The 115,343-nt window shown below is 73.5% G+C and carries 103 protein-coding genes and 1 tRNA gene (2 of these 104 cut by a window edge); 58 read left to right on the plus strand and 46 right to left on the minus strand.

The annotated features are described in order from the left end of the window. Positions 1–118, plus strand: the end of a protein-coding gene (locus FHX31_RS31445; RefSeq protein WP_013289042.1) for an MFS transporter. It extends 1,328 nt beyond the left edge of the window; 118 of the gene's 1,446 nt are visible here — the last part of the coding sequence; the start codon falls outside the window, past its left edge; the stop codon is at positions 116–118. A 121-nt stretch (positions 119–239) separates the two neighbouring features. Here FHX31_RS31445 and leuA read toward each other — a convergent pair whose 3' ends face one another. After that, on the minus strand, positions 240–1,985 hold the full coding sequence (gene leuA / locus FHX31_RS31450; protein ID WP_184977660.1) for a 2-isopropylmalate synthase: 1,746 nt from the start codon (positions 1,983–1,985) through the stop codon (positions 240–242). Between the two features lie 271 nt (positions 1,986–2,256). Further along, complete coding sequence (locus FHX31_RS31455; protein WP_393156285.1) at positions 2,257–3,018, minus strand: hypothetical protein; 762 nt, start codon at positions 3,016–3,018, stop codon at positions 2,257–2,259. Positions 3,019–3,256: 238 nt separating this feature from the next. Between FHX31_RS31455 and FHX31_RS31460 the strand changes: the two genes are divergently transcribed. Continuing rightward, positions 3,257–4,522 (plus strand): aspartate kinase, encoded by a 1,266-nt coding sequence (locus tag FHX31_RS31460; RefSeq protein WP_091330618.1) that lies wholly within the window; start codon positions 3,257–3,259, stop codon positions 4,520–4,522. A gap of 6 nt (positions 4,523–4,528) precedes the next feature. After that, positions 4,529–5,590, plus strand: a complete 1,062-nt coding sequence (locus FHX31_RS31465) for an aspartate-semialdehyde dehydrogenase (protein ID WP_184977661.1) — start codon at positions 4,529–4,531, stop codon at positions 5,588–5,590. A 148-nt stretch (positions 5,591–5,738) separates the two neighbouring features. Here the strand turns inward: FHX31_RS31465 and FHX31_RS31470 are convergent, their stop codons facing one another. Beyond that, the gene (locus FHX31_RS31470; protein WP_184977662.1) at positions 5,739–7,196 is read right to left on the minus strand and encodes a sensor domain-containing diguanylate cyclase; all 1,458 of its coding nucleotides are present in this window, start codon (positions 7,194–7,196) and stop codon (positions 5,739–5,741) included. A gap of 178 nt (positions 7,197–7,374) precedes the next feature. On the opposite strand from FHX31_RS31470, the gene FHX31_RS31475 reads away from it, so the two are divergent. The 3 genes from FHX31_RS31475 to FHX31_RS31485 all read left to right on the plus strand — a co-directional run bounded on the left by FHX31_RS31475 (position 7,375) and on the right by FHX31_RS31485 (position 11,003). Next, positions 7,375–8,154, plus strand: a complete 780-nt coding sequence (locus tag FHX31_RS31475) for a phosphodiesterase (RefSeq protein ID WP_184977663.1) — start codon at positions 7,375–7,377, stop codon at positions 8,152–8,154. 12 nt (positions 8,155–8,166) lie between these two features. Next, positions 8,167–8,859, plus strand: a complete 693-nt coding sequence (locus FHX31_RS31480; RefSeq protein ID WP_184977664.1) for a histone deacetylase — start codon at positions 8,167–8,169, stop codon at positions 8,857–8,859. A 401-nt stretch (positions 8,860–9,260) separates the two neighbouring features. Next, on the plus strand, positions 9,261–11,003 hold the full coding sequence (locus FHX31_RS31485) for a bifunctional metallophosphatase/5'-nucleotidase (RefSeq protein WP_184977665.1): 1,743 nt from the start codon (positions 9,261–9,263) through the stop codon (positions 11,001–11,003). Between the two features lie 93 nt (positions 11,004–11,096). Here FHX31_RS31485 and FHX31_RS31490 read toward each other — a convergent pair whose 3' ends face one another. Further along, entirely contained in the window at positions 11,097–12,386 is a 1,290-nt protein-coding gene (locus tag FHX31_RS31490) for an MFS transporter (protein WP_120572742.1), read from the minus strand. Between the two features lie 109 nt (positions 12,387–12,495). Between FHX31_RS31490 and FHX31_RS31495 the strand changes: the two genes are divergently transcribed. Beyond that, positions 12,496–12,969 (plus strand): hypothetical protein, encoded by a 474-nt coding sequence (locus tag FHX31_RS31495; RefSeq protein WP_402881338.1) that lies wholly within the window; start codon positions 12,496–12,498, stop codon positions 12,967–12,969. 49 nt (positions 12,970–13,018) lie between these two features. On the opposite strand, the gene FHX31_RS31500 is transcribed toward FHX31_RS31495, so the two are convergent. The 4 genes from FHX31_RS31500 to FHX31_RS31515 form a co-directional block, all read right to left on the minus strand. Beyond that, complete coding sequence (locus FHX31_RS31500; RefSeq protein WP_120574097.1) at positions 13,019–14,131, minus strand: calcium:cation antiporter; 1,113 nt, start codon at positions 14,129–14,131, stop codon at positions 13,019–13,021. 67 nt (positions 14,132–14,198) lie between these two features. Beyond that, a complete protein-coding gene (locus FHX31_RS31505) occupies positions 14,199–14,873 on the minus strand; it encodes an HAD family hydrolase (protein WP_184977667.1) in 675 nt (224 codons plus the stop codon). An 80-nt stretch (positions 14,874–14,953) separates the two neighbouring features. Further along, a tRNA-Pro gene (locus tag FHX31_RS31510) sits at positions 14,954–15,030 on the minus strand. Between the two features lie 139 nt (positions 15,031–15,169). Further along, positions 15,170–16,063: a metallophosphoesterase gene (locus FHX31_RS31515; protein WP_184977668.1), complete on the minus strand. Its 894-nt coding sequence runs from the start codon at positions 16,061–16,063 to the stop codon at positions 15,170–15,172. Between the two features lie 25 nt (positions 16,064–16,088). Between FHX31_RS31515 and FHX31_RS31520 the strand changes: the two genes are divergently transcribed. Next, a complete protein-coding gene (locus tag FHX31_RS31520) occupies positions 16,089–16,544 on the plus strand; it encodes a GatB/YqeY domain-containing protein (protein WP_091330623.1) in 456 nt (151 codons plus the stop codon). Positions 16,545–16,620: 76 nt separating this feature from the next. Here FHX31_RS31520 and FHX31_RS31525 read toward each other — a convergent pair whose 3' ends face one another. Continuing rightward, positions 16,621–19,065, minus strand: coding sequence for a transglycosylase domain-containing protein (locus FHX31_RS31525; protein WP_184977886.1), 2,445 nt, complete (start codon positions 19,063–19,065; stop codon positions 16,621–16,623). A gap of 404 nt (positions 19,066–19,469) precedes the next feature. Between FHX31_RS31525 and FHX31_RS31530 the strand changes: the two genes are divergently transcribed. After that, positions 19,470–19,790 carry a WhiB family transcriptional regulator gene (locus FHX31_RS31530; RefSeq protein WP_013289026.1) on the plus strand — a complete coding sequence of 107 codons (321 nt, stop codon included), beginning with the start codon at positions 19,470–19,472 and terminating at the stop codon, positions 19,788–19,790. Between the two features lie 9 nt (positions 19,791–19,799). Here the strand turns inward: FHX31_RS31530 and bagB are convergent, their stop codons facing one another. The 3 genes from bagB to FHX31_RS31545 are packed head-to-tail and all read right to left on the minus strand — an operon-like array spanning position 19,800 to position 22,617. Further along, the gene (gene bagB / locus FHX31_RS31535; RefSeq protein ID WP_176739757.1) at positions 19,800–20,948 is read right to left on the minus strand and encodes an ArsA family ATPase; all 1,149 of its coding nucleotides are present in this window, start codon (positions 20,946–20,948) and stop codon (positions 19,800–19,802) included. 54 nt (positions 20,949–21,002) lie between these two features. Next, positions 21,003–21,977, minus strand: a complete 975-nt coding sequence (gene bagA, locus FHX31_RS31540) for an ATPase BagA (protein WP_121685110.1) — start codon at positions 21,975–21,977, stop codon at positions 21,003–21,005. Between the two features lie 49 nt (positions 21,978–22,026). Beyond that, complete coding sequence (locus tag FHX31_RS31545; protein ID WP_184977669.1) at positions 22,027–22,617, minus strand: Rv0361 family membrane protein; 591 nt, start codon at positions 22,615–22,617, stop codon at positions 22,027–22,029. A 336-nt stretch (positions 22,618–22,953) separates the two neighbouring features. Between FHX31_RS31545 and FHX31_RS31550 the strand changes: the two genes are divergently transcribed. The 7 genes from FHX31_RS31550 (at position 22,954) to FHX31_RS31580 (ending at position 30,685) form a co-directional block, all read left to right on the plus strand. Next, the gene (locus tag FHX31_RS31550; protein WP_120572750.1) at positions 22,954–23,394 is read left to right on the plus strand and encodes a hypothetical protein; all 441 of its coding nucleotides are present in this window, start codon (positions 22,954–22,956) and stop codon (positions 23,392–23,394) included. 62 nt (positions 23,395–23,456) lie between these two features. Then, the gene (gene sp36, locus FHX31_RS31555) at positions 23,457–23,612 is read left to right on the plus strand and encodes a Sp36 family protein (RefSeq protein WP_013289021.1); all 156 of its coding nucleotides are present in this window, start codon (positions 23,457–23,459) and stop codon (positions 23,610–23,612) included. A gap of 5 nt (positions 23,613–23,617) precedes the next feature. Continuing rightward, entirely contained in the window at positions 23,618–24,079 is a 462-nt protein-coding gene (locus FHX31_RS31560; protein WP_120572751.1) for a RidA family protein, read from the plus strand. Between the two features lie 128 nt (positions 24,080–24,207). Then, positions 24,208–25,008 carry an MBL fold metallo-hydrolase gene (locus FHX31_RS31565; RefSeq protein ID WP_486481717.1) on the plus strand — a complete coding sequence of 267 codons (801 nt, stop codon included), beginning with the start codon at positions 24,208–24,210 and terminating at the stop codon, positions 25,006–25,008. Further along, positions 25,005–28,586: an adenylate/guanylate cyclase domain-containing protein gene (locus FHX31_RS31570; RefSeq protein WP_184977670.1), complete on the plus strand. Its 3,582-nt coding sequence runs from the start codon at positions 25,005–25,007 to the stop codon at positions 28,584–28,586. Before FHX31_RS31565 ends, FHX31_RS31570 begins: the two co-directional genes overlap by 4 nt. Before the next feature lie 134 nt (positions 28,587–28,720). After that, positions 28,721–29,179: a hypothetical protein gene (locus FHX31_RS31575; protein WP_120572754.1), complete on the plus strand. Its 459-nt coding sequence runs from the start codon at positions 28,721–28,723 to the stop codon at positions 29,177–29,179. A gap of 30 nt (positions 29,180–29,209) precedes the next feature. Continuing rightward, the gene (locus FHX31_RS31580; RefSeq protein WP_184977671.1) at positions 29,210–30,685 is read left to right on the plus strand and encodes a serine/threonine-protein kinase; all 1,476 of its coding nucleotides are present in this window, start codon (positions 29,210–29,212) and stop codon (positions 30,683–30,685) included. Here FHX31_RS31580 and FHX31_RS31585 read toward each other — a convergent pair. Next, a complete protein-coding gene (locus tag FHX31_RS31585; protein ID WP_184977672.1) occupies positions 30,672–31,136 on the minus strand; it encodes a hypothetical protein in 465 nt (154 codons plus the stop codon). The two genes, FHX31_RS31580 and FHX31_RS31585, sit on opposite strands and share 14 nt — an antisense overlap. Positions 31,137–31,371: 235 nt before the next feature. Here FHX31_RS31585 and FHX31_RS31590 point away from each other — a divergent pair, with 235 nt between their 5' ends. Beyond that, positions 31,372–33,150: an alpha/beta hydrolase gene (locus tag FHX31_RS31590; RefSeq protein WP_184977673.1), complete on the plus strand. Its 1,779-nt coding sequence runs from the start codon at positions 31,372–31,374 to the stop codon at positions 33,148–33,150. A gap of 102 nt (positions 33,151–33,252) precedes the next feature. On the opposite strand, the gene FHX31_RS31595 is transcribed toward FHX31_RS31590, so the two are convergent. From FHX31_RS31595 to FHX31_RS31635, 9 genes are all read right to left on the minus strand, one after another. Then, entirely contained in the window at positions 33,253–34,416 is a 1,164-nt protein-coding gene (locus FHX31_RS31595; RefSeq protein WP_184977674.1) for an acyl-CoA dehydrogenase family protein, read from the minus strand. Then, positions 34,413–36,428 carry an ATP-binding protein gene (locus tag FHX31_RS31600; RefSeq protein WP_184977675.1) on the minus strand — a complete coding sequence of 672 codons (2,016 nt, stop codon included), beginning with the start codon at positions 36,426–36,428 and terminating at the stop codon, positions 34,413–34,415. Before FHX31_RS31600 ends, FHX31_RS31595 begins: the two co-directional genes overlap by 4 nt. 68 nt (positions 36,429–36,496) lie before the next feature. After that, positions 36,497–38,104 (minus strand): acyl-CoA carboxylase subunit beta, encoded by a 1,608-nt coding sequence (locus tag FHX31_RS31605; RefSeq protein ID WP_071097504.1) that lies wholly within the window; start codon positions 38,102–38,104, stop codon positions 36,497–36,499. After that, complete coding sequence (locus FHX31_RS31610) at positions 38,101–39,240, minus strand: acyl-CoA dehydrogenase family protein (RefSeq protein ID WP_013474978.1); 1,140 nt, start codon at positions 39,238–39,240, stop codon at positions 38,101–38,103. Before FHX31_RS31610 ends, FHX31_RS31605 begins: the two co-directional genes overlap by 4 nt. After that, complete coding sequence (locus FHX31_RS31615) at positions 39,237–40,913, minus strand: acyclic terpene utilization AtuA family protein (RefSeq protein WP_184977676.1); 1,677 nt, start codon at positions 40,911–40,913, stop codon at positions 39,237–39,239. The genes FHX31_RS31610 and FHX31_RS31615 overlap by 4 nt, the downstream gene beginning before the upstream one ends. Next, complete coding sequence (locus tag FHX31_RS31620) at positions 40,910–41,704, minus strand: TIGR03084 family metal-binding protein (protein ID WP_184977677.1); 795 nt, start codon at positions 41,702–41,704, stop codon at positions 40,910–40,912. The genes FHX31_RS31615 and FHX31_RS31620 overlap by 4 nt, the downstream gene beginning before the upstream one ends. A gap of 32 nt (positions 41,705–41,736) precedes the next feature. Next, positions 41,737–42,348, minus strand: coding sequence for a TetR/AcrR family transcriptional regulator (locus FHX31_RS31625; protein WP_013289007.1), 612 nt, complete (start codon positions 42,346–42,348; stop codon positions 41,737–41,739). Positions 42,349–42,454: 106 nt separating this feature from the next. Beyond that, positions 42,455–43,198 (minus strand): metallophosphoesterase family protein, encoded by a 744-nt coding sequence (locus FHX31_RS31630; RefSeq protein WP_013474981.1) that lies wholly within the window; start codon positions 43,196–43,198, stop codon positions 42,455–42,457. A 228-nt stretch (positions 43,199–43,426) separates the two neighbouring features. Continuing rightward, positions 43,427–44,104: a Crp/Fnr family transcriptional regulator gene (locus FHX31_RS31635; protein ID WP_007466162.1), complete on the minus strand. Its 678-nt coding sequence runs from the start codon at positions 44,102–44,104 to the stop codon at positions 43,427–43,429. Positions 44,105–44,323: 219 nt separating this feature from the next. Here FHX31_RS31635 and FHX31_RS31640 point away from each other — a divergent pair, with 219 nt between their 5' ends. From FHX31_RS31640 to FHX31_RS31665, 6 genes are all read left to right on the plus strand, one after another. Continuing rightward, complete coding sequence (locus FHX31_RS31640) at positions 44,324–45,049, plus strand: adenosylcobinamide amidohydrolase (protein ID WP_013474982.1); 726 nt, start codon at positions 44,324–44,326, stop codon at positions 45,047–45,049. Positions 45,050–45,155: 106 nt separating this feature from the next. Continuing rightward, a complete protein-coding gene (locus FHX31_RS31645; protein WP_236619410.1) occupies positions 45,156–46,373 on the plus strand; it encodes a CapA family protein in 1,218 nt (405 codons plus the stop codon). Further along, entirely contained in the window at positions 46,370–47,212 is an 843-nt protein-coding gene (gene nth / locus FHX31_RS31650; protein WP_369752263.1) for an endonuclease III, read from the plus strand. Before FHX31_RS31645 ends, nth begins: the two co-directional genes overlap by 4 nt. Next, on the plus strand, positions 47,209–47,814 hold the full coding sequence (locus FHX31_RS31655) for a TlpA family protein disulfide reductase (RefSeq protein ID WP_387033682.1): 606 nt from the start codon (positions 47,209–47,211) through the stop codon (positions 47,812–47,814). Before nth ends, FHX31_RS31655 begins: the two co-directional genes overlap by 4 nt. Beyond that, complete coding sequence (locus FHX31_RS31660) at positions 47,811–48,503, plus strand: NUDIX hydrolase (RefSeq protein WP_013289001.1); 693 nt, start codon at positions 47,811–47,813, stop codon at positions 48,501–48,503. The genes FHX31_RS31655 and FHX31_RS31660 overlap by 4 nt, the downstream gene beginning before the upstream one ends. Positions 48,504–48,579: 76 nt before the next feature. Continuing rightward, positions 48,580–49,758 (plus strand): MarP family serine protease, encoded by a 1,179-nt coding sequence (locus tag FHX31_RS31665; protein ID WP_013289000.1) that lies wholly within the window; start codon positions 48,580–48,582, stop codon positions 49,756–49,758. A 15-nt stretch (positions 49,759–49,773) separates the two neighbouring features. On the opposite strand, the gene FHX31_RS31670 is transcribed toward FHX31_RS31665, so the two are convergent. The 4 genes from FHX31_RS31670 to FHX31_RS31685 all read right to left on the minus strand — a co-directional run bounded on the left by FHX31_RS31670 (position 49,774) and on the right by FHX31_RS31685 (position 56,705). Then, the gene (locus FHX31_RS31670) at positions 49,774–50,499 is read right to left on the minus strand and encodes a phosphatase PAP2 family protein (RefSeq protein ID WP_184977678.1); all 726 of its coding nucleotides are present in this window, start codon (positions 50,497–50,499) and stop codon (positions 49,774–49,776) included. Positions 50,500–50,529: 30 nt separating this feature from the next. Continuing rightward, positions 50,530–51,324, minus strand: coding sequence for a phosphatase PAP2 family protein (locus FHX31_RS31675; protein ID WP_184977679.1), 795 nt, complete (start codon positions 51,322–51,324; stop codon positions 50,530–50,532). A 40-nt stretch (positions 51,325–51,364) separates the two neighbouring features. Then, positions 51,365–52,678: a type VII secretion-associated serine protease mycosin gene (mycP, locus tag FHX31_RS31680; RefSeq protein WP_030273750.1), complete on the minus strand. Its 1,314-nt coding sequence runs from the start codon at positions 52,676–52,678 to the stop codon at positions 51,365–51,367. Positions 52,679–52,766: 88 nt separating this feature from the next. Further along, entirely contained in the window at positions 52,767–56,705 is a 3,939-nt protein-coding gene (locus FHX31_RS31685) for a type VII secretion protein EccC (protein ID WP_013288996.1), read from the minus strand. Positions 56,706–56,810: 105 nt separating this feature from the next. On the opposite strand from FHX31_RS31685, the gene eccD reads away from it, so the two are divergent. Then, positions 56,811–58,193: a type VII secretion integral membrane protein EccD gene (gene eccD, locus FHX31_RS31690; RefSeq protein ID WP_013288995.1), complete on the plus strand. Its 1,383-nt coding sequence runs from the start codon at positions 56,811–56,813 to the stop codon at positions 58,191–58,193. Between the two features lie 58 nt (positions 58,194–58,251). On the opposite strand, the gene FHX31_RS31695 is transcribed toward eccD, so the two are convergent. Then, positions 58,252–58,758 carry an inorganic diphosphatase gene (locus FHX31_RS31695; RefSeq protein WP_013288994.1) on the minus strand — a complete coding sequence of 169 codons (507 nt, stop codon included), beginning with the start codon at positions 58,756–58,758 and terminating at the stop codon, positions 58,252–58,254. A 433-nt stretch (positions 58,759–59,191) separates the two neighbouring features. Between FHX31_RS31695 and dacB the strand changes: the two genes are divergently transcribed. From dacB to tilS, 3 genes are all read left to right on the plus strand, one after another. Further along, entirely contained in the window at positions 59,192–60,679 is a 1,488-nt protein-coding gene (gene dacB, locus FHX31_RS31700) for a D-alanyl-D-alanine carboxypeptidase/D-alanyl-D-alanine endopeptidase (RefSeq protein WP_184977888.1), read from the plus strand. Positions 60,680–60,745: 66 nt separating this feature from the next. Further along, positions 60,746–61,813 (plus strand): zinc-dependent metalloprotease, encoded by a 1,068-nt coding sequence (locus FHX31_RS31705; protein WP_041784509.1) that lies wholly within the window; start codon positions 60,746–60,748, stop codon positions 61,811–61,813. A gap of 106 nt (positions 61,814–61,919) precedes the next feature. Next, complete coding sequence (tilS, locus tag FHX31_RS31710) at positions 61,920–62,870, plus strand: tRNA lysidine(34) synthetase TilS (protein WP_091330634.1); 951 nt, start codon at positions 61,920–61,922, stop codon at positions 62,868–62,870. 119 nt (positions 62,871–62,989) lie between these two features. Here tilS and FHX31_RS31715 read toward each other — a convergent pair whose 3' ends face one another. Next, positions 62,990–63,949, minus strand: coding sequence for a GlxA family transcriptional regulator (locus tag FHX31_RS31715; protein WP_013288990.1), 960 nt, complete (start codon positions 63,947–63,949; stop codon positions 62,990–62,992). Positions 63,950–64,087: 138 nt separating this feature from the next. On the opposite strand from FHX31_RS31715, the gene FHX31_RS31720 reads away from it, so the two are divergent. The 4 genes from FHX31_RS31720 to folE all read left to right on the plus strand — a co-directional run bounded on the left by FHX31_RS31720 (position 64,088) and on the right by folE (position 68,007). Beyond that, positions 64,088–64,237 (plus strand): hypothetical protein, encoded by a 150-nt coding sequence (locus tag FHX31_RS31720; RefSeq protein WP_162881442.1) that lies wholly within the window; start codon positions 64,088–64,090, stop codon positions 64,235–64,237. 99 nt (positions 64,238–64,336) lie between these two features. Further along, a complete protein-coding gene (hpt, locus tag FHX31_RS31725; RefSeq protein ID WP_013288988.1) occupies positions 64,337–64,912 on the plus strand; it encodes a hypoxanthine phosphoribosyltransferase in 576 nt (191 codons plus the stop codon). 378 nt (positions 64,913–65,290) lie between these two features. Then, a complete protein-coding gene (gene ftsH / locus FHX31_RS31730) occupies positions 65,291–67,303 on the plus strand; it encodes an ATP-dependent zinc metalloprotease FtsH (protein WP_013288987.1) in 2,013 nt (670 codons plus the stop codon). Between the two features lie 86 nt (positions 67,304–67,389). Beyond that, the gene (gene folE, locus FHX31_RS31735; RefSeq protein ID WP_013288986.1) at positions 67,390–68,007 is read left to right on the plus strand and encodes a GTP cyclohydrolase I FolE; all 618 of its coding nucleotides are present in this window, start codon (positions 67,390–67,392) and stop codon (positions 68,005–68,007) included. A 54-nt stretch (positions 68,008–68,061) separates the two neighbouring features. Here the strand turns inward: folE and FHX31_RS31740 are convergent, their stop codons facing one another. Beyond that, positions 68,062–68,763 (minus strand): hypothetical protein, encoded by a 702-nt coding sequence (locus FHX31_RS31740; RefSeq protein ID WP_184977680.1) that lies wholly within the window; start codon positions 68,761–68,763, stop codon positions 68,062–68,064. After that, positions 68,760–71,342: an FtsK/SpoIIIE domain-containing protein gene (locus FHX31_RS31745; protein WP_184977889.1), complete on the minus strand. Its 2,583-nt coding sequence runs from the start codon at positions 71,340–71,342 to the stop codon at positions 68,760–68,762. The genes FHX31_RS31740 and FHX31_RS31745 overlap by 4 nt, the downstream gene beginning before the upstream one ends. A gap of 213 nt (positions 71,343–71,555) precedes the next feature. Between FHX31_RS31745 and FHX31_RS31750 the strand changes: the two genes are divergently transcribed. After that, positions 71,556–72,116, plus strand: a complete 561-nt coding sequence (locus tag FHX31_RS31750) for an Rv0361 family membrane protein (RefSeq protein WP_030273738.1) — start codon at positions 71,556–71,558, stop codon at positions 72,114–72,116. Positions 72,117–72,119: 3 nt separating this feature from the next. Here the strand turns inward: FHX31_RS31750 and FHX31_RS31755 are convergent, their stop codons facing one another. The 7 genes from FHX31_RS31755 to FHX31_RS31785 are packed head-to-tail and all read right to left on the minus strand — an operon-like array spanning position 72,120 to position 80,516. After that, positions 72,120–72,719: a hypothetical protein gene (locus FHX31_RS31755; RefSeq protein ID WP_123110626.1), complete on the minus strand. Its 600-nt coding sequence runs from the start codon at positions 72,717–72,719 to the stop codon at positions 72,120–72,122. A gap of 10 nt (positions 72,720–72,729) precedes the next feature. Continuing rightward, positions 72,730–73,905 carry a M23 family metallopeptidase gene (locus FHX31_RS31760; RefSeq protein ID WP_123110627.1) on the minus strand — a complete coding sequence of 392 codons (1,176 nt, stop codon included), beginning with the start codon at positions 73,903–73,905 and terminating at the stop codon, positions 72,730–72,732. Further along, a complete protein-coding gene (locus tag FHX31_RS31765) occupies positions 73,902–74,462 on the minus strand; it encodes a hypothetical protein (RefSeq protein WP_114919067.1) in 561 nt (186 codons plus the stop codon). Before FHX31_RS31765 ends, FHX31_RS31760 begins: the two co-directional genes overlap by 4 nt. Further along, positions 74,459–76,402 (minus strand): MFS transporter, encoded by a 1,944-nt coding sequence (locus tag FHX31_RS31770; protein WP_184977681.1) that lies wholly within the window; start codon positions 76,400–76,402, stop codon positions 74,459–74,461. Before FHX31_RS31770 ends, FHX31_RS31765 begins: the two co-directional genes overlap by 4 nt. A gap of 1 nt (position 76,403) precedes the next feature. Beyond that, positions 76,404–79,775 (minus strand): ATP-binding protein, encoded by a 3,372-nt coding sequence (locus FHX31_RS31775; protein ID WP_184977682.1) that lies wholly within the window; start codon positions 79,773–79,775, stop codon positions 76,404–76,406. A 49-nt stretch (positions 79,776–79,824) separates the two neighbouring features. Next, entirely contained in the window at positions 79,825–80,187 is a 363-nt protein-coding gene (locus tag FHX31_RS31780; RefSeq protein WP_013288977.1) for a hypothetical protein, read from the minus strand. A gap of 14 nt (positions 80,188–80,201) precedes the next feature. Continuing rightward, entirely contained in the window at positions 80,202–80,516 is a 315-nt protein-coding gene (locus FHX31_RS31785; protein ID WP_013288976.1) for a hypothetical protein, read from the minus strand. A gap of 358 nt (positions 80,517–80,874) precedes the next feature. Between FHX31_RS31785 and folP the strand changes: the two genes are divergently transcribed. The 7 genes from folP (at position 80,875) to FHX31_RS31820 (ending at position 85,550) form a co-directional block, all read left to right on the plus strand. After that, complete coding sequence (gene folP, locus FHX31_RS31790) at positions 80,875–81,816, plus strand: dihydropteroate synthase (RefSeq protein ID WP_176739758.1); 942 nt, start codon at positions 80,875–80,877, stop codon at positions 81,814–81,816. Continuing rightward, entirely contained in the window at positions 81,813–82,172 is a 360-nt protein-coding gene (gene folB / locus FHX31_RS31795; RefSeq protein WP_043327897.1) for a dihydroneopterin aldolase, read from the plus strand. Before folP ends, folB begins: the two co-directional genes overlap by 4 nt. Beyond that, positions 82,169–82,696 (plus strand): 2-amino-4-hydroxy-6-hydroxymethyldihydropteridine diphosphokinase, encoded by a 528-nt coding sequence (gene folK, locus FHX31_RS31800; protein WP_184977683.1) that lies wholly within the window; start codon positions 82,169–82,171, stop codon positions 82,694–82,696. The genes folB and folK overlap by 4 nt, the downstream gene beginning before the upstream one ends. Before the next feature lie 85 nt (positions 82,697–82,781). Further along, positions 82,782–83,270 (plus strand): DUF3180 domain-containing protein, encoded by a 489-nt coding sequence (locus FHX31_RS31805; RefSeq protein ID WP_085983675.1) that lies wholly within the window; start codon positions 82,782–82,784, stop codon positions 83,268–83,270. Between the two features lie 114 nt (positions 83,271–83,384). Beyond that, positions 83,385–84,611, plus strand: coding sequence for an ABC transporter permease (locus FHX31_RS31810; protein WP_030273726.1), 1,227 nt, complete (start codon positions 83,385–83,387; stop codon positions 84,609–84,611). 61 nt (positions 84,612–84,672) lie between these two features. Continuing rightward, complete coding sequence (locus FHX31_RS31815; protein WP_013288970.1) at positions 84,673–84,975, plus strand: hypothetical protein; 303 nt, start codon at positions 84,673–84,675, stop codon at positions 84,973–84,975. 83 nt (positions 84,976–85,058) lie between these two features. After that, positions 85,059–85,550, plus strand: coding sequence for a hypothetical protein (locus FHX31_RS31820; protein ID WP_013475006.1), 492 nt, complete (start codon positions 85,059–85,061; stop codon positions 85,548–85,550). Positions 85,551–85,552: 2 nt separating this feature from the next. Here FHX31_RS31820 and FHX31_RS31825 read toward each other — a convergent pair whose 3' ends face one another. Further along, complete coding sequence (locus FHX31_RS31825) at positions 85,553–86,545, minus strand: ABC transporter ATP-binding protein (RefSeq protein WP_013475007.1); 993 nt, start codon at positions 86,543–86,545, stop codon at positions 85,553–85,555. Between the two features lie 2 nt (positions 86,546–86,547). Between FHX31_RS31825 and FHX31_RS31830 the strand changes: the two genes are divergently transcribed. The 4 genes from FHX31_RS31830 to FHX31_RS31845 all read left to right on the plus strand — a co-directional run bounded on the left by FHX31_RS31830 (position 86,548) and on the right by FHX31_RS31845 (position 91,176). Beyond that, a complete protein-coding gene (locus FHX31_RS31830) occupies positions 86,548–87,237 on the plus strand; it encodes an ABC transporter permease (RefSeq protein WP_013288967.1) in 690 nt (229 codons plus the stop codon). After that, positions 87,234–87,956: an ABC transporter permease gene (locus tag FHX31_RS31835; protein ID WP_013475008.1), complete on the plus strand. Its 723-nt coding sequence runs from the start codon at positions 87,234–87,236 to the stop codon at positions 87,954–87,956. Before FHX31_RS31830 ends, FHX31_RS31835 begins: the two co-directional genes overlap by 4 nt. Before the next feature lie 153 nt (positions 87,957–88,109). After that, positions 88,110–89,114, plus strand: a complete 1,005-nt coding sequence (locus FHX31_RS31840) for a glycine betaine ABC transporter substrate-binding protein (RefSeq protein WP_184977684.1) — start codon at positions 88,110–88,112, stop codon at positions 89,112–89,114. A 124-nt stretch (positions 89,115–89,238) separates the two neighbouring features. After that, positions 89,239–91,176 carry a hypothetical protein gene (locus tag FHX31_RS31845; protein ID WP_184977685.1) on the plus strand — a complete coding sequence of 646 codons (1,938 nt, stop codon included), beginning with the start codon at positions 89,239–89,241 and terminating at the stop codon, positions 91,174–91,176. Between the two features lie 9 nt (positions 91,177–91,185). Here the strand turns inward: FHX31_RS31845 and FHX31_RS31850 are convergent, their stop codons facing one another. Next, positions 91,186–92,355, minus strand: a complete 1,170-nt coding sequence (locus FHX31_RS31850; protein WP_013288963.1) for an NADH-quinone oxidoreductase subunit D — start codon at positions 92,353–92,355, stop codon at positions 91,186–91,188. Further along, positions 92,352–93,425: an SAM-dependent methyltransferase gene (locus FHX31_RS31855; RefSeq protein ID WP_184977890.1), complete on the minus strand. Its 1,074-nt coding sequence runs from the start codon at positions 93,423–93,425 to the stop codon at positions 92,352–92,354. The genes FHX31_RS31850 and FHX31_RS31855 overlap by 4 nt, the downstream gene beginning before the upstream one ends. Positions 93,426–93,618: 193 nt before the next feature. On the opposite strand from FHX31_RS31855, the gene FHX31_RS31860 reads away from it, so the two are divergent. The 7 genes from FHX31_RS31860 (at position 93,619) to FHX31_RS31890 (ending at position 100,331) form a co-directional block, all read left to right on the plus strand. Beyond that, positions 93,619–94,548, plus strand: coding sequence for a Rossmann-like and DUF2520 domain-containing protein (locus FHX31_RS31860; protein ID WP_030273714.1), 930 nt, complete (start codon positions 93,619–93,621; stop codon positions 94,546–94,548). Then, positions 94,548–95,390, plus strand: coding sequence for a pantoate--beta-alanine ligase (gene panC / locus FHX31_RS31865; RefSeq protein ID WP_013475012.1), 843 nt, complete (start codon positions 94,548–94,550; stop codon positions 95,388–95,390). The genes FHX31_RS31860 and panC overlap by 1 nt, the downstream gene beginning before the upstream one ends. Positions 95,391–95,420: 30 nt before the next feature. Continuing rightward, positions 95,421–95,852 carry an aspartate 1-decarboxylase gene (gene panD / locus FHX31_RS31870; RefSeq protein WP_013288959.1) on the plus strand — a complete coding sequence of 144 codons (432 nt, stop codon included), beginning with the start codon at positions 95,421–95,423 and terminating at the stop codon, positions 95,850–95,852. Positions 95,853–96,023: 171 nt separating this feature from the next. Then, complete coding sequence (locus FHX31_RS31875; protein WP_114919057.1) at positions 96,024–96,917, plus strand: septum formation family protein; 894 nt, start codon at positions 96,024–96,026, stop codon at positions 96,915–96,917. Positions 96,918–96,978: 61 nt separating this feature from the next. Then, positions 96,979–98,670 (plus strand): L-aspartate oxidase, encoded by a 1,692-nt coding sequence (locus FHX31_RS31880; protein ID WP_184977686.1) that lies wholly within the window; start codon positions 96,979–96,981, stop codon positions 98,668–98,670. Next, the gene (gene nadC, locus FHX31_RS31885; protein ID WP_047894238.1) at positions 98,667–99,563 is read left to right on the plus strand and encodes a carboxylating nicotinate-nucleotide diphosphorylase; all 897 of its coding nucleotides are present in this window, start codon (positions 98,667–98,669) and stop codon (positions 99,561–99,563) included. Before FHX31_RS31880 ends, nadC begins: the two co-directional genes overlap by 4 nt. A gap of 9 nt (positions 99,564–99,572) precedes the next feature. Continuing rightward, positions 99,573–100,331: a type III pantothenate kinase gene (locus FHX31_RS31890; protein WP_013288955.1), complete on the plus strand. Its 759-nt coding sequence runs from the start codon at positions 99,573–99,575 to the stop codon at positions 100,329–100,331. A gap of 52 nt (positions 100,332–100,383) precedes the next feature. Here FHX31_RS31890 and FHX31_RS31895 read toward each other — a convergent pair whose 3' ends face one another. Continuing rightward, positions 100,384–101,130: a class I SAM-dependent methyltransferase gene (locus FHX31_RS31895; protein ID WP_091330650.1), complete on the minus strand. Its 747-nt coding sequence runs from the start codon at positions 101,128–101,130 to the stop codon at positions 100,384–100,386. Positions 101,131–101,223: 93 nt separating this feature from the next. Between FHX31_RS31895 and lysS the strand changes: the two genes are divergently transcribed. From lysS to FHX31_RS31910, 3 genes are all read left to right on the plus strand, one after another. After that, on the plus strand, positions 101,224–102,732 hold the full coding sequence (gene lysS, locus FHX31_RS31900) for a lysine--tRNA ligase (RefSeq protein WP_091330651.1): 1,509 nt from the start codon (positions 101,224–101,226) through the stop codon (positions 102,730–102,732). Positions 102,733–102,852: 120 nt separating this feature from the next. Beyond that, positions 102,853–103,203: a histone-like nucleoid-structuring protein Lsr2 gene (locus FHX31_RS31905; protein WP_013288952.1), complete on the plus strand. Its 351-nt coding sequence runs from the start codon at positions 102,853–102,855 to the stop codon at positions 103,201–103,203. Positions 103,204–103,720: 517 nt separating this feature from the next. Continuing rightward, positions 103,721–106,258, plus strand: a complete 2,538-nt coding sequence (locus FHX31_RS31910; protein ID WP_013288951.1) for an ATP-dependent Clp protease ATP-binding subunit — start codon at positions 103,721–103,723, stop codon at positions 106,256–106,258. A gap of 280 nt (positions 106,259–106,538) precedes the next feature. On the opposite strand, the gene FHX31_RS31915 is transcribed toward FHX31_RS31910, so the two are convergent. Continuing rightward, positions 106,539–107,438, minus strand: coding sequence for an A/G-specific adenine glycosylase (locus FHX31_RS31915; protein WP_184977687.1), 900 nt, complete (start codon positions 107,436–107,438; stop codon positions 106,539–106,541). Between the two features lie 96 nt (positions 107,439–107,534). Between FHX31_RS31915 and FHX31_RS31920 the strand changes: the two genes are divergently transcribed. The 3 genes from FHX31_RS31920 to FHX31_RS31930 all read left to right on the plus strand — a co-directional run bounded on the left by FHX31_RS31920 (position 107,535) and on the right by FHX31_RS31930 (position 109,483). Beyond that, positions 107,535–108,047, plus strand: a complete 513-nt coding sequence (locus FHX31_RS31920; protein ID WP_013288949.1) for a glycine cleavage system transcriptional repressor — start codon at positions 107,535–107,537, stop codon at positions 108,045–108,047. Continuing rightward, a complete protein-coding gene (locus FHX31_RS31925) occupies positions 108,044–108,607 on the plus strand; it encodes a peptide deformylase (protein WP_013288948.1) in 564 nt (187 codons plus the stop codon). The genes FHX31_RS31920 and FHX31_RS31925 overlap by 4 nt, the downstream gene beginning before the upstream one ends. 105 nt (positions 108,608–108,712) lie before the next feature. Then, positions 108,713–109,483, plus strand: a complete 771-nt coding sequence (locus FHX31_RS31930; RefSeq protein WP_013475019.1) for a hypothetical protein — start codon at positions 108,713–108,715, stop codon at positions 109,481–109,483. Between the two features lie 8 nt (positions 109,484–109,491). Here the strand turns inward: FHX31_RS31930 and disA are convergent, their stop codons facing one another. The 4 genes from disA to FHX31_RS31950 all read right to left on the minus strand — a co-directional run bounded on the left by disA (position 109,492) and on the right by FHX31_RS31950 (position 114,095). Beyond that, positions 109,492–110,682: a DNA integrity scanning diadenylate cyclase DisA gene (disA, locus tag FHX31_RS31935; RefSeq protein WP_013288946.1), complete on the minus strand. Its 1,191-nt coding sequence runs from the start codon at positions 110,680–110,682 to the stop codon at positions 109,492–109,494. Positions 110,683–110,820: 138 nt separating this feature from the next. Beyond that, a complete protein-coding gene (radA, locus tag FHX31_RS31940) occupies positions 110,821–112,269 on the minus strand; it encodes a DNA repair protein RadA (protein WP_030272015.1) in 1,449 nt (482 codons plus the stop codon). Between the two features lie 104 nt (positions 112,270–112,373). Then, on the minus strand, positions 112,374–113,123 hold the full coding sequence (locus FHX31_RS31945; RefSeq protein WP_013475021.1) for a hypothetical protein: 750 nt from the start codon (positions 113,121–113,123) through the stop codon (positions 112,374–112,376). Positions 113,124–113,264: 141 nt separating this feature from the next. Beyond that, positions 113,265–114,095: a UbiA family prenyltransferase gene (locus tag FHX31_RS31950; protein WP_013288943.1), complete on the minus strand. Its 831-nt coding sequence runs from the start codon at positions 114,093–114,095 to the stop codon at positions 113,265–113,267. Between the two features lie 45 nt (positions 114,096–114,140). Between FHX31_RS31950 and FHX31_RS31955 the strand changes: the two genes are divergently transcribed. Then, positions 114,141–114,899: a methyltransferase domain-containing protein gene (locus FHX31_RS31955; protein WP_013475022.1), complete on the plus strand. Its 759-nt coding sequence runs from the start codon at positions 114,141–114,143 to the stop codon at positions 114,897–114,899. A 41-nt stretch (positions 114,900–114,940) separates the two neighbouring features. Continuing rightward, a protein-coding gene (locus FHX31_RS31960) for an acyl-CoA dehydrogenase family protein (RefSeq protein WP_091330654.1) crosses the window boundary here: on the plus strand, positions 114,941–115,343 show its 5' portion. The gene runs 764 nt beyond the window's last position; the window shows 403 of its 1,167 coding nt (coding positions 1–403); it begins with the start codon at positions 114,941–114,943; its stop codon lies beyond the right edge, outside the window.

Below are 115,343 nucleotides of genomic sequence, written 5' to 3' on the forward strand. Positions count from 1 at the left end.
CGCCGACGCGTACCGGGGGGCGCTGGCGTGGTGCGCGGGGCTGCTGCTGGCCGGCGCGGTGCTCGCCGCCGTGCTGATCCACCGCCCCCGGCGGGGGGAAGGAAGGGCCCCTTCTTAACGCCTCCGGTAGAGGAAGGGCCCCTTGTTAACACTCGGGCCATTCGGGCGCGGGCGTTAAGAAGGGCCCCCTCCTATGCAGAATGCGTTAAGAAGGGGCCCTTCCTTACACCTCAAGCACCTCAGGCGCGGGTGCGGTTCACCGCGCTCGTGACCGCCTTGATCGAGGCGGTGACGATGTTGGCGTCCACCCCGACGCCCCACACCGTGCGGCCGTCCACCTCGCACTCCACGTACGCGGCGGCCTGCGCGTCCCCGCCGGAGGACAGCGCGTGCTCGTGGTAGTCGAGCACCCGTACCGCCACGCCCAGGGACTGCAACGCGTTGACGTACGCGTCGATCGGGCCGTTGCCGACAGCGGTGAGCGCGCGGGTGTCGCCGCCGAAGCCGACGCGGGCGTCGATCTCGACCTTGCCGTCGACGGTGCCGATGGTGTACTCGGCCAGCTTGACGGCCGGGTCGACCTGGTGGTCGACCAGGTAGTTGCGGGCGAAGATCTCCCACATGGCGCCCGGCTCGACCTCGCCGCCGTCGTGGTCGGTGACCTGCTGCACCACGCCGGAGAACTCGATCTGGAGGCGGCGCGGCAGGTCGAGCTGGTGCTCGGTCTTCATGATGTACGCGACGCCGCCCTTGCCGGACTGCGAGTTGACCCGGATGACCGCCTCGTAGGTGCGGCCCAGGTCCTTCGGGTCGATCGGCAGGTAGGGCACCGCCCAGGTGAAGTCGTCGACCGGCACCCCGGCCGCCGTGGCGTCGGCGTTCAGCGCGGCGAAGCCCTTGTTGATCGCGTCCTGGTGCGAGCCGGAGAACGCCGTGTAGACCAGGTCGCCCGCGTACGGGTGGCGCTCGTGCACCGGCAGCTGGTTGCAGTACTCGACGGCGCGCTTGATCTCGTCGATGTTCGAGAAGTCGATCATCGGGTCGATGCCCTGGGAGAACATGTTCAGGCCCAGCGTCACCAGGTCGACGTTGCCGGTGCGCTCGCCGTTGCCGAACAGGCAGCCCTCGATCCGGTCGGCGCCGGCCAGCAGGCCCAGCTCGGCGGCGGCCACGCCGGTGCCCCGGTCGTTGTGCGGGTGCAGGCTCAGCACCAGGCTGTCCCGCCGGGGCAGGCGCCGGTGCATCCACTCGATCGAGTCGGCGTAGACGTTCGGCATCGCCATCTCGACGGTGGCCGGCAGGTTGATGATCAGCTTCCGGTCCGGCGTCGGGTCGATCACGTCGATGACCGCCGAGCAGACCTCCAGCGCGTACTCCAGCTCGGTGCCCGTGTACGACTCCGGCGAGTACTCGTAGTGGATGTCGGTGTCCGGGGTGTGGATCTCCGCGTACTTCTGGCACAGCCGCGCGCCCTGGGTGGCGATGTCGGTGATGCCGTCGCGGTCCAGGCCGAACACCACCCGGCGCTGCAGCGTCGAGGTGGAGTTGTAGAAGTGCACGATGGCCCGGCGGGCGCCGCGCAGCGACTCGAAGGTCCGCTCGATCAGGTGCTCCCGGCACTGGGTCAGCACCTGGATGGTGACGTCCTCGGGAATCAGGTCCTGCTCGATCAGCTGCCGTACGAAGTCGTAGTCGGTCTGGCTCGCCGACGGGAAGCCGACCTCGATCTCCTTGTAGCCCATCTGCACCAGGAGCTGGAACATCCGGCGCTTGCGCTCGGGCGACATCGGGTCGATCAGGGCCTGGTTGCCGTCGCGGAGGTCGACTGCGCACCAGCGGGGCGCGGCCTCGACGCGGCGGGTCGGCCAGGCGCGGTCCGGCAGGTCGACGCCGAACTCACTGTCGTACGGAACGTAGCGGTGGACCGGCATCCGGCTGGGGCGCTGGCTGGCGAACGGATCGGTCTCGGTGACAGGTTGAGCCATCTCGGAGTGCTCCCTGGAACATGTGGCGTCAGCAGATCGGAAAGGTGTCGGCGAGATGCCGGGCGACGGTGCGCGGCGGTGCCGAGAAGAAGATCGGATGTGCTGGACGGCGCGTTTCTACTCCGCGACGAGGTGCCGGCCGGTCAGGCCTCGTCGCGGCAGCCAAGGAGAAGGTACGCGCGCCACATGACAAGGTCACCCTACGTGGTGGGACGTGCGGTGGGAAGGCTGGTCCGGACTATGGGATCGGAGTCACCGGATCGGTGGCCGGCTACGGCGCTCCCGGGCTCGGGGCGTCCCGGCTGACCGGCTCGCCGTCGGTCACCGCGCCGGCCAGCTCGACGGTGCCCGGCGCGGCGCCGGGCTCGCCGGTCAGCGTCAGGGTGCCGAACCCGGCCCGTACCGCCGCCGGTGTGCCGTCCTCCCGGAAGCAGTAGATGCCCACGTCCAGCGGCGCGTTCAGCGACGCCGAGGTGCTGTCGACCGTGTAGCACGGGCCGTCGGCGCCGGGCAGCGGCTCGGCGGGGGAGACCGCGAGCGGCGCGCGCCGGTCGGTCAGCACCTCCAGCCAGTCGGTGAACGGGTGCTGCACCCGGGGGTCGAGCCGGCGCGGCACCGCGTCGTCGGCGTCGCCGAGGCGCACGCAGGTCGCCGCCTGGGCCCAGCCGGCCGAGGGCAGCGCGCACTGGAACAGCCCGTCGGAGGTGCCGGCGAGCGAGACGTCCACGGTGCCGGCGTGCCCCCAGCCGGGCACGTCGACCCGCCAGCTGCCGTCGTTGGCGCTGGTGAAGGACACCGTGCGGGGGGAGCCCTCGGCGGGCGCGAACGCGTACGTGGCGGTGAGGTGCCGGTCCTGCGCCGCGGCGGCCAGCCCGGCCAGTTCCTCGCGGGCGGCGTCGACCTGCACCGGGACCGGGTCGGCGGTGCCGGTGGGCGCCGCCTCGGGAGTGCCGCCGTCGCAGGCGGCCAGCAGTACCGGCAGGGTGAGCGCGACCACGCCGGTCAGGCGGGCCGCACGTCGATGAGCGTGCACCGGCTCATTCTGCGTCGTGGACACGGTCCCGGTCATCCCACCGTACGGCTGTACCGCTTGGCGTGTCGCGTCCTCCCGGGCTGGTGAGCCGCCCCACGCCGGGGCCGGATGGTGGGATCACCCGGCCCGGCGTCGCGGCCCGCCCGATAGGCTGAGGCGGTCTGACACGCGCCGCCGGACCGAGAGACCCGGCGGCGTCGGCACGCTCAGGGTCGTCGCTGGGAGGGAGTGCACCGTCGTGGCACTCGTGGTGCAGAAGTACGGCGGGTCCTCCGTCGCCAACGCCGAGCGGATCAAGCGGGTGGCCGAGCGCATCGTGGCCGCGCGCAAGGCCGGCGACGACGTGGTGGTGGTGGTGTCCGCCATGGGCGACACCACCGACGAGCTGCTCGACCTGGCCAACCAGGTCAGCCCGCTGCCGCCGGGCCGTGAGCTGGACATGCTGCTCACCGCCGGGGAGCGGATCTCCATGGCGCTGCTCGCCATGGCCATCCACAACCTGGGGTACGAGGCCCGCTCGTTCACCGGTTCCCAGGCCGGCGTGATCACCACTTCGGTGCACGGCCGGGCCCGGATCATCGACGTGACCCCGGGGCGGCTCAAGGGCGCGCTGGACGAGGGCGCGGTGGTCATCGTGGCCGGCTTCCAGGGCGTCTCGCAGGACACCAAGGACGTGACCACGCTCGGGCGGGGCGGCTCGGACACCACAGCCGTGGCGCTCGCCGCCGCGCTGGAGGCGGACGTCTGCGAGATCTACACCGACGTGGACGGCATCTTCACCGCCGACCCGCGCATCGTGCCGAACGCCCGGCACATCAAGCAGATCACCTACGAGGAGATGCTGGAGCTGGCCGCCTGCGGCGCGAAGGTGCTGCACCTGCGCAGCGTCGAGTACGCGCGGCGCGCGGGCTTGCCGATCCACGTCCGTTCGTCATACTCGACCAACACCGGCACGATGGTCACCGGATCGATGGAGGACCTTCCTGTGGAACAGGCACTGATCACCGGGGTCGCCCACGACCGCAGCGAAGCGAAGATCACGATCGTGGGCGTGCCCGACGAGCCGGGTGCCGCCGCGGCGATCTTCGACACCGTGGCCGGCGCGGAGATCAACATCGACATGATCGTGCAGAACGTGTCCACCGAGGGCACCGGCCGCACGGACATCTCGTTCACGCTGCCCAAGGCCGACGGCCCGACCGCGATGACCGCGCTCAGCAAGATCCAGGAGTCGGTCAAGTTCAAGGGCCTGCTGTACGACGACCACGTCGGCAAGGTCTCGCTGATCGGCGCGGGCATGCGCTCGCACCCGGGCGTGGCCGCCGGCTTCTTCGCCGCCCTCGGCGCGGCCGGCGTGAACATCGAGATGATCTCGACGTCGGAGATCCGGGTCTCCGTGGTCTGCCGCGACACCGACCTCGACAAGGCGGTCCGGGCCATCCACGACGCCTTCGAGCTGGGTGGTGACACCGAAGCCGTCGTCTACGCCGGCACCGGGCGGTAACGCGCCATGCCGTCGCTGCCCACCCTCGCCGTGGTCGGGGCGACAGGTGCCGTCGGTACGGTGATGTGCCAGATCCTCTCCTCCCGGCGCAACGTGTGGGGCGAGATCCGGCTGCTCGCCTCCGAGCGGTCGGCGGGCCGGCGCGTGCAGTGCCGGGGCGAGGAGCTGACCGTCCAGGCGCTCACCGCCGACGCGCTCGACGGCGTCGGCGTGGCGATGTTCGACGTGCCGGACGACGTCTCCGCGCAGTGGGCCCCGGTCGCCGCCGCGCGTGGCGCGGTGGTGGTGGACAACTCCGGCGCGTTCCGGATGGACCGCGACGTGCCGCTCGTCGTCCCCGAGATCAACCCAGAGCAGGTACGCAACCGGCCCAAGGGGATCATCGCCAACGCCAACTGCACCACGCTGGCGATGATCGTGGCGGTCGCGCCGCTGCACCGCGAGTACGGCCTGCGCGAGCTGGTCCTCGCGTCGTACCAGGCGGTCTCCGGGGCGGGGCAGGCCGGCGTGGACGCGCTGCACCTCCAGCTCGGCAAGATCGCCGGCGACCGGGTGCTCGGCTCCCGCGCCGGTGACGTGCGACAGGCCGTCGGCGACGAGCTGGGTCCGTTCCCGGCGCCGCTGGCGCTCAACGTCGTACCGTGGGCGGGCTCGCTCGCCGACGGCGGCTGGTCCTCCGAGGAGATGAAGCTGCGCAACGAGTCGCGCAAGATCCTCGGGCTGCCCGACCTCAAGGTGTCCGCCACCTGCGTACGGGTGCCGGTGGTGACCGGTCACTCGGTCGCCGTGCACGCGGTCTTCGCCACCGAGGTGGACGCCGAGGGCGCCCGCGAGGCGCTGCGCAACGCCCCGGGCGTGATCCTGGTCGACGACCCGGCGGCGGGGGAGTTCCCGATGCCGATCGACGCGGTCGGCACCGACCCGTCCTGGGTGGGCCGCATCCGCCGGGCGGTCGACGACCCCCGCGCCCTGGACCTCTTCGTGACCGGCGACAACCTCCGCAAGGGCGCAGCCCTCAACACGGCCCAGATCGCCGAACTGCTGGCCAAGGACCTGACCCGCCCATAACGCGGCCCTCCTCCCGCCGCCCTCCCCGCTGCCGCCCCGGCCGGCGTTGATCTTGCACTTTCGGCCCTGCTTGGGGGGGCATATGCGGCATTTGCCAGGGCCTAGAGTGCAAGATCGCGGGGGAGAGGGGTGACGGGAGCGGGGGCGGTCAGGCGGCGGAGAGGTGGACTCCGTCTCGGCCGTGGCGCTTGACCGCGTACAGGGCCTGGTCGGCTCGGTGCAGGGTGCGTTCGGCGGACTCGCCGGGTCTCGGCAGGGCGACGCCGACGCTGATCGTCCGGCCGGTACGGCGGGCCGCCTCGGTGAGCCGTTCGGCGATCCGTACCGCCTCCTCCGGGCGGCTCACCTCGATCACCGCCACGAACTCGTCGCCACCGGTCCGGTACAGCTCGTCGCCCTGACGCAACGCGCCTTCGAGGGCCCGGGCCAGACCCACCAGCAGCCGGTCGCCGGCCTGGTGGCCGTACGTGTCGTTGACGTCCTTGAACCCGTCCACGTCGATCGCCAGCAGCGCGGTACGCCCCGGCGTGGCGGTGGCGATCCGCTGCCCGAAAGGGCCGGTGTGCCGCAGCCCGGTGAGCGGGTCCGAGCTGGCCTGCTCGCGGAGCCGGGCGAGCGTCCGCAGCCGGTCCAGGCAGGTCCACGCCTGCCCGGCGAGCAGTTCGATCAGGTTGACTGTGGTCGGATCGGGGCGCAGGCGCTGCTCGTCGGCGACGAGCAGCACGCCACCGGAGGCCGGTGTGCCGACCGGCACCGCCACAAGCGTGCGCGCGCCGGCCCGGGTCAGCGGCAGGTACTCCTCGGTGGGCGGGTGGCCCGCCTCGCCCAGCGTGTACGCCGAGCCGTACCGGTGGGCCCGGTCGATCATGCGGTCGAGCGCGGCCGGTCCGGCCTCGTCCAGCTCGGCCCGGATCCGTGCCTCCAGCTCGCCCGGTGTGGCCGTGGGCGCGCCGAGGCGTGGGCCGCGCCGGCCGGTGAGCACCAGTACGGCGGCGGAGAGCGCTGAGACGTCCCGGGCCGCGGCGAGCGCGGCGGTCATCAGGTCCCAGTCGGTCGGGGCGGCGGTGAACGCGGCGGCGTGCCGGAGCAGCTTCTCGCTGCGGCTCTCGGCCGGCGGCCCGCCGAGCGCGGCGATCCGCCCGCCGAGGCGGTCGGCCACCAGCTCGGCTGTCTCCCGCCAGGCCGCGAGCACGACCGGCTCGCTCCACTGCAGGTCGAGCACCCCGATCGGACGGCCGTCCGGGTCGCGTACCGGCACACAGAGTTCGGCTGTGACGTCCGGGCGGACCTCGAGGTAGTCGGGGTCGGCGCCGACGTCGGGCACGGCGGCGGTGGTCCCGGAGGCGTAGACCCGCCGCACCACCGAGGGTTCGGGCCGGTGGCGGCCCGGCGGGGTGCCGTCGGCGGTCGCCGGCACGTGCGAGAAGACCTGCCAGGCGCCGGTCGCGGCGACGCGGCGCAGACGGTCGTGGACGCGGAGCAGGACGGTGGCGGTCGCCGGGGTGTGCCGGGCGAGCGCGGCGACGGTCCACTGGCACGCCTCCGGGACGGTCGACGCCGTGGGAAGGCGCACCGTGACGTCGCGGAGGACTCGCTCGTGATCCACGTCGTTCCTGCTCGGAGGGGGTCGGGTCGCGATCAAGGGTACTCAGCGCAACCGCCGCCGACCTTCGTACACATGTGCTATCCACAGGCTGTGGACACAGCCTGTGGGCACAAGCGGGCCTGCGCGGGGAGGGTGCGCGGCGATAGCGTGAGGGCCCGGGCACCCGAGGAGGCGGCCGATGCTCATCGCCCAGCTCAGCGACCCGCACGTGACCACCGGCCCGCTCGCGGCCGACCCGGCGTCCGGGTTGCACCGGGCGCTCGGCACGGTGCTCGCCCTGCGTCCGCGGCCCGACTGCGTGGTGATCACCGGCGACCTCACCGCGAACGGCCGGCCGGACGAATACCTCGCCCTGCGCGAGATCGTCGGCGCGTTCCCGCTGCCTGTGCACCTGGTGACCGGCAACCACGACGACCGCGAGTCGCTGCTCGACACGTTCGGCGGCACCCCGTACCTGGCCGGTGGCTTCTCGGCGCACTACCACGTCGACCTGCCGGACGTGACGCTCGTGGTGCTCGACTCGCTCACCCCGGGCAGCCCCGGCGGACGGCTCGGCGACGAGCAGCTCGCCTGGCTGGACGGGGTGCTCGCCGGGCGTACCGACGCGCCCGCCGTCGTGTGCCTGCACCATCCGCCGGTCACCGTGGGCGTGCCGGGCATGGACGCGATGGGTCTCGCCGACGCCGACGCGCTCGCCGCCGTGGTCGGCCGTCACCCCCATGTCGTACGCGTCGCCGCGGGGCACCTGCACCGCCAGGTGACGAGCGCGTTCGCCGGTACGGTGCTGACGACCGCGCCGAGCACCTGGATCCAGGTGAGCCTCAGCATGACCGACGAGGAGGAGCCGGGTTTCGTCGCCGAGCCGACCGCCTTCCTGCTGCACCTGATCGCCGACGGCGGCTGCGTGACGCACACCGTCCAGGTCAGCCACGCCGCCGGGCGCACCTGCTGGTTCTGAACCGCGCCGCCGATGCTCTGGTACGTCGCGTACGGCTCGAACCTGCACGCCGCCCGGCTCGGCTGGTACCTGCGTGGCGGGTGTCCACCGGGCGGGCTGCGCACGTACCCCGGCTGCCGGGACCGCCGGCCACCGCGCCGGGCGGTGCCGGTGCTGATCCCCGGCGGCGTCTACTTCGCCGGGGAGTCGCGGGCCTGGACCGGCGGCATGGCGTTCTACGACCCGCTGCTGCCCGGCCTGGCGGCGGCGCGCGGCTACCTGGTGACGGTCGAGCAGTTCGCGGACATCGCGGCGCAGGAGATGTACCGGCCGCCCGGCGCCGACCTGGCCGGGATCCGCGCGGCGGTCGAGACCGGACGGGCGAGGCTCGGGCCGGGCCGCTACGAGACGCTGCTGCGCGTCGGCGTCCACGAGGGTCTGCCGATGCTCACGTTCACCGCTCCGCACCGGGCGGTGGATGTGCGGTGGACCCGGCCCGTCCCGGTCTATCTCGGGATGCTGGCGCGCGGGCTGCGCGAGGCGCACGGCTGGGACGCCGCGCGGACCGTCGGCTACCTGGCGGGCCGCCCGGGGGTCGCCGGGCGGTGGACGCGGCCGGCGTTGCGCAGGCTCGTCGGCACCGCCCACAGCGGACCTCCGACCGGCCCTCCGGAGCGTCAGTCGAGTTCGGACAGTTTGCTCGAAATGCCGGGCCGGCGGACATGAACGACCGTTCGGTTCGCGATGGGTGTCCGGCAGGAGGTGATTCCGGCAAGGACGGTTGCCAGCGCAAGGAATTCCGCGTGACATGAGCGTCGGCGCCGGCTCCCTGTCCCTGGGAGCCGGCGCCTTCGACGACGGGCGGCATCGACAGCGTGCGCCGCGCGGAATTTCACCTGACCGTCATGTCCGACTCGTCCGGCAGACCGGTACGGGCCGCCCGAGGCAACGACGATTCCTGATGCCGCCCCGTTCGACCTGGCGGCCGGTGGATGAGAAGCTACCCCGGCGGGGCGGCGTTCCCCCGAGTACCGCCCTCCGCGATCGACACCTGTCACGGCACGGATCAGGGTCGCCGGGCGAACCATCGCCCGGACGCCACATACCGGCACCTCACGAGGAGTTCCATGTCCGTCACCGGGATGCGACGCCGGGCCGCCGTCGGCCTGGCCGCACTCGCCGCGACCGCGTTCACCGCGGTCGCCGTCACCCCCGACCAGGCCGAGGCCCGCCCGAAGCCGGTCGACGTCCAGTTGCTCGCGATCAACGACTTCCACGGCAACCTGGAGCCGCCGACCGGTTCCAGCGGCAGCATCGACGGTCAGCCCGCCGGTGGTGCGGAATACCTGGCCAGCCACCTGAAGTCGATGCGCGCCGCCGCGAAGCAGCAGGGCAAGGGCACCGTCACTGTCGCCGCCGGCGACCTGATCGGCGCCTCGCCGCTGCTCTCCGCCGCGTTCCACGACGAGCCCACCATCGAGGAGATGAACCTCGCCGGGCTGGAGTTCGCGAGCGTCGGCAACCACGAGTTCGACGAGGGCGCGGCCGAGCTGCTGCGCATGCAGCGCGGCGGCTGCCACCCGGTGGACGGCTGCGCCGACGGCACCCCGTTCGGCGGCGCCAAGTTCACCTACCTCTCGGCGAACGCCTTCAAGACCTCCACCGGCCTGCCGCTGATGCAGCCGTTCGGCATCAAGATCGTCAAGGGCGTCCCGATCGGCTTCATCGGGATGACCCTGGAGGGCACCCCGAACATCGTCAGCCAGCAGGGCGTCGCCGGCCTGCGGTTCACCGACGAGGCCGACACCGCCAACAAGTACGCCAAGATCCTGCGCCTGCTCGGAGTCAAGAGCATCGTCGTGCTGCTGCACGAGGGCGGCGTGCAGAACGGCGGCGGCATCAACGACTGCACCGGGTTCAGCGGCCCGATCGTCGACATCGCCAACCGGATGGACCCGTCCATCGACGTGGTCGTCAGCGGGCACACCCACGCCGCGTACAACTGCAACATCAACGGCAAGCTGGTCACCAGCGCCAGCTCGTTCGGCCGCCTGGTCACCCAGATCGACCTGAAGATCGACCCGCGTACCCGCGACGTGGTGAGCGCGTCCGCGAACAACGTGGTGGTCACCCGGGACGTGAAGCCGGACCAGCCCTCGACCGACCTGATCAACCGGTACAAGACCGCGCTCGGCCCGGTGGCCGACCGCGTGGTCGGCGAGACCACCGCCGCGATCACCAAGACCCAGGAGAACCTGTACCAGACCGGGGTCGACGTCAACGGCAAGCCGACGTACCAGACCGGTGAGTCGCCGCTGGGCAACGTGATCGCCGACGCGCAGCTCGCCGCGACGGACACCGAGCAGAACGCGGTCGCCGCGTTCATGAACCCCGGTGGCGTCCGCGCCGACCTCGACGCCGGCCCGGTCACCTACGCCGAGGCGTTCACCGTGCAGCCGTTCGCCAACAACCTGGTGACGCTGGACCTGACCGGTGCGCAGCTCTACTGCATGCTGGAGCAGCAGTTCACAGTGGCGCGTGTGCTCTACGCGTCCTCGACGGTCAACTACGTCGTGGACGTCAACGGCACCACCGCACCGGCCGGCACGCCGTGCGCCGGCACCCGGGTGGTCCGGGGCAGCCTCACCATCAACGGCACCCCGGTGACCGACACCGCCACCTACCGGGTCACCGTGAACAACTTCCTCGCCGGTGGCGGCGACGGCTTCAGCGTCCTGACCGGTGGCACCAACGCGGTGACCGGCCAGATCGACCTGGACGCCTTCACCGCGTACCTGACCGAGAAGTCGCCGGTCTCCCCGCCGGCGCTGGACCGGATCCGCACGACCACCGAGGTCGCCGCCGGCTGACGGCCGACCGCACCGCCGAACGGGCCCCGGAGCGACGCTCCGGGGCCCGTTCGTGTCCGGCTGCGCGCTTCGCCGCAGGCCGCCGGCTTCGTGTCAGGTCGCTCGCGCGGGCTCGGGCTCCGGCGTCGCGGCCGCAGTCGGACGGCCGTCCTGCGCGGCGGTGAGCAGCGGACGCAGCGACAGCGCGAGCACCGAGGCGGCCAGGCAGCCGCCCACCACGACGGCGACCCACACCCGCCCGTTCGCCGCGGCGATCAGCGGGCCTGCGGTGACCGGGCCGACCACCCCGCTGATCCCGAAGATCATCGAGCTCATCGCGTTGTACCGGCCGCGCAGCTCGTCGGTGGCGAGCGCGTTGGTCAGGGCGGGCATGACCGGCGACAGCATCGTCTCGCCGAACCCGAAGATCGCCGAGCAGGCCACCACGCCGAGCGCCGCGAGCACCGCGTTGCCGCTGCCCACCACGCCGGCCGCGCCGAGCACCAGCCAGGCGCCGGCGAAGACCGCGCCCACAGTGGCGAGTGCGCGGGTACGGCTGCGCCCCTCCAGCCGCCGGATCACCAGCAGCTGCGAGAGCACGATCATCACGGTGTTCGCGGCCAGCGCCCACGCCACCACCCGGGGCGTCACCTCGACCACCCGCACCGAGTACGCCGCGAAGCCCACCTCGATCTGCGCGTACCCGCAGGTGGTGAGCACCAGGCCGAAGACGACCAGGCGGCGGAACGGCCGGTCCCGCAGCACCGTGAGGTAGCCGCCGGTGCTCCGGCCGTCGGCCTTCGCGCCCGTGGCCACGGCCGGCCGGCGCCCGACGTGCGGCAGGCTCAGCAGGATCAGGGCGGGCGTCAGGTAGCTCACCGCGTCCAGCAGGTAGATCACCTCGAAGGTGATCGGACGGGCCACGTCGACCACCGCGCCGGAGATCAGGCCGCCGGTGCCGATACCGAGATTGAGCAGCGCGAAGTTGAGCCCGAAGACGCGCTGCCGCTCGCCGTCGCCGGTCAGCGACGCGAGGATCGTGTTCTGCCCGGCCCAGATCGCCGAACTGCCGACGGCGACGAGCGTCATCACGCCGAACGCCGAGGCCGTCGAGTCGACCAGCGCCAGCGAGCCGGTGCCGATCGCCTCGATCACCAGGCAGGGCAACACCACCCGGCGCGCGCCGAACCGGTCGATGAACGTGCCGGCCAGCGGCGAGAGAGCCAGCGTGACCGCGCCGAACCAGCCGATCACCAGCCCGGCCCGGGTGTCGGTCAGACCGCGCACGTCGGTGAGGTAGATGAACAGGAACGGCAGGGTGAGGCCGCGCCCGACGGCGGAGAACAGCGTGCCCAGGAGGATCCGGCGGGCTTCGGGACGGGCGGGCAGGGCGCGGCGCAGCATGCTGGGATTCTGTTCGGCGGGTACGACGACCGCGACCCGTTTACCCCTTACACACGCGGTTGCCGGGCCGGAAGGTGAGCGATCACACGTGCTCTGCCATGCTGATCCGGTGACGACGACCTGGCGGCACCTGCCCGCACCGGCCCGCGAGATCGCCGAGACGGCCACCGACGCGGTGACCGCCGCGCGTGAGCGCGACGCCGAGGCGTACGCCCCGGCCGTCGAGCGGCTGGCCGCCGCCGACCGGGCCGGGCTGGTGCTCGGCGGCGTGGTCCGGCTTCTGCTGGAGGAGGGGCACCCGGACGGGCTGGACGGCGACGACGTACGGCAGGTGCTGGAACGGTGCGTGCGGTCGGCGGCGCCCTGGTGGCCCGACGTCGACCCGCACGTGCTGCTGGTGCTGCTGGCCGGCGCGCTCGGCGTCTACGACCCGGGCGACGACGAGAACCCGCCCGATCCGGCGGCGATCGCCCGGCACGCGCCGCTGCCGGTGGCCGACCTGCTGGCGGTCACCGGGCGCCCGTTCGCCGAGTACCTGACCGCCGCGTTCGCCGAGGTGGCGCGGACGGAGATGCACGACTGACGGGTCTTCGTTGTCCGGCGGCCTACGGGCCGGCGGCGGGCGTGCCTGCTCAGGGGCTGGCGGCCAGGAAGACGAACGCGGCGAGCAGCACCAGGTGCACGCCGCCCTGGAGCACAGTCGCCCGGCCCGGCACCACGGTGAGCACAGCCGTCACCGCGGTCAGCGCCAGCAGCGTCATCTGGGTGCCGCCCAGACCCAGCACCAGCGGCCCGTCCAGCCAGATCGAGGCGATCGCGATGGCCGGGATGGTCAGGCCGATGCTGGCCATTGCCGAGCCGAGCGCGAGATTGAGGCTGATCTGCACGCGGTCCCGCCGTGCCGCCCGAGCGGCGGCGAGCGTCTCCGGCAGCAGCACCAGCAGCGCGATGACCACACCGACGAAGGCCTGCGGCAGGTTGGCGGCGCCGACCGCCGTCTCGATCGCCGGGGAGATCGTCTTCGCGTCGCCCACCACCGCGACGAGCGCCACCACGAGCAGGGCCAGGCTGGCCAGCGCGGTACGCGTGGACGGCGGCTCGGCGTGCCCGTCACCGTTCTTGTCCTCGGCGAGGATGCTGCCCTCCTGCGTGACCGGGAGGAAGTAGTCGCGGTGCCGGCCGGTCTGCACCATGACGAACAGCAGGTAGAGCGCCAGCGAGGCGACGGCCGCGAAGGCGAGCTGCGCGGGGGAGAACTCCGGACCCGGCCGGCTCGTGGTGAACGTCGGCACCACCATGCTGAGCGTGGCGAGCGTGGCCACCGTGGCGAGTGCCCCGCCGGTGCCCTCCGGATTGAACACCGCCACCTGCCGGCGCAGTGCGCCGAGCAGCAGCGACAGGCCGAGGATGCCGTTGCAGGTGATCATGACGGCGGCGAAGACCGTGTCCCGGGCCAGCGCCTGCGTCTTGTCGCCACCGCTGATCATCAGCGTGACGATCAGACCGACTTCGATCACGGTGACCGCCACCGCGAGCACGAGTGACCCGTACGGTTCGCCGACCTTGTGCGCGACCACCTCGGCGTGGTGCACCGCTGCCAGTACGGCCACCGCGAGCAGGGCCGCCACCACGAAGATGAGCGGGCCGGGCAACTCCCGTCCCCAGGTCATCACGAGCACGAGCACAGCGACCAGGGGCGCGACGGTGGTCCAATCGGTCAGGCGGGATCGGATCGTCGGCGGCATGCGCATACTTTGCCAGGGGGCAGAGTTGACCGCGCGTGGCGGGGTGGCTTCGGGCAGTCCTGTCGATCTACTCGATCGAGGCCGGTTGCTCCACGTGGGTGAGCACCTCGCGGAGGTTCCCGATCACGATTCCGATCCAGCCCGGATCGGTGTCCTGGTGTTCGGTCGTCCGGAGCACCGTCATGCCGACCGCCGCCGCACCGGCCAGCTCGCCGTCCGCGCCGTCGCCCACGTATACGCAGTCGGCCGGCGTGACGCCCAGCCGCTGCGCGGCCGCACGGTAGATCGCCGGGTCCGGCTTGGCCAGCCCGACCTCGCAGGAGAACACCGTGACGTCGAAGCGCCGCGCGAGCGGGACGGCCGCCCACGCCTCGGCCGTCTCGGAGGTGGCGTTGCTGATCAGGGCCAGCCGGTGCCCGCGTTCGCGCAGCGCGTCGAGCACGTCCAGCGTGGCGGGCGAGACGCGACCCAGCACCCGGTGGGCGAGGGTCAGCCGGTGCGCGGCGGCGCGGGCCACCTGCTCATCGGTCGGCGAGCCGCCGAGTCGGGTGGCGAGGATGCGGACGGTCTCCTCCGCGTTCCACCGGACGAGCCGGTCCCGCCAGGTCGCGTGGTACGCGTCGACGAGCGCCGCCGGATCGACCCCGACCATGAGCGCCATCTCGCCCACCACGCGGTCCCGCTCGTCGTCGGCGCCGTGGACCAGGGTGTGGAAGAGGTCGAAGACGACCGGCCGTGGCATGGCGGGATCCTACTGCGACGGTGAGCGGGGCCGGGGAAACGCAGAGGGCACATCCGATCTCGGATGTGCCCTCTTACCTCTGGTCGGGGTGGCCGGATTCGAACCGACGACCTCTTCGTCCCGAACGAAGCGCGCTACCAAGCTGCGCCACACCCCGAGGCGTGCCGACAAATAGTAGCCCACCCGCCCCCACGGTCAAACTCGGTACCCCCCGCCCTCCGCCCCCGGCAGATCTTGGTACGGATCAGCCCTCCGAGGGGCGGGCGCGTACCAAGATCTGCCGGGATCAGCGGGGGTCAGCGGGAGATCAGCGTGAGGATGCTGGCCTCGGGTGGGCAGGCGAAGCGGATCGGGGCGGTGGGGTGGGTGCCGAGGCCGGCGGAGACGTGCAGCCAGGAGTCCGAGCCGGGCCAGCGGTGCAGCCCGCGCGCCATCGAGCGGGGCAGCCCGCAGTTGGTCACCAGCGCGCCGTAGCCGGGCACGCAGACCTGGCCGCCGTGGGTGTGCCCGGCCAGCAGCAGGCCGAAGCCGTCGGCGGCCATCCGGTCCAGCAGGACCGGCTCCGGGGAGTGCGACAGCGCGATGGACAGCGCCGCGTCGCGGCTGACCGGGCCGGCCACGGCGTCGTAGTCGTCCCGTTCGATGTGGGGGTCGTCGACGCCTGCCAGCTCGATCTCCCGCCCGCCGGCCTTGAGCGTGGTGCGGGCGTTGTTCAGGTCAGCCCAGCCGGCGCCGGTGAGGATGTCGCGCAGTTCCTCGTACGGCAGCGGCACACCCTCGGTGTACTCCCGGTCGGGCAGGAAGTAGGTGAAGGGGTTCTTCAGGACCGGCCCGGTGTAGTCGTTGGAGCCGAAGACGAACGCGCCGGGCAGGTCGAGCAGCGGTTGCAGGGCGCGCAGCACGCCCGGCACCGACTCGGGGTGCGCCATGTTGTCGCCGGTGACCACGACCAGGTCCGGGTCGAGTGCGGCCAGGGAGGCCACCCAGTCCTGCTTGCGTCGCTGGCCGGGCATCATGTGCAGGTCGGAGAGATGCAGCACCCGCAGCGGTTCGGCGTCGGTCGGGAGCACCGGCACGTCGTACCGGCGGAGGGTGAACATGTTGCGCTCGACGAGCGACGCGTACGCCAGGGTGGCCGCACCGGCGGCGACGGTTCCGGCCGCGAGCCGGAATAGTGTGCGCTTTCGCATGGCGTTCAGGGTAGTTTCACCGTCCATGAGCACGCTGAAGGACCGTCTCACCGCCGACATGCGCGCCGCTCTCAAGGCGCGCGACGAGCTGACCACCTCCACGCTGCGGATGGCCCTGGCCGCCGTGGGCAACGCCGAGGTCGCCGGCCGGGAAAAGCGCGAGCTCAGCGACGACGAGGTGCTCGCCGTGCTGACCAAGGAGGCGAAGAAGCGCCGCGAGGCGGCGGTGGCGTTCGCCGACGCGGGGCGCGCCGAGCAGGCCGGCAAGGAGACCGCCGAGGGCGAGGTGCTGGAGCGCTACCTGCCCAAGCAGCTCTCCGACGAGGAACTGGCCGAGCTGGTCTCGGGGGCGCTCGCCGCGGGCGGCTTCACCGGTAAGGCGCAGATGGGCCCGGCCATGAAGGCGGCCCAGGCCGCGGTGGCCGGCCGGGCCGAGGGTGGTCGGGTGGCCGCCGAGGTACGCCGCCAGCTCGGTCTCTGACCCGGCGCTCCCGTAGCGCGGAAACGACGACGGCCACCTCCCGGAGGAGGTGGCCGTCGCTGTCTGCTGTCCGGGATCAGTTCCCGGGTCGTCCCGGTCTGCCGTTACCCGGTCCGCCCGGGCCGCCCGGCCGGTCCGGTGTCGCGGTGCCGCCCTGCTCCGGGGTGCCGCCCTGGCCGGAGCTGACCTCGATCATCACCACGCCGCCCTTGATGGTGCGCCCGTCGGGGCTGGTGCCGGCCGCGGTGCCGGCCGGGCACTCCGACGGCACCTTGTTGCTGGAGACCACCGGCTCGAAGCCGGCACCCTTCAGCCGGGACTTCGCGGTCTCGATCGACTCGCACTTCACGCCCGGGATGGAGCGCTGGTCGCCCAGGACGATCTTGCCGCTGGGCGGGGTGAAGTTCTTCCGCTCCTTGCCCTTCATGGCGTCACGCAGCGTCTGGTAGACCGCCGGGTTGATGCCCTGTGGCGTCTCGTCGTGGCCCATCTTCTGGTTGGTCTGCGGCCAGTCCGGGTCGGCCATGATGCCGGCCACCGCATACTGCTTGGTCATCGCGACCAGGGCCGAGGTGCGGTCGGAGTCGGTGGTGCCGGACTTGCCGGCCACCGGCGCGTTGACGATGTTGCGGACGTTGCCGGCGGTGGCGGGGCCGCACTTGGTGGTGGCGGAGCGGTCACCGACCGGGCAGCGCGCGGCGTCGACGGCGGCGCGGGCCACCTCGGTGCTGACCCGCTGCTCGCAGCGGGGGTTGGCGACGTCCAGCTTCTCGCCGTCCGGACCGCGGATCTCCTGCACCGGGATCGGCTCGCAGTACTTGCCGTCGGCGGCGAGCGTGGCGTACGCGTTCGCCAGCTCCAGCGGCGTGGTCTGGGAGACGCCGAGGCTGAACGCGCCCCACTGGTGCGGGTTGGCGGCGAGCTGCGCGTCGCTCGACGAGCGGAACGTGATGCCGAGCTTCTGCGCGGCCTTCACCACGTTCTCCGCGCCGACCCGCTGCTGCAGGTCGATGAAGAACGTGTTCACCGAGAAGCCGAAGCCGCTCCACATGTTGTGCATGCCGGCCATCGCGGGGTTGGCGTTCTTCGGGCAGTACTTGCTGGTGCCCGGGCAGGCGGCGGGGGAGTTGAACTCGACCGGGTAGTCCGACTTGAACACCGGCTGCGCGTTGATGGGGTAGCTGAGCGGGTAGCCCTTCTCCAGCGCGGCCACCAGCGTGAAGATCTTGAAGGTCGAGCCGGCCTGGTAGCCGGCGATGCCGGGACCACCGGTGACCAGCGGGTTCACCGTGTTGGGGTAGTTGCCCCGGATCTTCTTCTTGGCCTTCTTCGGGTCGCTGGAAATCTTGTTCTGCGGGTCGGCCGGGTCGTCGAGCTTGAAGTTCCGGTTCACCGCCACGGCACGGACCCGGCCGGTGCCCGGTTCGACGGCGGCCACCATCCGGGCCGCCTTGCTGCTCTCGCCGAGCTTGTTGCGGACGGCCTTGTCGGCGCCCTTCTGCGCCTGGACGTCCAGCGTGGAGATGATCGTGTAGCCGCCGCTCTTGAGCCGCCGCTCCCGGTCGTACGAGGTGGCGCCGAACGTCTCCTGCTGGAGCCACCAGCGGTAGAGGTAGTCGCAGAAGAAGCCCCAGGAGCGGGTGGTGGTCTGGGTGCAGCCGTTCGGGGTGCGCTTGCCCCTGACCTCGAGCTTGATCTTCTTGGCGGCGTCCGCCTCCTGCTGGTTGATCGCGCCGATCTGCACCATGTTCTGGATGACGTAGTCGCGCCGGCCGACCGCCTCGGGGTAGCCCGACTTGGTGGTCGGGTCGAACGAGGTGGGGGCCTTCACCATGCCGGCGAGCATCGCCGACTCCTGGATGTCGAGCTTGCTCGGCGGCTTGTTGAAGTAGACCTGGCTGGCCGCCCAGATGCCGTACGCGCCGTTGCCGAACGCGGCGATGTTCAGGTAGCGCCGGAGGATCTCGTCCTTGGAGAGTTCCTTGTCGACCTGGAGCGCCAGGCTCATCTCGCGCAGCTTGCGACCGCTGGTGTCCTCGGTCGCGGCGACGACGTCGGCCGGGTGGGTGGCCGAGTAGGAGATGGCCAGCCGGACGTACTGCATGGTGAGCGTCGACGCGCCCTGCCGGGAGGAGCCGGCGGCCTGGTTGTTGACGAAGGCCCGCGCCACACCGTTGATGTCCACGCCGTTGTGCTTGTAGAAGTCGTGGTCCTCGGCCGCGATGATGGCCTTCTGCATGTACGGCGAGATGTCCTTGAGCTGGACGTCCTTGCGGTTCTCGTCGTACATCGTGGCCAGCACGGTCTTGCCGTCGGCCGCGAGCAGCTTGGTGATCTGGGGTGCCCGGGCGACTGTCAGCTCCTTGGGCAGCGCCTCGAACGTCTCCGCTCCGGCCTTGGCGGCCAGTCCGGACATCGCTGCCACGGGGAAGGCCGCCGCGGCGACCACCACTCCGGCCAAGAGGCCGCAGATCAGCAGCGATGCGGCGTTGGTCAGCACGTTGTGGTCACGTTTCCGCATCCAGGTCACCTCGACAGGGTACGCGAGTAGGAATCGGCGGGCGCGTGGGGAAGTTTCCCCATTTCCTGCATGCGCCGGCCTCGTTGTGCTAAACGCACGAGCCCTGGTCCGGGGTTGCGTGAGATCCGGCGGAAGTCTCTGCCGAAGTCCGGCAGTGGCGCAGCGTTTTCACGTACTCGGGCGGGGTAGTCGCGGGGCGAAAGCCCGGGAAGCCGGGAGTGTCCGGAATGATGGATTTCGCCGACAACGTTGCGTAATCGGGCGACTACACAGCATGATGGTGGCGGCGACCGCAGCCATGAGTCGTTTGTGCCGCCCTGGGGAGGCCGGCGCGAACGACCGGGGGGAAGTACGAGGGCTGCTCGCGCGAAGTCGGTAGGTACTGCAAGGGGGGACGTGTACAGATGGGCATGATCACTGACTGGCCGTCACTGGCGGCGTGTCAGAACGGAGACCCGGACGCGTTGTTCGTACAGGGCGCCGAACAGAACGTGGCGAAGAGGATCTGCCGGAGCTGCCCAGTTCGGTACGAGTGCCTGGCCGACGCGCTCGACAACCGGATCGAGTTCGGGGTGTGGGGTGGCATGACCGAGCGCGAACGCCGGGCGTTGCTGCGCCGCCACCCGCAGGTCACCAGCTGGCGCAAGATGTTCGAGGCGGCCATGAAGAAGAACGCCAAGGAGAAGGCCGGCAAGGACAAGATCCTGGTCACCACGGCCAACTGACCGGACCGGTCAGCTCCGGCTGATCGCCTCGCCGATCGTCCGCAGCCCGTCGACGTCGTGCACGTCGGCGGGCTGCGCCGTCACCGACACCGCCGGCACCGCCGGGAACGCCTCGGTGAACCGGGCCGCCACCTGCTCCTCGCGTACCGCCTGCTGGGCCAGCGCGGCGTGCGCGCGCAACACCTCGACGGTGCCCTCGTGCCCACCCACGCCGGCCAGCCGCTCCGCGGCGGCCAGGCTCTCCGCGGCGGACAGGTCCGCCGCCGGCCGGTGCACCCGGTTGAGCACCAGCCCGGCCAGCGGCATCCGCTCCTCCCGCAGGCGACCGGCGAAGTAGGCGGCCTCCCGGACCGCGTCCGGCTCAGGCGCCGCGACCAGCAGGAACGCCGTCTCCCGGGCCTGGAGGATCCGGTACGTCTGTTCGGCGCGCTGCCGGAACCCGCCGAACATCGAGTCGAGGGCGGCCACGAAGCCGGACAGGTCGGTGAGCAGCTGGGCGCCGATCACCTTCTGCACCACCTTCGAGAACATCCCGAAGCTCGCCGTGACCAGGCTGAACATGCTCCGCCCGCCGCTGCGCGCCGGGGCCAGCAGCAGCCGCAGCATCCGGCCGTCGAGGAACCGGGACAGCCGGGCCGGCGCGTCCAGGAAGTCGAGCGCGGAGCGCGACGGCGGCGTGTCCACCACGATCAGGTCCCACTCGCCCCGGGCGTGCAACTGGCCCAGCTTCTCCATCGCCATGTATTCCTGCGTGCCGGCGAAGGTGGAACTCATGGCCTGGTAGAAGGGGTTGGCGAAGATCTCCGCCGCCTTCGCCGGGTCGGTGTGCTGGAGCACCACGTCGTCGAACGTGCGCTTCATGTCGAGCATCATGGCGTGCAGTTCACCGCCGCCGGCCTCGACGTCGATGCCCTTGACCTGCCGGGGTGTGTTGTCCAGCTCGGTCAGGCCGAGCGACTGGGCCAGCCGGCGCGCCGGGTCGATGGTGAGCACCACCGTCCGCCGGCCGTGCCGCTCGGCCGCGCGCAGCGCCAGCGCCGCCGCCGTGGTCGTCTTGCCCACGCCGCCCGCCCCGCAGCAGACCACGATCCGTACGCCGTCGTCGGCGAGGATCTGGTCGACGTCAAGCGGAGGCGCCGCGTCTTCGGAAGGCACCAATCGAGCGTATCGGTCCCGAGGGGCACTCTGCTCCGTGCCGGCCGCAGGTGTGAGTCAATCCGCCCGGACGAGGGCCTCGGCGAGTGTCTCCAGCCCGGCCCGGTCGACCCCCTCGGGCAGCAGCGGCAACTCGACCAGGGGCAGGCCGAGATCCACCAGGTCACCCCGGAGGGAGTCCTCCAGCTCACGGCGTACCTGCTGGTCACGGGCCTCCTCGACGAGCCCGGCCACGGTCGGGCCGTCGGTCGGCAGGCCGGCGGCGGCCAGCCCGCGCTTCAGCTCGGCCGCGGTGACCGCCCGACCGGCCGGCACCGGCGGGCGGACGCCGTTTACGATCACGCGGCCGACCGGGAAACCGAGCTGGGTCAGCTCCGCGACCGCGTCGAGCGTCTCCTGGACCGGCATCTCCTCCAGCAGCGTGACCACGTGCACAGCGGTCATCGGCGACCGGAGCAGCGCGGAGACGCCCTCGCTCTGGGTCTTGATCGGGCCGACCTTCGCCAGCCGGGCCGTCTCCGCCGTCACGTTCAGGAAGCGGCCGATCCGCCCGGTCGGCGGCGCGTCCAGCACCACCGCGTCGTACGTCCGGCGTGACCCGTTCGTCCGGGTGGTCGCCTCCTTGACCTTGCCGGTGAGCAGCACGTCGCGCAGGCCCGGCGCGATCGTGGTGGCGAAGTCGATCGCGCCGAGCTTGCGCAGCGCCCGGCCGGCGGCGCCGAGCTTGTAGAACATGTCCAGGTATTCGAGGAGCGCCTCCTCGGCGTCGACCGCCAGCGCCCGCACCTCACCGCCGCCGGGCGCGTCGGCGAGGTGCCGCTCCTCGTACGGCAGCGGATCGGTGCCGAAGAGCTGGGCGATGCCCTGCCGGCCCTCCACCTCGACCAGCAGGGTGCGCCGGCCCTCGGCGGCCAGGCCGAGGGCCAGCGCGGCGGCCACGCTCGTTTTTCCCGTGCCGCCCTTGCCGGTCACCACGTGCAGGCGGGCCGGCCATCTGCCGGCGGGCTCGGCCGGCTGCTCACTCGCTGCCATCCGTCGAGCCTAACCAGCCGTTGGGACCAGCTCTGTCCGGCCGGTGGGATCAGCCGACCTCGCAGACCCACCAACCCGTCTTCCGCACCACAGTGAAACGCAGCGCCTGCTCGGCGACCTTCTCGTCGGCGGTGGTCATGGTCACCCGGGCGGAGACGGTGGCCCGGTTCCCGGTCTGGTTGTCGACGGTCGGGGTGGGCCAGCGGAACCGGGGGTTCTGGTACTGCGCGACGTACTTCTGCACCTCGGCGACCTTGGTGGCGATCTTCTCGTCGTCGCGGGCCGCGGAGCAGACGAACGTGGCCGCCTTGTCGGCGTCGCGTTCCTGGTAGACGGCCTTGAGGAAGCCGTCCACCGCGACCTGCGGCTCCTTCGCGCCCTGGCCGTCCTCGCTGTCGCGCAGCGCGAGGAACGCGGCAGTGCCCCCGCCGCCGCAGAGCAGGACCGCGGCGGCCAGCACCAGCGAGACGATCAGCACCGCCGGTCGCTTGCGCGGCTGCGGATACGGCGGTGTGCCGGACGGGTAGGCCGGCGGGCCGGCTGTGGGTGCGGATCCCGGCGGTGCGCCGCCGGTGGGCGGCGGTTGCGGATTCGGGTCGCCGGGCGTGCCGGTGTCGCCACCGGCGGGCGGTTGGGTCATCTGTCTCCCCCGGGTTGCGGCTCCCGTCGCCGCCCCAGGCGACGGGCACGGGTCGAGGTGTGCGGGCGCGCGTCGGCGCGCGTCCAGTCCGGAAGGGTATCGGTCGGCGGGGCGCTTGCCAGCCCCGCGTACGCGCCCCGCCGGACGGAGTCGGCTACCGCGTTCCCGACCAGCCTTGTGTCGCAAATGTGACTGGAGGTGACGAGGCGTGCGCGTCCCGTTGCCGGGACTTGTCGCAGGATCTACGTTCGTCCCCGACGCGGAGAGCCGGGCCGGGGACGGCTCCGAGCCGGATGGCGGTGTTGGTTGAACAGGTACGACGCCCGGAGGCGAAGGATGCGCGACGCGGAGAACAGTCCCCGAGGTCAGTTCCCGGGTGACCGGGCCGGACGGCCGGGCGATGCCGAGGGGCCGGCCGCGCCGTTCAACGAGCGCTCCTACGGCTCGGCGGCCGACGGGATCCGGACGCTTCCCCGTTCCGGCGGGAAGGGGCGGGACGAGGACGAGCCCGGCTACGTCATCCACCTCCAGGTCCGGGTGCCCGACCTGGCGGCGGCCACCGCGCTCGCCGGCACGGTGGCCACCTCGCTGGGCTTCCTGGTGGAGCTGGACGCGGGCGAGACCACCGTCTCCACCGCCGACGACCAGAACAACAGGCACCGGGTCTTCTGCGACCTGCTGCTGCCCGACCGCAGCCGGTGCCCGCAGCGCTTCGAGCACGAGGGCCCGTGCGGCGAGCCGCCGCCGGCGCCGGAGCCGCGTCCCGCGTCCTGGTGACCGCGGCGGACCGTAGGCTGTGCCTGACCGAAGTCCAAGTCAGGCAAGGGAGCCCTCCTCCGATGCAGAAGTGGGAATACGCCACGGTGCCGCTGCTGGTCCACGCGACCAAGCAGATCCTCGACAACTGGGGCGAGGACGGCTGGGAACTGGTCTCCGTGGTCCCCGGCCCGAACCCGGAGCAGCTCGTCGCGTACCTGAAGCGTCCGAAGGGCTGACCTCCATGAGCAACGGACCCCACGCGAAGCTCGCCGAGCTCGGCCTCGCGCTGCCCGAGGTGGTGCCGCCGGTGGCCAGCTACGTGCCGGCCGTCCAGTCCGGGCAGCACGTCTACGTGTCCGGCCAGCTCCCGATGGCCGAGGGCAAGCTGCTCGCCACCGGGAAGGTCGGCAACGGCGTCTCGGCCGAGCAGGCGAAGGACCTGGCGGAGCGGTGCGCGCTGAACGCGCTCGCCGCGATCGACGCGCTGGTCGGGCTGGAGAACGTGGTCAAGGTCGTGAAGCTGACCGGCTTCGTGGCCAGCGCACCCGGCTTCACCGGCCAGCCCGGCGTGATCAACGGTGCCTCCGACCTGTTCGGCGCCGTGTTCGGCGAGGCCGGCCGCCACGCCCGCAGCGCCGTAGGCGTGGCGGAGCTTCCCCTGGACGCCCCGGTAGAGGTAGAGGTCATCGTCGAGGTCGCGTGACCCTCGCCCGCCACTGAAGCCCGCGATCTTGCGGTTGTGGCCCCGGCAGAAGCCCCAGACGGGGACAAAGCTCGGGCCGGAACTGCAAGATCGCGGGGAGTGGCGGGCGGAGTCGTACGATCGCACCCATGGGTGGGCGTATGGCCGGTGCGGCGGGGGCGCTTGCGGACGGGCTGCCGGGGTGGGTGACGTTGCTGCGTGCGCCGAACCCGGGGCCGATGACGCTCGACGGGACGAACACGTGGGTGCTGCGGGCCGGGCCGGACGCGCCCGCCGTCGTGGTCGACCCGGGGCCGGCCGACGAGGGGCACCTGGCCGCCATCGCGGCGCACGGGCCGGTCGGGCTCGTGCTGATCACGCACGGACACGCGGACCACACCGAGGGCGCGCCCCGGCTCAGCGAGCTGCTCGGCGGCGTGCCGGTGCTCGCCGCCGACCCGGCGCACACCATCGGTGGTGAGCCGCTGACCGAGCCGGGCGAGGAATTCGGCGGGTTCGGCCTGGAGATCCGGCTACTGCCCACCCCCGGGCACACCGCCGACTCGGTCTGCCTCGTCGCCGCGCACGACGGCGAGCGCGTCGTGCTGACCGGTGACACCATCCTCGGCCGGGGCACCACAGTGGTCGCCCACCCGGACGGGCACCTCGGCGACTACCTGTCGAGCCTGGAGCTGCTCTCCGCGTACCGGGGGATCCCGGCGCTGCCGGGCCACGGCCCGGCGCTGGCCGACTGCGGTGTGGCGGCCGACTTCTACCTGGCCCACCGGCGGGCCCGGCTGGACCAGGTGCGCGCCGCCGTCGCCGCGGGCGCCACCACCGCCGCCGAGGTGGTCGCCGTGGTCTACGCCGACGTCGACAGGTCGCTGTGGTGGGCCGCCGAGTGGTCGGTCCGGGCCCAGCTCGAACACCTCGGGGTGGAGCAGCCGTGACCTGCCCGGTGTGCGGAACCGTAGCCGTGCCCGGGGCGCGGTTCTGCCACAACTGCGGGGCGGCGCTGCCGGCTGCCGCCACGCTGCCCGCCGCCGAGCGCCGCGTGGTGACCGTGCTCTTCGGCGACCTGTCCGACTTCACCTCCTGGTCGGAGGACCTGGACCCGGAACGGGTCGGCGCGGTCACCGACCGGGTGCTCGCCGCCCTCGCGGGCGCGGTCAAGACGTTCGGCGGGCACGTCGACAAGCTCACCGGCGACGGGATCATGGCGGTCTTCGGCGCGCCGGTCGCGCACGAGGACGACGCCGAGCGGGCCGTCCGCGCGGCGCTGTCCATGCAGCGCGCGGTGCGGCGGGTGCTCGACGACGAGCGCGGCGGCGGCGCGCCGCTGGGCCTGCGCGTCGGCCTCAACACCGGCGACGTGATCGCCGGCATCCAGGCGGCGATCGAGTACACGGTCATCGGCGACACGGTGAACACCGCCGCCCGGCTGGCCGACGCCGCAGCGGTCGGCGCGGTCTACGCCGGGGCGCGCACCTCCGCCGCGACCCGGCACGTCGCCTCCTGGCGTGCGCTGCGCCCGCTGCGGCTCAAGGGCAAGCGGGAGCCGGTCGAGGCGTACGAGCTGCTGGGCCTGCTCGACGCGCCCGGCACCCGGTCCGGCCTGGGCGACGAGGCGCCGTTCGTGGGCCGGGAGACCGAGATCGGCCGGGTGGCCGGCCGGCTCGCCGAGGTGATCGACCGGGGTGAGCCCCGGGTGCTGCTGATGACCGCCGAGGCGGGGATCGGCAAGTCCCGGTTCGCGGCCGAGGTGGAACGCCTCGCCGCCGGCTACGACGTCGGCGCCGGGCGGTACGCGGCGCACACCGGCGCCCGGGTGCTCTCGGTGCGGTGCGCGGCGTTCGGCGAGCGTCGCCGGCTGGCGCCGCTGGCCGACCTGGTCCGGGCCGCCGTCGGCCTGCCCGGCGACGCCGCCACCGCCGTCACCCGGCCGGCCGTCGAGGAGCGGCTGCGCCGCCTCGGCCAGCGCCTGTCCCGGCTGCCCGGCGACCCGCCGCCGATCGCCGTGGACCAGCTCCTGGCCCTGCTCGGGTACGCCGAACTCCCGCCCGCCACGGAGAACGGCGAGTGGAACGCGACCGGGCCGCCGCCGGACGACGAGGCGGTGCCGACGGCTGTCGCGGACCTGCTCAGCGCGCTCGCCGTGGAGGCGCCGCTGGTGATCGTGGTGGACGACCTGCACGACGCGACCGCCGAGACGCTCAAGGCGCTGGCGCTGACCCTCAACCGGCTCAGCGGGCCGGTGCTGGTGATGCTGCTCGGCCGTCCCGAGCTGGTACGCACCGCCGGTGCGCTGACCCGCGTCGCGGACGCCGAGGTGCACGCGCTGCCGCCGCTGCGCGGCGCGGACGCGTCCCGGCTGCTCACCAGCTACCTGTCCGGCGGCCGCATGCCCCAGGCCGACGCGGACCGGCTGCTCGCCACCGCGCAGGGCAACCCGTTCTACCTGGCCGAGCTGGTCACGCTGCTGATGGAACGCGGAGCGCTCACCGCCGGCCCGGGCCGGGGCGCCGACGTCGGCTGGCGGCTCGCCCCCGGCTCGCTGGGCAGCCGGCTGCTCTCCCGCGACCTGGCCGCGGTGCTCGCGGCGCGTATCGACGCGCTGCCGCCCAACGCCCGCTCGGCGCTGCGCGACGCCGCTGTGGTGGGCGACACCGTACCGGCGGGCGCGCTGGAGGCGCTTCGGGAGCAGCGGGTCGGACGGGACGGGCGGCCAGCCGCGGTGGCCGCCGTCGAGCTGGACCGGGCCGTGGAGGAACTGCTGCAACGGCGCATGCTGCACCGGACCCGCAGCGGGTTCGCCTTCGCCACCCCGCTGATGCGGGAGGCCGCGTACGCCGGGGTGAGCAAGGCCGAGCTGGCCGAGCGGCACGCGGCGCTGGCCCGCTGGGCCGCGCCGGAGAGCGTCGACGAGACCGGCGCCGCACCGGGCGGCGCGTTCACCGAGTCCGCCCGGGACGACTTCGTCGCCGAGCACGTCGAGCGGGCCACAGCGCTCGCCGACGCGGTCAAGCTGCGCCCGGACGCGCCGGCCCGGGCGGTCACCCCGCTGGGCGTGGCCGCGCTGGGCCGGGCCGCCCGCCGGTCGCTGCGCTCGGGGGAGCCGGCGCTCGCCGTCGAGTACGCCGAGCGCGCGGCCGAACTGGCCCGCGACGGCGTGCCACCGGCCGACCGGGTGGTGCACGCCCGGGCGCTGCTCCAGGTCGGCCGCCCGGCCGACGCGCTCGCGTTCGCCGAGAAGATCGCCGCGAACACCGGCGACCCGGCCACCCGTACCGCCGCGCTGCTGCTCGCCGGTCAGGCCCAGCAGACCCTAGGCGACGCCGGGCGGGCCGAGTGCAACTGGCAGGAGGCGTTGCAGGTGGCCACCGACGCCGACCTGCCCACGCTGCGGGCCTCGGCGATGCGCCGGCTCGGCATGGCCGACTTCATCGCCGGCCGGCTCGGGCAGGCGAGCAGCCGGCTGGCCGCGTCCTACCAGGTCAGCCTCGCCGCACGGGATCCCCGCGGGCAGGCCTGGTCGTTGCAGAACCTGGCCTGGGTGACCACCACCCGGGGCGACTTCGCCGGCACCGACGCGGTGCTCGGCCGGGCCGCCCGGCTCTTCGCCGAGCTGAAGGACCCGTACGGGCGGGCCTGGCTGCGCGGCACCACCGCGTTCGCCCGGCTGCTCGCGGGCCGGTTGCGGGAGGCGTGCCGGATGGCGCGGGTGTTCCTGCCGTTCGGGGAGCGGGTCGGCGAGGCGTGGGCGGTGGGGACGCTGCGCGCGGTCGAGGCGTACGCCACCGCCGAACTGGGCGACCTGGCCGAGGCGGACCGGGCGGCGCGGCGCGCGTACCGGGACTTCGCCGAGGTGGGCGACGACTGGGGGCAGGGCTTCGCGCTGGTGGTGCGCGGGGTGGTGGCGCGCGGGCTGGGCGAGCCGGAACACGCGGCCGACCTGTTCACCGAGGCGCTCGAGTACGCCGACCGGACCACCCACCCGCTGCTCACCGGCATGGCCGGCACGCTGCGCGGCTTCGTGGCGCTGGACATGGGCGACCACGAGACCGCCGAGCGGGAGGCGCGGTCGGTGCTGACCCGGGTGGAGCCGCACAACCCGCAGGCGCCGGCCCAGGTCGCGCCGCGGGTGCTGCTCGCCATGGCCCGCCTCGCGGCGGGTGATCCGGGCACCGCCGTGGGGCTGCTTGCCCCTGTCGCCACCGGCGCGGCGAACGCGCCCTCGCTGCTGTTCTCGCGGCGGCAGACGATGGCCCGGTACGCCGCCGCGCTGCTCGCCCACGGCCAGCGCGAGCAGGCGCTCGACTGGGCGCAGCGGTCGATCACCGCTCCGGCCGAGGACGTGCGCAGCCAGGTGGTGGCGCTGCTGGTGCTGGCCGAGGCGCTCGACGCCTGCGGTCGCCGGGCCGAGGCGCTGACGAACGCGGAGGAGGCGGTACGCCTCGCGTACGCCACCGAGCAGCGCAGTGAGCGGATGGTCGCGGACGCGTTGCGGGTCCGCCTCTCCGGCGGCTGATCGTCCTTGTTCTGACGGTTCCGGGGATGTGCTCGTCGGTGGGGCCGGTTAGCGTGGGGCGGCGACAGCCGTGGATCGGCTGTCGCCTCCCGGTGCGCGCCTGCGTCACCGGCAGACCATGCTGGGGAGGAACGATGAGGCTGCCGCGCTCGGTCGCCGGCTGGACGATCGCGGTCTTCGGGCTCCTCGCGCTGCTGCTCGGTGCGCTCGGTCTGATCTGGCCGGAGACGCAGCTACGCCTGCTCGGCTTCGAGGTGCCGGCCGAGCGCGCTCCGGGCGACTACACCGGCACGTTCCTCACCGCGTCCTCGATGGCCTCGTTCAACATGGGGGTCTACTACCTGCTCGCCGTCGCCACCGAGTGGCGGCCGTTCTACCGGTTCACCGTGTGGTTCCGCCTGGTCACCTTCACCGTGTTCACCATCGCGGTGCTCTCCGACGTGGCGCCGGACCGCTTCTTCGCGGTCGCCGCGTGGGAGGGGCTGGGTGCTGTCGCGACAGCTGCCGGCCTGTGGTGGGACGCCCGCCGGGCGGGCGCCGCGGCTGACGACTCCGTCCCGGGTCCGGTGCCGGCCACCGACGCGGCGCGCTGACGGGTCCGGATCGTTGGGTATTTTCGAGCCGTGACCGAGACCCCGCCCGGCGCCCTGCGGCTGCCCATCGTGCCCGGTCTGACCGATCTGCAGGTGTTCGCCCGGGGCGGCTACGCCACCATCTACCGGGCCACGCAGATCTCCGTGGGCCGCGAGGTCGCGGTCAAGATCGAGAACCGCACACTGGACAGCGAGCGCGACCAGGCCCGCTTCCTGCGCGAGGCCCGTGCCGCCGGGCGGATGTCGTCGCACCCGCACGTGGTGGACCTGTTCGACGTGGGTGTCACAGTCGACCAGCACCCCTACCTCATCATGGAGCTGTGCGACGGCTCGTACGCCGAACGGATGCGCACCTCGCCGCTGGGCCCGGCGGAGACCCGCGACCTCGGCGTGAAGATCGCCGACGCGCTGGCCCACTCGCACGCGGCGGGCGTCCTGCACCGCGACGTCAAGCCGGCGAACATCCTGCACTCCGAGTTCAACTCGGCCGTCCTGGCCGACTTCGGCCTGGCGGTGCTCGCCGAGTTCCGCGACTCCTCGGTGATGCTGGAGGCGCTCACCCCGGCGTACGCGCCACCGGAGACGTTCAACCACAGCCCGCCCACGCCCGCCGTCGACGTCTACTCGCTGTGCGCCACGCTCTACGCGGTGATGCACGGCCGTCCGCCGCGCTGGCACTCCGAACGCAACCCGAGCCTGGTCACCGTGCTGGAGATGTTCCAGCAGCCGATCCCGGGCCTGCCCGGCGTGCCCGGCGAGCTGATCGACGTACTCCGGTTGGGCATGTCGAACGACCCGGGCGCGCGGCCCTCCGCGGTCGAGCTGCGTGGCCTGCTCGCCTCGCTGCCGCTGGACGGCGCGCCGGCGACCGGCGGTCTGTACGACGGCGCCACCGGCGGCCGGTTCCACCGCACCGGCGGGCCGAATCCGCGACCGCCGGCCGACGACGACCACCCCACGGTGGCCTCGCGTGCCCGGCGCTGGCCCAAGCGCTGGTTCCTCGGCGGCGCCGGCGTGCTGGCGCTGGCCGCCTCGGCCGGCGGCGGCTGGGTCGCGGGCGGCCACGCGCCGCCCGTCGCGCCGACGCCGGCGCCCAGCGGCGTGGCCGGTGCCGCGCCGGTGCCCGGCTGCGCGTCCGCCGACGTGCGGCTGCCCGCGGGGGCACGCTGCGCGACGGAGCTGGAGTGCTTCGGTCCGGTACGGCTGCGCCGGGACCGGGCCGAGGCGAGCCGGGTGCCGTGCGACGGCCAGCACACCTGGGAGACCTACGCCGCCGGTGACCTGCCGGCCGGTCTCGCCGGGGCCCGGCACGAGACGGTCGCGGCCGACCCGGTTGTCGGCAAGGTGTGCAACGCTGACACGTTCCGGCTGGTCAGCGGCGGCAAGTCGGCGAGCGGGTGGAACCTGGAGGTGCTGCCGCCGGAGGCCGAGGCGGACCGCACCTACCGCTGTCTGGCCGGCCGGGGCGTCAACGCGCTCGCCGGCCCCACGCTCACCGGTCGCTGAGCCCGTTCACGGTCCGGCTCTGCCGCACCGACCGCGGGTCGAGCGTCTCCAGCGTGTCGGCGTCCACCGCCGTCGGCGCCCGCATGCGGCGTACCACCCGCGGGTCCAGCGTCTCCAGCGTGTCCGCGTCGATCGGCTGGCCCGCCGGGGTGCGCAGGTTCCGCACCGCGCGCGGATCGATGGCCTCCAGCGTGTCGGCGTCCACTCCGTACCCCTGGTGGGGGATCGGCCAGCTCTCGGCCTGCGGGGCGGGCCCGCCGGTGCCGCCGGGCTGGCGCGCGGCGGTGATCGTCACTCCCGTGATCATGGCGAGCAGGACGCAGACCAGGGCCAGCACGACCGACAGGATGCCGGGCGGACGCCACACGGCGAGGGTCACCACCGCCGCCACCGTCGCCATGGACGCGACGACGGCCTTCGCCCGCGCATCGGGCTTCGGGAACGATCTCACCCGACAAGCATGGCCCAGCGCGTCCACCTGTCAACCGGCGGGATGAGACGGCTTCCCGTCACCCAGGCTCCACTTCGGAGTCGCAGGTAGCGACGATCGAGAAAAAATCGTTACATCATCTGGTTGTTTGCCGTATCGATCCAGGTTTGGGGGCCACCAACGTGGGCGTCGATCCCTAAAGTGACGGGGGTCGAGGTCTCCTCGACGGATTCGTTCCCCGACGGAAGGCAGCTCCATGCCCCGTTCAATCCGATCCCTGGCCGCAACCGGGATCGCCGGCGTCCTCCTCGCCGGACCGGCCGTCGCGCCCGCCGCGGCGGCGACTCCGCAACCACCCGCGCACGACCGCACCAGCGCCGCCGAGGCGCGCCGGGTGGACCGCGTGCCGACGCCGAAGCTCGACTGGTACGCCTGCTACGACTACGCCGAGTGCGCCACGGTCCGGCTGCCGCTGGACTACGACAACCCGAAGGGCGCCACCACCGAGGTCGCGTTGCTGCGGGTCAAGGCCCGCGACCAGCAGCGCAAGGTCGGCAGCCTGTTCCTGAACCCGGGTGGCCCGGGTGGCTCCGGCACGAGCATCGCGCTCGCCGCGCCCTACTTCCTCGGCGACGACCTGCTCGACCGCTTCGACATCGTCGGCGTCGACCCGCGCGGCGTCGAGGCCAGCGAGAACATCAAGTGCTTCCGCTCGGTGAAGGACCAGACCCGGGCGTACGCCGGGCTGAACGTCGCGTTCCCGTGGACCAGGGCGGAGGAGAAGGCGTACGTCGCCGCGTCGAAGGCGGTCGGGAAGGCGTGCTCCACCACCGGCAAGCCGCTGACCGGCGCGGCGTCCACCGCCGAGGTGGCCCGCGACATGGACGTGCTGCGCCGGGCCGTCGGCGACAAGTTGCTCAGCTACCTCGGGTTCAGCTACGGCACCGCGCTGGGCCAGTACTACGCCAACATGTTCCCGGACCGCTTCCGCGCGCTCGTCGTCGACGGCGTGCTCGACCCGAACGCCTGGGTCGGCCAGGGGAGTGCCCGCAACCAGCTCCAGGAGACGCGGCTGCGCAGCGCCGACGGGGCGTACCGGGCACTGCGGGAGATCCTGGCCCGGTGTGGCAGGGCCGGCGCCGAGCAGTGCGCGCTGGCCGCCACCGGCGATCCGCTCGCCGCGTACGACACGGTGGCCAAGCGACTGCGCAAGAAGCCGGTGGTGATCGAGGACCCGGACTTCGGCTCCTTCACGGTCAGCTACGCCGACTTCGTCGGCGCCACGCTCAGCGCGCTCTACGACCCGTACGGCTGGCAGTCGGTCGTCGACATCACCGTGCAGCTCCTGGCCGCGACCGACCCGGCCGCCGGCAGGGCCGCCACCGCCTCGGCCCGCAAGGCGCTCGCCGCCCGCGCCGCGCAGGCGCGCCAGCAGCGCGGGTACGACTTCCCGTACGACAACGGGCTGGAGACGTTCCTGACCGTCGACTGCACCGACGCGTACCACCCGAAGAGCGCCGACGCCTGGCCGGCGCTGTCGGCGAAGGAGGACAAGCGGGCGCCCTACTTCGGGCGGGCGTGGGCCTGGGGCACCGCGCCCTGTGCCCGCAACACCTGGACGGTGCGGGACGAGGACGCCTGGACCGGCCCGTTCAACCGGGTCACCGCAGCCCCGGTGCTCGTGGTCGGCAACTACTGGGACCCGGCGACCAACTACCAGGGCGCGGTCAGCTCGGCGAAGCTGCTGCCGAACAGCCGCCTGCTGAGCAGCGACAGCTGGGGCCACACCGCGTACGGCACCTCGGCGTGCGCGACCGGCCGGATCGACGCGTACCTGCTGACCGGCAAGCTGCCGGCCAGGGGCACGCTCTGCGTCGGTGACGCGCAGCCGTTCCAGGAGGACGCGGCGGCAAGCCGGGCGGACGCGTCGAAGAACGCGCTGGCCCGGGCGGGCGAGCCGGGCCGGGGCGAGCCGAAGCGGCTGCCGCCGGTGTCGACGCCGCGCCCGGCGGTCGGCACGCTGACCGTCCGCTGACGGACCCCCGGGGTACGGCGGGTGATCGGGCACCCGCCGTACCCCGGGCCCACCCCGCGCTCGGGCGAGGCGGGCGTCAGCCGCCCGGGTGAAGACTGTGGGTCAGTAGGACTTGTCCTGGCCCAGGACGTGCTGGGCGACGAAGTTGAGGATCATCTCCCGGCTGACCGGGGCGATCCGGCCCGCGCGTACCGCGCCGAGCAGCGTGGCCACGCCGTACTCGGTGGTCATGCCGGCCCCGCCGAGCGCCTGGACGGCGGTGTCGACGGCGAGCGCGGCGGCCTCGCCCGCCGCGTACTTGGCCATGTTGCCGGAGATGCCGGCTTCCAGGTCGCGGCCCGCGTCGTAGAGCGTCGCCGCCTTGTGGATCATCAACCGGGCCAGCTCGACCTGCACTGCCGCGTGCGCCAGCGGGTGCGCCACCCCCTGGTGCGAGCCGATCGAGCGCCCGCCCCACACCTTGCGGGTGGCGGTGTAGTCGCTTGCCCTCTCGATCGCGTACCGGCCGGTGCCGGCGCCCATCGCGGCAACAGTGATGCGCTCCGGGTTGAGGCCGGCGAACAGGGCGGGCAGCCCGGCGTCGAGCGACTCGCCGACGAGCGCGTCGGCGGGGAGCCGGACGTCGTCGAGGAAGAGCAGGAACTGGTTCTCCGGCGACAGGATCTCCATGTCCAGCTTGGACTTCTCCAGGCCCGGCGCGTCGGTCGGCACGATGAACAGCGCCGGCTTCAACTTCCCGGTGGACGCGTCCTCGGTACGAGCGACCACGAGGACGTGCCCGGCCTCGTCCACCCCGGAGATGTAGATCTTCCGGCCGCTGAGCAGCCAGTCGTCCCCGTCGCGGCGGGCCACTGTGGCGAGGCGGTGGAAGTTCGATCCGGCGTCCGGCTCGGTGATCGCGAAGACGATCTTCTGGGAGCCGTCGGCGAGGCCGGGTAGGTGCTTCTTGCGCTGCTCCTCCGTACCGTGCTTGTTGATGATCGTGGCGGCGATGGCGGGGGAGACCACCAGGAGCAGCAGCGGGCAGCCGGTCGCGGCCAGCTCCTCGCACACCAGCGCCAGCTCGGTGATGCCGCCGCCCCCGCCGCCGTACTCGGTGGGGATGTTCACGCCCAGGTAGCCCAGCCGCCCGGCCTCGTGCCACAGCTCGGTGGTGTGCTCGCCGGACCTGGCCTTCTCGACGAAGTAGGAGTGGCCGTACTTGCGGCCCAACGCCCGTACGGCGTCGCGGAGCTGGTCCTGCTCGGGGGTCAGGTCGAAGTTCACTGCGGGTCCTCCTCGGGGTCCACCACGGCAAGTACGGCACCCGTCTCGACCTGGCCGCCGGCCGGCACCGGCAGCTCCGTCACCACGCCGTCGGCGGGGGCGAGCACGGGATGTTCGAGCTTCATCGCTTCCAGCGTCAGCAGCAGGTCACCGGCAGCGACCCGCTGACCGACCTCGACGTGCACCCGGGTCACCGCGCCGGGCAGCGGCGCGAGCAGCGACCCGGCCGCCAGCTCCGCGGTGGGCAGGGGCAGGCGGGGCAGTTCGGTGAGGCTCGCCGCCCCGTCCGGGCCGTCCACGAAGACCGACGACCCCGCCCGGTGTACGCGGAAGGCCCGCCGCACCCCGTCCACGTCGAGCACCACCCGGCCCGGGGTGGCCGTCACCAGCTCGACCACCGGCAGCTCGGTGTTAACAGAGGACCCTTCCTCTACCGGATCCGTTAAGAGGGGGCCCTTCCTTCCCCACTCGGCGAGGGCGCCGGTGCGGTCGAGCCGGTAGTGCACCTCGATCTCCTCGCCGTCGCCGACGGTGAAGCGGGTGACCTGCGGGAAGGACGGCACGTTGCGCCAGCCCGACGGCAACCCGGCCAGCACCGGTGCGGCGGCCCGGCGCTCGGCGGCCCCGGACAGCGCCGCCGCCAGTGCCGCCACCGGAAGCTGCTCCGCCGGCAGCAGTGGCGCGAACACCTCCGGGTGCCGGTCCAGGAAGCCGGTGTCGAGGTCCACGGCGGTGAACTCCGCGCTGCGCAGTACACGGACCAGCAGGTCCCGGTTGGTGGCCACGCCGTGCAGTTCGGCGCGGGCCAGCGCGCCTGCGAGCGCGCGGGCCGCCTCGGTGCGGGTGGGCGCCCAGGCGACGAGCTTCGCCAGCATCGAGTCGTAGTGCACGCTCACCGTCGAGCCGTCCACGACGCCGGAGTCCAGGCGCAGTCCCCGGGCCGGGCCGAACTCGGCTGCCACCCCGGGGATCGCGAACCGGTGCAGCGTGCCGGTGGCCGGGCGGAAGCCCTGAGCCGGGTCCTCGGCGCACAGCCGTACCTCGATGGCGTGGCCGTCGGCCGGTGGCGTGGTGGTGACCGGCAGCGGCTCGCCCTCGGCGACGAGCAGTTGCAGCCGGACCAGGTCCAGCCCGGTGGTCAGCTCGGTGACCGGGTGTTCCACCTGGAGGCGGGTGTTCATCTCCAGGAAGTGCACCTGCCCGTCCGGCGCGAGCAGGAACTCCACGGTTCCCGCGCCGACGTAGTCGACAGCCCGCCCGGCCGCCACCGCCGCCTCGTGCAACTCCGCGCGCACGTCGTCGGGCAGCACACCCGGTGCCTCCTCGACGATCTTCTGGTGGCGGCGTTGGATCGAGCAGTCGCGTACCCCGAGGGCCACGACGGTGCCGTGGGTGTCGCCGAAGATCTGCACCTCGACGTGGCGTCCGCGTTCCACGTACCGCTCGATGAAGACGGTGCCGTCGCCGAACGCCGCCGCGGCCTCGCGGCGAGCGCCCGCGACGGCCTCGGCCAGCCCGGCGGCGTCGCGGACGATCCGCATGCCCCGGCCGCCGCCACCGGCGGCGGCCTTGACCAGCACCGGGAAGGCGGTGACCTCGGCCGGGTCGGTCCAGGTGGGCAGCATCGGCACGCCCGCGTCGGCGAGCATCGCCTTGGCGGCCATCTTGTCGCCCATCGCGGCGATCGCCTTCGCGGACGGCCCGACCCAGGTCAGGCCCGCGTCGGTCACCGCCGCGGCGAACTCGGCGTTCTCGGCCAGGAAGCCGTAGCCGGGGTGGACGGCGTCCGCGCCGGAGCGCCGGGCCGCGTCCAGGATGGCGTCGATGCGCAGGTACGTCTCGGCCGGCGTGTTCCCCGGCAGCCGGACGGCCTGGTCGGCGTCGGCCACGAACGGCGCGTCGGCGTCCGCGTCGGAGTGCACGGCGACGGTGGCCACGCCGAGGGCGCGGCAGGTGGCGAAGACCCGGCGGGCGATCTCGCCCCGGTTCGCAACCAGAAGTTTGTTGATCATCCGCGCTGAGCCTGCCTTTCGTTCGCGACTGCGGGACTCCGCTTCGCTGCGTTCCTCGCGCTCACAGGTCACATCCGGAAGACGCCGAAACCGTCGGCGCCCTTCACCGGTCCGTTGTGGATCGCCGACAGGCACAGCCCGAGGACGGTACGGGTGTCCCGGGGGTCGATCACCCCGTCGTCGTAGAGCCGCCCGGACAGGAACAGCGCCCCGGACTGCGACTCGATCTGCTGCTCGACCATCATCCGCATGGCGGCGTCGGTGTCCTCGTCGTACTCGCGTCCCCGGGCGGCGGCCGCCTGCCGGGCCACGATGGACAGCACACCGGCGAGCTGCGCCGGGCCCATCACCGCCGACTTCGCGTTCGGCCAGGTGAACAGGAACCGGGGCTCGTACGCCCGGCCGCACATGCCGTAGTTGCCGGCGCCGTAGGAGGCGCCCAGGTTGACCGTCAGGTGCGGCACCTTCGAGTTCGACACCGCGTTGATCATCAGGGCGCCGTGCTTGATGATGCCGCGCTGCTCGTACTCGGTGCCGACCATGTAGCCGGTGGTGTTCTGGAGGAAGACCAGCGGTGTGTCAGCCGCGTTGGCGAGCTGGATGAACTGGGCCGCCTTCTGCGCCTCCTGGCTGAACAGCACGCCCCGGGCGTTCGCGAGCACACCGACCGGGTAGCCGTGCAGCTCACCCCAGCCGGTCACGAGCGCGGTGCCGTAGCCGGGCTTGAACTCGTCGAACGCGCTGTCGTCGAGCACCCGGGCCAGTACCTCGCGCGGGTCGAACGGCACCTTCAGGTCGGCGCTGGCGATGCCGAGCAACTCCTCCGGGTCGTACCGGGGTGGCAGCGGGTGGGGGTTGCGCGGCGGAGGGCCGTGCTTGCGCCAGTTGAGCCGGCGGACGCACTGCCGGGCCAGCCGGATGCCGTCGCGCTCGTCCTCGGCGAGGAAGTCGGCCAGGCCGGACGTGGTGGCGTGCATCGCCGCGCCGCCGAGCGACTCGTCGTCGGTGACCTCGCCGGTGGCCATCTTCACCAGCGGCGGTCCGGCCAGGTAGACCTGCGAACGGTCGCGGATCATGACGGTGTAGTCCGACATGCCCGGCACGTACGCGCCACCTGCTGTGGCGTTGCCGAAGACCACGCTCACGGTCGGGATCCGCTGCGCGGAGAGCCGGGTCAGGTCACGGAACACCCGGCCGCCGGGAATGAAGATCTCCGCCTGGGTGGGTAGGTCGGCGCCGGCCGACTCGACCAGGTTCACCATCGGCAGCCGGTTGGCCGCCGCGATCTCACCGGCCCGCCGGGTCTTCGCCAGTGACCACGGGTTGATCGCGCCGCCGCGTACCGTCGGGTCGTTCGCCACGATCAGGCACTCGACGCCCTCGACCACGCCGATGCCCGTCACGGTGCTGGCACCTACCGGGAAGTCGGTGCCGAACGCGGCTACCGACGACAGCTCGAGGAACGGGCTGTCCGGGTCGAGCAGCAGCTCGATCCGCTCCCGGGGGAGCAGCTTGCCGCGACCGTGGTGGCGGGTCACGTACTTCTCGCCGCCACCGCCCCGGGCCTGGTCGAGCGCCTCCTCCAGCTCGGCCAGGCGTTCCAGCAGCGCCTCCCGGTTGGCGGTGAAGGCGGGCGCGGACGGGTCGATGGTGCTCTGCAGGACAGTCGTGCTCATAGGCCCATGCCCTTCGCGATGATCTCGTTCATGATCTCGGTGGTGCCGCCGCCGATGCCGAGCAGACGGGCGTCGCGGTAGTGCCGCTCCACCTCGGCGTCGCGCATGTAGCCGAAGCCGCCGTGCAGTTGCAGCGCCGCGTCGACCACCCAGTCGCAGGTGGCCACCGCCACGTTCTTCGCCATCGCCACCTCGGTCACCACCGGCTGCCCGGCGGCCACCCGCTCGGCGACGTCGTGCACGTACGCCCGTGCCGCGTCGGTGCGGCTGTGCATCTCGGCCAGCTTGTGCCGGACGACCTGGCGCCCGACGAGCGGCCGGCCGAACGTCTGGCGGTCCCGGCACCACTGCACGGCCAGGTCCACGCAGCGCTGCGCGGTCGCGTACGCCTGGGTGGCGAGCGACAGCCGCTCGTTGGCGAACTGCTGCATGATGGCGAGGAAGCCGGTGTCCTCCGGGCCGACCCGGTTCGTCACCGGCACCCGCACGTCGACGAAGGACAGCTCGGCGGTGTCCGAGCAGTGCCAGCCCAGCTTCTCCAGCCGCCGCCCCACCGTGAACCCGGGCGTGCCCTTGTCGATGACCAGCAGGCTGACCGAGCCCGAACCGGGGAACTCGGTGCAGACAGCAGTGGTGACGAAGTCGGCGCGGACCCCGCTGGTGATGTACGTCTTGGACCCGTTGACGACGTAGTGGTCACCGTCGCGGACCGCGCAGGTGCGGATGCCCGCCACGTCCGAGCCGCCGTCCGGTTCGGTGATCGCCAGCGCGCCGATCATCGTCCCGGCGAGCACGGGCCGCACGTACTTGTCGATCAGCCCTTCGTCCTGGGTCTCGACCATGTGCGGCAGCGCGATCCCGTGCGTGAACAACGCGGCGACCAGCCCGGACGACCCGCCCGAGCGGATGATCTCCTCGGTGACCACCATCGAGTCGAGCAGGTCGCCGCCGCTGCCGCCGACCGACTCCGGGAAGCCGATGCCGAGCAGGCCGATCTTGGCGGCGGTCTCGTGCAGCGACCGGGGTACCTCGCCCGCCCGCTCCCAGTCGGACAGGTGCGGCAGCACCTCCCGGGTCACGAACGAACGGGTCAGCTCGCGCAGTTGCCGGCGTTCCGGCGTGTCCACGATGGTCATGCCGGAACCTCCGTCGGAAGATCGACCACTCGCGAGCGCAGCAGCTCGCCGAGCGCCTTGGCCTGGGGGTCGAACCGGGTGGACGCGGCCACGCCCTGCCCGAGCAGTCCCCGGATCACGAAGTTGACAGCGCGCAGGTTCGGCAGCTCGTACCGCTCGACTGTGAGCGACGCCGTCTCCGGCAGCAGCTCGGCCAGCCGCTCCACCGTCAGCCAGTCGCGCAGCCACGGCCAGGTCGCGTCGGTGCGGGCCCAGACGCCCAGGTTGGCGTCGCCACCCTTGTCGCCCGACCGCGCCCCGACCAGCTCACCGAGCGGCCCCCGCCGGGTGCCGGGCAAGGAAGGGCCCCCTGTTAACGCCTCGTGTTGTACAGGGGCCCCCTGCAAACCGCCCGTCACCGTCGGCGGCGCGATCGCCACCCGCTCCCCGGAGGGCAGCACCGCGACGTGCTCGACAGCGTCCTGCGCGATCGCGTCGGCGGTGAACACCCCGTACGGCGTCGCGTCGCCGGGCAGCGTGGTCAGCGTGCAGCCCGGGTAGGAGGCCAGCGCCAGCTCCACCGCCGCCGCCGAGAACGCCCGCCCGGCCCGCGACTTGTCACCGTCCCGCAGGTGTACGTGCAGCAGCGCGCTCGCCGCCTCGGTGTCGCCGGTGTCCGGGTGGTCGGTACGGGCCAGCGTGAACTCCAGCCCCTCCGCGCCGACCGACTCCTCGATCTGGCCCCGGACCAGTGCCGCCTTGGCCGGGATGTCCAGCCCGCACAGCACGAACGTCATCGAGTTGCGGAAGCCGCCCAGGTTGTTGACGCCCACCTTGAGCGTGGCCGGCGGCGGCGTGCCGCGCACCCCGGACACGCGTACCCGGTCCGGGCCCTCCTGCTCCAGCCGTACCGTGTCCAGCCGGGTCACCACGTCCGGCCCGAGGTAGTCCGATCCGCCCACCTCGTACAGCAGCTGGGCGGTGACCGTCTCGACCGTCACCGCGCCGCCGGTGCCGGCGTGCTTGGTGAGCACCGACGAGCCGTCCGCGTGCAGTTCGGCGATCGGGAAGCCGGGCCGGTGCCCGCCGTCCGGCAACTCGGTGAAGAAGCTGAAGTTGCCGCCGGTGACCTGCGCGCCGCACTCGATCAGGTGCCCGGCGACGGTCGCGCCGGCCAGCGCGTCGAGGTCGTCGCGGGTCCACCCGAAGCGGGCGATCGCCGGGCCGACGGCCAGCGAGGCGTCGGTGACCCGCCCGGTGACCACCACGTCCGCGCCCGCGTCGAGGCAGGCCGCGATCCCGAACGCGCCCAGGTACGCGTTCGCGGTCAGCGCGTCCGGCCGCTGGATCGCGTCGCCCTCGACGTACCCGACCCGGACCTGGAGGCCGAGCCGGTCGCCGAGTGACCGGATCGCGTCGGCCAGCCCCGCCGGGTTGAGGCCGCCCGCGTTGGTGACCAGCGTGACGCCGCGCTCCAGCGCGGTGCCGAGCACGCCCTCCGCCTGATGCAGGAACGTCTTGGCGTAGCCGAGCGACGGGTCGCGCATCCGGTCCCGGCCGAGGATGAGCATGGTCAGCTCGGCCAGGTAGTCACCGGTCAGCACGTCCAGTTCGCCGCCGTCGAGCATCTCCCGCCAGGCGGCGAAGCGGTCGCCGTAGAAGCCCGACGCGTTCCCGATCCGCAGCACGCTCATGAGGAGGTTCCGTTCGCCGGCTCGCGCTTGTCGCCGGGCGGCCCGGCGAACGCCTGGGCCACGTCCAGCCACTCGTCGGCCACCGGCCCGGTGGCGGTCAGGGCCAGGTCCGCGCGGTGCCGGCGCTGCGTGACGAGCAGGCAGAAGTCGAGCGCCGGGCCGGTCACCCGGTCGGCCGCGTCGGCCGGCCCGAACTCCCACACCTCGCCGTCCGCGGGCGCGGTCAGCTCGACCCGCACCGGCGCCGTGGGCACGTCGCGGCCGTGGGCGGAGAAGCCGTGCCCGAGGGTACGGAAGCCGAGGTGCGCGATGTGCCGCAGGCGCGCGGTCGGGGTACGGCTGACGCCCAGCGCGTCTGCCACGTCCTCGCCGTGCGCCCACGTCTCCATCAGCCGTGCCGTGACCATCGACGTGGGCGACATGCTGGTGCCGTACCAGGGGATCTTCTGCCCGGCCGGTACGGCGGCGAGCGCCCCGGCGAGCGCCGACCGGCCGGCACGCCACCGGGCCAGCAGCGCGGGCGGTGGCGCCAGGAAGGACTCGGCACCGTCCTCGACCAGGCGCGACGGGTCCGGTGCGGCCATCACCGAGGCGAAGAACGCGGACTCGTCGGTGGCCGCCAGGTAGGCGACGTGGTCGGTCCATGCCAGGTGCGCGACCTGGTGCGCGACGGTCCAGCCCGGGGCCGGTGTCGGCCGCTCCCATCCTTCCGGCGGCAGGTCCGCGACGAGCGCGTCGAGCTGTTCGGACTCGGCGGCCAGATCCGCGAGCAGGGCTGTCAGGTCGACCATTGTGCCTCCGGGCGGGGTGGGGCGTCAGGGGATCAGTGCCGCTCGCTCTCGGGGGTGAGCAGCGCGGCGAGCTGGCGTTTCCAGGTGTGCAGCAGGGCGGCGCGGCGGGGCGAGTCGTCGCTGAGCAGGTTGGCCACGCCGAGGCCGCGGAGCAGGTCGAGGGTGGCCTGCACCGACTCGCGTACGCCCGGTTTGCGCTCGTCCACACCGAGCAGCTCGACGGTGAGCCGGTGCATCTCGCGGCCGATCCGCGCCTCCAGCGGCACCAGCGCGGCGCGCAGCTCGGCGTCGGTACGCGCGGCCACCCACAGTTCCAGCGCGGCCACGAACAGCGGGCCGGTGAACGAGGCGGCGAGCAGGTCGACCACGCCGTCGAGCCGCTTCGGGCCGACCGGCAGGTGCGCCGCCTCGGCGCGCAGCTCGGCCGCCCGGCGCTCGGTCAGGTGCGTGACGGCGGCGGTCACCAGGGCGGCCTTGGTGGGGTAGTGGTGCAGCTGGGCGCCCCTGGAGACGCCGGCGTGGGCTGCCACCACTGTCGTCGTGGTGCCGGACCAGCCGTGCTCCACCAGGCACTCGACAGTCGCCTCCAGCAGCCGGGCCTGGGTGGCACGGCTGCGCTCCTGCTGCGGAACTCGGCTCGACACGCAGACAGCGTGCCCCGCCCAAAACAAACAGTCAAGCCTGACTTTTTCTGAAAGGAGGGGGCCCTTGTTAACGCCTGCGGTAGAGGAAGGGCCCCTTGTTAACGCCTCAGCGGCCGTCGCGCGGAGCGAAGACCGTGAGCGCGTCGGCGTCGGAGTGGCGGGAGCGGACGTACTCGTCGGCCCAGGCCGCCGCATCAGGGAACGTGGACTCGGCGGCGACCCGGGCGCAGGCGGCGTCCACGTCGAAGCGGGTCCGGCGCAACTGCACGCCCGGGCCGAGCAGCGCCCACCAGGCGCCCGCGCCCCCGTACGGCATGCCGACGCTGCCCGGGTTCACCACCAGGCGACGGTCGACCAGCCGGGTGAACGGCATGTGCGTGTGTCCGCAGACCACCGTGCCGATCTCGGCCGGCAGGCCGGCGAAGACCTCGGCCCAGCGGTCCAGCCGCGAGTCCACGAGCACGACCTCCTCGTCGTCGCGCGGGGTGGCGTGGCAGAACAGCACGTCGCCCAGACCGGTGACCGGCAGCGTGACGGACGGCGGCAGCGCCGCCAGCCGGGCCACCTGGTCGTCGCGGAGCTGCCCGGCGGCCCAGTTCGAGACGGCGATCGGGGAGGACCTGCCGGCCCGCGCCTGCACCAGCTCCCGGTCGGCGTTCCCGCCGACCCAGCAGGCCCGGTCACCGAGCGCGGCCAGCCGGTCCAGCACCTCGACCGGCTGCGGACCGGCCGCCAGGTCACCGGTGAGGACGATCAGGTCGGCGGCTGCCACGTCCGGCTCGGCCAGCACTGCTTCCAGCGCGGGCAGCACACCGTGGATGTCGGAGAGGACGGCGACGCGATCAGGCATCGTCCCAGCCTGGCGACCCCGTTGCGGGAGCACCAAGCGATTCTGCGGCGGGCAGAGACGGCGCCGGCCGTCCCGCGCCCTGACGGCACCGGCCCGCTCAGAGGCGGCAACGGCCCCGGCTTGGGCAGAGACGGCATCGGCCCGGCCTGCGCAGAAGACGGCAGCAGAAGACGGCATCGGCCCGGCTCCGCGCGGTGGCGGGCCGGGCCGGGAAGCCGGTACGGAGGGTCAGACCCGCGCGCGGCGAGCCAGGCGCTCCGGGTCGAGGATGATGATGCTCTTGCCGTCCAGCCGCAGCCAGCCGCGCGAGGCGAAGTCGGCCAGCGCCTTGTTGACGGTCTCCCGGGAGGCGCCGACCAGCTGGGCGATCTCCTCCTGGGTGAGGTCGTGCGTCACGCGCAGCACGCCGCCGTCGCGGGTGCCGAACCGGCCGGCCATCTGGAGCAGGTTCTTGGCGACCCGGCCCGGTACGTCGGTGAAGATCAGGTCGGCGAGCGAGTCGTTGGTCCGGCGCAGCCGGCGGGCGAGCACCCGCAGCAGCTGCTCGGCGATCTCGGGCCGGTTGTTCAGCCACGGCCGCAGCGCCTGCTTGCGCAGCCGGACCAGGCGGGTGTCGGTGACCGCCGTGGCCGTCGCCGTACGCGGACCGGGGTCGAAGAGCGACAGCTCACCGACCATGTCCGACGGGCCCATCACGGCGATCAGGTTCTGCCGGCCGTCCGCCGCGCGGCGACCCACCTTGATCTTGCCGGACAGGAGGATGTAGAGACTGTCGCCGGGCTCGCCCTCGTTGAACACGATCTCGCCCTTGCGGACCTCGATCGTCTCCATCTCCTTGGCGAGCGCCTCGGCAGCCTCCGGGTCGACACCCTGGAAGATCCCGCTGCGAGCCAGTACCTCGTCCATCGCGCACCTCCGCCTGCGCGTGCCGTCCGTCGGCCGGGTCTGCCGTCCGCTGATCCCTCGCGCGCCGCCAGTCTAGGCGCACATGAGCAGGAATCAGAGGTGCACCCCTGGAATCTTGATCGTTGGGCGTAACCCACCCGACCTGGGGAGCGGCTAAGATCCCGCCCCCGGCACGGGCCGGCGCCACCCGTTCCCACCTGTGATCGTAGGGTGACCGGCGTGCTGTGTGAGCCGTTCCTGACCAGCCGGTCCGAATCCGGGTGGGACATCCCGATGCTGGCCTGGCGGGCCGAGGCCCCGCTGCTGGCGGTCGGCTCCGCGCCGCTGGGCGGGGGGATCGGCGTCCGCCGGTGGGTGCTGAACGCGACGGTGCCCATGTCGTACGACCGGGACGACCCCGCCGCGCACCTGGCCGAGCTGGCGCACGGCCTCGACCTGGACGGCCCCGGCGTCGGGCTGCTGACCGGCGTGGACGTGAGCGAGGTGGTCCGCCGCACGGACGGCGGCGTCCGCGTCTGGGCGACTGTCGGCCTGGGCACGCCGGTCTGGGCCGCCGCCCCCGAGCCGGCCACCGTCACACCCGAGCCGTCCGCCGTGCCCGAGCCGGCGCCGTCGGCCGCGAGCGAGCCGGCCCGGCCCGCGCAGCACGTCGGCACCGTCAACATCGTCGTGTACGTCCCGGTGCGGCTCGGCGACGCCGCCCTGGTCAACGCCGTGGCCACCGCCACCGAGGCGAAGGCCCAGGCGATCTGGGAACTCGGACTGCCCGCCACGGGCACCCCCACCGACGCGGTGACGGTGCTCTGCCCGGCCGACGGCGATCCGGCCCCGTACGGCGGTCCCCGGTCATCCTGGGGCGCACCGCTGGCGCGGGCCGTGCACGCCGCCGTGCGCTCCGGCGGCGCCGGGACCGTGGTGCCCTGGTCCGACCGGCGGGCGGGCTGACGTGGGCCCGGCACACGCGACACGCCGGGTTTTCCGACCGATCGGCCCTCGTCGCGGCGTTCCGGGGACGGTAGCGTCGCCGACGATGTACGCTTCCGCCCGCTCTGTGCCCCGTACCCTCCGCGCCGCCGTCGCCGGACCGCCAGCCGCCGTGCCCGGCCCGCGTCGTGCGGTGCTCGGCCGACGCCTGGCCGCGTTCGCCGCGCTCGTCGCCGTCCTGTTCGTCGCCGGCTGCGGCGACGCCGGCGGGTCCGGCGGCGACCCCCGGTGGCAGACGGGACAGGGCGGCGGATCGACCGGCTCGGCCTGGCCGGCCACCGGTGACCAGCCGGCCGCGCCTGATGCGTCGAAGGAGCCGTCGATCTCGCTCACCGCGACCGGTGACGTGATCATGGGTAACGCGCCGGACCGGCTGCCCCCGAACGGCGGCAAGGGCTTCTTCGACGACGTGAAGTCGGCGCTCAAGGGCGACCTGGTGATGGGCAACCTGGAGGAGCCGCTCACCGACGACACCGGCGCCGGCAAGTGCGGCCCGGAGCCGAAGAACTGCTACCAGTTCCGCGCGCCGCCCGGCTACGCCGCACACCTGCGCTCGGCCGGGTTCCAGCTGCTCAACCAGGCCAACAACCACGGCTACGACTACGGCCGCCAGGGCTACGAGAACACCCAGTCGGCGCTGGAGGCGCACGGGCTCAAGCACACCGGCGCGCCGGGCGAGATCACCGTGGTGGACGTCAAGGGCATCAAGGTCGCCGTGGTGGGCTTCTCGTCGTACCCCTGGTCCAACAGCCTGGTCGACCTGAACGCCGCCAAGCAGGTGATCGAGATGGCCAAGGAGCAGGCCCAGATCGTGGTGGTGCAGGTGCACATGGGCGCCGAGGGTGCCGACAAGACCCGGGTGAAGCCGGGCACCGAGATGTTCTTCGGCGAGAACCGCGGCGACCCGATCCGCTTCTCCCGGACCGTCATCGACGCCGGCGCCGACCTGGTCATCGGGCACGGCCCGCACGTGCTGCGCGGGATGGAGTTCTACAAGGGGCGGCTGATCGCGTACAGCCTCGGCAACTTCGCCGGTGGCGGGAAGTCGCTGAACAGCTCCGGCCGGCTCGGCTGGGGCGGCGTGCTCAAGGTGTCGCTCACCGCCGACGGGAAGTTCGCCGGTGGCACGTTCACCTCCACCGTGATGAACGGCGTGGGCCGTCCCTCGGTGGACCGGCAGAACCGCGGCCTCGGACTGGTCCGTGACCTGAACCGGTCCGACTTCCCGGACACCGGCGCGAAGCTCGACGGGACCGGCAAGATCACCGCACCGGCGGGTGGCTGAGCGCACCCCGGCCGCGCCGAGCCGCCGGAGCGTCGGTCCCGCGACGTAGGCTGGCCGACGTGACCACGCGTTCCCCCGAGACCGACCTCGGTCGTACGCGCCGCGCCCGGCGCATCGGCCGCGTGCTGACCGAGACGCACCCCGACGCGCACTGTGAACTCGACCACGCCAACGCGCTGGAGCTCGCAGTGGCGACGATCCTGTCCGCCCAGTGCACCGACAAGAAGGTCAACGAGGTCACGCCGAAGCTGTTCGCCCGCTACCGCACCGCCGCCGACTACGCCGCGGCGGACCGTGCCGAGCTGGAGGAGCTGATCCGGCCCACCGGGTTCTACCGCAACAAGACCAGCTCCCTGATCAACCTCGGGCGGGCGCTCTGCGAGCGGTACGACGGCGAGGTGCCCGGGCGGCTCGACGACCTGGTGACCCTGCCGGGGATCGGCCGAAAGACCGCCAACGTCATCCTCGGCAACGCCTTCGGCGTCCCCGGCATCACCGTCGACACCCACTTCCAGCGGCTGGTGCACCGGTGGCAGCTCACCACCGAGACCGATCCGGTGAAGATCGAGCACGCGATCGGCGCGCTCTACCCCAAGCGCGACTGGACGATGCTGTCGCACCGGGTCATCTTCCACGGCCGCCGGGTCTGCCACGCCCGCAAGCCCGCCTGCGGCGCGTGCACGCTGGCGAAGCTGTGTCCCGCGTACGGCACCGGCCCGACCGAGCCGGCCGCCGCGGCCAAGCTGCTCAAGGGCCCCCGCGCCCGTGACCTGGCGGTGGCCGTCGGCCTCGATCCCGACCTGGTGCCGCAGCAGGCGGCAGCGGCGGACGTGCCGTGATGCGCCGGTTCGCGTACCTTCTCGTCCCGCTGCTGCTGGCGGCAGCGGGCTGCACCGCCACGACCGAGGAGCCGGAACGTCCGGCGCCGGCGACCCGGGCCGAGCGTCCCTCGCCGTTCGCCGACTGCGCCCCGCTGACCGTCGCGCCCGCCGCCGCGTCCCCGACGTCCGCCGGGAAGGCCGGTGACCAGCTCCCCGACCTGACGCTCAACTGCTTCACCGGCGGCGCGCCGGTGAACCTGCGCGACGTCAAGGGCCCGGCGGTGATCAACGTGTGGGCGTCCTGGTGCCCGCCGTGCCGCAAGGAGCTGCCCGCGTTCCAGCGGCTCAGCGAGCGGGCCGACGGCCGGTTCCAGGTGATCGGCGTGAACAGCCGGGACAGCCGCGGCGGCGCGCAGTCCATCGGCGAGGACTACGGCGTCGACTTCCCGATGCTGCTCGACCAGGGCGACGCGTTCCAGCGCGCGCTGGAACGCAACGCGTTCCCGCTCACAGTGCTGGTCGACGCCGACGGCCGGATCCGGCACACCGACGCGACCGGCGCGCTCGACGACGCCCGCCTCGCCGCGCTGCTCGAACGTCACCTCGGGGTGCGGGTATGACCCGACGGCCGCCGGTGTGGTTCGACCCGCTGCTGGGCCGGCTCGGCACCGCGCGGGCGGAGGACTTCACCCGCATCGTCACGCCGTCCAGCGGCGGCCGGGAGAGCGCCGTACTGGTGCTGCTCGGCGAGGAGCCCGGCGCCGGGCCGGACGTGCTCGTCCTCCAGCGCGCCGCGACGCTGCGCAACCACGCCGGGCAGCCGGCCTTCCCGGGCGGGGCGGCCGACCCGGAGGACGCCGACGCCCGCGCCACCGCGCTGCGCGAGGCGAACGAGGAGGTCGGCCTCGACCCCGGCAGCGTCACAGTGCTCGCCGAGCTGCCCCGGCTCTGGATCCCGGTCAGCGACTTCGTGGTCACCCCGGTGCTCGCCTGGTGGCACGACCCGCACCCGGTGCACCCGCGTGAGCCGGCCGAGGTCGCGCACGTGGCCCGGCTGCCGGTCACCGAGCTGGTCGACCCGGACAACCGCATGCGGGTACGCCACCCGAGCGGCTGGATCGGTCCCGCCTTCTCCGCACGCGGCATGCTCGTCTGGGGCTTCACCGCAGGCGTGATCGACCGGCTGCTGGAGATGGGCGGCTGGTCCCGGCCCTGGCCGCACTCGCGTGTGGTGGACCTGCCGCCCGTGGACGCCACGCCCGCTCCGTCGGCGGGCACCGAGGCGGCCGACGAGAGCCCGGTGCGCTGATCACCCGTACGCATCCCCGGGTCACGTTCCGCGAGCGCTGAGCCGAGCACGGGCCCCGTGCCCGTACCCTTGGGGGGTGTCCGCCGTGGATCTCGTCCTTCTTCTGCTCATGCTCGTGTTCGCGATCAGCGGATACCGTCAGGGTTTCGTCATCGGGGCCCTGTCGTTCTCCGGCTTCTTCCTCGGAGCGCTGCTCGGCCTCCAGGTCGGGCCGCTGATCGCGCAGCAGTTCGCGGCGAGCGGCACACGCGTGCTGATCTCCCTGGTGGCGATCTTCGGGCTCGCGGTGCTGGGGCAGGCGCTGGCGGGCTGGCTCGGCTCGAACCTGCGGGCCGCCATCACCGGCCCGGCCGGCCGGAAGATCGACGACGTCGGCGGCGCGTTCATCTCGGTCATCGCGGTCATGCTCGTGGCGTGGCTGGTCGCCGTGCCGCTCGGCTCCTCCTCGGTGCCGTGGCTGGCCTCCTCGGTCCGCAACAGCGCGCTGCTCACCGTCGTCGACCAGGTGCTGCCGGACAAGGCGCAGGACCTGTCCACAGCGCTGCGCGACACGGTCGACACCAACGGCTTCCCGGACGTGTTCGGCGACCTCGCGCCGACCCGGGCCCGGCAGGTGGCACCGCCCGACCCGGCGCTGGCCAACTCCCAGGTGGTGCAGAACAGCAGGCGGTCGGTGGTGAAGGTGCTCGGCTCCGCGCCGAGCTGCTCGCGCCGCATCGAGGGCTCCGGTTTCGTGTACGCCGACGACCGGGTGATGACCAACGCGCACGTGGTGGCCGGCACCCGCTCGGTGGCTGTGGAACTGCGCGGCGAGCGGTACGACGGCGAGGTCGTCGTCTACGACCCGGACCGGGACCTGGCCGTGCTCTACGTACCCGGGCTGCCCGGCCCGTCGCTGCGCTTCGCCGCCGGCCCGGCCGCCACCGGCGCTGACGCGATCGTGCTCGGCTTCCCGCTCGACGGCCCGTACGACGCCCGCCCGGCCCGGATCCGGGACGTCGACCGGATCACCGGCCCGGACATCTACTCGGCCGGTGACGTCAACCGGGAGATCTACACGATCCGGGCGCTGGTGCGCAGCGGCAACTCCGGCGGCCCGCTGGTCTCCTCGAACGGTCTGGTGCTCGGCGTGATCTTCGCAGCGGCGGCGGACGACCCGAACACCGGTTTCGCGGTGACCGCCGCCGAGGCGCGACCGGTGGCGCTCGCGGGCGCGGAGCGTACCCGGGGAGTGGCGACCGGCGACTGCACCTGAGCCGGCCGGCGGCGCTCAGCCACCCGCCGGCGCTCCCGCCGGTGTCGCCTCGTCGCCCGAGCGGGACAGCGGCAGCCGGGCGCGGCCCCAGGTGAGCGTGCGGTCGAGTACCGCCCGCGCCATGATCGCCACGCAGGCGCCGCCGTTGAGGAACGAGGCGACCACGTCGCTCGGGTGGTGCATGCCCCGGTACATCCGGGTGAGCGCCACGCCGATCGGCACCAGCACCAGCAGCGTCCACCAGCCGACCTTGGCCGGGGTGCTGCGCGCCCGCAGCGCCAGCAGCACCGCGAGACCGACGTAGAGCGCCGTGGCCGCCGAGGTGTGCCCGGACGGGAAGCTGGACGTGGGCGGGGAGGCGTCCATGTGCGCGACGGCCGGGCGGTTCCGGTCGATGGCCATGGTGGTGAACAGGAAGATCAGCGCCTGCGCGGTCACCGCCGCGCACAGGAACAGCGGCTCCCGCCAGCGGTGCAGCACCAGCCGCAGCACCAGCGCCGCCAGCACCGTCACCACGACGATCATCTGGGTGCTGGCCAGCGTGCTGAACACCAGCGAGATGTCGTTCCACCCCGGCGTCCGGTCGCCGGCCAGCTCACGGTTGACCGTGTCCTCCACGGTGAACGGCCAGGTACGGGCCAGCACCCGGGTCACCAGCAGGCCCAGGCCCACCATCAGCGCGAAGAGCAGGGCCAGCGGCAGCAGGACACGCCGGGTGACTCGGATCACGACATCGGACATGGGCACGCCTGTACCCCGGCGCGGGTCCGGTTACGCCCGGCCGCCCTCCGGCCGCTGGTCGGCCAGCTCCGGCTCGACCCCCTCACGGAGCGGACGGGCGGACGGCCGCCCGGATCCGCTGCGCCAGGTGGCGAAGCCGGCCGCTGTCGCGGCCACCACCGCCGCCCCGAGCACCCAGCCGCCCACCACGTCGCTGGTCCAGTGCACGCCCAGCGCGATCCGGCTGAGCCCGGTCACCACTGCGACCAGCACGGCGGCGGTCCACAGCGCGACCCGGCCCCGGCGGCTGTCCCGCACGAACGGCAGGAACACCAGCAGCAGCACACCCGCCGCCAGCGTGGCGTTGAGCGCGTGACCGGACGGAAACGAGTAACCGGCGGCCCGGGCCACCGGGTCGAGCAGATCCGGCCGGTCCCGGCCGACGAGCAGCTTGAGCAGCGCGCCGAGCAGCCCGCCGGCGGCCATTGTGACGACCACCCAGATCGCGAGCCTGGGCGCGCCGCGCCGGACCAGCCAGACCACCGCCACGACCGCGGCCACCCGCAGCGGCCCGGGCCCGAACACGTGCGTCCAGACCGTCATCACACCGACCCAGGCGGAATGGTCCTGTGCGTAGCCGTGGAACGCGTCGGCGATCGAGGCGTCCAGCCGCAGCAGAGGCGGCCACGCGCCGAGCACCAGCAGCGCGATCAGGGCGAACGGCACCAGCACCAGGAACGCCGCGACCGCGGCCAGGGTGAGCCGCAGGCCCAGCGAGTGCTCGGGGTCGAGGCGGCGGCTCCGCCACGATCGCTGCCGCGTGACAGTGGCCCCGGTGGTGTCCATGGAGCTCTCCCTACCCATCCGAGGGCGGGATCAGACCGGTTCAGCGACGGGTCTGCCGGAACCGGCGAACCATCAACGCGGTGCCGGTGACGAGTGCGACGAACAGGGCCAGGCCGGTCCAGAGCCGTTCCGGGGCGGAGGCGTCCGTCTGGCCCGCCGGCCGGGCGTTCCAGCCCTCCGAGGAACGCCCCAGCGGGTCACCGCCCCGGCCCGCCGCGGCGGCCCGGGTGTCCCGCGTGTCGCCGGGCGCCGGCCCGAAGCCCACCACGCCGGGGGAGCCGTTGTCGTCGAGCGGGTTGTGGCCCACCGCCGGGACGTCGGCGGTGAGCGCGGCCACCGGATCGACAAGGCCGTAGCCGAACCGGTCGTCCCGGCCGGTCGGGCCGAGATCCCGGGCGGTGGCGATCAGCCGGTTCACCACGTCCCCGGCTGACATCTTCGGATACCGCGCGCGGACCAGGGCAGCCGTCGCGGCGACGAGCGGCGCGGCGAAGCTCGTACCCTGCACCCGCCAGTAGCCCTCCGGCCGGGCGCCGTAGAGCCCGGTGGCCGGGGCGCTGAGCACCGTCTCGTGACCCGTGATCGAGCCGGACCAGAGGTTCTCGCTGGTCCGCTCCAGCCCGGCGACCGCGAGCACACCCGGTTCCCGGGCCGGGTACCAGACCTCGGTGGTCGTCGAGGTGGCCAGATTGCCGGTGCAGGCCACCACCACCACGTCCCGGGCGAACGCGTAGTCGAGCGCCGCGGCCAGGGCCGGGTTGTCGCTGCTGCCGCCGAGCGACAGGTTGACCACCTGGGCGCCGTTGTCGACCGCCCAGCGCACCGCCTTGGCGATGATCAGCGCGTCGTCGTAGCGGTTCTCGGCGTCGAGGACCCGGACCGGAAGGATCTTGGCGTCCGGCGCGAGCCCCAGCACGCCCCGGTCGTCGTCGGCCCGCCCGGCGATCAGCCCGGCCACCGTGGTGCCGTGCCCCACCGGGTCCGGGCCGTCCGAGCCGTCCGGCGTCACCAGATCGAGGCCGGGCAGCACCTGGCCCGCCAGGTCGGGGTGGGTGCCGTCCACACCGGAGTCGATCACCGCGACCACCACGCCGCGCCCGGTCGAGGTGCGCCACGCGGTCTTCGCCCGCAACTCCTCCAGCTGCCACTGCTCGTCGCGTACCTGATCGGTGCGCAGCAGGCGGTCGGGGGACACCCAGGGACGCGCCACTGTGGCCGGGGCGGCGGGCGCGGCGTGGGCCGGCGGCGCCAGCGGACCGGCGACGGTGGCCAGCGCCGACACGGCGGCGAGCAGCGCGCGTCCGGCGCGACGCCGGGGCGGCCCACCGGGCGGTCCCTGCCGATCCCCTGTCACATTCCCCAGCCGTTCGGTCGCGTCAGACACATGCTGCACGGAGATTACCGGTTGTCCCGACCGTCACGGGGCAACTCCGCGAGGCGGATCACCCGGGCGGGAGATGCGCCAACTGCACCAGGCGCACCCCCTCCCGGCGCGTGACCAGACGCGCCCGCCCCGGGGGCAGCGGCCCGGCCTTGACCTGACCGACGAGCGCGCCCTCCTCCGGGCCGCCCGACATCACCAGCCCGGCCGTGGACAGCTCGCGCAGCCGCTGCACGATCGGCTCGTACGCGGTCCGCCCGGCACCGCCGGTACGCCGCGCCAGCACCAGGTGCAGCCCGACGTCCCGCGCGTGCGGCAGATGCTCCTCCAACGCCCGCAACGGATTCGTCGGGCCACCGGCCACCAGGTCGTAGTCGTCGACGAGCACGAACAGTTCCGGTCCCTGCCACCACGACCGGCTGCGCAGCTGCGCCGGGGTCACCTCCGGCCCCGGCTGCCGCCCCTGGAGATAGCCTGCGGCCGACTCGATCAGCTCGGCGGTGTGCGGCGCCGCGGTCCCGTACCCGATCAGGTGCGGCGTCTCGATCACGCCCATCAGGCTGCGCCGGTAGTCCACGAGCATCACCCGGGCCTGCTCCGGGGTGAACCGGTTGACGATCGAGGTGGCGAGCGCCCGCAGGAACGACGACTTGCCGCACTCGGCGTCGCCGAAGACCAGGAAGTTCGGCTCGGTGGCGAAGTCCAGCACCACCTGGGACAGGTCCGCCTCGGCCACGCCGATCGGGAACGCCAGCCCGCTCGTCGCGCTCTGGTCCAGCTCGGCGTACGGCAGCACCGGCGGAAGCAGCCGCACCCGGGGCGCCGGCGGACCGGTCCACGCGCCGGCGACCGCCTTGACCATGTCGGCGGTCTCCGCGCCCAGTGCCTCGACGCGGGGTTCGGCGGTGAGGAAGTGCAGCCCTCCCGCCGTGATGCCGCGTCCCGGACGCTCCTCCGGCACGGTTGCCGCCAGCGCGCGCTTGACCACCACCGAGTCGGCCGGGTCGCCGAGACGCAACTCCAGGCGGGAGCCGAACAGGTCACGGATCGCCGGGCGGAAGTCCGACCAGCGCAGCGCGCTCGCCACCACGTGCACCCCGTACGCCAGGCCCCGGGTGGCGAGCTCGGTGACCAGCGGTTCCAGATCCTCGTACTCGCCGCGCAGCGTGTTCCAGCCGTCCACCACAAGGAACACGTCCCCGAACGGGTCCGGCGCGCCCGCCGCCCGCCGCCGTCGCCATGCGGCCATCGACTCCACACCGGCCTCGGCGAAACGCCGCTCCCGCTCGGCCAGCAGGCCGGCGACCTCGCCGACGGTACGGCGCACCGCGGTGCCGTCGGTCCGCCCGCTGACACCGCCCACGTGCGGCAGGTCGCGCAGCGTGCCCAGCGTCCCGCTGCCGAAGTCGAGGCAGTAGACCTGCACCTCGGCCGGGGTGTGGGTGAGCGCGAGCGCGCAGACCAGGGTGCGCAGCAGGCTGGACCGGCCGCTGCGGGTGGTGCCGACCACAGCGACGTGCCCGGCCGCGCCGTCCAGCGCCAGCCAGAGCAGGTCACGCCGCTGCTCGAACGGCTTGTCCACCACCGCCACCGGCACCTGGAGCGCCCCGTGCAGCTCCGGATTCGCCACCGTGAGCCCGCGTACCGGGTCGGTGCCGACCGGGCCGAGCAGCTCGTCCAGGGCGGGCGAGGCGTCCAGCGGTGGCAGCCACACCTGATGCGCCGGTGGGCCCTGCCCGGTCAGCCGGTCCACGAGCAGGTCCAGCAACGTCTCGCCGCTGTCGTCCTCGGCGGGCGGGGCGACGGGCGCGGGCGGCTCGGGCACCGGGACCAGGTGGGTGGAGAACGCGAGCACACGCGCCTCACCGGCGCCGGACGCGCCCGCCCCGCCGCCGCGGCGGCGGACCGCGCCGGAGACGTACGCGGCCTTGAACCGGACCAGCGGATCGGTGCCCGAGCGCAGGTAACCGTGCCCCGGGCTGCGCGGCAGCTCGTGCGCGTCCGGCACGCCCAGCACCGTCCGGGACTCCAGCGCCGAGAACGTCCGCAAACCGATCCGGTACGACAGGTGCGTGTCCAGCCCGCGCAGCCGCCCCTCCTCCAGCCGCTGGCTGGCAAGCAGCAGGTGCACCCCGAGCGACCGGCCCAGCCGGCCGATCTGCACGAACAGGTCGATGAAGTCGGGCTTGGCGGACAGCAGCTCGGAGAACTCGTCGCAGATCAGCAGCAGCGACGGCAGCGGGGCCAGCGGCGAACCGGCCGCCCGGGCCCGCTCGTAGTCGCGCACGCTCGCGAAGTTGCCGGCCCGGCGCAGCAGCTCCTGCCGGCGCATCAGCTCCCCGTTGATCGCGTCCACCATCCGGTCCACAAGCGGCAGCGCGTCGGCCAGGTTGGTGATCACGGCGGCGGTGTGCGGCAGCCGCCCGAACGGCGCGAACGTGGCGCCGCCCTTGAAGTCGACGAGGACGAAGTTGAGCTGTTCCGAGCTGTGCGTGGCGGCCAGCCCGAGCACGAGCGTGCGCAGCAGCTCCGACTTGCCCGAGCCGGTCGCGCCGATCAGCAGGCCGTGCGGGCCCATGCCGTCCTGCGCCGACTCCTTCAGGTCGAGGTCGATCGCCCCGCCGTCGGCGCCCACGCCGATCGGCACCCGCAGCCGGTCCCGCGCGGCCCGGGGCGCCCAGCCCTGCTCGGCGGTGAAGCTCTCCGGGTCGCCGAGACCCAGCAGCTCGGGCAGACCCAGCTCGGCGCCGGGCGGCGCGTCCGGTCCGCGTACCGTGCCGGCCAGCCGCAGCGGCGCGAGCCGCCGGGCCACCGCCTCGGCGTCGGCGGGCGCCAGCGCGTCGGCGGCGCCCACCTCGGCGTGCCCCTCCGCGGAGTGCGAGTGCAGCCGGCCGTCGACCAGGTCGAGCAGGAGCGCGTACCGGTCGAGCAGCCGGGGCGGCGGAGTGTCCAGGTCGAGCACTGTGACCGCGTCGATGCCGCCGTCACCGGCCAGGTCGGTCGCGCCGGTCAGGTCACCGCCGTCGAGCACCACCACGACGTGCGGCCCGTCGGTGGCGGTGCCGTGCGGGCTGAACCGGGACCGGGCGCCGAGCACGTCGTCGAGCAGCCGTTCCAGGTCGGCGGCGGAGCTGGTGACCAGCCGCACCGGGCCCAGCGCGTCGGTGCGCGCCGGATGGTGGGCGTGCGGCAGCCACTTCACCCACTCCCAGGCGGTCCGGCGTTCCGGCCCGGCGCAGACCGCGATCAGCAGCTCGTCCGGCGCGTGGAAGACGGCGAGCTGGGTGAGCACCGCCCGGGCCAGCGCCTGCGCGGCGGGCGAGCCGGCGCCGCGTACCGGGCCGGCCGGGCCGCGCACGAATACCCGGGCGAAACTGCGCAGCGACAGCGCCACCGGCAGGTCCGGCACCACCGAGTACGCGTCCAGGAAGCGCCGCAGCGCCCCGGCCGTCATCGGCTCCAGCTCCTCCAGCGGGCGGGTGACCGGCGGGACCAGCGGGGTGGCGAGCGTCTGCGGGCCCACACCGACCCGGACCACGGCGAAGTCCGGGTCGCCCGGCCGGCGCTCCCACACCCGGTGACTGTCGACTGTCGACCAGAGCCGCCCCGGCTCCGGATGGCGGTAGGACAGCCCGGCCCGCTGAGCGCCGGCGGTCTCCCGCACCCGGCGCCGGAGCGTGGCGAGGTGGCGCAGGTACTCCCGGCGGGCGGCCATCAGCTCGGACTTCTTCGGCCCGGCGCTGCCCCAGGTGGTGACCAGCATCGCCAGCGAGGAGAGGCCGAACATGCCGCCCACCACGTACGAGTAGGCCCCGCCGCCGCGGCCGAACATCATCGCCATGGCCACCGTCCCGCCGAGCATCGGCAGCACCATCAGCGCCTGCTGCCAGCGCCCACCGGCGGCGGCGGGGATCTCCGGCGGCGCCTCGACGGGCAGCTCACCGACCGGGATCTCCGGTGCCGGGCGGCGTGGCGGCCGCTTGATGACGACAGTGGACACTCACCCTCCCCGGAAGTGGCTCTGGGTAACCCGAGCCTGGCTCATCGTAGGTAAAGTCCTCTCGTCCGTCAGCCCACTCCCTCCGCTCGATATGGAGATGCCTCGATGACAAGCGGGCTCGCCCGGGTCACGATCAGCGCGCCCAGGCGGCGGGTCGACGTGGCCCTCCCGGAGCAGGTGCCCCTGGCCGAGCTGTTGCCCGAGGTGCTCCGGCACGCCGGTGAGGGGCTGGCCGACGACGGGGAACGGCACGGCGGGTGGGTGCTGCGCCGGACCGACGGGGCGGTGCTCGCCACCGCCCAGGCGCTGCTGCCGCAAGGAGTGCGCGACGGCGAGGTGCTGCACCTGGTGCCGGCCCGCGCGCAGTGGCCCGAACTGGAGTACGACGACGTGGTCGAGGCGATCGTGGACGGCGCCCGGCGCCGGGGTGCCGCCTGGTCGGGCCGGGCCACCCGGGCCGCGGCGCTCGCCGGTGCCGCCGTACCCCTGGCCGTCGGCCTGGTCGCCGTGGTCGCGGCCGGGCCGGGCGCGCGCGGCTGGCCGGTCGCCGCGGCGGTCGCCCTGATCCTGGTGCTCACCGCCACCGCGGCGTCCCGGGCGTACGGGGACGGCCCGGTCGGCGCCACGCTCGGCGGGTACGCGCTGCCCTGGGCCGCGGCGGCCGGTGCGCTGGCGGTCACCTCCGGCGACCCGGTCGGCCCGATCCCCGGCCTGCGCTGGGTCGGCGCCCCCGAACTGCTGGTCGGCTCGGTGGCGCTGCTGCTGGTGGCGGTGCTCGGCCTGCTCGGCGTGGCCAGCCGGTCCCGAGTCTCCGTGGCCGGGGTGACTGTCGGCGTGGCAGGCGTGGCGGCCGCGCTCGGCGGGCTGCTGCTCGACCCGGACGGCACCGCCGCGGTCCTGCTCGCCGTGCTGGTGTTCGCGCTCGGCGGGCTGCCGTTGCTGGCCATCCGGGTCGGCAAGCTGCCGCTGCCGCCGCTCACCCTGCCCAGCCCGGCCGGCACCCGGGACCTGCCGGACCGGGGGCGGGTGCACGCGGCGGTGGCCCGCGCCGAGGAGGTGCTCACCGGGATGCTGCTCGGCCACGCGGTGCTCGCAGTCGGCGCGGTCGCGGTGCTCGTCTCCGTCGGGCGTACCGCCGGGCTGCTGCTCGCCGCCGTCGCCTGCGGGGTGCTGCTGCTGCGCTCCCGGCTGTTCGTGGCGGTACGGCACCGGGTGCCCGCTGTCGTCGCCGGGCTGGCCGGGTTCGCCCTGCTCGGCGTGGTGCTGGCCGAGCGGGCCGGTCCCGGTGGCCGCCTGGCGCTGACAGTGGGCGGGCTGGCCCTGGCACTCACGGCGGTCACCGCCGGCGCCACGTACGCCCGGCGCCCGGTCTCCCCGTACCTCGGCCGGCTGGCCGACCTGACCGACACCGCGCTCGTGGTCGCGGTCGTGCCGGTGGCCTGCGCGGTGCTCGACCTCTACGACCGGGCCCGCGACCTGCTCGCCTGAACACGCGCAAGGCCCGGGTCGCGACGCGCGACCCGGGCCTCCGGCGAAAGCGTGAGCGTCAGTGCAGCGTCTCGCCGCGCTCCTCGGCCTCCTTGGCGCGCCGGTACGACGCGGCGATCTCCGCCTCGGCCTCGACCCGGCCCACCCAGGTCGCGCCCTCGACCGACTTGCCCGGCTCCAGGTCCTTGTAGACCTCGAAGAAGTGCTGGATCTCCAGCCGGTCGAACTCGCCCAGGTGGTGGATGTCGCGCAGGTGCTCCTGACGCGGGTCCTCGTAGGGCACGCAGAGGACCTTGTCGTCGCCGCCCTTCTCGTCCGTCATCCGGAACATGCCGATGGTGCGGCAGCGGATCAGGCAGCCCGGGAACGTCGGCTCCGGCACCAGCACCAGCGCGTCCAGCGGGTCGCCGTCCTCGCCCAGGGTGCCCTCGATGAACCCGTAGTCGGCCGGGTACTGCGTGGAGGTGAAGAGGGTGCGGTCCAGCCGGATGCGGCCGGTCGCGTGGTCTACCTCGTACTTGTTCCGGTGACCCTTGGGGATCTCAACCGTGACGTCGAAATCCATCTTCCACGCTCCCTCGTTTGCCCACGCTGGCTAACGGAAACCAGCGGCTCACCCCCGGCGCGGGGTGAACGCCCCCCGTCGGCTCCGGCCGCCGCATAGTGTTCGGACCGAAGTAGTGTCGCCCAAGGCGATTTCGAGCGGGGAGGAGGGGGCCGTGGGGAGGGAAGATTCACACTACCGCCCCGAGAGGGTTGACGGGCGCGGGTCCGCCGGTTCCGGTTCCGGCGGGGCCACCGGGCGGGTGTCCGTCCCTGGTGCGAACGTCCCCCATCGTCCGGCTCCGGCCACCGGGTCCGCCCGCGTCGGCCCGCCGCACCACGGCTCCGGCCCGGCGAGCGGCTCGGCCCGCGTCGGCCCGTCCCACGACCCGACGGCTCCGCTGAACTGGCCCGGCGCGCCGGACTCGATCCCGGTCAGCCCGCCGGTCCCGCCGATCGGCGCCGCGCCGCCCGTACCCTCCGGGCCGCCCCCGGGCCGGCCGCGACGCGGCCGGCGGCTCGTCGCGGCGCTCGCCTGCGTGCTCGTGCTGGCCCTGGCGGTGGCCGGGCTCGCCGTGCTGCGCCCCGGCCCGGTCGCCGGGTGGCTGGGCGACGACGACAGCACGGGTACGGCGGTCGCCGCGCCGCCCGAGCCCTCCCCGCAGGCCGTGCTGGCCGGGCCGGACGGCAACGCCCCGCTGCCCACCGAGGCCGGTATCCGCTCCGCGCTGGACCCGCTGGTCCGCGCCGCCGCGCTCGGCGACCGGGTGCACGTGTCGGTGGCCGACGTGAGCACCGGCCAGGCGCTCTACGGCAGCGGTCAGGACACGCCCACCGTGCCCGCCTCGGTGACCAAGCTGGCGACCGGCGTGGCGGTGCTCGCCGCACGCGGCCCGGCCTACCGGATCCCGACCCGGGCCGTGGCCGGCGCCAACCCGGGCGAGGTGGTCCTGGTCGGCGGCGGTGACCCCACGCTCGCCGTGGACAAGAACGGCTTCTACCCGGGCGCGGCCCGGCTGGACGACCTCGCCGCCCAGGTGCGCGACGCGCTCGGTGGCACCGCGCCGACCAAGGTGATCGTCGACTCGTCGCTGTTCAGCGGCCCGGTCTTCGAGCCCGGCTGGGACGCCGACATCCCCACCGGCGGTTTCGGCGCGGCGATCACCGCGTTGATGACCGACGGTGCCCGGAAGAACGCGGCTGAGGCGCGGCGCACCGCCGAGCAGACCAATCACGCCGCCGAGCGGGTGCCGCAGCCCGACCTGACCGCCGGCCGGCAGTTCGCCAAGCTGCTCGGCCTGACCGGCGGCGCCGCCCAGGTGACCCGGGGCACCGCGCCGGCCGCGTCCGGCGCCACGGGTACGGCCCCCGGCGCCGAACTCGGAAAGGTCGAATCACTGCCGATGATCCGGCTGGTCGACATCATGATCAGCGACAGCGACAACGTGATCGCCGAGGCGATGGCCCGCCAGGTGGCGCTCGCCAAGGGCAAGCCCGGCTCGTTCGCCGGCGGCGCGGCCGCCACCGACCAGGTGCTCGGCGAGCTGGGCCTGCCCGCCGGCGAGATCAGCCTGGCCGACGGCAGCGGGCTGTCCCGCACCAACCGGATCAGCCCCTCGCTGCTCACCGACCTGATCACGCTCGCCGGCAACGGCAGCCACCCCGAACTCGCCGCGATCTTCGGCGGTCTGCCGGTCGGCGGCTGGTCCGGCACGCTCGACGAGCGCTACCGCGCGGCGGCGACCCGCGCCGGAGCGGGTGTCGTCCGGGCCAAGACCGGCACGCTGAGCGGCGTCAACGCGATCGCCGGCACGGTGACCACAGCCGACGGCCGGCTGCTCACGTTCGCCGTGCTCACCGACCGGACCCAGGGCTCGCTGGACGACACCCGGGCGGCGCTGGACCGGATCAGCTCCGCGCTGGCCGGGTGCGGCTGCCGCTGACCGACGGGCGTCGATAGGCCGGCGCGAGCCCGGGTGGGGGTGTTCCGGCGCGGGTACGGTGGGTTCATGGCGCAGTTCGTGGACTGGGATCTGGCCGCCGCGACAGCGGGGGCGCTGAGCAAGTCGGGCCCCCGGGTGTCGTACGCCGAGGCCACCGACGTGGTCGGCGACCTGCGCCGGCTGACCGAGGAGGCGGCCGGTCACGTCGCCGACTACACCGGCCTGCGTGCGCAGGTCGCGCACCCGCCGGTACGCGTGGTCGACCGCCGGGACTGGGCGGCGGCGAACATCGCCGGGCTGCGTGAGGTGGTCTCCCCGCTGGTCGAGCGCCTCTCCGGGGACAAGCGGCCGGGCGCGCTCACCGAGGCGATCGGCTCCCGGGTCACGGGCGTGCAGGCCGGCACCGTGCTGGCGTACCTCTCCGGCCGCGTGCTCGGCCAGTACGAGGTCTTCGCCGGCGACCCCGGCCAGCTGCTGCTGGTGGCCCCGAACATCCTGGAGGTCGAGCGGAAGCTCGGCGCCGACTCGCGTGACTTCCGGCTCTGGGTGTGCCTGCACGAGGTGACCCACCGCACCCAGTTCACCGCCGTGCCGTGGATGCGCGCGTACTTCCTCGGCGAGGTGCAGGCGTTCGTGGACGCCTCCCAGGGCGGCGAGCACCTGCTGGAGCGGGTCCGCCGCGGCGTGGCGACGCTCTCCGACGCGGTCAAGGACCCGGAGAGCCGGGCCAGCGTGCTGGACATCGTGCAGACCCCGGCGCAGCGCGCGGTGCTGGACCGGCTGACCGCGCTGATGACGCTGCTGGAGGGCCACGCCGAGTTCGTGATGGACGGCGTCGGCCCGCAGGTCATCCCCAGCGTCGAGTCGATCCGGGCGGCGTTCAACCGCCGCCGCGAGTCCGGCAACCCGCTGGAGAAGGCGATCCGGCGGCTGCTCGGCATCGAGGTCAAGATGCGCCAGTACGCCGAGGGCCGCAAGTTCGTGCACGGCGTCGTCGACCGGGTGGGGATGCAGGGCTTCAACAAGATCTTCTCGTCGCCGCTGACGCTGCCCCGCCTGGACGAGCTGGGCGACCCGGACGCCTGGGTGTCACGCGTACACGGGCCCGCTGGTGCCACCCCGCCCGTCGGCTGATCCGGCCGGTTCGGCTGGTCCGCTCGGTCCGGCTTCTTCCGCGGGCCGGGCGGATTCCGGCGCCCGGTCGCGTCGCTCGCCGTCGCCTGCTCCCGCCGTCGCCGCCGTGCGGCTCGCCGTCCGCCGGGTGCTGACCGGCCTGCCCGGCGGCGGCCCGGTGCTGGTGGCCTGCTCCGGCGGGGCCGACTCGCTCGCGCTCGCCGCCGCCACCGCGTTCGTGGCCCCCCGGCTCGGACGGCAGGCCGGCCTGGTGACGGTCGACCACGGCCTGCAAGCCGGGTCGGCGGAACGGGCCGAGGCGGTCGCCGACTGGGCCCGCGCCGAAGGGCTCGACCCGGTCGAGGTGCTTCCGGTACGCGTGGACGGCCGGCCCGGCGGTCCGGAGGCGGCCGCCCGCGAGGCCCGGTACGAGGCGCTGATCGCGGCCGCCCACCGATTCGACGCAGTCGGTGTGCTGCTCGGGCACACGCGCGACGAGCAGGCCGAGACAGTCCTGCTGGCGCTGGCCCGGGGCGCCGGACCGCGCGGGCTGTCCGGGATGCCGGAGCGGCGCGACGTCGACGGGGTACCCCTGCTGCGCCCACTGCTCGACGTCCCGCGCGCCGACACCCGGGCCGCCTGCGAAGCGCTCGGGCTCGACCCGTGGGCGGACCCGCACAACGCCGACCCCGCGTACGCCCGGGCCCGGGTCCGGTCCGACGTGCTGCCGGGACTCGTCGACGCGCTCGGGCCGGGGGTGGTGGCCAACCTGGCCCGTACCGCCGGGCTGCTCGCGGCCGACAACGCCGCGCTCGACGCGCTCGCCGACGCCGCGCTCGCCGACGCCCGGACCAGGGAGGGCGGGCTGTCCGTAGCCGGGCTCGCCGAGTTGCCGGCCGCCGTCCGTACCCGGGTGCTGCACACCTGGGCCCGCGAGCTGGGCGCCGCGCCGGCCGCGCTGTCCCACAGGCACGTGGCCGCGCTGGACGCCCTGGTCACGGCGTGGCGCGGACAGGGCCCGGTGCACCTGCCCGGCAACCACCAGGTACGCCGCCACGCGGGTCACCTCCTGCCCTGACCCGAGCGGGCGGCCCCCCTACCCCCCCGTTGATCAAGGCCTTTTGGTCACGTTCCGGCCCTCCCCAGCCCGCAAACTCCTTGATCACCGCTCCAGAGGTGCCGGCGGTGTGGGGTGGGTCAGGTGGTCTGGCGGTCTCGGAAGGTGGTGCGGTAGGCGAGCGGGGTGGTGCCCACCCGGCGAGTGAAGTGGTGCCGCAGCGCTGCCGCGTCGCCGAAACCGGCCTGCTCGGCGACGCCCTCCACGCTCAGTGACGTGTCCTCCAGCAGGTGCCGGGCCAGCAGCACCCGCTGGTTGGTCACCCAGTCGTGCGGGGTGGTGCCGGTCTCGGCGCGGAACCTGCGGGCGAACGTACGTGGGGCCATCCCGGCGCGCGCCGCCAGCTCGTCCACTGTCACCTGTCGCGGCAGGTGTCCCATCAACCATTCCAGCACCGGTTCCAGCGTGGGTGCCTCCGGCGCCTTGGGGATCGGCGCCTCGACGTACTGCGACTGGCCGCCGTCGCGGTGCGGCGGCACCACCATCCGGCGGGCCAGCCGGGTCGCCACCGCGGAGCCGTGCTCCTGGCGTACCAGATGCAGGCAGGCGTCGATGCCGGCGGCGGTGCCTGCGCTGGTGAGCAGCCGGTCGTCCTGCACGTAGAGCGAGTCGCACTGGACCCGGGCGGCCGGGAAGCGCTGCTGGAGTTCGTCGGTGTACCGCCAGTGGGTGGTGCAGTCGCGCCCGTCCAGCACGCCCGCCTCGCCGAGGACGAACGCGCCGGCGCAGACGCTGAGCAGCCAGGCGCCCCGGTCGGCGGCGCGGCGCAGCGCGGCGAGCACCGGCTCGGGGACCGGGGTGCCGTCGGCGTGCGCGGGGACCGCTACCAGGTCGGCGTCCTCGACCGGGCCGAGGCCGGCGGTGGGGGTGAGCAGGAACCCGGAGCGGCTGCGGACCGCGCCGCCGTCGGCGGTGCAGACGTCGAACCGGTATCCGGGGAAGCCGTCGGCGGTGCGGTCGGTGCCGAAGACCTCGGCGAGCACGCCGAGTTCGAAGGCGGCGACGTGGTCCATGGCGATGACGGCGACCGAGCGGAGCATGTGACGAGGGTAACCCGACAGGTGGCAGGAAATCGATGCCCGATGACATTCCTGCCACTGTCCGGATCGGTCGGTGGCCCGCAGAATCAATGGTGTCCGGTGCGCACCGGCGGCGAAAACAGTCTCAACCATGCGAAAGTGAGCGCCGCCATGACCGTTCTGCTGCTCCTGCTCTTCCTGCTCCTTCTCGTCGGCGCCAGCGCCTTCGGGTTCACCGCCGACACCCGCGACTCGGCCGACTGGAAGCCGAGCGACGACGGGCAGCGCTGGCGCTCCCGTACCTGCTGAGGTGATTTATTCAGTTCGCGCCGAAAATCCCCGGCGGGACCGCGCCAAAAGGGGCGGCCCCGCCGACGGCGGCGCGGGGGCGTACGGCAGGCTAGGAGCATGGCTGACGGCTCCTGGTACGACGCCGACATCGACCACGTGATCATCTCGGAGGCGCAGATCCGCGACAAGACCGCGGAGCTGGCCAAGCAGGTCTCGGCGGACTACGCCCACGTCGAGGACGGCCTGCTGCTCGTTTGTGTGCTCAAGGGAGCGGTCATGTTCATGGCCGACTTCGCCCGCGCGCTGGGCCGCCAGGGCCCGCCCGCCGAGCTGGAGTTCATGGCCGTCTCGTCCTACGGCCAGGGCACCACCTCGTCCGGCGTGGTCCGCATCCTCAAGGACCTGGACCGGGACATCGCCGGCCGCCACGTGGTGGTCGTCGAGGACATCGTCGACTCCGGCCTGACGCTGTCCTGGCTGCTGCGCTACCTGGAGTCGCGCTCCGCGGCGAGCGTCGAGGTGGTCGCGCTGTTCCGCAAGCCGGACGCGGTCAAGGTGCAGGTCCCGGTCAAGTACGTCGGGTTCGACATCCCCACCGAGTTCGTCGTGGGCTACGGGCTCGACTTCGGCGAGCGGTACCGCGAGGTGCCCTACGTCGGGGTGCTCAAGCCCGAGGTGTACGCGCGGGCCTGAGGCTTTGCCGAGCCCTTCGTCAGCTGACATTCAGCGGGCTCTCAGTCTTCCGGTCTACGGTAGGGACCGGTGACGTGGAGGCACCCTCCACGCCCGGCCCCTCGAACCGCGTGACCGTGCGGTGTGGGCGGGCCGGGTGGGAGCTCCCCGCCACGCCGGCTCAAACCCGGGTTCGCCCTACGCGTAAGTGCCGGGCTCGCAAGCTCACTCGTCGCGCGTACGGTGTACCGTCGAATGACCGTGGTGCGGCAGTTTGCGTGCCCCGGGGGTCGGGCCGGCCCGCACGGCGGCCCCGGCCGCCGCTCAAGGCGGCGACACCATTCAGACGGTCAGGACGTCGATCAGGAGGATGCGGGCGCCTCGGCACCCGACTACAGCATGGAACGTACGCGTTTCTTCCGCCGACCGGTGGTCTGGATCATCCTGGTCATCCTCGGCGCCGTTGTGCTCAGTCAACTGTTCACCGCTGGTCCCAGCTACCACCGGGTGGACACGTCCGTCGCGCTCGACCAGCTCAACAAGGGTGGCATCGAGAAGGTCGTCTTCCAGGACAAGGAGCAGACGCTCCAGCTCGACCTGAAGGACAAGGCCAAGTTCGACGGCGACACCACCACTGACAAGATCGAGGCGCAGTTCCCGTACGAGGTCGGCGGCCAGGTCTGGAACCAGGTACGCGAGGCCGAGGCGGCGGACCGCATCACCGGCCCGGTCGACACCAAGGTGTCGTCGGACAGCATCTGGGTCAGCCTGCTGGTCAACCTGCTTCCCATCGCGCTGCTCGTGCTCCTGCTGCTGTTCTTCATGTCGCAGATGCAGGGCGGCGGCTCCCGGGTGCTCAACTTCGGCAAGTCCAAGGCGAAGATGATCACCAAGGACACGCCGAAGACCACCTTCGCTGATGTCGCGGGTGCGGACGAGGCCGTCGAGGAACTGCACGAGATCAAGGACTTCCTGCAGAACCCGGCGAAATACCAGGCCCTGGGCGCCAAGATCCCGAAGGGCGTGCTGCTGTTCGGCCCGCCCGGTACCGGTAAGACGCTGCTGGCCCGCGCGGTCGCCGGCGAGGCCGGGGTGCCCTTCTACTCCATCTCCGGCTCCGACTTCGTCGAGATGTTCGTCGGTGTCGGCGCCAGCCGCGTCCGCGACCTGTTCGAGCAGGCCAAGTCGAACGCCCCGGCGATCGTCTTCGTCGACGAGATCGACGCGGTCGGCCGCCACCGTGGCGCCGGCATGGGCGGCGGTCACGACGAGCGGGAGCAGACGCTCAACCAGCTGCTTGTCGAGATGGACGGCTTCGACACCAAGGGCGGCGTCATTCTGATCGCCGCCACCAACCGGCCGGACATCCTCGACCCGGCGCTGCTGCGCCCGGGCCGGTTCGACAGGCAGATCCCGGTCGACGCCCCCGACATGGAGGGCCGCAAGGCCATCCTGCGGGTGCACGCCAAGGGCAAGCCGTTCACGCCCGACGTCGACCTCGACGCGGTCGCCCGGCGTACCCCGGGCTTCAGCGGCGCCGACCTGGCCAACGTGATCAACGAGGCCGCGCTGCTCACCGCTCGTAAGGAGCAGCGGGCGATCACCAACGACTCCCTGGAGGAGTCGATCGACCGGGTGATCGCCGGCCCGCAGCGCCGGACCCGGGTGATGAGCGACCAGGAGAAGAAGATCACCGCGTACCACGAGGGTGGGCACGCGCTGGTCGCCTGGGCGCTGCCGCACGCCGCGCCGGTGCACAAGGTGACCATCCTGTCCCGGGGTCGCTCGCTGGGTCACACGCTCGTCCTCCCGACGGAGGACAAGTACACCCAGACCCGGGCCGAGATGATCGACACCCTGGCGTACGCGCTGGGTGGCCGGGCGGCCGAGGAACTGGTCTTCCACGAGCCGACCACCGGCGCCGGCAACGACATCGAGAAGGCCACGCAGCTGGCCCGCGCGATGATCACGCAGTACGGCATGAGCTCCAAGCTCGGTGCGATCAAGTACGGCACCAGCGGCGACGAGCCGTTCCTCGGCCGCAACATGGGCCACGAGCGGGACTACTCCGACGCGGTGGCCGCCGAGATCGACGGCGAGATGCGCGCGCTGATCGAGCTGGCCCACGACGAGGCCTGGGAGATCCTGGTGGAATACCGGGACGTCCTGGACAACATGGTCCTGGAGCTGATGGAGAAGGAGACGCTCTCCACCGCCGACATGGCCCGGATCTGCGCGCGGGTGGTCAAGCGCCCGCCGATGGCGCCGTACCACGGCTTCGGCAAGCGTCTGCCCTCCACCGAGCCGCCGGTGCTCACGCCGGCCGAGAAGGAGGCGCTGGCGGCGCAGTCCCGCGCCGACGCCGCCGCCTCGATCGGTGGTTCCAGCAACAACTCGGACGGTACGCACTGAACAGCGATCCGACGACGGCCGGCTCCCACCACAGGGAGTCGGCCGTCTCCGCGACCGAGCCCGACGGGGACGACGCGCTCGACTACGTGGCCGCGCGCCTGATCAGCGGCAAGCTCACCGGTGGCCCGGTGGAGGACAGCGTCGACCTCGCCCGGATCGAGAAGGCGGTCCGCGAGATCCTCATCGCTGTCGGCGAGGACCCGGACCGCGACGGCCTCCAGCAGACGCCCGCCCGGGTCGCCCGCGCGTACGCCGAACTCTTCGCCGGCCTGCGGGTCGACCCCGCGCAGGTGCTCCGCACCACGTTCGAGGCCAACCACGAGGAGCTGGTGCTCGTCCGGGACATCGACGTGATGAGCCTCTGCGAGCACCACCTGCTGCCGTTCCGGGGCAGCGCGCACATCGGCTACATCCCCGGCCCGGACGGCCGGATCACCGGCCTGTCCAAGCTGGCCCGGCTGGTCGAGGTGTTCGCCCGCCGGCCGCAGGTGCAGGAGCGGCTGACCTCGCAGATCGCCGACCTGCTGATGTCCAGCCTCGCCCCGCGCGGCGTGATCGTGGTGCTGGAGTGCGAGCACATGTGCATGGCGATGCGCGGCATCCAGAAGTCCGGCGCGAAGACCATCACGTCCGCCGTGCGCGGCGGCCTCCAGAACGACGCGAAGTCGCGGGCCGAGGCGATGGCGCTGATCATGGCCCGCTGACTCCCGACCGACATCGACGGCCGCGTACTCCCGTCCGGGAGGGCGCGGCCGTCGTCAATCGGGCAGCATGGCGAGCAGCAGGCCGGCGGCGGTGAGCACCGCCGGGACCAGACAGACCAGGGCGCCGAAGCGGGGTGTCCGGTCCACCCGGTCGGTGGGCCGCGGGCGGAAGACACGCCCCACCGCGAGCCAGCCCAGCATGAACGCGACAGCCGGCAGCGGCAGCCCCACGAGCAGCGCCAGCACCGTCACCGGCCCCGGGCCGGCGATCGCGTACAACAGCAACTGGAGCAGCGGCACCACGAGCGCCAGCGGCCCGTACACCAAAAGGTTGCGGGGCCGGGCCGGCCACCGGGCGAGCCGCGGCAGGCCGCGCGCGCTCAACGTGTCGTCCGCCGCGTCCGCCCAGTCCCCGGCCGCGCGCAGCGCCGCCAGCACCGCCGACGGCCCGCCCGCCATCGACCGGGCCGCCTCGGTCACCTCCGGCGGCGTCGGGACCAGCGACATCGCCGGTACGCCCAGATCACGCAGCCGGGACTGCTGCGGCGCCAGTCGTTCGCGTACCGCTGTCAGCTCCTCGCGGGCCGCGGCCACCGACCGTGCCTGCTCCCCGGCAGCGGTGGCCGCCGCCCGGCGTACGCCGTCGAGCGCCCGCGCGGCAGCGACGTACTCCGCCCAGGCCGACTCGGCGGGGTCCGCCACGGTGGTCGGGCCACCCGCGCGGGGCCCCGGTACGGCCGTGCCGGTCTCACTCATGCGGCCCCCTCCCCGGCGCGGTCAGTCGCCCGCGGGTCCGGCTCGACCCGCGCGGTCGCCACTTCGGCCGTGCCGAACGGCACGAAGACCGTGCCCTGCTCATCAGGGCCGTCCCAGAGCACCGCGCGTCCCGGCCGGGGCCGCCACCAGACCGGGCGGTCGAAGAGCTGCTCCAGCCGGCCGCCCGGAACGTCGGTGACCGCCACGGCGGTGAGCTTGTCCACCTCGCCCTCCGGGCCGAGCAGTCCGGCCAGCGGAGCCGGTGCCCGCCACCAGCCGAGCAGGTGCCGGCCGGCGGGCGGGCCTTCCAGCAGCAGCGTCCGCAGCAGGTCGGGCGGCAGCTCGGTGGCGTCCGGCACGTCCAGCCCGAACACCACCAGGTAGCCCGGCTCATCCGACTCCATGGCGGTCCGCAGCCCGGCCGCGTCAACGGTCTCCACCCGGTGGCGTCCGGCCAGCTCGGCGGCGAGCACCCCGGCCGGCTCGGCCGAGCCGTTCGCCAGCGGCGCCAGCACGAACCGGGCCGCGCCCGGATGTGCTGCCGCCGCGCTGCGTACCGCCGTGACCAGCAGCCGCTCGGCCTCCTCGTCCCGCCCCAGGACGGCCAGGTTCCGCCCCGCGCCCGGCCCCAGCGGCACCGTCACAGTGGACCGCCGCACGTCCACCGCCCGGCCCAGCAACGCGGCGGGCGCGTGGGCCCGGCCGGCGAGCGCGGCCCGGTGCCGCGGATCGTTGGCGAGCAGCGGGCGGGCGTACCCGGCGAAGACCACCGGCGGGGTCGCCGACTCGCCCCGCGCCTCCCAGAGCCGTCGCCGCAGGTCGGTCAGGACCGCGGGATCCTCGTACGGATCCGGGAAACGGATCATCCGCTCGTGCCCCCGGGTCGCGCCGCGCGGACCGCCCAGGCCACCCGCCGTGTTCACCACCGCGCTGCCCACCGGCAGCCCGGCCGCCGAGTCGTTCGCCGGTTCCAGCACCGCCGAGCCGCCGGGCAGCGCAACCCGCACCGGGAACTGGCCGAGCAGCGGGTCACGTGGGCCGCCGATGCCCAGGTCACCCTCGCCGGCCAGCACCAGGTGGATCCCGTACGACCGGCCGGCGCGGGCGAGCGCGTCCAGCCGGGCCAGCAGGTCGGCGGCGAGCCGGTCCCGCTCGCGCAGCGCCAGCGGGAAGTTGTCGACCACGCAGACGATGCGTGGGAGCGGCTGGTGCTGGCGCAGCTCGGCGTAGCGCTGCCCACCGGCCCGCCGGGACGCCTCCTCGCGGCGGCGCAGCTCCGCCTCCAGCTCGCCGAACAGGTCGGCCACGTACTCCCGGTCGGCCGCCATCCCGGTGGCGCGCACCTGCGGCACCCAGGAACGGTCCCGCTCGGTCTGGAGGAACTCCACGAACGACTCGCCGTCGGCCAGGTCGGCGAGGTAGAGCGCCAGCTCGTCCGGGCCGTACCGGGCGGCGAGGCCGAACAGTGCGTCGGTCAGGAACGCCGACCGGCCCGCCTGACCCCGGCCGCTCACCAGCCAGTGCGGCGTCAGCTCGGTGACGCCCAGGCTGACCGGGCGCCCGGCGGCGTCACCCACAGTGGTGCTCAGTCCGTCGGCCGAGCCGGCCGTCCAGAAGCCGTCGGCCGGCAGCAGGTCACGCAGCGAGAGGCGGGAGCCGTCCTCGATCTGCCGGGCCAACCGCGCGCACACGTCCGCGACCAGATCGGCGGGCGGATCCTCGTCGAGGAACACGGGCGAGTTCAAGCCGACCGGCGGCTCGGCGCCGGGACTGCTGAAGCCGGCGCCGGGCGGGTCGCCGACCAGCGCGTACGCGGTGCGGACCGTGACCGGGGTGGCGCGCGGCAGCGGACTGCCGTCCGGCCAGCCGGCGAGCACCAGATGCAGCCCGGCGCGCGGCCCGCCCTCGGCCAGTCCGGCGAGCCGGTCCAGGTCGGCGGTAGTCGTACCGTCGGGCAGCGCGGCCACCACGAGCAGCAGCGTCCGGTCGTGCCCGCGCTGCCGGGCCGTTCCGGCCGCCACCCACTGCTCCGCCTCGGCCAGCACCGCACGCATCCCGCCGAGGTCGGTGGCGGGCGGTGGCAGCAGGCCGGCGTCGGCGAGCGGCGCGTACCCGGCGAACGTCGCACCGGAACCGTCGTCGACCGCGCGGGCCAGCAGCGCGCCCGCCGGGGTCGCGGCGAACATGCGCAGCAGCAGCGCGCGGAGCAGCCCGGCCACCCGGGCGTCGGAGGCGTCGGCGTCGAGGCTCACATGGCCGCTGCCGAGCAACGGCACCAGCGCGGGGAAGCGGGCGTCGTCGAGCGGCGCCGCGGTGCCCACCCGGACCAGCGGCGGCAGGCCGTCACCGGGAGGCGTCGTCGCGCTCAGCGACTCCAGCGGCCCGCCGGCCCAACCCGGCGCAGCTACTTCTGCAGCCGCCCGCAGGCGCTCGGCCAGCTCGTACTGCCGGTGGTGGTCGGCCGGCGCGGGCCGGATCTCGTCGAGGATGCCCGCCGCCGCCGTCGCGGCGGCCTCGGCCCGGCGGTGCAGCGCGGCGGCCCGGCCGGCGCGCGCCTTCGGAGTCGCCACCGCGTCCACCTCTCTTTCCGAGGCCGACATGTCCTCCCCGAGGTGTGACGGTAACCCAGGCGGCGGCCGTCCACCGGGATGTCGGTCGGCGCGGTGAGCTGGTCGGCGGTGAGCAGCCTCACCCCGCCGCCGGTCGGCGTCCGCCCGGCGGTTCGCCACGATCCGCCGGTTCCAGGCATTGGGTACGCGACGCGCAGCCGATAGCCTCAGGAGGTGGAATCAGTGCAGCCCCCCGCCGGTTCCCAGGTGTCCCGAGTACCGGCGCAGCGGACCCCGCCGGAGCAGTTGGCGCCCCTCGCGCCCGCTCCCGCCCCGGTACGCCCCAAGCGCCCGGTGCGCACAGTGCTCGCTGTCGTCGCGGGGGTGCTGGCGGTGCTCTGCACCGTGGGCGGTGTGGTCGGGTTCGTGCTGTACGACCGCGCGACCGCCCCGGACCGAAGCGCTCCCGACGTCGTGGTGGACAACTATCTCCGAGCCTTCCTCGTGGACCGCAACGACACGAAAACGCAGGAGTTCGTCTGCAAGTCCGAGGGGGACCTTGATGCCCTCCGAAGCCTCCGCGCAGAGATGGAACAGCGGGAGGCCAACTTCAACGTAGTGGTCCGAGCCAGCTGGGGGCCCCTAACCAGGGTCGAGAACGGCGACGGTGAGTCAGTGACCACGACGCTGACCATCTCGAGCTCGGCTGATGGCCAGACGCGAAGCAGTCGCCGGGAGGACTGGCAGTTTCGGGTCGTTGAGCGGGACGGATGGCGCGTCTGCGGGGCAAGTAAGGTCGTTTGACACCTACTCAAGCCAGAGCAGGTGCACCGGCACCTCCAACGTGGTCGGCGCCTGGCCGCGCCAGGCCCACCGGTACCACTCCAGTTCCGGGGCCACCCGCACGCAGATGTCGCCGTCCGCGCCGGAGTAGGTCTCGGTGACGGCACGCAGGTCGCGTCGTTCCACGCCGTTGTCCACGTGCACCACGCGCCGCCCGGTCACCGCGTCGGCCTCGAACACCGGCGTGGGTGGCCGGCGTTCCGGCACGTCCAGCGAGACCAGCCGGAGACCCGGGGCGCTCGCCCCGGCCACCGGCCGTCGCTCACCGATGGTCTCCACCCAGACCCGTTCCACAGGTACCAGCGGCGCGAACACCTCCACCTGCTCGGCCTCGGCCCGGTACCACTCGTGTTCCGGGATCACCGGTACGTAGGTGCGGCTGCCCTGCACCACCCGCTCGTCGGCCCGCAGGTCGCCACGCCAGCCGAGGCCGGGCAGGCCGACGAGCACGCGGCGGCCGCGCAGCTCGGTGCCGCCGGTGGCGGGCACGGTCTCCACCGGCCGGGGCGGCAGCGGCGCCCAGTCGGGCCGGTCGGCGAACGGGTCGGGCAGGGGGTTGCTCATCCGCCCGGCCTCACCCGGTCTCGCCGAGGGGCGCGCCCCGCTTGCGCATGAAGGGCACCGGGTTCTCCGCCCCGTTGCTGGACCGGTCGCCGTTCTTGTGCACCTCGAAGTGCAGGTGCGGGCCGGACGAGTTGCCGCTGCTGCCGGAGATCCCGATGACCTCGCCCGCCTCGACCGCCTGACCCGGCACCACGCGAGGTCGTTCGACCATGTGGCAGTAGCGGGTGATGAATCCGCCGGCGTGCAGGATGTCCACGAACCATCCGCAGCCGCCCTTGTTCGGCCAGCCGTCCCGGTCGCAGTCCCGCCGCCCGGAGCGGTCGGGGTCGCAGCGGGCCACCAGCACCCGGCCCGCCGAGGCGGCGTGGATCGGCGTGCCCTTCGAGGCGGCCAGGTCCACGCCGTGGTGGCTGGGGCGGGCCGTGGTGCGGAAACCGGAGACCACACCGCCGGGCAGCGGCGCGGTCCAGCCGGAGGCGGCGATCCGGTCTCCGGCCGCGGCGTCGCACACCGCCTTGCCGGCGATCTCCACGGTCCGGGCGGCGCCGCCGGCCAGCGCGTCGACGATGGCTCCGGCCAGTTCCTCGTGCTTGGCGTAGGCGTCGGGGTAGGCGCTGACCTGGACTTTCTGGGCGACCACAGTGAGCGGGCGCTGCTGCCAGTCCGGCACCTTCTCCATCTTCTGGTAGAACTTGCGGGCCGCGTACGAGGGCGTCATCCGCTGCTCGACGCTGCCCCACCCGGGCCGCTGCTGGAACAGGCCCAGCGAGTCGTGGTCGGCGCCGACCCCCTCGTGCGGCAGCGCGAGCGACGCCGGCACCGTGCTGTTGGCGAGGTTGCGCAGCGCTGATTCCTGCATCGCGGTGGCCAGCGCGATCACCCAGCCGCGAGCGGGGAGCTTCATGTCCTGGCCGACCTTGATGATGACCGCGGCGTTGCGCAGCTGACGCTCGCCGTACTCGGCGAAGCGCGGCATGTCGCCGGTCAGGTTCACCTGGTAGGTGGGGTCGCAGTTCAGGGCCGCGAGCTTCGGGTCGTCCTCGTCGCCGCCGAGTTCGGTGAGGAGGAAGGCGCCGGCCCCGCCGACACAGCAGAGCAGGGCGAGCACGCTCGTGACGACGGTGGCGACCACGCCCAGGCGCAGCTTCCGGCGGACCTGTCCGGCGACGGCCGGGCCGGCGGTCACGACCGCTCCCAGTCGATCGCGTCCACCAGCCAGGGTCCGTCCGGTGCGACGAGTTCGAGCCGGAGCGTGCCGTTGTCCAGCGGAACCACCGCCTCCACGAAGGACTCGGTGCGGGGCCGGAGCGTCGGGGTGCCTGTGGTCCTCCGTGCGGGCACTGTCTCCGGGTCGGCATCAGTCATCTTCTCGGCCAGCGCCGGGGTGGAGAGCGGCCGCAGGCGGGCCTGCCACGTGTCGCCGCTGCTGCCCGGGCCGCTCAGCCACGCGGTGGTGAACCGACCGGCGACCTGCTCCGGCGTGTCCTCGCCCGGCCGGGTCTTCGGGGCGACCGCAGTGGGCGGGCTGGCGAGCACGCCGTCGTCACCGGCCTCCGGGTCCGTGGTGCTGATCGGCTGGGTGGGGCGGCTGGTCAGGCCGAGGCCCGGATCGCCGGGTCCGGCGACGAGGCGGGCCGCGCCGATCACCCCGAAGACCAGCACGGCGATCATGAGAGCGACCCCGATCCGGGACCGGAGGACCCGGGTGAAGAGGAATTCCAGCGCGCGTCGCACCGGACTCACCGGGCCTCGGAGCGGATGCGCGGCGCCGGCCGGGCCGGTGCGGTGCCGCGGCCCGCCGAGTCCGGCCGGTAGACGGCGTAGGAGGGCGCCTCCTCCGGCACGTCCGGCTCGGTCCAGGTCGACGGTGCGCGCCGAGGGCGGGGAGTGCCGCCGGGACGCTCACCCGGCCGTCCGCTCGCGGGCGCCTCCTCCGGCCTTTCCCGTCCGTCCGGCCGTTCCCGGTCGGCGGGTGTGGCGCTGTGCGCCGGATCCTCGTGCCGGGCCTCCGGCCGGAGGCTGCGCTGGTCGGCCGTGACGGTGCGGCGCTTGCCGATCGCCGGTTCGTTGGTGCCGCCGGGCTCGGCCACGTCCAGCCGTGCGGCGATCCGCATGTCCCGGAAGAACCGGCGGTGCCAGGAGCCGGCCGAGCTGACCGCCTCGCTGCTGTCCTTGCCGCCGAGCTGGGTGATCCGGCGGTACGGCCGCAGCAGCAACCAGCCGACCACACCGCAGAGCCAGACCAGGACCACCTGGAGCCAGCCGGGCAGCGTGGCGGTGTTCATGATCAGGTCGACGGCGAAGAGGTAGATGGCCGCGCCGGTGCCGAAGATGGCGATGTTGAAGACGGCGGCGACCACCGCGTTCGCCAGTCGCCGGAGCCCGGCGCTGGCCGGGCGCATCAGGCCGACGGTGCCGAGGATCGGCGCGGCGATCACCGCCCAGCGGAAGATCAGGAAGCCGAGCAGCACCAGCAGCGACGCGGTGAGGTCGAACATGGCGAACAACACCGAGGCCAGCACCGCGATGAACCCGGCGCCGATCCGGTCCATGTCCTTGGTGCCCTTGAGGTACTCGTACGCCTCCGGGTCCTCGGTCTCGATCTGCTGGGCGACACGGGCCCACTGCTGTTGCTTGGCCTTGATCGTGCCCTCGCGGGTTGCCGGGTTCTGGCGGAGCTTCTCCGACTCCTCCCAGGTGAGGGACTTGGCGTCGTACAGGGCCGGGCCGTACTTCTTCGCGGTCTCGCTGTCCGCCGAACCGAGCACACCGCGCAGCCAGTTCCGGTAGAGCATCGTCTCGGTCGCCGTGTCGCTCGCGCGCACGGCGGGGGGACGGTGATCCTTGCACGCCTGCGGATTTGGGTCGTCACACTGGCCTGGCGGGGTGTCCTTGGTAGACGGGCCGACCGCGTCGTGCACCACGCCCAGCGTGCTGATCAGCGTGTTGTCGGCGATGTTCGCGGACTTGACCGGCCATGCGGCCAGCGCGGTCACCGCCACCATCACCAGCAGCGCCCAGCCCGCGGTGGTCATCGCGTTGCTCATGTCCGACTGGCGGGACCGCCAGAGCAGGTAGAGGCCGACCACGCAGACGGTGATGATGCCGAAGACGCTGAACACCTTCTGGTAGACGGCCTTCGTGGCCTGCTCCACCAGCGGGTCGGCCCAGCTCCACATCGTCCGCGGATCCCAGGCGCGCTCGCGCAGCGCGTTCGAGGCACCGATCACCGCGTTGGCGAACATGAACTCGCCGTTGGCGACCATCGTCGTGAAGCGGTAGTCCGGATGAAGCACGGAGGAAGCGCAGCCGCCGTCGATGTCGTACGTGTTGTAGCTGTACCCGGCGTACCCGTAGTCGCTGTAGAGGCCCTTCGGGCCGGGCTCCTTCGCCGAGTCGGGCCGGGACGCGAACCAGCCGGCCAGGCCCGAGTCCGGCGCGGCGGGCACCGGCGCGTTGCGGCACTCGACCTGGTCCTCGCTGACCGCCTTGAGCCTGCCGACGCAGGACCGGAAATCGGCCTGCCACTCCTTGGTGGTGCACAGCTCGGCGCGCGCCTGGGTGACCGGCGCGGCGGCGTACGCGGGTGTGGCCGCCCCGATCACCGGCCAGGAGATCGTGGCCCCGGCGAGTACGCCGAGCGCGAGGAGGAGCGCCGCGATCCGTGCCCGGGCCCTCGCCATGTCACGCCTCCAGATCAGCCAGGACGGTCGGCAGTATCCCGGCGGCCTGGGCGACCGCGGCGGGGGTGGTGTCCAGGTGCTCCAGCAGCCCGTCGACGTACGACACGTCGACCCGGACCTTCTGCACGCGCCCGTCGACGTCGCGCATGACGAATTCGCGGAAGCCGAGCCGGTTGGCCGATCCGCTGTCCGCCTGGGAGAGCGAGGCGAGTGTGGCCTCGTAACCGTCGTCGACAGGCACCCGCAGCAGGCGCAGCGCCTCGGAGGCGATCTCGCTGTCCTCGGCGATCCGGCCGACGAAGACGGTGGAGACGAGGTTCTGCACGTCGAGTCCGAGGATGTCCTTCGGGTTCTGCGACGCGACGAGCGCTGCCAGGTTCCACTTACGGGAGTCGCGGGCGAGCCGCACCAGGAACGAGCGCCCGGACCGCCAGCCCTCCATGAAGTGCGCCTCGTCGAGGCCGACCAGCTTCCGGGAGGACATCGACCCGCCGTAGCAGCGGCGTACGGCGAGCCGGTGCGCGGTGTGCAGCATCGGCAGCGCGAGCGCCTCCTCGGCCGACCAGTACTCCCGCTCGATCTTGAGGTCGGGGAGCCGCAGACCGGCCATGGTGATGACGGTGAGCGCGGCGTCGGCGCCGAGCAGCCCCTCCGGCGGCCGGCCGAAGAAGAGCATGGCCAGCGGCATCTCGGCGGTGTCGAGCAGCAGGTGCGCCAGTTCGCGCCCGGCGTCGTCGTCGAGCCCCTGGAGGCAGGTCACCACGTCGTCGAGCGTGGAGGTCTCCTCGGCGGGCACCTGGCGTACGGCGTGCCGGAACAGCGTGGCGGTGGACGCCTCCCGGGCCACCTGCGGCGGCACCAGCATCATGCAGATGTCCTGCACCAGCATCCGGCGCTCGGCGCGGGCGTTCGACACGGCGATCTCGAACTCGCGGTCGCCCGCCGGACCGGCGCCGAACTCGCTGCGCAGCGGCGTCGGGATCAGCGCGTACGGCGCGAGCGTGCCCTGTTCCGAGCCGGTCAGGTTGAGCACCCGGGAGTACGGAGCCAGCTCGGGCATGGCGCAGAGGCGGGCCAGCGGGCCGGACGGGTCGAGCAGCGTCACCTGCACGCCGCGGCGCGCGGCCAGGTAGCCGAGCGCGCCGAGCAGCGTCGACTTGCCACCGCCGGGTTCGGCGACGAAGACGGCGAGGCCGGAGCGCTCGCGTACCTCCATCGGGAAGTGCAGGTCGAGGAAGACCGGCCGGCGGCAGGTGCCGGCGGTCCGCCCGATCAGGTCGCCGCGCCGGTCGCCGACTGTGGACGCGGCCTGGGGCAGCGCGGCGGCGAGCAGGTTGACCGGCATCCGCCGGACGTAGCCGGTGTTGGCGATCGGCTCGCCGGGGATGAACTCGCGGGCCAGCCAGTCCTGGTTCTTCGGGTGCTGGAGCGAGATCCGCAGCTCCCGGGAGTAGAGCTGGATGAGCCGCCGGGCCCGTTCCAGGCACTCCTCCCGGGTACGCCCGCCGACCGCGATCCGGTGCCAGCCGTGTGCCCGGGCCGAGTCGACGGGCAGACCGGTGGTCATCTCGTCGCCGATCACCAGCGCGCGCTTGGCCAGCCGTTCCAGCTCGGGCGGGGCGTCGATGCCGTGCTCGGCGTAGTCGAGCTGCTGGGAGCGGATCATCCGGAGCCGGTGTTCGAGGTTCCGGAAGGAGTCGTTGGGGCCGAGGATGTCGACCCGGGTGGACAGCTCCATCGGCCACGGCAGGCGCTCGTGGAAGTGCAGCCAGGGCTCGTGCCGCTCGGGGATCTCCAGCGGCTCCATCCGGCCGACCGCGAGCACGGCGACGTGGCGTTCCTCGCCGGTCATCCGGTTGACCAGCTTCACCGTCGAGCCGTACGGGGTGCGGTAGCGCTCGACCTGCTCGGTGAGGGCCAGCAGGTCGCCGCGTTCCCACCGGCCGTTGGTGATCGGGGACAGGACGCCGGGCGGCGCCATGCACAGCGCCACCGAGCGGTAGAGCAGCCACTCCAGTTCGGGCGCGGTGACCCGGCGCCCGCGCATGCCGAACGCGCCGAGGACCTCGTCGAACTGCTCGACGGTACGGCTCAGCCGGCGCCGCTCGCCGTCGGCGGTGCCCCGCCCGAACGTGCGCAGCAGGCGTTCGGTGAGCGAGTCGCCGAGCGACCGGCGGGCGAACGTGACACCGAGGTAGGTCTGGCCCTCGGCGTGGTTGACCGCCATCAGGTGCCGCTGGGCGGCGACCAGGTGGTCGGCCCAGCCGGTGGTGCCCGGTACGTCGGGCAGCGGCGCGGCGGTGTGCGCGTCGATGGTGCGGGCCCACTCGTCGGCCGGGAAGGGCCGGGTGGTGCGGCGCAGGTGCAGCCGGAACCCGGCGAGTCCGGCGTACTGCTCGGAGATCGCCGAGAGCAGGGCCTCGCGTTCGGCGTCCGGCCGGAACGCCCACCGCACCTCGGGCAGCCAGTACCAGGCGGTGACGGTGTTGGGGGTGAAGGTGAGGTGCCCGGCGATCTCGGTGATGGCCAGCTCGACCGACGGATCCCGGTCGCCGAACTTGATCTTCGGGGCGCGGACCCGGACCGGCTTGGTCGGCCGGTTGCGGCGTTCCGGCGTGCGCTGCCGGGGCGGCGTCACCTCGCGGTGCACAGGACGGCCGACCTCACGCGACGGTGCCGCGCCGGCCGCGAGCGGGTCTGCCGCAGCGAGATCCGGCTCCCGGTATTCGGCGGGCGCGGGGGCGGGGATCTGCGGGGGCGGCGGGAGCGCCGGCTCGGGCTCGGCCGGGGGGCGGAGCGCGGGCAGCCGGTCACCGGCCTGCTGCGGCACCCGGCTACGCGACGGCGGCGGCGGGGCGAGCGCGGCCGGCGGGTCGGGCAGGGGCGGCTCGACCGGCAGCGGCGCGGCGTGCACGGGCTCGGGCCGGGGTCGCCCGACCGCGCGTACCCCAGGGGTCTGCTCGCGGACCGGCGGTTCCGGCTCGGCCCGGGGCGCCGGCTCGACCGGCACGGCGGGCTGGTGCGGGATCGGCAGGGGCTCGCGGCCGACGCCGCGGCGGGGTGGCGCCACCACCGGCTCGACCGGTGCGGGCGGCGTGGACGCGGCGGGCCGCCGGCGGGGCTGCGCACCGCCGAACAGGTCGAGGAAGGGCGAGTCGATGTCGCCGTCGGGGCGTACCGGCTCGCGCGGGGTCATCGGTCGCGGCGGCTGGAACACGCCGACGCGGCTGTGCCCGGGGCTGGTGACGAGCGCGCTGTCGAGGACGACCTCGTCCAGATCCTCGTCCGGTGGGTAGTCGAACGATCGCGCACGGTTACCGTTGGGCCCGGCCGGGCGCCCGGCCGGGGAACCCGGCGTGGAAGAGCGACTCATGCGACCGCCTCACCCGCGTCGTTCGTCTGCACGGTTGTCGTACGCCCGGTCATGCCAGTTCCTCCCGGATCCTGATCCGGCTCGCGACGAGCCGCGGATCCCGCTGCTCGGTGGCCGGTTCCCGGGTGCGTCGCCAGTCGGTCAGCGCGGTCCGGATGACCATGCGCGCGGGCCGGTCCGGGTCGACGTACCGGAAGATGAACGAGGTCGTCACGATCGCCAGCGAGATCTCCCAGGCGGGGAACAGCTCGACCTGGAGCGTGAACAACCAGTGGATGAACATGTAGAGGGGTACGAGCAGCATGAACAGGCCGTACTGGGCGTACGGCAGGTGGACGGGAAGGGTGTACCCGGGCGGCCCCAGGTAGACGAGGCGTGCCCGGTAGATGTCGTCGTCGGTGCGCAGCCGCATCGTCGCCCAGCGCCCTACTCGAAGATCAGGTTGATCAGGTAGTCGCCGACGAAGAAGAGTGTTGCCGCTCCGGCGATGAAGGCCAGGCCGATGATGGCGATGGCCGAGCTGGTCAGCACCTTGGAGATCTCACCCCGGCTGGCCCGGCCGATGAAGATCACCCCGAGGACCGCGAGCAGGATCGGCGCGATCTTGCTGGCGAAGAAGGTGACGACGTTGTCGGTGTCGATGCCCTTCGGTGCCGGCTCGGCGAGTGGAGTCGACGCCAGGGTGTGGAGCGCGTGGTCCACGGCACTGGACGCCGTTGCCATGAGCTCGATGGCGATCACTGGAAACCTCCCCAAGGTCGCGGCCGGCGGCGCCGCGTTGGTGCAAGTAGGCAAGCCTGGCGGGATGGTGCTCGTCAGAGACAGCGCCGTCAACGCTGAGTCCGTCACCCACCACGCAGAGTGGTGAGTTTTGGGGGGATTCTTCCCGCTTCGGCCCTCCCTCCAGGCTTCGCCATCTCGATGCTGGGCAATTCCAAAGCGTACGGCCCGGCCACCTTTGCGACAAGCCGTGAAGAGTCGACCCTCGACGGCCCGGATGACCGATCGTACACCTGTTCCAATGCGCACGTCAGGGGTGCCGCGTCGGGCGCTCGCCCGGTGGCCGGAAGCCCTGCCGGCGAACGGTACTGTCGGGTCCGTGACCGATCTGGTACGGGCGGAGACCCCGGTGGTGATGGGCGTCCTCAACGTCACGCCCGACTCCTTCTCCGACGGCGGCAGATACGCCGATCTGGACGCGGCAGTCGCACACGGGGTGCGACTGCGCGGGGACGGTGCCGACCTGATCGACGTAGGTGGCGAGTCCACCCGGCCCGGCGCCGAGCGGGTCGACGCGGCGACGGAGACCGCCCGGGTGCTGCCTGTGGTCCGCGAGCTGAGCGCCGCCGGCATCCTCGTCAGCATCGACACCAGCCGCGCCCGGGTCGCCGAGGCCGTCCTCGCCGCCGGCGCGTACGTGGTCAACGACGTCTCCGGCGGCCTCGCCGACCCGGACATGGCCCGGGTGGTCCGCGACGCCGGCTGCCCCTGGGTGCTCATGCACTGGCGGGGGCACTCCCGGGGGATGCGGGAGCTGGCCACGTACACCGACGTGGTGGCCGAGGTCCGGGACGAGCTGAGCCGGCGCGTCGACGCCGCGCTCGCCGCCGGGGTGGCCGCCGACCGGATCATCGTGGACCCGGGCCTGGGCTTCGCGAAGACCGCCGCGCACAACTGGGCGCTGAGCGCCCGCCTGCCCGAGCTGGTCGACCTGGGCTTCCCGGTGTTGTTCGGGGCCAGCCGCAAGTCCTACCTGGGCCGGCTGCTCGCCGACCCGGCCGGCGAACCCCGCCCCACCGCCGGGCGGGAGGCCGCGACCGTCGCGACGAGCGTGCTCGCCGTCGCGGCCGGCGCCTGGGGGGTACGCGTGCACGACGTGCGCGGCACCGCCGACGCACTCGCCGTCTGGCGTGCCACCGGCAGCCCCCGGCTCGCCACCGCGACCGGCCCACGGCAAGCGACAGCGCCGCGGACCGCGGCGGCCACCGGCGGCACCCGGCCGGCGGAAGCGGCCACCGGCACGAGCGGAGGCGACAGATGACCGACCGGATCGAGCTGACCGGCCTGCGCGCGCACGGCCGCCACGGCGTGTACGACTTTGAGCGCGCCCAGGGGCAGGAGTTCGTGGTCGACGCGGTACTCGAACTGGACCTGGGCCCGGCCGCGCGCTCGGACGAGGTGACCGACACCGTGCACTACGGCGAACTCGCCGAACGCCTGGTCGCGGTGATCACCGGCGAACCGGTGAACCTCATCGAGACGCTCGCCGACCGGCTGCTCGCGGTCTGCCTGGCCGAGCCGCTGGTGGCCGCCGCCACGGTGACTGTGCACAAGCCGGAGGCCCCGATCCCGCACGCCTTCCGGGACGTCGCCGTCACGATGAGGCGTACCCGATGACCCGGGCCGTGCTGTCGATCGGCAGCAACCTGGGCGACCGCCTCGGCCACCTGCGCGGCGCGGTGGCCGCGTTCGGCGACCGGGTGCTCGTGGTCTCCGGCGTCTACGAGACTCCACCGTGGGGGGACGCCGACCAGCCCGCGTACCTGAACGCCGCGGTGATGGTCGCGGACCCGGCGGCGGCGCCGGAGGACTGGCTGGCCCGCGCCCGGGCCGCGGAGGCGGCGGCCGGGCGCGACCGCGACCCGCAGCGCCGGTACGGGCCGCGCACGCTGGACGTGGACGTGATCGCGGTCTGGGACGACGCCGGCGAGCCGGTGCTCCGCGACGACCCCGAGCTGATCCTGCCGCACCCCCGGGCCCACCTGCGCGCCTTCGTGCTGCGCCCGTGGATCGACATCGAGCCGCACGGCCGGCTGCCTGGGCACGGCTGGCTGACCGATCTGCTCAACGCCGAGCCGCTCGCCGGGGACGCCCTGGAACTGAGCCCGCGACCCGATCTGACGCTAGAGTCGGACACATGACCCGGTGGATCGTGGCCCGGCAGTGGCGAGCTGAGGAGGTGCGGTGAGCACCGACCGCTCCCCGCAGGGGCCCGACCGCTTCCGGATGGGGCCGACCCGGGCCTCCACGCTCGTGGTGGCCGGCCTGGCCGCCGCCGCGGTGGCCTGGCTGCTGATCAGTAGCTTCTACGGCGACCTCGGCTCCGACCTGCCCTGGCTGCCGGTGATCACGCTGGCCGGGCTGGCCGTGCTGGAGGGCTACGCGGCGGTGAACACCCGGGGCCGGATCGAGCGGCGGCCCGGCCGGGAGCCGGTCAACCCGCTGCTGGTCGCCCGGTTCGTCGTGCTGGCCAAGGCGTCGGCGCTGGCCGGGGCCATCTTCGCCGGCTTCTACGCCGGGCTGACCGGCTGGCTGTTCGTGGAACAGACCAACGCGGCCATGAACGATCGGCCGGCCGCGCTCGGCGGCCTCATCGCCGCGCTGGCGCTGGTCGCGGCCGCGCTCTGGCTGGAACGCTCCTGCCGGGTGCCGGAGCAGGAGGACGACGAGGACCGCGAGCCGGGTGACCGGGAGACGCCCCGCGGGCGTCTCTGAGGGTTCCCCCCACCCCGGCCCGGCGGTACCGTCCCTGGCGACCGGAGAGCGACGGCCGCCACCGGTCCGCCCGCCCGTGGGCCGGACGCGGCCACCTGGGGGAGGCGCGAGCCAATGGCGTACGACGATGCGGGCCGGACAGCGCCGCCGGAGACGTCGTCCGGGGTGCCCGCTGCCGTACTGGAGCACGTCTTCGACGACCCGGCCCACGGCGAACCCGGCCGGGACCGGATCGCGGTGCACGTGCTCTGGGAGTTCGTGCTGCTCGCCGGTCTGGTCGCGATGGCCTGGCTGCTCTGGCGGGAGGACTCGGACGCGCTGCGCGGCGGCTCCCTGAAGACGCTGCTCGTCGACGTGGCGGCGCTCGGCCTGCTCACGCTCGCCGCCGGCCTGAGCCTGCGGGCCGGCGCGGTGAACCTGGCGATCGGGCCGGTCGCGCTGGCCGCCGCGCTGCACTTCGCCGAGCAGGGCGACCGGGGCACGCGGGAGGCGCTGCTGCCGGCGCTGGCGATCGCGGCCGCGGCCGGGCTGGCGCTCGCCCTGGCCGTGGTGGTGCTGCACGTGCCCGGATGGGCGGCGAGCCTGGCCGGGGCGGCCGGCGTGATCGTCTACCTGGAACGGCGGACCGCGCCGGTGACGGTGCAGGGCGACTACGACCCGCGCGGCAGCGCGCTGTACTTCTTCGTCGGCTTCGCCGCGGTCGCCGTCCTCGGTGGCCTGTTCGCCGCGATGAAACCGGTACGCCGGCTGATCGGCCGGTTCCGCCCGGTCGCCGATCCGGCCCGGCGGCGCGGCGTGGCGGCCGCCACGGTGACCGCGCTGGCGCTCGTCGGGTCCACCGTGCTGGCGATGCTGGGCGGCGTGCTGATCGCGGCGAACGGAGACGGCCAGGTCGCGCCCGGCACCGGACTGGACTGGACCGTGCTGGCGGTCGGCACGGTCATGCTCGCCGGAACCAGCGCGTACGGGCGGCGCGGCGGCATCTTCGGCACCCTGTTCGCGGTCTGCCTGGTGGTGGTGTTCCTGGCCTGGACCGTGCCGCACGGCTGGACGGTCAGCCGGTGGGCGCTCGGCGGCGCCGTGCTCGGCGTCGGCCTGCTCGTCACCCGGCTGGTCGAGACGTTCGGCCGTCCCCGCCCGGCACCGCCGGGTCCGCTCGGCCCGGTCCGCCCGGCCCGGGACGGCGCGCTGAGCGGCGGCTGGACGATGACTCCGCCGCCCGAGCCGGCCGACGCCTGGCCGTCGGTGCTGCCGGTACGCCAGCACGACACCCCGGTGGAGGCATGGGAGGCCCCGCGCTGGGACAACGAACCCCGGCGCTGGGACGCCGACGACCGCTGACCCCGGCGATGGCCGTGCGTCCGGCGCGCCCGGACTGATCTCTCCGGTTAGGCTCGGCGGCATGACCGAAACTCCTGCCCCCGGCGGCCGCACCTTCGACGAGCTCGACAAGCTCTCCACCGAGGAGCTGCGCGAGCAGGCGTTCAACCTGGCGCGCGACCGCCGCGACGTGGGCTTCTTCTGGTCGGTCCTGCGGCACCTGCCCAACGCCGACGAGGCCGCCGCGCTGGACGGCGCGCCGAACTCGATCGGCCCGACCATCGACGAGGCGAACGCGCTCTGGCGTGAGCTGACCGGGCACGGCTACGACGAGTCCGCGCCGCTGCTGCGCGCCGCCTTCATCGACTACCTGATGAAGCACTGAGGTCGATGACTGCCCGTCGGCCGACGGCTGCCGACCGGTTGCGCAGGTTTGCCCGGCGGGACCGGCCGGGAACTGACCGCCGCATGGCTCTGAGCAACCGCCCCCGCACCGTCCCCCGGTACGGCACGGCCGCCGGCACCGGCACGCTCGCCGCGTTCCTGCTCGTCGCCGTCGGCGGCAGTCCGATGTACGTCGACTGGGCGCAGCGGGGCACCGACCCGACCGGCGCGGGTGGCTGGTTCCTGCGGCTGCTCGCCTGGCCGTTCTGGCGGTGGCAGGCCGACGAGGGCGTGTTCGCCACCAACCTGCGGGCGATCCTGCTGCTCGTGCTTGCGGCGGCACTGCTGTACCTGCTGCCCGGGCCGCAGGTCGACCGGGTGACGTCCTCGGGCAGCCAGTTCCTCTCCGGCTGGGGCGCGTACGCGCTCGCGGGCGGGCTCAGCGCCCTGCTCGCCACGCTCCTCGGCCCGCACGGCTCGCTGTTCGCCGCGTTCCAGGCCGCCAGCACCGGCGTCACGTACGGCTTCTTCGCGGGCTGGATCGTCGGGCTGGCCAGCCTCGGCGGCCGGGCCTGACCTCAGTCCACGGCGCCCAGCGCCAGCACCCGGTTGCGGGTGAGCAGCCCCACCGCCCGGCCCTCCTCGGTCACCACCGCGTGCTCCGCGCCGGAGGTGAGCAGCGCGCCGAGTGCGTCGTACGCCGAGTCGCCGAGCGCCACGGTGGGCAGGCCGGTGCCGCCGTCGGCCGGGAGCGGGTCGAGTACCGCGCGGGTCACCGGGGTCACGGCCAGCCGCCGGATGCCCCGGTCGGCGCCGACGAACTCGCGGACGAAGGCCGAGGCGGGCGAGCCGAGCAGCGCGGCGGGCGTGTCGTACTGCTCCAGCCGGCCGCCCTCGGACAGCACCGCGATCCGGTCGCCCAGCCGGACCGCCTCGTCGAGGTCGTGGGTGACCAGCACGATCGTCTTGCGTACCTCGGCCTGCAACCGCAGGAACTCCTCCTGCAGGCGGGTCCGGACGATCGGGTCCACCGCCGAGAACGGCTCGTCCATCAGCAGCACCACCGGATCGGCGGCCAGCGCCCGGGCCACGCCCACCCGCTGCCGCTGCCCGCCGGACAGTTCGTGCGGGTACCGCCGGCCGAACTGCGCCGGGTCCAGGCCGACGAGTTCCAGCAGCTCGCCGACCCGGTCCCGGGTCCGCTGCTTCGGCCAGCCCAGCAGCCCCGGCACGGTCGCCACGTTCGCGGCGACGGTCTGGTGCGGGAACAGGCCGACGTTCTGGATGACGTACCCGATGCGGCGGCGCAGCGCCACCGGGTCGACCCGGGTGACGTCGTCGTCGCCGAGCAGGATCCGCCCGTCGGTCGGCTCGATCAACCGGTTGATCATGCGCAGCACCGTCGACTTGCCGCAGCCGGACGGGCCGATCAGCACCACCAGTTCGCCGGCGGCGACCTCCAGGCTCAGCTCGCGTACCGCCTCGGTGCCGTCCGGGTAGCGCTTGCGGATGCCCTCCAGCGTGATCGACGCCGCGCCGCCTCCGGCGGTGCCTCCCGGGGTACCGTCCACGTGTGTCCCTCCACCTGAGCTACCGGGCCGACCCGGGTAATCCGTGGTTCTCCTGGCAGTACGTGCGGGACAACTCTGACACGATCCTCGCCGCGCTGCGGGAGCACACCTGGCTGACCGCCCGCGCCGTGGTGATCGCCGCGCTGGTGGCGTTGCCGCTCGCGGTGCTCGCGTACTGGTTCCGGTCGCTGTCGGCCCCGATCCTGGCGGTGACCGGGGTGCTCTACACCGTCCCGTCGCTGGCCTTGTTCGCGTTCCTCGCGCCGTACCTGGGGATCGGCGCGATCACAGTGCTCACCGTGGTCGCGCTGTACGCGCTGCTGGTCATCGTGCGCAACGCGCTGGCCGGGCTGAACCAGGTGCCCCCGGAGGTGCGCGAGGCCGCCGAGGGCATGGGGTACGGCAGGTGGGGCCGGCTGTTCCGGATCGAGCTGCCGCTGGCGCTACCGGGCATCCTCACCGGCGTACGGCTGGCGACCGTGTCCACTGTCGCGCTCGTCACGGTCGGAGTGGTGGTCGGCCGGGGCGGGCTCGGGCAGCTCATCTTCGCGGGCTTCCAGAACAACTTCTACAAGGCGCAGATCATGGCCGGCACGGTGCTGTGCGTGCTGCTGGCGCTGGTGCTCGACCTGGTGCTGGCGGGCGTGGGCCGCCTGCTCACCCCCTGGCTGCGCGGGAGGTCCGCCCGGTGAACCCCGTCGAGCAGGCAGTGGTCTGGCTGAACGACCCGCTGAACTGGACCAACCCCGGCGGCGTGCTGGACCGCCTCGGCGAGCACCTGAGCATGTCCGCGCTGGCGGTGCTGCTGGGCTGCCTGGTGGCCTGGCCGATCGGGCTGTGGCTCGGGCACAGCGGCCGGGGCGGCGGGCTGGTCCTGCTGGTCTCCAACGTCACACTGGCGATCCCGACGCTGGCGCTGCTGACCATCCTGCCGCTGACGTTCCTCGGCTTCGGCCGTCCGGCCGTGGTGGTGGCGCTCGCGGTCTTCGCGGTTCCGCCGCTGCTGGCGAACGCGTTCACCGGGGTGCGGCAGGCCGACCCGGAGGCCCGGGACGCGGCCCGGGGCATGGGTCTGTCCGGCGGGCAGGTGCTGCGGCGGGTGGAGCTGCCGCTCGCGGTGCCCTACCTGGCGGCCGGCTTCCGTACCGCGGCGGTGCAGGTGGTGGCCACCGCCGCGCTCGCCTCGTTCGTCAACGGCGGTGGGCTGGGCCAGATCATCCGGGCCGGGTTCGGGCTCGACATCGCCGCCGGCGGGGGTCAGATCATCGCCGGCGGGGTGCTGGTGGCCGGGTTGGCGCTGCTCGTCGAGGGGGTGCTCGCGCTGGTGGAGCGGGTGGTCACGCCCCGCCCGCTGCGCCGGGAACGCACGCGGGCGAACCGCCGCGCGACGGCGGCGACGACCGGCAACTGAGCCGTCGGTGACGATCGGATGACGAAAACCGCTCCGAGTTTGTCGGTCGGGTCCGGAGGATATTGGCTGGAGTCGCGGGTGGCCGTCCGGATCGCCCGTCGGACACGCGGCCGGCCCGAGGGGGTCGCGCCGGGACACGGAAGGCGGGCACTGATGCGCGCGCGTACGACACTGGCCGCGGGGGCGCTCGGCGCACTCACTGCGGCTGTTCTCCTCACCGGCTGCGGCGACGCCGGCTCGTCCGGCACCGACGCGCCCGAGCAGGGCGCCTCGGGGGCCGGCTGTGCCCCGGTGGCGGGCGACCAGCTCGTCGTCCTGACCGACGACAAGAAGCTCCAGAACACCGACAACGTCATCCCGGCGATCAACGCGAAGGCGGCCACGCCGCAGCTCGTCGCCGCGCTGGACAAGGTCTCCGCGAAGCTCGACACCCCGAAGCTGATCCAGCTCAACCGGGCGGTCGACGTCGACCGCAAGACGCCCCAGGTCGCGGCGCAGGAGTTCGCCTCCGCCAACGGCGTGACCGACGGGATCGAGAAGGGCCCGGGCGGTCAGATCACCGTCGGTGCCGGCAACTTCAGCGAGAGCCAGACCATCGCCGAGCTCTACAAGATCGCGCTCACCGCGGCCGGCTACCAGGTCAAGGTGCAGACCATCGGCAACCGGGAGCTCTACGAGCCGGCCCTGGAGAAGGGCCAGATCCAGGTCGTCCCGGAGTACGCCGCCACCATGGCGGAGTTCCTCAACACCAAGGCCAACGGCAAGGACGCCCAGCCCGTCTCCTCGCCGGAGCTGGACAAGACGGTCGCGGCGCTGAAGACCGAGGGTGACAAGGCCGGCCTGGTCTTCGGCCAGCCGTCCCAGGCGCAGGACCAGAACGCGTTCGCGGTCACCAAGGCGTTCGCCGACAAGTACGGCGTGTCCACGCTCTCCGACCTGGCCGCCAAGTGCTCCGGCCAGGCCACCGTGCTGGCCGGGCCGCCGGAGTGCCCGCAGCGGCCGAAGTGCCAGGCCGGTCTGGTCGAGGCCTACGACTTCAAGGCCGGCTCGTTCAGCTCGCTGGACGCGGGCGGCCCGCAGACCAAGAACGCGCTGAAGACCGGCTCGGCGAGCGTCGGCCTGGTCTTCTCCTCCGACGCGGCGCTGGCCACGAGCTGACGCACCACCGCCGGCCGGCGCCACGCGTGCCGGCCGGCGGCACGGGCAGCCCGTTCGGCGGGCCGCTCATCGGGTGGCGCCGACCCGTTCCCCTCCGGTGGAACTCTCGGTACTCTGCTCAGCCATGCCAGCCTCGGTCGCGCCCGCCGACAAGAGCACGCCCGCCCTGCTCACCGTCCTGTTCTGGGTCGGTGTGGGGCTGGCGCCCCTGGCCGCGCTCATCCTGCTGATCGCCGACGGCAACGGCTCGCTCCGGTTCGGCGCCGTCCTGGCGATCCTCGCGGTCGTGCTCATCGGTCTGTCCATCGCACTGCGGCCGGAGAGCGGTTCCGAGGGCGCGGCGTCCGAGGAGATGCGCGAGGAGTTGGCGCAGCTGCGGCGGGAGTTGCGGGCCGAGATCGTGGCCGCCGCCCAGCGCGGCAATCAGGCGCTCGACCAGGCACGACGGGCCGAGGAGGTGGCCGGCGCGCTACGGCACCGGCTCGACGCGGCCGCCGCCGGACTGGCCTCCGCGCCCGTGTCCGCCCTGGCGTCGGCGCCGGAGCGCCCGAGCGGCGCGGCCCGAGTGCCGGGCGCCGGCACGCCCGACGTCGGCCGGCCGCAACCGGTCGGCCGGGACGACGAACCGGCCCGGCCGGCGTACCCCGGCGGCGGCTACGGAACCGACGCCGACGCGCCCCGGACGGGCCACTACGCCGCTGAGCCGTCCCGGACGGGCCACCACACCCCGGACCCGTCCCGGACGGGCCGATACGAGGCCGAGCCGTCCCGGACCGGCCACTACGACGCCGACTCGCCTGGGGTGGGCCACTACGACTCCGAACCGCTCCGGACCAGCCGCTACGGCACTGAGTCGCCCCGGGCGGACCACTACGAAACCGAACAGCCCCGGGCCGGTCGCTACGACTCCGAACCGGCACGGACCGGTCGGCACGACGCCGAACCGGCGGCGCGGGCCACCGTACGTCCGGACCGGCCCGCGAGCGGGGTGTACGGCGCGGCGCGGGTGTCCGAGCCGGTGGCCCGGCCGGAGACCCGCCCGGTCGGCGTGGTCCACCACACCGAGACGGTGCACGTCACCACCCGGCACACGATCGTCGGCGGTGAGCCGACCGGCACCCGGTACGGCGGATTCCCCGGCGGCTGGCCGGACGAGGACCGGTCCCGGGGCGCGGACGCGGCCGACCACCGGCACGCGGGACACCGCGACCCGGGCGACCGGCCGGGCCGCCGCGCCGGGTCGGACGACGGCGGCCGGGGTGCCGGCTCCGGCGACGACGGGCACTCGTGGACCGACCCCGGGCGTCCCGGTGCCGAGCATCCATGGGCAGGTGTCGGCCGGGCCGCTGCCGGGGAACAGGGCTGGTCCGGGCGTACCGCCGGGGGCGGCTGGTCGAGCGAGCAGGGCCGGACGGCGGCGGAGGAGCAGCGGCCCTGGTCCGGCGGCGGTGACGACCGGGCCGGCCGGGCGGCGGGCGCCTGGCCCGCGGCCGCAGCGGGCGTACCGGACGTGCCGCCCGGCCGGGCGGGCACCGACGGCGACCAGTGGTCCGAGATGCGTGCCGGCAACCGGTGGGCCGCGGTCCGTGACGACGGCGCGGGCCGGGAGATCCGCCTCGGGGAACGGCGGGCCGCAGTGCACGCCGACGGCGGCGGCACGGAGTACCGGGTCGAGGACCGGTGGGCCTCGGTACGCGGCGGTGGACCGGACGCGAGCGGACCGGACGGACCGGACGCCCGCTGGCCCGGGGAGAGCCACCCGGCGCTGCCGGCCGGCGGTGTGCCGGTGCCGGACGAGTGGCGGCCACCGACGCAGCGCAGCGGCCAGGCGGAATGGCGCCAGCCACCCCCGGAATGGCGTCAGCCCGAACCGGAGTGGCGTCAGCCGGAACCGGAGTGGCGTCAGGCCGAGCCGGAGTGGCGTCAGCCGGAGACGCGGCAGGGCGAGTCGCAGTGGCGTCGGCCCGAGCCGGAATGGCGGCCGGCGGAACCGGAGTGGCGCAGCCCGGAGCGCGGTGGACACGGCGAGCCGTATCGGGACACCGCCGACCGCTGGCGCTGACGCCGCCGGCTACTTGTCGATGTCGCCCACCACGAAGAACATCGAGCCGAGGATGGCGATCAGGTCCGGCACCAGGCAGCCGGGCAGCAGCGACGACAGCGCCTGCACGTTCGCGTACGAGGCGGTGCGCAGCTTCATCCGCCACGGCGTCTTCTCGCCCCGGGACACCAGGTAGTAGCCGTTGATGCCGAGCGGGTTCTCGGTCCAGGCGTACGTGTGCCCCTCGGGCGCCTTCAGCACCTTCGGCAGGCGGGTGTTCACCGGCCCGCTGATCCGGTCCACCCGGTCCAGGCACTGCTCGGCGAGGTCGAGCGAGACGTACACCTGGTCGAGCAGCACCTCGAAGCGGGCGTGACAGTCACCGGCGGTCTTCGTCACCACAGGCACGTCGAGCTGGTCGTAGGCCAGGTACGGCTCGTCGCGGCGCAGGTCGAGGTCGAGGCCGGAGGCGCGGGCGACCGGCCCGGACGCGCCGAACGCGGCGGCGTCGGCGGCGGAGAGCACACCGACGCCGACGGTACGGGCCAGGAAGATCTCGTTGCGCCGGATCAGGTTGTCCAGGTCGGGCATCCGGCGGCGTACCTCGGCGATGGCGGCGCGGGCGCGTCCGGTCCAGCCGGACGGCACCTCCTCCTTCAGGCCGCCGACCCGGTTGAACATGTAGTGGATCCGGCCGCCGGAGACCTCCTCCATCACGGCCTGGATGGTCTCCCGTTCCCGGAACGCGTAGAACATCGGCGTGATCGCGCCGATCTCCAGCGGGTACGAGCCGAGGAACATCAGGTGGTTGAGCACCCGGTTCAGCTCGGCCAGCGCCATCCGCAGCCAGGTGGCGCGTTCCGGCACCTCCATGCCCATCAGCCGCTCGACGGCGAGCACCACGCCCAGCTCGTTGGAGAACGCCGACAGCCAGTCGTGCCGGTTCGCCAGCACGATGATCTGCCGGTAGTCGCGTACCTCGAAGAGCTTCTCCGCCCCCCGGTGCATGTAGCCGACGATCGGCTCGGCGGCGACCACCCGCTCCCCGTCGAGCACCAGCTTCAGCCGCAGCACGCCGTGCGTCGAGGGGTGTTGCGGCCCGATGTTGAGCACCATGTCGGTGCCGAGCTGCTCACCGCCGGCGCCGGTACCGACTGTCAGCTCGCGGAGGTCGGCGGCGTCCGTGGTCATGCCCGTCATCGTGCCACGACCGCGTCGAGCGCGACGCCGACCGGCTGCCGCAGCCACAGGTGCCCGCCGAGCCCGGCCGGGTCGGTCAGTTCGGCCGCCGCCGACGCGGCGGCCAGCGCCCGCAGGTAGCCGGCCGGGTCGCGACCGGCCAGGCTCAGTGGTGGTCGCCCGCCGTCGGCCCCGAGCGCTCGCAGCGCCTCCCGCTGAGAGACCAGGGAGTACGCGCACCGCGCGACCCGCTCACCGGCGGAGGCGACCGAGTCCATGGCGACGTGCGCCGTCACGTCGCACGACCCGTCCGGGACCGGTGGCACCTGCCGCCCGCCCCGATACCCGGTCAATGTCCCGTCGAAAGGCCGCGAGTCCCGCAGATGCCCGTAGTCCACCGCAAGCGCCAGCCCCCGCGCCACCTTCCCCACGGCCTCAGCCCAGGCCAGATCCCGCGACCACCCGATCTCCGCCCTCCAACCGCCCTCGCCCTCGCCCTCACCCGCCCCGTTGATCAAGGAGTTTGTGTCCTGATCCGGGCCCTCCGAGGCCACAAACTCCTTGATCACCGGGGCGGGAGCCGAGGGGAGGGGCGGGGGCCACCAGTGGGTGAGCCAGGTGGTGTTGGTGGGGGACGGGGGCGGGCCGACCGTCTCCTCGCCGGTTTTCGGGTTCACCAGGAGGAGGCGCCAGCCCTCGGGGGTGTGGACTGCCACGTCCACGGGGACGTTGTCCAGCCATTCGGTGGCCAGGAGCAGGCCGGTGATGCCGTCGGGGATGTCGGGGCGCCAGTCGATCTCCGGCGGCAGGTCCGGTGGGCGGGTGGCCCGTTCCACGGCCACCGGGTGGAGCCGGGCGGCCAGCTCGGGTGCGGCCTCCGCCAGCAGCGCCCGGAGCAGTTCGCCCCGGCCCGCGCCCACGTCCACCACGTCCAGCCGGTCCGGGTGCCCCAGCGCCGCGTCCACCGTCTCGAGCTGCCGCAGCAGGCACGCCGTGAAGACGGGCGAGGCGTGCACGCTCGTCCGGAAGTGCGCGGCGGGCCCGGCACCGGAGACGAAGAAGCCGTCCGGCCCGTACAGCGCCCGCTCCATCGCGTCGCGCCAGCGCAGCGGGGAGGTCACCGGGCCGACCCTACGGGACGTACCCGAACGGGCGGTTTGCCCGCCACCGCAGCAGCGGCTTCCGGCGGTCGGTGAAGGTTTTCACACCTTCTTGTTTCGGGTCTGTCACCCGGGCGCATACTTGCCATCGACCGGTACCCCCTTCGAGGACTGGATCGCTGCCATGAGCGCACCGCTGCGCCCCCGGGCCACCGCTGCCCCGCTCGTCTTCCCGCGTACCCTCGCCGTCGGCGTCCTCGGCGCCGGCCGGGTCGGCGCCGTGCTGGGCGCGGCCCTCGCCGCAGCCGGTCACCGGGTGGTCGCCGCATCCGGCGCCTCGGGCGCGACGAAGGCCCGGCTGGCGCTGCTGCTGCCGCAGACCCCGCACCGTTCCGCGTCCGCCGTGGCGCGCGCCGCCGCCGACCTGCTGATCGTCGCGGTCCCGGACGACGCACTGGCGGGCGTGGTAGCTGACCTGGCCGCGAGCGGCGCGCTGCGCCCCGGCCAGGTGGTGGCGCACACGTCCGGCGCGCACGGGCTCGCCGCGCTGGCCCCGGCCGTCGAGGCGGGCGCCCGGCCGCTCGCGCTGCACCCGGCGATGACCTTCACCGGTACGCCGGACGACCTGTCCCGCCTGCCCGGCATCTCCTACGGGGTGACCGCCCCGGCCGAGCTGCGCCCGTTCGCGGCCCGGCTGGTGGCCGACCTGGGCGGCGTACCGGAGTGGGTCGGTGAGAACGACCGGCCGCTCTACCACGCGGCGCTCGCGCACGGCGCGAACCACCTGGTGACGCTCGTCAACGAGGCCGCCGACCGGCTGCGCGACGCCGGGGTGGAGCGGCCGGAGAAGGTGCTCGCCCCGCTGCTGCGGGCCGCCCTGGAGAACGCGCTGCGGCTGGGCGACGACGCGCTCACCGGCCCGGTGTCGCGCGGCGACGCGGGCACCGTACGCCGGCATCTGGACCGGCTGGCGCGGACCGCGCCGGAATCCGTACCCGCGTATCTGGCGTTGGCACGACGGACGGCGGACCGTGCCGTCGCGGTCGGCCGCCTTCGCCCGGCGGACGCGGCCGCGCTGCGCAACGTGCTCGACGGAATCGAGGTGGCGGCCTGATGGCCGAGGTGCTGCACACGCGCAAGGAACTGGCGGCCGCCCGCGAGGCGATGGCCGGCCAGGTCGGCGTGGTGATGACCATGGGCGCGCTGCACGCCGGGCACGAGGCGCTGCTGCGGGCCGCCCGCGAGCGCGCCGGCCACGTCATCGTCACGATCTTCGTGAACCCGCTGCAGTTCGGCCCGAACGAGGACTTCGACCGCTACCCGCGCACGCTCGACTCCGACCTGGAGATCTGCCGCCGGGCCGGGGTGGACGTGGTGTTCGCGCCCTCGGCGACCGAGATGTACCCGGAGGGCCGCCCGACGGTGCGGCTCGACCCGGGTCCGCTCGGCGAGGACCTGGAGGGCCTGAGCCGTCCCGGCTTCTTCCACGGCGTGCTCACCGTGGTGATGAAGCTGCTCCAGCTCACCCGCCCCGACCTGGCGTTCTTCGGCGAGAAGGACTACCAGCAGCTCACCCTGGTCCGCCGGATGGTCCGCGACCTCGACGTGCCGACCGAGATCGTCGGCGTGCCGACCGTACGGGAACCGGACGGGCTGGCCATGTCCAGCCGCAACCGGTACCTGTCGGCGCCCGAGCGGGAGACCGCGCTGAGCCTGTCCGCCGCGTTGCGGGCCGGCGCGACGGCGGCCGAGCGGGGTGAGGACGCGGGCGCGGTGCTGGCCGCCGCGCACCGGGCCTTCGACGCGCCGGACGCGCGCCTGGACTACCTGGTGCTCACCGACACCGAGCTGGAACCCGGCCCGGTCGCCGGCCCGGCCCGGCTGCTGATCGCGGCCTGGGTCGGCGCCACCCGTCTGATCGACAACACGGCGATCCACCTCGCGCCGCGTCCCTGAACTCCACCACGAATGCGGAAAGGCACCCCGATGCTGCGGACCATGCTCAAGTCGAAGATCCATCGGGCCACCGTGACCCAGGCCGACCTGCACTACGTCGGCTCGGTGACTGTGGACGAGGACCTGCTCGACGCGGCGGACCTGATCCCCGGCGAGCAGGTCGCGATCGTGGACATCACCAACGGCGCCCGGCTGGAGACGTACGTGATCCCGGGGCAGCGGGGCAGCGGCGTGATCGGCATCAACGGCGCCGCCGCGCACCTGGTGCACCCCGGTGACCTGGTCATCCTGATCTCGTACGGGCAGATGGACGACGCCGAGGCCCGCGCGTACCGCCCCCGGGTGGTGCACGTCGACGCCGACAACAAGGTCGTCGACCTCTCGGCGGACCCGGCGACCGCGGCCCCCGGCACCGCAGGCGCCCCCGTCCCCAACCCCCTCGCCGCCGCGTCTCGCCGTTGATCTTGCAGTTGCGGCCCCCTCGTCGCCCCCTTTTGTCAGGTTTGCGAGGGCGGCTAGTGCAAGATCGACGGGGCGGACGGGCGGGAAACGCGGTCTGTCACCGGAAGGTCATTTTCGGCTACCCTGGGCGGACCGTCGGGGATCGACGGTCGTCGGCTGGGGGAGGCCGCGATGCGCCGTGCGATGAGCTTCCTGGTCGCCGCGATGGTCGCGAGCGCCGCCCTGACCGGCTGCGCCGGTGCCGGCGGGCTGGACGGCGACCTCACCGACGACTGGGCCGCGATGACCGCACCCGGGCCGTTCACCCCGGCGGCCGGGGTCTGCCAGGTCGCCGACTTCACAGCGAGCGTCGGCCTGGCCGCGTACGCGCCGGTCGGCTGCGAGCTGCCGCACCGGGTGGAGACCGTGCACGTCGGCGCGTTCACCACCGACCGGCCCACCCCGCCGCCGCTCGCCTCGCCCGAGCTGCGTACCGCGTTCGCCGACTGCGACAAGCGGGCCGCCGGGTACGTGGGTGACGACTGGCGCGCCGGGCGGCTCCGGCTGGCAGTGGCGGTGCCGACGGGCACCGGCTGGACGGCCGGCTCCCGCTGGTACCGGTGCGACCTGACCGAGCTGACCACCGTCGAGGCGGCGGCCACCGTGGTCACCCGGACGGGCAGCCTGCGCGACGCGCTCAAGACGCCCTCCCCGCTGCGGCTGGGCTGCCAGCGCTCGGTGCGGGACACGAACCGCGTGGAGCGGCTCAACCCGGTCGACTGTGCTGCCGCGCACGACGCCGAGTTCGTCGGCGTGTGGGCCGCGCCGGACCGCCCGTACCCGAAGAAGCCGGAGGACTGGGTTCCCCTCTACGACGGCTGCTTCGGCGTGATCGCCCGGTACGCCGGGGTGCCGGCCGACGGGCTGCTGCGCTACCGCAGCGACGTGGTGGTCCGTCCGCCCGCTGCCGGTCGCTGGGCGGTCGGCGACCGGGGCGTCCGCTGCTACCTGTGGCTCAGTGACCGTACGGTCACCACCTCGCTCAAGGGCGCCGGACCGGCCGGCCTCCCGCGCCGGACGAGGTAGCGGACCGCACTCGTCACGCCCCCCGCGCCCGAGCCGAGTGCGCTTCGGGTTGACTGTGCTCATGGACCTACCGACCGTCGACCTGCCGGCGCTGCCCCGGCTGCTCGCCGCGCCCGCCCCCGGCTGGGTGGAGACGACAGACGTGATCGTGGTCGGCTCCGGCGTGGCCGGGTTGACCGCCGCGCTGCACCTGCGCGAGGCCGGCCTGCACGTCACGGTGGTCACCAAGGTCGACATGGACGAGGGCTCGACCCGCTGGGCGCAGGGCGGGATCGCCGCCGTGCTGGACCCGGCGGACACGCCGGACGCGCACGCGTACGACACGGAGGTCGCCGGCGTCGGCCTCTGCGACCCGGCGGCGGTCCGCGCACTGGTGGCCGAGGGGCCGACCCGGCTGCGTGAGCTGATGCGGATCGGGGCGGAGTTCGACCGCAACCCGGACGGCTCGCTGATGCTGACCCGGGAGGGCGGCCACCGGGCCGACCGGATCGTGCACGCGGGCGGCGACGCCACCGGTGCGGAGGTGCAGCGGGCGCTGCACGACGCGGTCCGCCGCGATCCGTGGATCCGGCTGGTCGAGCACGCGCTGGTGCTGGACCTGCTGCGCGCTCCCGGCGACGGGCCGGACGGGCTCGGCCCGGCCTGCGGCATCACGCTGCACGTGCTCGGCGAGGGCAGCGAGGACGGCGTCGGCGCGATCCTCGGCCGCGCGGTGGTGCTGGCCACCGGCGGCATGGGGCAGGTCTTCGCCGCCACCACCAACCCGGCGGTCTCCACCGGGGACGGGGTGGCGCTGGCGCTGCGCGCGGGCGCCGCAGTCACCGACGTGGAGTTCGTCCAGTTCCACCCGACCGCGCTCATCGTGCCGGCCGGCGGTCCGGGCGCGGGGCTGGCCCAGCAGCCGCTGGTCTCCGAGGCGCTGCGCGGCGAGGGCGCGCACCTGGTCGACGGCGACGGCAAGCGGTTCATGGTCGGCCAGCACGAGCTGGCCGAGCTGGCCCCCCGGGACGTGGTCGCCAAGGGCATCCACCGGGTGCTGCTCGCGTCCGGTGCCGACCACGTCTTCCTGGACGCCCGGCACCTGGGCGGCGACTTCCTCGCCCGGCGGTTCCCCACCATCGTGGCGTCCTGCCTGGCCATCGGCGTGGACCCGGCGACCGACCTGATCCCGGTCGCGCCGGCCGCGCACTACGCCTCCGGCGGCGTCCGGACCGACCTGCACGGGCGCACCTCCATCCCCGGCCTGTACGCGTGCGGCGAGGTCGCCTGCACCGGCGTGCACGGCGCCAACCGGCTCGCCAGCAACTCGCTGCTGGAGGGGCTGGTCTTCTCCCGCCGGATCGCCGAGGACATCGCCGCCGGACTGCCCGAGCAGGCCCGCCCGGCGGAGACCGGTGCCTGGGTGGGCGGTCCGGGCGCGCTGGTGCCGGCGGCCGGTACGGCGGAGCTGCAACGGGCGATGACGCGGGGCGCGGGAGTGCTCCGGTCGGCGCAGACGCTGGAGGCCACCGCCGCCACGCTCACCGGGCTGGGCGCGGGCCGGGGCGTGCCGCGTACCGCCGACTGGGAGGCGACGAACCTGCTGACTGTGGCGTCGACGCTGGTCGCCGCCGCGTACGCGCGCCAGGAGACGCGGGGCTGCCACTGGCGGGAGGACTTCCCGACGGCCGACGAGCGGTGGCTGGGCCACCTGGTGGCCGAGGTGGGTACGGACGGCCGGGTGGCCGAGCGCTGGGAGGAGAACCAGTCATGAGGGAGTCGACGGAGCGGGCGCTGCGGGACGGCGGCCTGGACCCGGAGCGGGTCCGGCACGTCATCGTCGACACGCTGCACGAGGATCTGGGGCCCGGCTTCCTCGACGTGACGAGCGTGGCCACCATCCCTGACGACCAGCACGACACAGCCGATCTGGTGGCGCGCGCCGACGGCGTGGTGGCCGGGCTGCCCGTCGCCGCCGCCGTGTTCGAGCTCGTCGGCGAGGTGACCGGCGCGGGGCGTACGGTCGAGGTCTCGCTCGTGGCAGGCGACGGACAGCGGGTGGCCCGCGGCGACGTGCTGGCCACCGTGACCGGGCCGACCCGGCTGCTGCTGACCGCCGAGCGGACGGCGCTGAACCTGCTGTCCCGCATGTCCGGGGTGGCGACACACACCCGGGCCTGGGCCGACGCGCTGGCCGGCACGAAGGCGATGGTGCTGGACACCCGCAAGACCACGCCGGGCCTGCGGGCGCTGGAGAAGTACGCGGTCCGGGCCGGTGGCGGCACCAACAAGCGGATGGGCCTGTACGACGTCGCCATGATCAAGGACAACCACAAGGTCGCGGCGGGCGGGATCGCTGCCGCGTTCCGCCGGGTCCGGGAGGCGTTCCCCGACGTCGCGGTGCAGGTGGAGGTGGATACGCCGGCCGAGGCGGTGGAGGCGGTCGAGGCGGGGGCGCGGTTCCTGCTGCTGGACAACATGACCCCGGCGCAGCTGCGCGAGGTGGTGGCGTCGGTGGGCGACCGGGCGGAGCTGGAGGCCACCGGAGGGCTGACGCTGCCGATGGCCGCCGAGTACGGCGCGACGGGCGTCGACTTCCTCTCGGTCGGCGCGCTCACCCACTCGTCGCCGATCCTGGACATCGCCCTCGACCTGCGTGACGTCTAGGCTGCCGCTGTGCTGCTCTGCATCGACATCGGAAACACGAACACCGTGCTGGCGACCTTCGACGGCGACAAGCTGGTGCATTCGTGGCGGATCAAGACCGACGCCCGTTCCACAGCGGACGAGCTGGGTCTGATGTTCCGTGGACTGCTCGCCGGGGACGCCGTGGAGATCACCGGCGTGGCCGCCTGCTCGACCGTGCCGGCCGCGCTGCGCTCGCTGCGCACCATGCTCGACAGGTACTACGCCGACCTGCCCAGCGTGATCGTCGAGCCGGGTGTCCGGACGGGCGTGCAGCTCGCCATCGACAACCCGAAGGAGGTGGGCGCGGACCGGGTGGTGAACACGCTGGCCGCGTACACGCTCTACGGCGGGCCGTCGATCGTCGTCGACTTCGGCACCACCACCAACTTCGACCTGGTCAGCAGCCGTGGGGAGTTCCTCGGCGGGGCGTTCGCGCCCGGCATCGAGATCTCCTTCGACGCGCTGGCCGCCCGCGCGGCCCAGCTGCGCAAGGTGGAGGCGACCCGCCCGCGCTCGGTGATCGGCAAGAACACCGTCGAGTGCCTCCAGGCCGGGCTCTACTTCGGCTTCGCCGGCCAGGTGGACCGGATCGTCGAGCGGATGTCCGAGGAGCTGGGCGGCGTGAAGGCGGTCATCGCCACCGGCGGCCTGGCCTCGCTGGTGCTCGGCGAGTGCCACACCATCACCCACCACGAGCCGATGATCACGCTGATCGGCCTGCGGATGGTCTACGACCGCAACGTCTGAGGTGCAAGGAAGGGCCCCCTGTTAACGCCTCCGGTAGAGGAGGGGCCCCTTCTTAACGCCGGCGTGCCCGGAGCACCATCGTGCGGTACGGCAGCTCCACGGCGTCCCGGCCGGCCAGGTCGGGGTGGCCGGCGAACAGCTCCGCCAGCTCCGCGTCGACCCGCCGCCGCTCGTCCGTGTCGGCGGTCAGCCAGAACGAGCGGGTGTGCAGCATGCCCACCACCTCGTCCGGCGTGAGCGTGGTGGCGTGCGGGAACTCGCCCACCTCGACAGCGGTGAAGGCGGCGCCGAAGTCCGCGTACCGCTGGGTCACGTCGCCCGCGTTGTCGCCGAGGTGGGCGATCCGGGTCAGCTCCGCCACCCAGCCGACCCGCTCGTCCCGGATGTTCCAGACCGGCGCGAACGTGCCGCCCGGGCGCAGCACGCGGGCCACCTCGGCGTGCGCCCGCTCCCTGTCGAACCAGTGGTAGGCCTGCCCGGCCAGCACCGCGTCCGCCGACCCGTCCGGCAGCGGCACCGCCTCGGCGCTGCCGGCGAGCGCCGTCGCACCCGGCGTCGCGGCGGCCAGTTGCGCCCGCATCCCCGGATCCGGTTCCACGGGTACGACCTGAGCCACCGGCCCGGTCAGCGCCAGGAGCCCGCGGGTGAGGATGCCGGTGCCGGCGCCGAGATCGACCACCCGGGCGTCGTGCAGCCCGTCCAGTGCCCAGCGCAACGCCGCCTCCGGATAACGGGGACGGAAACGGTCGTACTCGGCCGCGGCCGCACCGAACGAGAGCGCCGCAGTGGGGTCGGTCATGGCGGGCAGGTTATCCCGTAACGGCCGCCACGGCGCTTGAGTACGCTCATGTGCTGACCCCGCCGATGTCCCCAAGGCCTGAGGAAGCGTGCCGTGACCGAGCAGAACGCCCTGCCAACAGACCCCGCCGACGACCTTCCCGAGCAGATGAAGGTCCGCCGGGAGAAGCGGGACCGGATGCTCGCCGAGGGCGTCGAGCCGTACCCGGTGGGTTTCCCGCGGACCACCACGCTCGCGCAGCTGCGGGAGCGCTACGGCGACCTGCCCACCGACACGGCCACCGGCGACCGGGTCTCGGTCACCGGCCGGGTGATCTTCATTCGCAACACCGGCAAGCTCTGCTTCGCGACGCTGCGGGACGGTGACGGCACCGAGGTCCAGGCGATGCTCTCGCTGGACCGGGTCGGCGCCGAGCGGCTGGGGGACTGGAAGCGTCTGGTCGACCTCGGCGACCACGTGGGCGTCACCGGCGAGGTGATCACCAGCCGGCGCGGCGAGCTGTCCGTTCTCGCCGAGGAGTGGGCGGTGACCGCCAAGGCGCTGCGCCCGCTGCCGGTGGCGCACAAGCCGCTCAGCGAGGAGTCCCGGGTCCGCCAGCGCTACGTGGACCTGGTGGTCCGCCCGCAGGCCCGGCAGATGGTCCGCACCCGGGCCACCGCCGTCCGCAGTCTGCGCGACACCCTGCACGGGCAGGACTTCATCGAGGTCGAGACGCCGATGCTGCAACTGCTGCACGGCGGCGCGGCGGCCCGCCCATTCGTGACCCACAGCAATGCGCTCGACACGGATCTGTATCTGCGAATCGCGCCGGAACTGTTTCTCAAGCGTGCGGTGGTCGGTGGCGTGGACCGCGTCTTCGAGATCAACCGCAACTTCCGTAATGAGGGCATCGACTCTTCGCACTCGCCCGAGTTCGCGATGCTGGAGGCGTACCAGGCGTACGGCGACTACCACACGATGGCCGAGCTGACCCGAAATCTCGTACAGCAGGCCGCAGTAGCGGTCGCCGGCTCCACGGTGGTGACCCACGCCGACGGGCGTGAGTTCGATCTGGGCGGCGAGTGGCGGTCGGTGACGCTGTTCGGTGTTCTTTCCGAAGCGCTCGGTGAGGAGGTCACCGTCCGCACCGAAAGGGCACGCCTGGTCGAGTACGCGGACAAGGTCGGTCTCTCCGTCGACCCGAAGTGGGGACCGGGCAAGCTGGCCGAGGAGTTGTTCGAGGAACTGGTCGTGCCGTCCCTTCAGGCGCCGACGTTCGTCATGGACTACCCGGAGGAGACCAGCCCGTTGACCCGGGCCCACCGCAGCGAGCCGGGCCTGGCCGAGAAGTGGGACCTCTACGTGCTCGGATTCGAGCTGGGCACCGCGTACTCGGAGCTGGTCGACCCGGTCGTGCAGCGGGAACGGCTGGTGGCCCAGGCGCAGCTCGCGGCGCGCGGCGACGACGAGGCGATGCGACTGGACGAGGACTTTCTCCGGGCCATGGAGTACGGAATGCCGCCGTCCGGCGGCATGGGAATGGGAATCGACCGGCTGCTGATGGCACTGACGGGGCTCGGAATTCGGGAAACGATCCTGTTCCCGTTGGTCCGGCCCGAGTAGGTGCTCCCCGCAAGCCTTCTCCGGCTCGTTACCCCGTCCTATTGACGGAACAAGCGCCGGACGGGTTATTGTGCTCGGTGTATTGCAGGAGTACAACCCTGCTCGAAAGGAATGTGGGACGTGGCCAAGCAGATCATTCACAAGCTGGTCGATGACCTGGACGGCGGGGACGCTGACGAGACCGTCAAGTTCGCGCTCGACGGCGTGCAGTACGAGATCGACCTCTCCGCTTCCAACGCCGGGAAATTGCGCGACGTATTCGCGCCGTACATCGCGAACGGAACGAAGGTCGGTCGCGGGGGTGTGGTCGTCGGTGGCCGGGCCGCTCGGGGCCGGGGCGGCGCGACCGCCGACCGCGAGCAGAACCGGGCCATCCGCGAGTGGGCCAAGAAGGCCGGCAAGGACATCTCCGACCGGGGGCGGATCCCGCAGGAGATCGTGGACGAGTACCACGCGAAGGCGGGGCACTGACCCCACCCTCGTCACGGGCGACGCGACGCCGGACCGGAGTGCCACTCCGGGCCGGCGTCGCCGTTTCCGTACCGGGGTCACGGTTGCGCCCAGCCGTCCCGTTCCCGTCGCCCCTGTGCCGGATGTCCGGTCCGGCCCACCGTGCCGCCCTCGCTCGCGGCGGACGGGAAGAAACCCCCGCCGGGGATGGTTGTCCACAGGCGGTGGAGACTTCATCCACAGGCTGTGGACGACCCGGCGGACGCATCGGTTGCCGCCTCCGGTTCACTCGGCCGGCCGTTCGGGTGCCGGTCGAATTTCGCTCTGCGCGTACAGGCAGGGGCCCCGGAACACCTCCTGAGCGTGGACGGTTGTCAGAAACGACGTCGGAACGGGCATTCGCGGGGGCACACGACCTCAGCGAAGACGGTCCGCGGCGATAGAGTAAGGAGGCACGGACGCCCGTCCCGGACGTCCGCGCACCGGCCCCGCCGAGATCTGACCATCAAGGCGCACGGCACGTGAGGAGCACGAGGGCATGTTCGAGCGGTTCACCGACCGAGCGCGACGGGTTGTCGTCCTGGCCCAAGAAGAGGCCCGGATGCTCAACCACAACTACATCGGTACGGAACACATCCTGCTGGGCCTGATCCACGAGGGTGAGGGTGTCGCGGCCAAGGCCCTGGAGAGCCTCGGCATCTCCCTGGAGGGCGTGCGCCAGCAGGTCGAGGAGATCATCGGCCAGGGCCAGCAGGCGCCGAGCGGGCACATCCCGTTCACGCCGCGGGCCAAGAAGGTGCTGGAGCTGTCGCTGCGCGAGGCGCTGCAGCTCGGCCACAACTACATCGGCACCGAGCACATCCTGCTCGGCCTGATCCGCGAGGGCGAGGGCGTCGCCGCCCAGGTCCTGGTGAAGCTGGGCGCCGACCTGAACCGGGTGCGCCAGCAGGTCATCCAGCTGCTCTCCGGCTACCAGGGCAAGGAGCCGGCCGCTGCCGGTGCCGCCCCGGGTGAGGCCGCGCCGTCGACCAGCCTCGTGCTGGACCAGTTCGGCCGCAACCTGACCCAGGCCGCCCGCGAGGGCAAGCTCGACCCGGTCATCGGGCGCGAGAAGGAGATCGAGCGGGTCATGCAGGTGCTGTCCCGCCGCACCAAGAACAACCCGGTGCTGATCGGTGAGCCCGGCGTCGGCAAGACCGCCGTGGTGGAGGGCCTGTCCCAGAAGATCATCAAGGGCGAGGTGCCCGAGACGCTGAAGGACAAGCAGCTCTACACCCTCGACCTCGGTGCCCTGGTCGCCGGTTCCCGCTACCGCGGTGACTTCGAGGAGCGCCTGAAGAAGGTGCTCAAGGAGATCCGTACGCGCGGCGACATCATCCTGTTCATCGACGAGATCCACACCCTCGTCGGTGCGGGCGCGGCCGAGGGCGCGATCGACGCCGCCAGCATCCTCAAGCCGATGCTGGCCCGTGGTGAGCTGCAGACCATCGGCGCCACCACGCTCGACGAGTACCGCAAGCACCTGGAGAAGGACGCCGCTCTGGAGCGTCGTTTCCAGCCGATCCAGGTGGGTGAGCCGTCGCTGGCCCACACCATCGAGATCCTCAAGGGCCTGCGGGACCGCTACGAGGCGCACCACCGCGTCTCCATCACCGACGCCGCGCTGGTCGCCGCCGCCACGCTCGCCGACCGGTACATCTCCGACCGGTTCCTGCCGGACAAGGCGATCGACCTGATCGACGAGGCGGGCGCGCGGATGCGCATCCGCCGGATGACCGCGCCGCCGGACCTGCGCGACTTCGACGAGCGCATCGCCCAGGTGCGCCGCGACAAGGAGTCCGCGATCGACGCGCAGGACTTCGAGCGGGCCGCCCAGCTGCGCGACACCGAGAAGCAGCTGCTGGGGCAGAAGGCTCAGCGGGAGAAGGAGTGGAAGGCCGGTGACCTGGACGTCGTCAGCGAGGTCGACGACGAGCAGATCGCCGAGGTGCTCGGCAACTGGACCGGTATCCCGGTCTACAAGCTGACCGAGGAGGAGACCTCGCGCCTGCTGCGCATGGAGGACGAGCTGCACAAGCGCGTCATCGGCCAGGAGGACGCGGTCAAGGCCGTCTCGAAGGCGATCCGGCGTACCCGCGCCGGCCTGAAGGACCCGAAGCGCCCCTCCGGCTCGTTCATCTTCGCCGGCCCGTCCGGTGTCGGTAAGACCGAGCTGTCCAAGGCGCTGGCCGAGTTCCTGTTCGGCAGCGAGGACGCCCTCATCCAGCTGGACATGTCGGAGTTCCACGACCGGTACACGGTGTCCCGGCTCGTCGGTGCCCCTCCCGGCTACGTCGGCTACGACGAGGGCGGGCAGCTGACCGAGAAGGTGCGTCGCCGGCCGTTCTCGGTGGTCCTCTTCGACGAGATCGAGAAGGCCCACCCGGACGTGTTCAACACGCTCCTCCAGATCCTGGAGGACGGGCGCCTCACCGACGGCCAGGGCCGGATCGTGGACTTCAAGAACACGGTCATCATCCTGACCACCAACCTCGGTACGCGTGACGTCGCCAAGGCGGTGTCGCTGGGCTTCCAGGCCTCTGAGGACTCCGAGTCGAACTACGACCGGATGAAGCAGAAGGTCAACGACGAGCTCAAGCAGCACTTCCGGCCCGAGTTCCTGAACCGGATCGACGACACCATCGTCTTCCACCAGCTGCGTCAGCTGGAGATCCTGTCGATCGTCGACATCATGATCGCCCGGATCGAGACCCAGCTGCGGAACAAGGACATGGGTCTGGAGCTGACCGACAACGCGAAGAAGTACCTCGCGAAGAAGGGCTTCGACCCGGTGCTGGGTGCGCGGCCGCTGCGCCGCACGATCCAGCGCGACATCGAGGACAACCTGTCCGAGCGGATCCTCTTCAACGAGCTGACCCCGGGTCAGATCGTGGTCGTGGACTGCGAGGGCGACCCGGAGGACATCGACAAGTCCAAGCTCGTCTTCCGGGGCGCGGACCGGCCGGACGCCGTGCCGGACGCGGTCCCGGCGGACCTCGGCGGCACCGCCGCCACCGGCGCGGACGACGCCGCATAAGTCCGCACAGTTCGAGGGCGACGGCCCCGGTAGGCGAAAGCCACCGGGGCCGTCGCCTTTCCCATGCCCACCCACCGCTCCCCAGGGTGCCGGCCGCCCCGCCTGCTGCCGCCGCCCGCACGCCCCAGCCCCGCCCGCCCTAGCCCTGGTCGATCATGAAGTTGACCGCACTTGGCGCCCTATTTGTCGCCGCTAACTTCATGATCAACGGGGCGAGCCGAGGGCGGGGCGGGGGCGGGGCGGGGCGGGGCGGGGCGGGGCGGGGGTCGGGCGGGGGCGGTCAGGGGAGGGGGACGGCGGGGCCGTCTCCGGCCAGGCGGAACGACTCCTCGCCCACCGGTTCCACCAGGCCGTCGGTGACCAGGCCGGCCAGCGCTCGCGCCCGCTGGACGTCGTCGTGCCAGACCTGGTCCAGCCGCTGGTGCGGCACCGGGCCGGTGGACTCCCGCAGCACCGCGAGCAGCAGTCCGCGTACCTGCCGGTCGGTGCCGGCGTAACGCTGCGGCCGGCGGGTCGGTCCCGTGGGGGCGGCCTGTCCAGAAGCCCGCCAGGCACAGCTCGACTCGACCGGGCAGATCGCGCAGCGCGGCGCGCGGGCGGTGCAGACGACAGCGCCGAGTTCCATGAAGGCGGCGCTGGCCAGCGCGGCGTCAGGCGGCTCGATCGGCAGCAGTTCCTCGGTGGCGACCAGGTCGGCCGGGCGGGTGGTGGGGCCGGCGTCGGGTTCTCCGGCGATCGCCCGGGACACCACGCGCCGGACGTTCGTGTCCACCACCGGGTGCCGCTGCCCGTACGCGAACGCCGCGACCGCGCGGGCCGTGTACGTGCCGACACCGGGTAGCGCCAGCAGTTGATCGAGCCGGTCGGGCACCACGCCGCCGTGGCGCTCCACGATCGCCGCCGCGCACTCGCGCAGGCGTACCGCCCGGCGGGGGTAGCCGAGCCGTCCCCACATCCGGATCGCCTCGGCCGGGGTGTCCTCGGCGAGCGCGCGCGGCTCGGGCCAGCGCGCCAGCCACGCCTCCCAGGCCGGTACCACCCGGACCACGGGGGTCTGCTGGAGCATGACCTCGCTGACCAGGATCGCCCAGGCGCCGATGCCGGGCTTGCGCCAGGGCAGGTCGCGGGCGTTGCGCTCGTACCACCGGCTGACCTGGGTGGCGAATGTGGGATCGGACATCGCGTCGCCGATCATGTCACGGCTGTCTTTCCCGCAGGTTGGGCGGGCCGGGTGGCCGGGCGCGATCGATCATGGGCGACGGGGCAGAATGTCCGAATGAACGAGCTCGCGATCACCGTCATCGGCCGGGACCGGCCGGGCATCGTGGCCGACGTCGCGGAGGTCCTCGCCCGGCTCGGCGCGAACCTCACCGACTCGACGATGACCCGGCTGCGTGGACACTTCGCGATGACGCTGATCTGCGTGGGCCCGGCCGCCGCCGACGTCGAGGCCGCGCTGGCCCCGCTCGCCGCCGACGGGCACCTGCTGGCGACCGTACGCGCGGTCACGCCCGACGGCGGCAGCGAGCCCACCGGGGAGCCGTACGTGCTGGCGGTGCACGGCGCCGACCGGATGGGCATCGTCGCGGCCATGACCCGGGTGCTCACCGACGCGGGCGGGAACGTGACCGACCTGAGCACCCGGCTCACCGGTTCGCTCTACGTGGTGGTGGCCGAGGTCGAGTTGCCGCCCGGTGTGTCGGACGAGGTGGCCGGCCGGCTCACCCGGGTCGCCGCGGAGCTGGGCGTGGGGGTCAGCCTCCGCCCGGCGGACACGGATCTGCTGTGACCGGGCCGGAGTACGCGGGCCTGGGCGGCTGGACCCCGGAGAAGCTCGGCATCCCCGGCGCGGTACGGGCGGTGGTCACCGCGCCGGAGCCGGTGCTGAGCCGACCGGGCCCGGAGGTCGACCCGACGTCTGCCGAGGTGGTGCGCCTCGCCGCCGACCTGGTGGCCACCATGCGCGTCTCGCCCGGTTGCGTGGGACTGGCGGCGCCGCAGGTCGGGGTGAGCGCGCAGGTGTTCGCGGTGGACGTGACGGGGCACCCGAAGGCGGTCACCGTGCACGGCACGTTCGTGCTCTGCAACGCGCGCGTGGTGGAGGCGTCCCGGTGGAAGGCCGGCCGGGAGGGCTGCATGTCGGTGCCGGACCTGACCGGCGACGTGAAGCGGGCCAGCCGCCTGGTCGTCGAGGGTGCGCTTCCCGGCAGCGGCGAGCCGGTCCGCCTGGTGACGGACGGCTTCGAGGCGCGGGCGCTCCAGCACGAGATCGACCACTGCGCGGGGCTGCTCTTCCTCGACCGGGTGGCCGGCGCGCACGCGATCTACCAGCGCAAGGTCTACCTCTGACGGTGGCGGTAGGAATCCAGTGTGGACGACGGTGGCCGTACGGCGGCGGGTTCCCGGCGCGTCGGACCGGCGAGCCGTGCGCCGCGCGGCTACGGTAGGCGCATCATGCGTCTGACGGTCGGCCCCCTGCCCCCTGCCGTGTACTGGCGGCGTCGTGCCGTCGTGCTCGGAGCGGGGCTGCTCTTCCTGATTGTCCTGCTGTATTCCTGCACCGGTACGGATCGCAACACCGGCGCGCCGGGCACCGACCCGTCCCCGACCGGTTCCGCCGGGGCTCAGCCCGACCCGTCCGGCTCGGTGCTGACTCCGCAGTCGGGCAGCCCGTCGCCGGCACCGGGCGACACCGGGGGCGGCGGCGCGAACAACGGCGGCGGGAACACAGGCGGCGAGAACACCGGCGGCGGGAACGACGGCGGGGGCGCGAACAACGGGGGCGGCACCGGCAACGGTGGCGCGACCGGTCAGCCGGTCTCCGACGACGGCACCTGCACCGACTCCGAGCTGCTGGTGACGCCGGTCGCGGTGCCGCCCACCGCCCAGCGGGGCACCGTGGTCACGCTGCGCCTGAAGGTCAAGAACGTGTCGAACCGTACGTGCAGCCGCGACGTCGGCGCCGACCTCCAGGAGCTGTACGTCAAGTCGGGCGCGGAGAAGATCTGGTCGTCGGACACCTGCGGCACCGGCAAGGGCTCGGACGTCCAGTCGTTCACGCCGAACTTCGAGCGCTCCTACGAGCTGGGCTGGAACGGGCGGCTGGACAACAGGTGCGCGAGCGGGCTGGCCGGCGGCGACTTCGCCGCGATCGGCGCGTACCAGGTGTTCGCCCGCGTCGGCACCAAGATCAGCGAGCCGGTGAAGCTGACCATCACCGGCTGAGCGGTCGGTCAGACGTACCGTTCGAGGATGCTCGCCTCGGCGAGCCGGGACAGGCCCTCGCGGACACCGCGGGCGCGGGCGTCGCCCACGCCCTCGACCGCCTGGAGGTCTTCCACAGTCGCGCCGAGCAGCCGCTGGAGGCTGCCGAAGTGCACCACCAGCCGGTCGACGACGGCGACCGGCAGCCGGGGCACCTTGGCCAGCAGGCGGAACCCGCGCGGGCTGACCGCCGCGTCGAGCGCGTCCGAGGCGGACGGGTAGCCGATCGCCTTCGCCACCGCCACGAGGTCGATGAGCTCGGTGGCGCTGAGCAGGTCGAGCTCGACGAGCGCCTCGTCGAGCGTGCGCGACTTGCGGCCGGTCGGCAGGTAGTCGCGGATGACCAGAGTGCGGTCGGCGTCCACGCCGGCCATCAGCTCGTCGAGCTGAAGGGCCAGCAGGCGGCCGTCGGTGCCCAGCTCCACCACGTAGCCGGCGATCTCGTCGGCGATCCGCCGGACCATCTCCAGCCGCTGCACCACCGCCACCGCGTCGCGGACGGTGACCAGATCCTCGATCTCCAGCGCGGAGAGCGTGCCGGAGACCTCGTCCAGCCGCAGTTTGTAGCGCTCCAGCGTGGCGAGCGCCTGGTTGGCGCGGGACAGGATGGCCGCCGAGTCGTCGAGCACGTGCCGCTGACCGTTGACGTAGAGGCTGATGATCCGCATCGACTGGCTGACCGAGATGACCGGGTAGCCGGTCTGCCGGGCCACCCGCTCGGCGGTGCGGTGCCGGGTGCCGGACTCCTCGGTGGGGATGGACGGGTCCGGCATCAGGTGCGCGCCGGCCTGCACGATCCGGGTGCCGTCGCTGGACAGCACCACCGCGCCGTCCATCTTGCACAGCTCACGGACCCGGGTGGCGGAGAACTCCACGTCCATCGGGAAGCCGCCGGTGCAGATCTGCTCGACCACCTTGTCGTAGCCGAGCACGATCAGCGCGCCGGTGCGGCCGCGCAGGATCCGCTCCAGGCCGTCCCGCAGGGCGGTGCCGGGAGCCATCAGGGCGAGGTTGGCGCGCAGCGGATCGGCGCCGGCCCCGCCGCCGACGCTTCCGTTGACGCTCACGCTGATGGCACGAGCGGGGTTGCCGCTCACGGCGCCGGTACGGGCGTGCGGCGTCGCCGTTGCGGGCTTGGTGGCATCGCGGTCGATCGGCACGGGCACAGTCTACGGACTGCCATGCGGTGGGTGCTCTCGTGGTTACTGTGATGTGTCACGATGCCCGGCTCGGGCGGGTCGGCGTGGCCTGCGTGGCCTGCGTGGCCTGCCCGGAAACGCCCGGCGGATGCCACCGTGTCACTCCGCCGACGCGCGGGCGGCCGCCTGGAGTGCGGCACGCACGTCGGTGACCTCGATCACGCGCATGTTCTCCGGCCCGGCGCCGCTGCTCTCCGGCCCGCACCCGGGCGGCACGAGAGCCAGCCGGAAGCCGAGCCGGGCGGCCTCGGCCAGCCGCCGGGGCACCGCGCCGACGCGACGGACCTCGCCGGTGAGACCCACCTCGCCGATGGCCACCAGATGCGGGTTGAGCGCCAGGTTGAGCCCGCCGGAGGCGACAGCGAGCGCCACCGCCAGGTCGGCCGCCGGCTCCACCACCCGGATGCCGCCGACGGTGGCGGCGAAGACCTCCCGGTCGTGCAGCGTGAGCCGCTCGGTGCGGCGCTGGAGCACCGCGAGGACCATCGCGAGCCGGGCGCTGTCGAGGCCGGAGACGGTACGCCGCGGCGAGCCGGCCACGGTGGCCCCGATCAGCGCCTGCACCTCGGTCACCAGCGCCCGGCGCCCCTCCATCGCCACCGTCACGCAGGTGCCCGGCACCGGTTCGGAGTAGCGGGTCAGGAACAGGCCGGACGGGTCGGCCAGGCTGCTGATGCCGCCCTCGTGCATCTCGAAGCAGCCCACCTCGTCGGCCGCGCCGAAGCGGTTCTTCACGCCGCGCACCATGCGCAGCGAGGAGTGCTTGTCGCCCTCGAAGTGCAGCACCACGTCGACCAGGTGCTCCAGCACGCGAGGACCGGCCACCTGGCCGTCCTTGGTGACGTGCCCGACCAGCACGGTGGCGATGCCGCGCTCCTTGGCCACCGCGACCAGGGCGGCGGTGACCGCGCGGACCTGGGTGACGCCGCCCGGCACGCCCTCGGTGCCGGTGGTCGAGATGGTCTGCACCGAGTCGAGCACCAGCAGCCCCGGCTTGACCGCGTCGAGGTGGCCGAGCACCGCCGACAGGTCGCTCTCGGCGGCCAGATAGAGCTGGTCGTGCAGGGTGCCCATCCGCTCGGCGCGCAGCCGCACCTGGCTGACCGACTCCTCGCCGCTGACCACCAGCGACGGGCTGCCGGCACCGGCCGCCCACTGCTGGGCCACGTCGAGCAGCAGCGTCGACTTGCCCACCCCGGGCTCACCGGCGAGCAGCACCACAGCGCCGGGGACCAGGCCGCCGCCGAGCACCCGGTCGAGCTCGCTCACACCGGTGGGACGGGCCCGGGCCGGCGCGGCGCTGATCGTGGCGATCGGCCGGGCCGGTTCGGCCGGCATCCGCGAGCTGACTACCCGGCCGGAGACCATCGGGCCGGTGACCGTGCACTCGACCACCGAACCCCACTCGCCGCACTCGGGGCACCGGCCCACCCACTTCGGGGGCTGGTGGCCGCAGGCGTCGCACTCGTAGGCCGGGCGGGGTTCGCGGGTGGCGGCGCGACCGCGGCCGGCGCCGGCACGGGAGGGGGTCGATCGGGGCGTGGTCACCACCGGACGCTAACCGGCCCGTACGACGAAAGCCCACCCGAAACGGCGACACCGCCGGCGTGGCGCTGGCCACGGCGGCGGTGCCGACGGAAGGAGGGGAGAGGTCAGTGGCCGCCCTCGGCGCCGCCGTCCTCACCCGCGTGCTCACGCGGGTTCACGATCTTCGACGGCGTGGCCTCCGGGGTCAGCGGGATGCCGATCGGCGCCGGGGTCTTGACGACCCTGCCGTCGCCGAAGTCGAAGGTCAGGTTGACCTGCTGGCCGACGAGCAGCTTCTCGTTCAGGCCGACGAGCTGGAGGAACCGCGGGTTGCCGGCGTTGAGCTGGGCGTAGCTGAGGGCCGGGATCTCGATCCGGGCCGGCTGACCGGCGGGCGCGGACTCGCTCTCGCTCGGCGACGGGCTGGCCGACGGCGACCCGGTCACCTCCAGCGACTGGCTCGGCGACGCGCTCGGGTCGCTCGCGGTCGGCGAGGTGGTGACCGGCTCGGTGGGCGAACCGGTCGGGGTGGCCGCGCCGCTCTCACCCGCGCCGGAGCCGGTGAGCACGATCTCCCGCGCGCTGTCGGTGGTGACCGTCACTGTCACCGGCTTCTCGCTGTCGTTGTAGATCACCACGTTGACCGGCGCGTTCGACCCGGCCTCGTAACCCTTCGGGCCCGGGAACTGCACGTAGAGCCCGCGCACCTTGAAGAGGTTGTCGGAGGTCTGGACGTTGACGCCCTGTACCGACGGGATCTTGTTGGCGGTCTCGGAAATCTGCCCGGCGCCGCACCCGGACAGCAGCAGGCTCGCCGCCGCCGTGCCGGCCAGCAGCAGGGCCGGCCCCCGGGAACCCCTGATCGAGCGCGTCACGTCGGTCCTCCTCGTCACGATCCCCGCCCGGTCGACCACCGGGCACGGGGTGGCCATACCCGCGCAGACCGCGCTCCAGGGTAGTTGGAGCTGATCGAGGCCCGCACGCGGACCCGGCAATGCCACCTCGGAGTGGACTCCTCAGACCACCCGGCCGCTCGTCACCAGCAGCACCACATCGATGAGCGCCACCACCAGGACCGCCCGGAAGGCGGTCGCCGAGCGTCCGGCTGTCGCGCGTCCCGCGTACCAGCCGACCGCCGGCACGGCGACGGCGGCGGCGACCGCCGACAGGCCGGTCCACGACGGCGGCCCGGGCGGGCCGAGGACCAGCGCGACGGTGGCCGCGAGCAGCAGCCCGGCGGCGGCCAGCCGGCTGCCCACCGGCCCGAGCCGGTGCGGCAGGCCGCGCACCCCGGTCCGGGCGTCGTCGGCCAGGTCCGGCAGCACGTTCGCGAAGTGCGCGCCGGCGCCGAGTAGCGCGGCGGCGGCCACCAGCCAGGCCGGGGGCACCGGCGAGCCGGGCAGCGCCAGCACCACGAACGCGGGCAGCGCGCCGAACGAGACCGCGTAGGGCAGCACCGACACCGGCGTCGACTTCAGCGGCCGGTTGTAGAGCAGCGCGGAGACGAGGCCCAGCGTGGCGCAGGCCGCCGCGGCCGGGCCGCCGGCCAGCGCGAGCACCGGCACGGCGACGGCGGCCACCGCCGTGGCCCGGGCCAGCGTCGGACGGGCGACCTCGCCGGTGGTCACCGGTTTGTCGGTACGCCCCACAGCGGCGTCCCGCTCGGCGTCGATCAGGTCGTTGCTCCACCCGACCGCGAGCTGGCTTGCCAGCACCGTCAGCGCCACGAGCACGACACCCGCCGCCGAGTGCCCGACACCGGCGGCGAGCAGCGCGGCGACCACCGTGACCGCCGCCGCGGGCTCCGGATGGCTCGCCCTGACCAGCCCTAACACCCGTGTCGACATAAGGGAAGTCTGGTCGTTACCGGGCAGTCGTGCCACGCTCGACGCATGCCCGACGCGTCGCCGGTGTCCACTCCGTACCGGGTGCTGCCGCCGAACGACCCCCGGCAGTACGACGACCTGGCCGGCGAGTGGTGGCGGCCGGACGGCGCGTTCGCGATGCTGCACTGGCTGGCCCGGGCCCGGGCGGCGCTGGTACCAGCGGCGTCCACCCCGGACGACCTGCTCGTCGACCTGGGCTGTGGCGCCGGGCTGCTGGCGCCGCACCTGGCCGGCAAGGGTTACCGCCACGTCGGGGTCGACCTGACCCGCTCCGCGCTCGACCAGGCCGCCGCGCACGGCGTGACAGTGGTCCAGGCCGACGCGACGGCGGTGCCGCTGGCCGACGGCTGCGCGGCGGTGGTCTCCGCCGGTGAGCTGCTGGAGCACGTGCCGGACTGGCGGCGGGCGGTCGCCGAGGCGTGCCGGCTGCTGCGCCCGGGCGGCCTGCTGGTGCTGGACACGCTCAACGACACGCTGCCGGCCCGGCTGATCGCTGTGGAGCTGGGCGAACGGCTGCCCACAGTGCCGCGCGGCATCCACGACCCGCGGTTGTTCGTCGACGCCCGCGCGCTGGTCGCCGAGTGTGCCCGGCACGGCGTGTCGTTGACGGTGCGCGGGGTCCGGCCGGAGCTGGGCGGCACGCTGGCCTGGCTGCTGCGCCGCATGCGCGGCGGCGCCGACCGTCCGGGCAGGACCGAACCGCGCATCGTGCCGACCCGGTCGACGGCGGTGCTGTACCAGGGCTGGGGGCGCCGGGGCGGGTAGCCGGGGCCGCCCGGGGTAAAGGACGCCGAGAAGGGGGCGACATGACTGTGCACGCGCTGGAGGCGGCCCGCCGGTTGGCGCCGCGACTGGCCGCCCGCGCGGCCGAGCACGACCGCGACGGCTCGTTCCCCGTGGCCGACTTCGCGGACCTGCGGGCAGCAGGGCTGTTCGGCTTGATGGTGCCCCCCGAGCTGGGCGGCACGGGCGCGAGCTTCGCCGAGTACGCCGCTGTCGCCACCGAGCTGGCCCGGGGCAACGGCGCGACCGCGCTGGTGTTCAACATGCACGCCTCGGTCACCGGGGCGCTCGGCGCGGTCACCGAGGAACTGGCCGAGGCGCTCGGCGTACCGGACGAGGCGCTGGCGGCGCGGGACCGGCTGCTGCGCGCGGCTGCCGACGGCGCCTGGTACGCGGTGGCGATGAGCGAACGCGGCGCCGGCGCCC

This window comes from Micromonospora sp. CNZ286, assembly GCF_014207755.1.

Coding starts and splice junctions, on each gene's coding strand:
- leuA (WP_184977660.1), bottom strand. CDS start 1,985: ATGGCTCAACCTGTCACCGAGACCGATCCGTTCGCCAGCCAGCGCCCC.
- FHX31_RS31465 (WP_184977661.1), top strand. CDS start 4,529: ATGCCGTCGCTGCCCACCCTCGCCGTGGTCGGGGCGACAGGTGCCGTC.
- FHX31_RS31475 (WP_184977663.1), top strand. CDS start 7,375: ATGCTCATCGCCCAGCTCAGCGACCCGCACGTGACCACCGGCCCGCTC.
- FHX31_RS31480 (WP_184977664.1), top strand. CDS start 8,167: ATGCTCTGGTACGTCGCGTACGGCTCGAACCTGCACGCCGCCCGGCTC.
- FHX31_RS31485 (WP_184977665.1), top strand. CDS start 9,261: ATGTCCGTCACCGGGATGCGACGCCGGGCCGCCGTCGGCCTGGCCGCA.
- FHX31_RS31490 (WP_120572742.1), bottom strand. CDS start 12,386: ATGCTGCGCCGCGCCCTGCCCGCCCGTCCCGAAGCCCGCCGGATCCTC.
- FHX31_RS31500 (WP_120574097.1), bottom strand. CDS start 14,131: ATGCCGCCGACGATCCGATCCCGCCTGACCGATTGGACCACCGTCGCG.
- FHX31_RS31505 (WP_184977667.1), bottom strand. CDS start 14,873: ATGCCACGGCCGGTCGTCTTCGACCTCTTCCACACCCTGGTCCACGGC.
- FHX31_RS31515 (WP_184977668.1), bottom strand. CDS start 16,063: ATGCGAAAGCGCACACTATTCCGGCTCGCGGCCGGAACCGTCGCCGCC.
- FHX31_RS31520 (WP_091330623.1), top strand. CDS start 16,089: ATGAGCACGCTGAAGGACCGTCTCACCGCCGACATGCGCGCCGCTCTC.
- FHX31_RS31525 (WP_184977886.1), bottom strand. CDS start 19,065: ATGCGGAAACGTGACCACAACGTGCTGACCAACGCCGCATCGCTGCTG.
- FHX31_RS31530 (WP_013289026.1), top strand. CDS start 19,470: ATGGGCATGATCACTGACTGGCCGTCACTGGCGGCGTGTCAGAACGGA.
- bagA (WP_121685110.1), bottom strand. CDS start 21,977: ATGGCAGCGAGTGAGCAGCCGGCCGAGCCCGCCGGCAGATGGCCGGCC.
- FHX31_RS31545 (WP_184977669.1), bottom strand. CDS start 22,617: ATGACCCAACCGCCCGCCGGTGGCGACACCGGCACGCCCGGCGACCCG.
- FHX31_RS31550 (WP_120572750.1), top strand. CDS start 22,954: ATGCGCGACGCGGAGAACAGTCCCCGAGGTCAGTTCCCGGGTGACCGG.
- sp36 (WP_013289021.1), top strand. CDS start 23,457: ATGCAGAAGTGGGAATACGCCACGGTGCCGCTGCTGGTCCACGCGACC.
- FHX31_RS31560 (WP_120572751.1), top strand. CDS start 23,618: ATGAGCAACGGACCCCACGCGAAGCTCGCCGAGCTCGGCCTCGCGCTG.
- FHX31_RS31565 (WP_486481717.1), top strand. CDS start 24,208: ATGGGTGGGCGTATGGCCGGTGCGGCGGGGGCGCTTGCGGACGGGCTG.
- FHX31_RS31575 (WP_120572754.1), top strand. CDS start 28,721: ATGAGGCTGCCGCGCTCGGTCGCCGGCTGGACGATCGCGGTCTTCGGG.
- FHX31_RS31590 (WP_184977673.1), top strand. CDS start 31,372: ATGCCCCGTTCAATCCGATCCCTGGCCGCAACCGGGATCGCCGGCGTC.
- FHX31_RS31600 (WP_184977675.1), bottom strand. CDS start 36,428: ATGATCAACAAACTTCTGGTTGCGAACCGGGGCGAGATCGCCCGCCGG.
- FHX31_RS31605 (WP_071097504.1), bottom strand. CDS start 38,104: ATGAGCACGACTGTCCTGCAGAGCACCATCGACCCGTCCGCGCCCGCC.
- FHX31_RS31610 (WP_013474978.1), bottom strand. CDS start 39,240: ATGACCATCGTGGACACGCCGGAACGCCGGCAACTGCGCGAGCTGACC.
- FHX31_RS31615 (WP_184977676.1), bottom strand. CDS start 40,913: ATGAGCGTGCTGCGGATCGGGAACGCGTCGGGCTTCTACGGCGACCGC.
- FHX31_RS31620 (WP_184977677.1), bottom strand. CDS start 41,704: ATGGTCGACCTGACAGCCCTGCTCGCGGATCTGGCCGCCGAGTCCGAA.
- FHX31_RS31630 (WP_013474981.1), bottom strand. CDS start 43,198: ATGCCTGATCGCGTCGCCGTCCTCTCCGACATCCACGGTGTGCTGCCC.
- FHX31_RS31635 (WP_007466162.1), bottom strand. CDS start 44,104: ATGGACGAGGTACTGGCTCGCAGCGGGATCTTCCAGGGTGTCGACCCG.
- FHX31_RS31660 (WP_013289001.1), top strand. CDS start 47,811: ATGACCCGACGGCCGCCGGTGTGGTTCGACCCGCTGCTGGGCCGGCTC.
- FHX31_RS31670 (WP_184977678.1), bottom strand. CDS start 50,499: ATGTCCGATGTCGTGATCCGAGTCACCCGGCGTGTCCTGCTGCCGCTG.
- FHX31_RS31675 (WP_184977679.1), bottom strand. CDS start 51,324: ATGGACACCACCGGGGCCACTGTCACGCGGCAGCGATCGTGGCGGAGC.
- eccD (WP_013288995.1), top strand. CDS start 56,811: ATGACAAGCGGGCTCGCCCGGGTCACGATCAGCGCGCCCAGGCGGCGG.
- FHX31_RS31695 (WP_013288994.1), bottom strand. CDS start 58,758: ATGGATTTCGACGTCACGGTTGAGATCCCCAAGGGTCACCGGAACAAG.
- FHX31_RS31705 (WP_041784509.1), top strand. CDS start 60,746: ATGGCGCAGTTCGTGGACTGGGATCTGGCCGCCGCGACAGCGGGGGCG.
- FHX31_RS31715 (WP_013288990.1), bottom strand. CDS start 63,949: ATGCTCCGCTCGGTCGCCGTCATCGCCATGGACCACGTCGCCGCCTTC.
- hpt (WP_013288988.1), top strand. CDS start 64,337: ATGGCTGACGGCTCCTGGTACGACGCCGACATCGACCACGTGATCATC.
- ftsH (WP_013288987.1), top strand. CDS start 65,291: ATGGAACGTACGCGTTTCTTCCGCCGACCGGTGGTCTGGATCATCCTG.
- FHX31_RS31740 (WP_184977680.1), bottom strand. CDS start 68,763: ATGAGTGAGACCGGCACGGCCGTACCGGGGCCCCGCGCGGGTGGCCCG.
- FHX31_RS31755 (WP_123110626.1), bottom strand. CDS start 72,719: ATGAGCAACCCCCTGCCCGACCCGTTCGCCGACCGGCCCGACTGGGCG.
- FHX31_RS31770 (WP_184977681.1), bottom strand. CDS start 76,402: ATGGCGAGGGCCCGGGCACGGATCGCGGCGCTCCTCCTCGCGCTCGGC.
- FHX31_RS31775 (WP_184977682.1), bottom strand. CDS start 79,775: ATGAGTCGCTCTTCCACGCCGGGTTCCCCGGCCGGGCGCCCGGCCGGG.
- FHX31_RS31780 (WP_013288977.1), bottom strand. CDS start 80,187: ATGCGGCTGCGCACCGACGACGACATCTACCGGGCACGCCTCGTCTAC.
- folB (WP_043327897.1), top strand. CDS start 81,813: ATGACCGACCGGATCGAGCTGACCGGCCTGCGCGCGCACGGCCGCCAC.
- folK (WP_184977683.1), top strand. CDS start 82,169: ATGACCCGGGCCGTGCTGTCGATCGGCAGCAACCTGGGCGACCGCCTC.
- FHX31_RS31805 (WP_085983675.1), top strand. CDS start 82,782: ATGGGGCCGACCCGGGCCTCCACGCTCGTGGTGGCCGGCCTGGCCGCC.
- FHX31_RS31810 (WP_030273726.1), top strand. CDS start 83,385: ATGGCGTACGACGATGCGGGCCGGACAGCGCCGCCGGAGACGTCGTCC.
- FHX31_RS31815 (WP_013288970.1), top strand. CDS start 84,673: ATGACCGAAACTCCTGCCCCCGGCGGCCGCACCTTCGACGAGCTCGAC.
- FHX31_RS31820 (WP_013475006.1), top strand. CDS start 85,059: ATGGCTCTGAGCAACCGCCCCCGCACCGTCCCCCGGTACGGCACGGCC.
- FHX31_RS31840 (WP_184977684.1), top strand. CDS start 88,110: ATGCGCGCGCGTACGACACTGGCCGCGGGGGCGCTCGGCGCACTCACT.
- FHX31_RS31845 (WP_184977685.1), top strand. CDS start 89,239: ATGCCAGCCTCGGTCGCGCCCGCCGACAAGAGCACGCCCGCCCTGCTC.
- FHX31_RS31850 (WP_013288963.1), bottom strand. CDS start 92,355: ATGACGGGCATGACCACGGACGCCGCCGACCTCCGCGAGCTGACAGTC.
- FHX31_RS31855 (WP_184977890.1), bottom strand. CDS start 93,425: ATGGAGCGGGCGCTGTACGGGCCGGACGGCTTCTTCGTCTCCGGTGCC.
- FHX31_RS31860 (WP_030273714.1), top strand. CDS start 93,619: ATGAGCGCACCGCTGCGCCCCCGGGCCACCGCTGCCCCGCTCGTCTTC.
- panC (WP_013475012.1), top strand. CDS start 94,548: ATGGCCGAGGTGCTGCACACGCGCAAGGAACTGGCGGCCGCCCGCGAG.
- panD (WP_013288959.1), top strand. CDS start 95,421: ATGCTGCGGACCATGCTCAAGTCGAAGATCCATCGGGCCACCGTGACC.
- FHX31_RS31875 (WP_114919057.1), top strand. CDS start 96,024: ATGCGCCGTGCGATGAGCTTCCTGGTCGCCGCGATGGTCGCGAGCGCC.
- FHX31_RS31880 (WP_184977686.1), top strand. CDS start 96,979: ATGGACCTACCGACCGTCGACCTGCCGGCGCTGCCCCGGCTGCTCGCC.
- nadC (WP_047894238.1), top strand. CDS start 98,667: ATGAGGGAGTCGACGGAGCGGGCGCTGCGGGACGGCGGCCTGGACCCG.
- FHX31_RS31895 (WP_091330650.1), bottom strand. CDS start 101,130: ATGACCGACCCCACTGCGGCGCTCTCGTTCGGTGCGGCCGCGGCCGAG.
- FHX31_RS31910 (WP_013288951.1), top strand. CDS start 103,721: ATGTTCGAGCGGTTCACCGACCGAGCGCGACGGGTTGTCGTCCTGGCC.
- FHX31_RS31915 (WP_184977687.1), bottom strand. CDS start 107,438: ATGTCCGATCCCACATTCGCCACCCAGGTCAGCCGGTGGTACGAGCGC.
- FHX31_RS31920 (WP_013288949.1), top strand. CDS start 107,535: ATGAACGAGCTCGCGATCACCGTCATCGGCCGGGACCGGCCGGGCATC.
- FHX31_RS31930 (WP_013475019.1), top strand. CDS start 108,713: ATGCGTCTGACGGTCGGCCCCCTGCCCCCTGCCGTGTACTGGCGGCGT.
- FHX31_RS31950 (WP_013288943.1), bottom strand. CDS start 114,095: ATGTCGACACGGGTGTTAGGGCTGGTCAGGGCGAGCCATCCGGAGCCC.
- FHX31_RS31955 (WP_013475022.1), top strand. CDS start 114,141: ATGCCCGACGCGTCGCCGGTGTCCACTCCGTACCGGGTGCTGCCGCCG.